This window comes from Thalassomonas sp. RHCl1 (assembly GCF_947387555.1).
Classification (GTDB): Bacteria; Pseudomonadota; Gammaproteobacteria; order Enterobacterales; family Alteromonadaceae; genus Thalassomonas.
Map to the genome: position 1 here is coordinate 57,672 of NZ_CANDNZ010000002.1, position 115,343 is coordinate 173,014.

At 48.1% G+C, this 115,343-nt stretch carries 93 protein-coding genes (2 of these 93 cut by a window edge); 45 read left to right on the top strand and 48 right to left on the bottom strand.

The window, feature by feature from the left end; translation table 11 throughout:
- The 3 genes from QL234_RS06370 to QL234_RS06380 form a co-directional block, all read right to left on the bottom strand.
- Positions 1-765: the 5' portion of a tyrosine-type recombinase/integrase gene (locus QL234_RS06370; protein WP_281557007.1), read on the bottom strand. The gene continues 189 nt to the left of window position 1, outside the view; 765 of the gene's 954 nt are visible here — the first part of the coding sequence; its start codon is at positions 763-765; its stop codon lies off the left edge, out of view.
- Positions 766-1,191: 426 nt separating this feature from the next.
- Positions 1,192-2,007: a restriction endonuclease gene (locus tag QL234_RS06375; protein WP_281557008.1), complete on the bottom strand. Its 816-nt coding sequence runs from the start codon at positions 2,005-2,007 to the stop codon at positions 1,192-1,194.
- 165 nt (positions 2,008-2,172) lie between these two features.
- Positions 2,173-3,069 (bottom strand): LysR family transcriptional regulator, encoded by an 897-nt coding sequence (locus QL234_RS06380; protein WP_281557009.1) that lies wholly within the window; start codon positions 3,067-3,069, stop codon positions 2,173-2,175.
- 124 nt (positions 3,070-3,193) lie between these two features.
- Between QL234_RS06380 and QL234_RS06385 the strand changes: the two genes are divergently transcribed.
- Positions 3,194-3,670, top strand: coding sequence for an ester cyclase (locus QL234_RS06385; protein WP_281557010.1), 477 nt, complete (start codon positions 3,194-3,196; stop codon positions 3,668-3,670).
- A gap of 282 nt (positions 3,671-3,952) precedes the next feature.
- Positions 3,953-5,041, top strand: a complete 1,089-nt coding sequence (locus QL234_RS06390) for a hypothetical protein (RefSeq protein ID WP_281557011.1) — start codon at positions 3,953-3,955, stop codon at positions 5,039-5,041.
- 321 nt (positions 5,042-5,362) lie between these two features.
- Here QL234_RS06390 and QL234_RS06395 read toward each other — a convergent pair whose 3' ends face one another.
- The gene (locus QL234_RS06395; protein WP_281557012.1) at positions 5,363-6,010 is read right to left on the bottom strand and encodes a TetR family transcriptional regulator; all 648 of its coding nucleotides are present in this window, start codon (positions 6,008-6,010) and stop codon (positions 5,363-5,365) included.
- Between the two features lie 209 nt (positions 6,011-6,219).
- Between QL234_RS06395 and QL234_RS06400 the strand changes: the two genes are divergently transcribed.
- The 5 genes from QL234_RS06400 to QL234_RS06420 all read left to right on the top strand — a co-directional run bounded on the left by QL234_RS06400 (position 6,220) and on the right by QL234_RS06420 (position 11,139).
- The gene (locus QL234_RS06400; protein ID WP_281557013.1) at positions 6,220-7,653 is read left to right on the top strand and encodes a D-arabinono-1,4-lactone oxidase; all 1,434 of its coding nucleotides are present in this window, start codon (positions 6,220-6,222) and stop codon (positions 7,651-7,653) included.
- A gap of 41 nt (positions 7,654-7,694) precedes the next feature.
- Entirely contained in the window at positions 7,695-8,969 is a 1,275-nt protein-coding gene (locus QL234_RS06405) for an alanine racemase (protein WP_281557014.1), read from the top strand.
- A gap of 162 nt (positions 8,970-9,131) precedes the next feature.
- The gene (locus QL234_RS06410; RefSeq protein ID WP_281557015.1) at positions 9,132-9,779 is read left to right on the top strand and encodes a DUF2799 domain-containing protein; all 648 of its coding nucleotides are present in this window, start codon (positions 9,132-9,134) and stop codon (positions 9,777-9,779) included.
- A 43-nt stretch (positions 9,780-9,822) separates the two neighbouring features.
- Positions 9,823-10,425, top strand: a complete 603-nt coding sequence (locus QL234_RS06415) for a Crp/Fnr family transcriptional regulator (RefSeq protein WP_281557016.1) — start codon at positions 9,823-9,825, stop codon at positions 10,423-10,425.
- A gap of 105 nt (positions 10,426-10,530) precedes the next feature.
- Positions 10,531-11,139: a cysteine hydrolase gene (locus tag QL234_RS06420; RefSeq protein ID WP_281557017.1), complete on the top strand. Its 609-nt coding sequence runs from the start codon at positions 10,531-10,533 to the stop codon at positions 11,137-11,139.
- Positions 11,140-11,190: 51 nt separating this feature from the next.
- Here the strand turns inward: QL234_RS06420 and QL234_RS06425 are convergent, their stop codons facing one another.
- The 9 genes from QL234_RS06425 to QL234_RS06465 form a co-directional block, all read right to left on the bottom strand.
- The gene (locus QL234_RS06425; RefSeq protein WP_281557018.1) at positions 11,191-11,748 is read right to left on the bottom strand and encodes a DUF4442 domain-containing protein; all 558 of its coding nucleotides are present in this window, start codon (positions 11,746-11,748) and stop codon (positions 11,191-11,193) included.
- Between the two features lie 116 nt (positions 11,749-11,864).
- Positions 11,865-12,866 (bottom strand): nitronate monooxygenase family protein, encoded by a 1,002-nt coding sequence (locus tag QL234_RS06430; protein WP_281557019.1) that lies wholly within the window; start codon positions 12,864-12,866, stop codon positions 11,865-11,867.
- 10 nt (positions 12,867-12,876) lie between these two features.
- Positions 12,877-13,716 carry an NAD(P)-dependent oxidoreductase gene (locus QL234_RS06435; protein WP_281557020.1) on the bottom strand — a complete coding sequence of 280 codons (840 nt, stop codon included), beginning with the start codon at positions 13,714-13,716 and terminating at the stop codon, positions 12,877-12,879.
- Positions 13,717-13,755: 39 nt separating this feature from the next.
- Positions 13,756-15,840 carry a biotin carboxylase N-terminal domain-containing protein gene (locus QL234_RS06440; RefSeq protein ID WP_281557021.1) on the bottom strand — a complete coding sequence of 695 codons (2,085 nt, stop codon included), beginning with the start codon at positions 15,838-15,840 and terminating at the stop codon, positions 13,756-13,758.
- Entirely contained in the window at positions 15,837-16,679 is an 843-nt protein-coding gene (locus QL234_RS06445) for an enoyl-CoA hydratase/isomerase family protein (protein WP_281557022.1), read from the bottom strand. The genes QL234_RS06440 and QL234_RS06445 overlap by 4 nt, the downstream gene beginning before the upstream one ends.
- 4 nt (positions 16,680-16,683) lie before the next feature.
- Positions 16,684-17,847, bottom strand: a complete 1,164-nt coding sequence (locus tag QL234_RS06450; protein WP_281557023.1) for an acyl-CoA dehydrogenase family protein — start codon at positions 17,845-17,847, stop codon at positions 16,684-16,686.
- A gap of 48 nt (positions 17,848-17,895) precedes the next feature.
- A complete protein-coding gene (locus QL234_RS06455; RefSeq protein ID WP_281557024.1) occupies positions 17,896-19,512 on the bottom strand; it encodes an acyl-CoA carboxylase subunit beta in 1,617 nt (538 codons plus the stop codon).
- Positions 19,505-20,443, bottom strand: coding sequence for an SDR family oxidoreductase (locus QL234_RS06460; protein WP_281557025.1), 939 nt, complete (start codon positions 20,441-20,443; stop codon positions 19,505-19,507). The genes QL234_RS06455 and QL234_RS06460 overlap by 8 nt, the downstream gene beginning before the upstream one ends.
- Positions 20,444-20,458: 15 nt before the next feature.
- Positions 20,459-21,313, bottom strand: a complete 855-nt coding sequence (locus QL234_RS06465; protein ID WP_281557026.1) for a 3-keto-5-aminohexanoate cleavage protein — start codon at positions 21,311-21,313, stop codon at positions 20,459-20,461.
- 293 nt (positions 21,314-21,606) lie between these two features.
- Here QL234_RS06465 and QL234_RS06470 point away from each other — a divergent pair, with 293 nt between their 5' ends.
- Together QL234_RS06470 and QL234_RS06475 are read left to right on the top strand one after the other, a co-directional pair.
- Positions 21,607-22,212, top strand: coding sequence for a TetR/AcrR family transcriptional regulator (locus tag QL234_RS06470; protein ID WP_281557027.1), 606 nt, complete (start codon positions 21,607-21,609; stop codon positions 22,210-22,212).
- A 183-nt stretch (positions 22,213-22,395) separates the two neighbouring features.
- Positions 22,396-23,133: a transporter substrate-binding domain-containing protein gene (locus QL234_RS06475; protein ID WP_281557028.1), complete on the top strand. Its 738-nt coding sequence runs from the start codon at positions 22,396-22,398 to the stop codon at positions 23,131-23,133.
- 125 nt (positions 23,134-23,258) lie between these two features.
- Here the strand turns inward: QL234_RS06475 and QL234_RS06480 are convergent, their stop codons facing one another.
- Complete coding sequence (locus QL234_RS06480; protein ID WP_281557029.1) at positions 23,259-25,769, bottom strand: S8 family serine peptidase; 2,511 nt, start codon at positions 25,767-25,769, stop codon at positions 23,259-23,261.
- Positions 25,770-26,063: 294 nt separating this feature from the next.
- On the opposite strand from QL234_RS06480, the gene QL234_RS06485 reads away from it, so the two are divergent.
- Entirely contained in the window at positions 26,064-26,348 is a 285-nt protein-coding gene (locus QL234_RS06485) for a hypothetical protein (protein WP_281557030.1), read from the top strand.
- Positions 26,349-26,381: 33 nt separating this feature from the next.
- On the opposite strand, the gene QL234_RS06490 is transcribed toward QL234_RS06485, so the two are convergent.
- The 7 genes from QL234_RS06490 to QL234_RS06520 all read right to left on the bottom strand — a co-directional run bounded on the left by QL234_RS06490 (position 26,382) and on the right by QL234_RS06520 (position 36,097).
- Positions 26,382-28,853, bottom strand: a complete 2,472-nt coding sequence (locus QL234_RS06490; RefSeq protein WP_281557031.1) for a S8 family serine peptidase — start codon at positions 28,851-28,853, stop codon at positions 26,382-26,384.
- 553 nt (positions 28,854-29,406) lie between these two features.
- Positions 29,407-30,795 carry a cytochrome c peroxidase gene (locus QL234_RS06495; RefSeq protein ID WP_281557032.1) on the bottom strand — a complete coding sequence of 463 codons (1,389 nt, stop codon included), beginning with the start codon at positions 30,793-30,795 and terminating at the stop codon, positions 29,407-29,409.
- A gap of 326 nt (positions 30,796-31,121) precedes the next feature.
- Positions 31,122-32,174 (bottom strand): phosphotransferase family protein, encoded by a 1,053-nt coding sequence (locus QL234_RS06500; protein WP_281557033.1) that lies wholly within the window; start codon positions 32,172-32,174, stop codon positions 31,122-31,124.
- 112 nt (positions 32,175-32,286) lie between these two features.
- Positions 32,287-33,498, bottom strand: coding sequence for an acyl-CoA dehydrogenase family protein (locus tag QL234_RS06505; RefSeq protein WP_281557034.1), 1,212 nt, complete (start codon positions 33,496-33,498; stop codon positions 32,287-32,289).
- 49 nt (positions 33,499-33,547) lie between these two features.
- A complete protein-coding gene (locus QL234_RS06510; RefSeq protein WP_281557035.1) occupies positions 33,548-34,315 on the bottom strand; it encodes an SDR family oxidoreductase in 768 nt (255 codons plus the stop codon).
- A 122-nt stretch (positions 34,316-34,437) separates the two neighbouring features.
- The gene (locus QL234_RS06515) at positions 34,438-35,172 is read right to left on the bottom strand and encodes a histidine phosphatase family protein (RefSeq protein ID WP_281557036.1); all 735 of its coding nucleotides are present in this window, start codon (positions 35,170-35,172) and stop codon (positions 34,438-34,440) included.
- Between the two features lie 76 nt (positions 35,173-35,248).
- On the bottom strand, positions 35,249-36,097 hold the full coding sequence (locus QL234_RS06520; RefSeq protein WP_281557037.1) for an SDR family oxidoreductase: 849 nt from the start codon (positions 36,095-36,097) through the stop codon (positions 35,249-35,251).
- Positions 36,098-36,343: 246 nt separating this feature from the next.
- Between QL234_RS06520 and QL234_RS06525 the strand changes: the two genes are divergently transcribed.
- The 4 genes from QL234_RS06525 (at position 36,344) to QL234_RS06540 (ending at position 40,096) form a co-directional block, all read left to right on the top strand.
- Complete coding sequence (locus QL234_RS06525; protein WP_281557038.1) at positions 36,344-37,246, top strand: LysR family transcriptional regulator; 903 nt, start codon at positions 36,344-36,346, stop codon at positions 37,244-37,246.
- Between the two features lie 156 nt (positions 37,247-37,402).
- Positions 37,403-38,407 carry a cytochrome-c peroxidase gene (locus tag QL234_RS06530; protein WP_281557039.1) on the top strand — a complete coding sequence of 335 codons (1,005 nt, stop codon included), beginning with the start codon at positions 37,403-37,405 and terminating at the stop codon, positions 38,405-38,407.
- 136 nt (positions 38,408-38,543) lie between these two features.
- Positions 38,544-38,675 (top strand): hypothetical protein, encoded by a 132-nt coding sequence (locus tag QL234_RS06535; protein ID WP_281557040.1) that lies wholly within the window; start codon positions 38,544-38,546, stop codon positions 38,673-38,675.
- A 278-nt stretch (positions 38,676-38,953) separates the two neighbouring features.
- Positions 38,954-40,096 (top strand): DUF5009 domain-containing protein, encoded by a 1,143-nt coding sequence (locus QL234_RS06540; RefSeq protein ID WP_281557041.1) that lies wholly within the window; start codon positions 38,954-38,956, stop codon positions 40,094-40,096.
- 55 nt (positions 40,097-40,151) lie between these two features.
- Here QL234_RS06540 and QL234_RS06545 read toward each other — a convergent pair whose 3' ends face one another.
- From QL234_RS06545 to QL234_RS06555, 3 genes are all read right to left on the bottom strand, one after another.
- The gene (locus tag QL234_RS06545) at positions 40,152-40,403 is read right to left on the bottom strand and encodes a hypothetical protein (RefSeq protein ID WP_281557042.1); all 252 of its coding nucleotides are present in this window, start codon (positions 40,401-40,403) and stop codon (positions 40,152-40,154) included.
- Between the two features lie 10 nt (positions 40,404-40,413).
- The gene (locus tag QL234_RS06550; RefSeq protein ID WP_281557043.1) at positions 40,414-40,632 is read right to left on the bottom strand and encodes a hypothetical protein; all 219 of its coding nucleotides are present in this window, start codon (positions 40,630-40,632) and stop codon (positions 40,414-40,416) included.
- Positions 40,633-40,709: 77 nt separating this feature from the next.
- Positions 40,710-41,561: an SPFH domain-containing protein gene (locus QL234_RS06555; RefSeq protein WP_348650707.1), complete on the bottom strand. Its 852-nt coding sequence runs from the start codon at positions 41,559-41,561 to the stop codon at positions 40,710-40,712.
- 401 nt (positions 41,562-41,962) lie between these two features.
- On the opposite strand from QL234_RS06555, the gene QL234_RS06560 reads away from it, so the two are divergent.
- From QL234_RS06560 to QL234_RS06610, 11 genes are all read left to right on the top strand, one after another.
- Positions 41,963-43,675, top strand: coding sequence for a GGDEF domain-containing response regulator (locus tag QL234_RS06560; RefSeq protein ID WP_281557045.1), 1,713 nt, complete (start codon positions 41,963-41,965; stop codon positions 43,673-43,675).
- A 78-nt stretch (positions 43,676-43,753) separates the two neighbouring features.
- On the top strand, positions 43,754-45,547 hold the full coding sequence (locus QL234_RS06565) for a CHASE domain-containing protein (protein ID WP_281557046.1): 1,794 nt from the start codon (positions 43,754-43,756) through the stop codon (positions 45,545-45,547).
- Between the two features lie 46 nt (positions 45,548-45,593).
- A complete protein-coding gene (locus QL234_RS06570; RefSeq protein WP_281557047.1) occupies positions 45,594-46,013 on the top strand; it encodes a response regulator in 420 nt (139 codons plus the stop codon).
- A 141-nt stretch (positions 46,014-46,154) separates the two neighbouring features.
- The gene (locus QL234_RS06575; protein ID WP_281557048.1) at positions 46,155-46,874 is read left to right on the top strand and encodes a rhomboid family intramembrane serine protease; all 720 of its coding nucleotides are present in this window, start codon (positions 46,155-46,157) and stop codon (positions 46,872-46,874) included.
- Between the two features lie 143 nt (positions 46,875-47,017).
- Positions 47,018-47,473, top strand: coding sequence for a GNAT family N-acetyltransferase (locus QL234_RS06580; protein ID WP_281557049.1), 456 nt, complete (start codon positions 47,018-47,020; stop codon positions 47,471-47,473).
- A gap of 198 nt (positions 47,474-47,671) precedes the next feature.
- A complete protein-coding gene (locus QL234_RS06585; RefSeq protein WP_281557050.1) occupies positions 47,672-51,421 on the top strand; it encodes an ATP-binding protein in 3,750 nt (1,249 codons plus the stop codon).
- A complete protein-coding gene (locus QL234_RS06590; RefSeq protein WP_044831684.1) occupies positions 51,418-52,038 on the top strand; it encodes a hypothetical protein in 621 nt (206 codons plus the stop codon). Before QL234_RS06585 ends, QL234_RS06590 begins: the two co-directional genes overlap by 4 nt.
- Before the next feature lie 11 nt (positions 52,039-52,049).
- Complete coding sequence (locus tag QL234_RS06595; RefSeq protein ID WP_281557051.1) at positions 52,050-53,336, top strand: hypothetical protein; 1,287 nt, start codon at positions 52,050-52,052, stop codon at positions 53,334-53,336.
- 111 nt (positions 53,337-53,447) lie between these two features.
- Entirely contained in the window at positions 53,448-54,662 is a 1,215-nt protein-coding gene (locus QL234_RS06600; protein ID WP_281557052.1) for an HDOD domain-containing protein, read from the top strand.
- Between the two features lie 385 nt (positions 54,663-55,047).
- Positions 55,048-56,064: a hypothetical protein gene (locus tag QL234_RS06605; protein ID WP_281557053.1), complete on the top strand. Its 1,017-nt coding sequence runs from the start codon at positions 55,048-55,050 to the stop codon at positions 56,062-56,064.
- On the top strand, positions 56,061-56,255 hold the full coding sequence (locus QL234_RS06610) for a hypothetical protein (RefSeq protein WP_281557054.1): 195 nt from the start codon (positions 56,061-56,063) through the stop codon (positions 56,253-56,255). The genes QL234_RS06605 and QL234_RS06610 overlap by 4 nt, the downstream gene beginning before the upstream one ends.
- 35 nt (positions 56,256-56,290) lie before the next feature.
- Here QL234_RS06610 and QL234_RS06615 read toward each other — a convergent pair whose 3' ends face one another.
- The gene (locus QL234_RS06615; protein WP_281557055.1) at positions 56,291-57,277 is read right to left on the bottom strand and encodes a LysR family transcriptional regulator; all 987 of its coding nucleotides are present in this window, start codon (positions 57,275-57,277) and stop codon (positions 56,291-56,293) included.
- Positions 57,278-57,430: 153 nt separating this feature from the next.
- Between QL234_RS06615 and QL234_RS06620 the strand changes: the two genes are divergently transcribed.
- The 3 genes from QL234_RS06620 (at position 57,431) to QL234_RS06630 (ending at position 60,596) form a co-directional block, all read left to right on the top strand.
- The gene (locus QL234_RS06620; protein WP_281557056.1) at positions 57,431-58,759 is read left to right on the top strand and encodes an MATE family efflux transporter; all 1,329 of its coding nucleotides are present in this window, start codon (positions 57,431-57,433) and stop codon (positions 58,757-58,759) included.
- A gap of 246 nt (positions 58,760-59,005) precedes the next feature.
- On the top strand, positions 59,006-59,722 hold the full coding sequence (locus QL234_RS06625) for a transporter substrate-binding domain-containing protein (RefSeq protein WP_281557057.1): 717 nt from the start codon (positions 59,006-59,008) through the stop codon (positions 59,720-59,722).
- 106 nt (positions 59,723-59,828) lie between these two features.
- Positions 59,829-60,596 (top strand): transporter substrate-binding domain-containing protein, encoded by a 768-nt coding sequence (locus QL234_RS06630; RefSeq protein ID WP_281557058.1) that lies wholly within the window; start codon positions 59,829-59,831, stop codon positions 60,594-60,596.
- A gap of 63 nt (positions 60,597-60,659) precedes the next feature.
- Here the strand turns inward: QL234_RS06630 and QL234_RS06635 are convergent, their stop codons facing one another.
- Both QL234_RS06635 and QL234_RS06640 read right to left on the bottom strand, forming a co-directional pair.
- Positions 60,660-61,610: a nucleoside hydrolase gene (locus QL234_RS06635; protein WP_281557059.1), complete on the bottom strand. Its 951-nt coding sequence runs from the start codon at positions 61,608-61,610 to the stop codon at positions 60,660-60,662.
- A gap of 1 nt (position 61,611) precedes the next feature.
- Positions 61,612-62,502 (bottom strand): ribokinase, encoded by an 891-nt coding sequence (locus tag QL234_RS06640; protein ID WP_281557060.1) that lies wholly within the window; start codon positions 62,500-62,502, stop codon positions 61,612-61,614.
- A gap of 478 nt (positions 62,503-62,980) precedes the next feature.
- On the opposite strand from QL234_RS06640, the gene lodB reads away from it, so the two are divergent.
- Entirely contained in the window at positions 62,981-64,117 is a 1,137-nt protein-coding gene (gene lodB / locus QL234_RS06645) for a lysine-epsilon-oxidase maturase LodB (RefSeq protein WP_281557061.1), read from the top strand.
- 114 nt (positions 64,118-64,231) lie between these two features.
- Here lodB and QL234_RS06650 read toward each other — a convergent pair whose 3' ends face one another.
- A complete protein-coding gene (locus tag QL234_RS06650; RefSeq protein ID WP_281557062.1) occupies positions 64,232-64,648 on the bottom strand; it encodes a thioesterase family protein in 417 nt (138 codons plus the stop codon).
- 4 nt (positions 64,649-64,652) lie between these two features.
- The gene (locus QL234_RS06655) at positions 64,653-65,036 is read right to left on the bottom strand and encodes a hypothetical protein (RefSeq protein ID WP_281557786.1); all 384 of its coding nucleotides are present in this window, start codon (positions 65,034-65,036) and stop codon (positions 64,653-64,655) included.
- On the opposite strand from QL234_RS06655, the gene QL234_RS06660 reads away from it, so the two are divergent.
- Positions 64,920-65,471 (top strand): NADAR family protein, encoded by a 552-nt coding sequence (locus QL234_RS06660; protein ID WP_281557063.1) that lies wholly within the window; start codon positions 64,920-64,922, stop codon positions 65,469-65,471. The two genes, QL234_RS06655 and QL234_RS06660, sit on opposite strands and share 117 nt — an antisense overlap.
- A 191-nt stretch (positions 65,472-65,662) precedes the next feature.
- Here QL234_RS06660 and QL234_RS06665 read toward each other — a convergent pair whose 3' ends face one another.
- Positions 65,663-68,584, bottom strand: a complete 2,922-nt coding sequence (locus QL234_RS06665; protein WP_281557064.1) for a UvrD-helicase domain-containing protein — start codon at positions 68,582-68,584, stop codon at positions 65,663-65,665.
- Positions 68,585-68,978: 394 nt separating this feature from the next.
- On the opposite strand from QL234_RS06665, the gene QL234_RS06670 reads away from it, so the two are divergent.
- Positions 68,979-69,230, top strand: coding sequence for a hypothetical protein (locus QL234_RS06670; protein ID WP_281557065.1), 252 nt, complete (start codon positions 68,979-68,981; stop codon positions 69,228-69,230).
- Positions 69,231-69,269: 39 nt separating this feature from the next.
- Here the strand turns inward: QL234_RS06670 and QL234_RS06675 are convergent, their stop codons facing one another.
- The gene (locus QL234_RS06675) at positions 69,270-75,230 is read right to left on the bottom strand and encodes a di-heme oxidoredictase family protein (protein WP_281557066.1); all 5,961 of its coding nucleotides are present in this window, start codon (positions 75,228-75,230) and stop codon (positions 69,270-69,272) included.
- A gap of 859 nt (positions 75,231-76,089) precedes the next feature.
- Here QL234_RS06675 and QL234_RS06680 point away from each other — a divergent pair.
- Positions 76,090-76,563 carry a cytochrome c gene (locus tag QL234_RS06680; protein WP_281557067.1) on the top strand — a complete coding sequence of 158 codons (474 nt, stop codon included), beginning with the start codon at positions 76,090-76,092 and terminating at the stop codon, positions 76,561-76,563.
- A 140-nt stretch (positions 76,564-76,703) separates the two neighbouring features.
- On the opposite strand, the gene QL234_RS06685 is transcribed toward QL234_RS06680, so the two are convergent.
- From QL234_RS06685 to QL234_RS06705, 5 genes are all read right to left on the bottom strand, one after another.
- Entirely contained in the window at positions 76,704-77,402 is a 699-nt protein-coding gene (locus QL234_RS06685) for a cytochrome b/b6 domain-containing protein (RefSeq protein ID WP_281557068.1), read from the bottom strand.
- A 166-nt stretch (positions 77,403-77,568) separates the two neighbouring features.
- Positions 77,569-78,381: a transporter substrate-binding domain-containing protein gene (locus QL234_RS06690; RefSeq protein ID WP_281557069.1), complete on the bottom strand. Its 813-nt coding sequence runs from the start codon at positions 78,379-78,381 to the stop codon at positions 77,569-77,571.
- Positions 78,382-78,708: 327 nt separating this feature from the next.
- On the bottom strand, positions 78,709-78,990 hold the full coding sequence (locus QL234_RS06695; RefSeq protein ID WP_281557070.1) for a hypothetical protein: 282 nt from the start codon (positions 78,988-78,990) through the stop codon (positions 78,709-78,711).
- Between the two features lie 490 nt (positions 78,991-79,480).
- Positions 79,481-79,876, bottom strand: coding sequence for a hypothetical protein (locus tag QL234_RS06700; RefSeq protein WP_281557071.1), 396 nt, complete (start codon positions 79,874-79,876; stop codon positions 79,481-79,483).
- Between the two features lie 319 nt (positions 79,877-80,195).
- The gene (locus QL234_RS06705; protein ID WP_281557072.1) at positions 80,196-80,525 is read right to left on the bottom strand and encodes a hypothetical protein; all 330 of its coding nucleotides are present in this window, start codon (positions 80,523-80,525) and stop codon (positions 80,196-80,198) included.
- Between the two features lie 636 nt (positions 80,526-81,161).
- Here QL234_RS06705 and QL234_RS06710 point away from each other — a divergent pair.
- The 4 genes from QL234_RS06710 to QL234_RS06725 all read left to right on the top strand — a co-directional run bounded on the left by QL234_RS06710 (position 81,162) and on the right by QL234_RS06725 (position 87,339).
- Positions 81,162-82,430, top strand: coding sequence for a trypsin-like serine protease (locus QL234_RS06710; RefSeq protein WP_281557073.1), 1,269 nt, complete (start codon positions 81,162-81,164; stop codon positions 82,428-82,430).
- A 379-nt stretch (positions 82,431-82,809) separates the two neighbouring features.
- A complete protein-coding gene (locus QL234_RS06715) occupies positions 82,810-84,027 on the top strand; it encodes a hypothetical protein (protein WP_281557074.1) in 1,218 nt (405 codons plus the stop codon).
- 483 nt (positions 84,028-84,510) lie between these two features.
- A complete protein-coding gene (locus QL234_RS06720; RefSeq protein WP_281557075.1) occupies positions 84,511-85,479 on the top strand; it encodes a hypothetical protein in 969 nt (322 codons plus the stop codon).
- Positions 85,480-85,698: 219 nt separating this feature from the next.
- Positions 85,699-87,339, top strand: coding sequence for a hypothetical protein (locus QL234_RS06725; protein ID WP_281557076.1), 1,641 nt, complete (start codon positions 85,699-85,701; stop codon positions 87,337-87,339).
- Between the two features lie 97 nt (positions 87,340-87,436).
- Here QL234_RS06725 and QL234_RS06730 read toward each other — a convergent pair whose 3' ends face one another.
- The 3 genes from QL234_RS06730 to QL234_RS06740 are packed head-to-tail and all read right to left on the bottom strand — an operon-like array spanning position 87,437 to position 91,003.
- On the bottom strand, positions 87,437-88,819 hold the full coding sequence (locus tag QL234_RS06730; protein ID WP_281557077.1) for a sigma 54-interacting transcriptional regulator: 1,383 nt from the start codon (positions 88,817-88,819) through the stop codon (positions 87,437-87,439).
- A complete protein-coding gene (locus QL234_RS06735) occupies positions 88,809-89,453 on the bottom strand; it encodes a hypothetical protein (RefSeq protein ID WP_281557078.1) in 645 nt (214 codons plus the stop codon). The genes QL234_RS06730 and QL234_RS06735 overlap by 11 nt, the downstream gene beginning before the upstream one ends.
- On the bottom strand, positions 89,450-91,003 hold the full coding sequence (locus QL234_RS06740) for an ATP-binding protein (protein ID WP_281557079.1): 1,554 nt from the start codon (positions 91,001-91,003) through the stop codon (positions 89,450-89,452). Before QL234_RS06740 ends, QL234_RS06735 begins: the two co-directional genes overlap by 4 nt.
- Before the next feature lie 337 nt (positions 91,004-91,340).
- On the opposite strand from QL234_RS06740, the gene QL234_RS06745 reads away from it, so the two are divergent.
- Together QL234_RS06745 and QL234_RS06750 are read left to right on the top strand one after the other, a co-directional pair.
- On the top strand, positions 91,341-91,649 hold the full coding sequence (locus QL234_RS06745; protein WP_281557080.1) for a hypothetical protein: 309 nt from the start codon (positions 91,341-91,343) through the stop codon (positions 91,647-91,649).
- An 81-nt stretch (positions 91,650-91,730) separates the two neighbouring features.
- The gene (locus QL234_RS06750; RefSeq protein ID WP_281557081.1) at positions 91,731-92,141 is read left to right on the top strand and encodes a hypothetical protein; all 411 of its coding nucleotides are present in this window, start codon (positions 91,731-91,733) and stop codon (positions 92,139-92,141) included.
- 200 nt (positions 92,142-92,341) lie between these two features.
- Here QL234_RS06750 and QL234_RS06755 read toward each other — a convergent pair whose 3' ends face one another.
- The 8 genes from QL234_RS06755 to QL234_RS06790 all read right to left on the bottom strand — a co-directional run bounded on the left by QL234_RS06755 (position 92,342) and on the right by QL234_RS06790 (position 103,714).
- On the bottom strand, positions 92,342-92,827 hold the full coding sequence (locus QL234_RS06755) for a YrhA family protein (RefSeq protein WP_281557082.1): 486 nt from the start codon (positions 92,825-92,827) through the stop codon (positions 92,342-92,344).
- Between the two features lie 293 nt (positions 92,828-93,120).
- Entirely contained in the window at positions 93,121-94,296 is a 1,176-nt protein-coding gene (locus QL234_RS06760) for a PQQ-binding-like beta-propeller repeat protein (RefSeq protein ID WP_281557083.1), read from the bottom strand.
- 343 nt (positions 94,297-94,639) lie between these two features.
- Positions 94,640-96,199 carry a winged helix-turn-helix domain-containing protein gene (locus QL234_RS06765; protein WP_281557084.1) on the bottom strand — a complete coding sequence of 520 codons (1,560 nt, stop codon included), beginning with the start codon at positions 96,197-96,199 and terminating at the stop codon, positions 94,640-94,642.
- Between the two features lie 297 nt (positions 96,200-96,496).
- On the bottom strand, positions 96,497-98,386 hold the full coding sequence (locus tag QL234_RS06770) for a hypothetical protein (protein WP_281557085.1): 1,890 nt from the start codon (positions 98,384-98,386) through the stop codon (positions 96,497-96,499).
- Positions 98,387-98,777: 391 nt separating this feature from the next.
- Positions 98,778-99,221 carry a hypothetical protein gene (locus QL234_RS06775; protein ID WP_281557086.1) on the bottom strand — a complete coding sequence of 148 codons (444 nt, stop codon included), beginning with the start codon at positions 99,219-99,221 and terminating at the stop codon, positions 98,778-98,780.
- A gap of 289 nt (positions 99,222-99,510) precedes the next feature.
- Entirely contained in the window at positions 99,511-100,236 is a 726-nt protein-coding gene (locus tag QL234_RS06780; protein WP_281557087.1) for a DUF4197 domain-containing protein, read from the bottom strand.
- 160 nt (positions 100,237-100,396) lie between these two features.
- Entirely contained in the window at positions 100,397-101,632 is a 1,236-nt protein-coding gene (locus tag QL234_RS06785) for an OmpA family protein (RefSeq protein WP_281557088.1), read from the bottom strand.
- Positions 101,633-101,692: 60 nt separating this feature from the next.
- Positions 101,693-103,714 carry an AsmA family protein gene (locus QL234_RS06790; RefSeq protein WP_281557089.1) on the bottom strand — a complete coding sequence of 674 codons (2,022 nt, stop codon included), beginning with the start codon at positions 103,712-103,714 and terminating at the stop codon, positions 101,693-101,695.
- A 242-nt stretch (positions 103,715-103,956) separates the two neighbouring features.
- Here QL234_RS06790 and QL234_RS06795 point away from each other — a divergent pair, with 242 nt between their 5' ends.
- Complete coding sequence (locus QL234_RS06795; protein WP_281557090.1) at positions 103,957-105,201, top strand: DUF5610 domain-containing protein; 1,245 nt, start codon at positions 103,957-103,959, stop codon at positions 105,199-105,201.
- Between the two features lie 102 nt (positions 105,202-105,303).
- Here QL234_RS06795 and QL234_RS06800 read toward each other — a convergent pair whose 3' ends face one another.
- Positions 105,304-108,297: a TonB-dependent receptor gene (locus QL234_RS06800; protein WP_281557091.1), complete on the bottom strand. Its 2,994-nt coding sequence runs from the start codon at positions 108,295-108,297 to the stop codon at positions 105,304-105,306.
- A gap of 654 nt (positions 108,298-108,951) precedes the next feature.
- Here QL234_RS06800 and QL234_RS06805 point away from each other — a divergent pair.
- From QL234_RS06805 to QL234_RS06830, 6 genes are all read left to right on the top strand, one after another.
- Complete coding sequence (locus QL234_RS06805) at positions 108,952-109,713, top strand: LytTR family DNA-binding domain-containing protein (RefSeq protein ID WP_281557092.1); 762 nt, start codon at positions 108,952-108,954, stop codon at positions 109,711-109,713.
- A 216-nt stretch (positions 109,714-109,929) separates the two neighbouring features.
- Positions 109,930-112,008, top strand: coding sequence for an EAL domain-containing protein (locus tag QL234_RS06810; protein ID WP_281557093.1), 2,079 nt, complete (start codon positions 109,930-109,932; stop codon positions 112,006-112,008).
- 628 nt (positions 112,009-112,636) lie between these two features.
- Positions 112,637-113,446 carry an SAM-dependent methyltransferase gene (locus tag QL234_RS06815; protein ID WP_281557094.1) on the top strand — a complete coding sequence of 270 codons (810 nt, stop codon included), beginning with the start codon at positions 112,637-112,639 and terminating at the stop codon, positions 113,444-113,446.
- Positions 113,447-113,534: 88 nt separating this feature from the next.
- Positions 113,535-113,816, top strand: a complete 282-nt coding sequence (locus QL234_RS06820) for a hypothetical protein (RefSeq protein ID WP_044831650.1) — start codon at positions 113,535-113,537, stop codon at positions 113,814-113,816.
- Between the two features lie 41 nt (positions 113,817-113,857).
- Entirely contained in the window at positions 113,858-114,151 is a 294-nt protein-coding gene (locus tag QL234_RS06825) for a hypothetical protein (RefSeq protein ID WP_281557095.1), read from the top strand.
- Positions 114,152-114,191: 40 nt separating this feature from the next.
- Positions 114,192-115,343 carry the 5' portion of a GGDEF domain-containing protein gene (locus tag QL234_RS06830; protein WP_281557096.1) on the top strand. It continues 666 nt past the right edge of the window, so the window shows 1,152 of its 1,818 coding nt (coding positions 1-1,152); the start codon lies at positions 114,192-114,194; its stop codon lies off the right edge, out of view.

Below are 115,343 nucleotides of genomic sequence, written 5' to 3' on the forward strand. Positions count from 1 at the left end.
ATCTACCTTGGCAAAAGACGACATTTCTCTAATAAGCTTTCTGATAAAGTGGGGAGATGCTTCTTTTCCTCGGCTATTTGTTAGCATAAGGTCATGTTCAGGCCTGGTTATTTCTCTCAGAGACAGGTAAGAGCCAACCAGGTCACTTAGTTCTTTACTCGGTAAAAAAACAAACCGTTCTCTTTGTCCTTTTCCTAATATTTTTATTTTTTTCTCACTCAAAAAGACGTGCTGAATTTTAATATTAACGAGTTCACTTACTCTCATACCGGTAGAAAATAGCAGCTCTACAGCAAGAAGGCTGGTTAATTTGTTCACCTGTTTAGGTGTGGTAATTAAGGCTTGAAGAGTAGATAAGTTATAGCTGTCTTCCTTGGCTAAATTTAAATTTAATCTTGCAGCCTTTAACATTTTACGTAAATTACTCTTAGGAATATTTCTCGGTAGCTGCTTTGGTATTTTTACACTGATATCGGCTTTATGAAACGGGTTAACCTCAATAATATCCTCGAGCTCTAGCCACTTGAACATGGATTTTAGACAAGCAATTCTACGTTTAATCGTTCGAATACTCAGTTCGCTTTGATGTAGATGAGTTACATATTCTTTTAGTTGTTTCTTATCAAAACACTGTATATTTTGCTGTTTCACCAGTTGAGTAAAACTCGCTAAGTCCTGCTTGTATGCTCTGAGGGTGTGTGGAGATAGTTGTTTACCGTGCTGACAGTGGGATAAAAATTGTTCGCAAACTTCATTATTCAGCATTTATTTTTCTCTGATAATTCAATGAAGTGAGTATGATAACCGCAAGAAATAAAATGACATCTTTTAGATAAAAATAATCTTTTATTCAATAGTGGATTACTACAACTTAGGTTCTTTTCTAGCCACTTAGGGGGAAATCAAGCAATAAAGGCTGGTTTAAATGGTTTAGGGGCTTTTTCCTTAGACCCAACTGGATTAAGGAAAGCTTTTCAAATCAATTGATAGGCTCCCATTTGGATTTCTGATAATTGGTCTTCTAATTGAGATCCCTTATCTGTGTGCTTTGTTTCTGTATGACTAATTGCAGGAAAAGGCAATTAAAGCTGTTTACAGAATCGATCGGTAACAATGAGGTATACATCAAAACCTAGACAGCTTAGCCACAATTTGAATGAGAGTAATAACTATGCCGGAGGAGTTGGGCAATCAATCAGGCTCTTTCCTCAAAAATGCGGGTATATTGATATGCGCATGATTAGTGAAATTCACCGGTAGTTCATATCTTGTGCCTTTTACAATGCTCAGTAGCTTCTTTTCTGCCTCATCAAGGGGCACGCCTCTTAAATGTAATTTTTTGATGTGGCGGTTTAACCACCTTTGGATATTGCCGTAAACTGCTGTTTGTTGATTGTCAGGCTGGTAAATAAATTCCACGAGGAATTGGGCAATAGCAGTCTTCGCACTATGATATTCAATAGCGGATCTTGAAGAAATAAAGTGGCCCTTATCAAATGTACCAGGGGAAAATGCTGGAAAATCGATGAGTCTGCTTTTAACTGGAGTTGCTTTAATATCCATCAAATCTAACAGCTCACGCTTTATCCGGTCAAAATCAATACTTGGCGGAGCCCATTCCAGGCATGCCATAACTGAGTCAATGGAATCACTTTCCTGATGGATAACCCAAAGGGCAATGCCATGAGCTTTTGCTACCGCAACGGCTTCCCTGGTAAAGCCACTGGGTGAGACTATTGCCGCTTTATGGGCTGAAATTGCCCCGCGTGTCTGCACCAGTTTTTGCACCACAGGCCGGTCAACCGGGCGCTTCCATTTTTTACATTCAATGATCAAATGAAATGACAGGATGTCATCTATTTGAAAGGTCACGGAGACATCAATTTCATAAGTACCGGGCTGCTGGATGCCGGCTATTTTTTTATTGGTCGCTATGGTCGCATTATTAAAAGACTCAATATTTTTAATGATGTTGGAGACGTGTTGTTCATATTCTTGATGTGTCATCTGTGCCCTTGAATCATGTCTTTTTTGTTTACAATATACTGTGGCATAAATGCTTTATAAACAATTATTCATTAACAGACCCTCATATTTCTGGCAGATGAAAGTTTGGTAGGACAAGCCGTATTACTGATACTGTTTGATCATCAAAATATCTGCGCATTTGAATCAGGCAAAGAAATCTTTAAGTGCTTTTAATACGGCTTTTACTTTATAGGACTGCTTTCTGTTAATGGTTAGTGCATATAAAGGCAGGGTGTTTAGATGCCAGTCAGGCAAAACCTTGAGCAGGGCGCCGGCTTTAACCAAGTGCTGAACTTCCAGCGCCGGAAGCACGGCTAGGCCAAGTCCTTCTTGTACATGGCTTACCAGGGCATTTAGATCATTAAAGCGCATCCGGTAGGGGGGATTATAGTCATAATTTGCTTTCCCGGGATGGTTCAGTTCGATTGCTGAAAAATCACTGCTGCCGATAAGCCCCAGCCAGCGGTGCTTAGCGATATCTTCCGGCGTAACCGGGTTGCCGGCCTGTTGCAGGTACTCAGGGCTCGCGTATATCTGCCGGGCAGCTTTGCCAAGGGGATGAAAAATGAAGCTTGAAGACTCCGGCTTGCCAATACGTATTGCAATGTCGATTTGTTCGCTGACCAAATTGCTTCCCGCATCACTGGCCAGAACGGTTAGCCGCAACTCCGGATTCTTGAGCAGCAAGCCTTTTAATGCCTGGGCAAGCGGTTGAGAGGCCAGGCCAACAGGGGCCGAGATCCGCAGCTCGCCCTCCAGGCTGTGTTTAATCTCGCTGATAGCGTCATGGGCATCTTCTGCCGCCATCAGCATTTTTTTTCCGTGCCGGTAATAGCGTTCGCCGGCTTCGGAAAGGCTGATGCGCCGGGTAGAGCGATAAATCAGGATAACCCCCAATTCTTTTTCCAGTTGACTGATATACTGGCTGATTGCCGGCGGGGTCATGCCCAGCTTTTCTGCTGCTGCCCGCATGCTGGTGTTATCAATAACCTGGCAAAAAACAGCAATTTGTTTAAGCCGGTTTAGCGAAGGTGTTTCCATAGTGCACCCCATTGTTAAGCAGAGCTTAATTATAATGTAAGTATTACCGGTATTATCAAGGATTAATTTAAGAATTATGATTCATCCCATATTGAAATCCATTTGATTAAAGCGAGGAAATATTATGAAAAAACTCATTTCAATAGGGCTGCTACTGGCTGTTGCACTGACTTCCATGGCATCTTTTGCCGGTGAAAGCCGTAAAGATCGCCTGATGAATTTCTACGATGCTTTTGGTAAAGCGCAGGTAGAAAAACTGGATAAGATTATCGTTAAAAACTGGATATCACATGATCCTAACCCCGGACAGGAGCAGGGACGGGAAGGCTTTAAGAAGTTCATCCCGCTGGTACACAGTGCTATTTCGGATGTTCACTGGCAAGTGGAAGAAATGATCGAAGAAGGCAGTACGATTGTGGTGCGCTCTACCATGACTGCAACACATACCGGGCCGTTGCTGGGCGTTGAAGCTACGGGTAAAACCTTCACCATAAAAGCTATAGATGTTCATCATTTCAATCGAAGGGGTATGGTGACAGAAACTTATCACCTGGAAGACTGGATTGCTTATCTTGCCCAGGTTGACGCACTCGGTCACTAATATGTTGGGGCATCCATAAACTTGCTATCATACCATGAGGTGTTTTTGCTTTTGTTATTGTCAAATTATGGGTGTCCGCCTCTACACTTACCATTCATGCCACAAAGTCGAAGTCTAACTTTGTTGGAGGTATTACGTTTTTTGTGTCCATAATCTGGGGGCTTGGTTTATAGAGAAAAATAACCTTACAGCGGATTGGTATAATATGTTGTCTCACCTATTCTTCAATGTCGAGCGCCTCTTATCTGGAGGTTAAGCTAACATGGAATGGAGAATGATGAAATGAAGATTGTAACCAGGAAACAAAACTACTTTTTCTTATTTATCATATCTATATGCTTTTCATTGCCGGCTCTGGCACAAATGCGCGGTGGGGTGGACAACACCAGCGACAACAGTGTTTATGGCTGGGCCTGCCAAAGGCTGAATGTTGATGCGGTAGACATCAGTATTTATGTTGGCGGCGACATACAGCAGGGGACACTGCTAAAGCGTATGCAGACCAATACCTACTCAACATGGGACGTTCGCGGGCAATGTGACTACACCAGTTATAAGCACAGGTTTCACTACACCTTTACGCCTGAGCAACAACTAAGTTTTCGCGATCAAGCTATCTATGTTTACGTACATGAGCCGGTAACGGATACCCCGGTTCAGCTGGCAAGCTCCGGGTATTATACCGTACCCGGCATAACTAGTGAGCAAGTGATATTGTTTGAAGATCATTTTGATGGCATTGCCAGGCCAAGCGCAAGAGACATTGGCTGGGCATCAGCCGCCAATGATGCTTACAGCGATCCTAAAATTGTTGAAACCGGCAGCGGGCAGTTAAAAACCAATCCCCATATTTATGCGGTGCCTAACCATGACTTTTCCAATATTTTTGATGCACTGCATCCCGATACCAGTGAGCTGAGATTAAAAGTAAACCTGTCGGGATACAACCGCGCTTTCTCTTACTATTTTGGCCTGGGCGCCCCTATTGCAGATGACCCTGATGATTATCAGGGTTACGCTGCAAATATCCAATTAACCGTTGATGCACAGCAGGCAGTATTAACTCTCAGGGGCCGAAACCGTAGCCATCTTGCCGGTGCTAATATGGGGGATCCTAAACATCTCAATTTAACGACGGTAGAGCTGAGAATAGCTGGTGACTTTTCACTGAACCAGACGACAATGTTAGCGTCTGTCTATATCAGCGACCAGTTGCTCATGTCTGATATTCCATTTACCTGGTACCAGGGGCAAAATCATTTATTTCTGTATGCTGATAATTGGTTTTCTAATAATGACCCCTTACCTGTGCGCTTTGATTCGGTAAGATTAACGGCCGGTAGAGGTAGTCAAAGCTGCCCGGCTAATTGAGTTGAAGTATAACAAGCGAGGACATCTATAAGCTTATTCTTATGTGATGACTTCTTGGGACAGCCATCATTTATGGCTGTTCTACTTTGTTTTCCTTGCTCACTTTAAGAGATGTAAATGCCGCTACAGCGGCAGCCATACCAGTCACCGCAGACATTATTGCAGGAATTGCTTCCATTAAACAACTTTTAAGCAAATATTAAATAATTAAAAGCTCTTATAATATCAACTCATTAAGTAGCTTTTAAAAGGGAAGAAATGTGACATTTTACCGTCTAACCAAATCCTTTTCTTATACCTTATGTAACCTGTGAGAAATTCCTAGATGCCGGTTAATACGGCTACATGGCGCTTCAACACATGTTGAATATTTTTATATTCTTCAACCCGTGCCTCTTTATCAAGCAACATCATCGCCTTCTTTTCCAGCTGTAACATCAGGGCAAAGGTGATTTCAGCATCCTGTGCAGGAGCGCTTGAACCCAGGGTTTGGTATAGCCGGGTTAAGAGGGTAGTTTCCTGTTGCCAGGACTTTAATACCAGGGCATTTAGCTTAGGATTTTGCAGCGCTTCATGATGAAAGGCCAGCTCGATACGCCTGTCATCAATATGTTCTATGATTTGATCTTTGAGGAACTCATCAGCGGCCTGAAACAATAATTCGGCATTTTGCTCTTTATGGGCTTGCTCGCTGAGTTCAGTTTTTGCCATGTGTTCAATGTTTTCTGCAATAGCTAAAAAATAGGGATTTTTACTGACATCATTTTGCCGGTGCCAGTATTCAAAGGCTGAGCTGATCAGGTCATCTATGCTGCTGAAATGATAAGTGGTGGAACCCAAAGGAACGCCTGCTTCTGTTGCCACCGCCCTGTGGCGCACTGCGCGCATGCCCTGGGTCTTAATGATTTCCAAGGTGGCGGTCAGAATCTTATTTTTGGTGTCTTCACCGCGGGAATGTTTTGCCTTCATGACCTGGTTTGTGATCTCCGTATTTATAATTAACGCTGCGGCTAAAGGTGTGCTTAAGCGTTTGGCTAATAGCGGGCATGATACCAAGTTTATCGATAAAACATGCGCTTATATACTGATTTAATTCTAATTAAAACTTGTACCATCGTACAGGTATATTTTATAGTGGTCAAAAATAAGCCAGAAAAAGCCAAAGGAATTGCCTGCCAATGAAAATTGAACGTCTTAATCTTAACCGCCGGGAAGTACTGAAAGCGGCTGCTGCCGTAGGGGTTACCAGCTCGTTGGGGCTCAGTGGCTGCAGTGAAGCCGAACAAGCACAGCAAGCACCTGTATTGCAGGGAGCGATAGGCAAAGACGGGCAAAGGGTGCCGCCGTGGAGTAACTGGTCCGGCAATCAGGTGAGCGAGCCTAATGAACGCCTGGTACCCAGAGATACCGATGAGTTATCCACCATGATCGCTAAAGCCAAACAGGGGATCCGCCTGGTGGGGGCAGGGCATAGCTTTTCGCCTTTGGTGCCTACCAATGAATCTTTAATGTCGCTGGCGTATTTTAACGGCATCACTCATATCGACAAGGCGGCCAAACAGTTTGAAGTGGCTGCCAATACCTTTTTGGCCAGTGCCGGTGAGCCTCTATGGCAAGAAGGCTTTAGCCTGATTAATATGCCGGATATCAATACCCAGACTTTTGGCGGTGCTATTGCCACTTCCACCCACGGCACAGGTGCTACTTTAGGCTCTATGTCGACTAATGTTACCGGCATGTCGTTGGTGAACGGGCAGGGGGAAGTGGTGCATTGCAGTCAGGATAACAACGCTGAGTTGTTTCAGGCGGCGCGCAACAATATTGGTGCGCTTGGGGCGGTTACCGGCATGAAGATTCAGGCGAAAGATAAGTATTATCTGCAGGAAACCAGCTGGATGATGGATCTGCAGGAGGGGCTTGAGCAGGCGGAAGCCCTCAGAGACAAGCACAGGCATTTTGAACTCTATGCCTTGCCCCATGCCGATTATATTATGGGTATCACGCTGGACGAGGTTGACGAACAGGCGTTATCCCAGCCTCAAGAAAGCAGCGGCGATGCCTATGAAACTTTTAAAACCCTGTCGAAAGTTATCGACACCGTGCCTTTTATGAAGCGTTTTATCATCAATGCCGGGGCCAGCACGGTTACTAAAGAAGTGCGTAGCGGCCGCAACTATGAGGTGTTCGGTAATATCCGCGACATACGTTTTAACGAAATGGAATATTCGGTGCCGGCAGAATACGGGATGAAATGCCTGACGGAAATTTTAGATATCATTAAAAAACAAAATATTAACGTGATTTTCCCAATCGAAGTACGTTATATTAAGGGCGATGATATCTGGTTAAGCCCGTTTTATCAGCGTGACAGCTGCGCCATCAGCTGCCACAACTTTCATGATAAAGACTATAAAAAATATTTTGCCGCTATCGAGCCGATTTTCCTCAAATACGACGGCCGGCCGCATTGGGGCAAGATACACAGCTTAACCGCCAAAGAACAAAGCGCCCGTTACCCTAAGTTCGATGAATTCCTTAAGGTGAGGGCGGCCATGGATCCCAGGGGGCTTTTTGCCAATGCGCATATTAAAAACGTCCTGGGCCTCTCATAGCCAATATGCATGAAGTGCTTACAGAGAGTCAGGAGAGATAAATGAACAGACGTCAATTTTTATTGGCCGGGGCTGCCGCAGGGGTGGCAGGCGCGTTAACTTTCAGGCCGGAGGATAATGGGGATGCCTACACCCCTTATTTTGACCAGCTCAACCGCAGCCTGAAACGCGACGGCAGTTATGTACCGAGTATGCTGGTAGACCTTGACGCCCTGGACGAAAATATTCAGGTATTAAAGGCTACCCTGAATCCCGAGAAAGACTTTCGTATTGTCGCTAAGTCCTTGCCCAGCCCACAGCTGCTCGGCTATATCATGGAAAAGTCGGGTACCAATAAATTGATGGTGTTCCACCAGCCGTTTTTAAGCCAAATCGCCCGGGATTATCCCGACAGCGATTTGTTGCTGGGCAAACCTATGCCGGTAAAAGCGGCACAGCGTTTCTACCAGCTGCAGGGGGAAAACCCGGCTTTTAACCCCCAACGCCAGCTGCAGTGGCTGATCGACAGTGAACACAGGTTAAGCCAGTACCTGGCGCTGGCGAAACAGCTGTCGGTGAAAATGCGTATCAATATCGAGCTGGATGTCGGTTTGCACCGCGGCGGGGTACAGTCGCTTGGCGAGCTGAACAAGCTGCTGACCCAGATCAAGGAAAACGGCGAACACCTGATATTTGCCGGTTTTATGGGTTACGACGCCCATGTGGTGAAAGTGCCGGGGGTGCTGAAATCGCAGCAAGCGGCTTTTGAGGAATCCCAGCAGTTTTATCAGGCCAGTATCAACTTTTTATATCATAACTTTCCCGATCTTAAGTCCGATCGCCTTTGTTTTAACGGCGCCGGTAGCCCGACCCTGGCGCTGCACAAAGAAAAGAGCGTTGCCAATGAACTCTCTGCCGGCTCCTGCCTGGTAAAACCCACGAGCTTTGATGTACCGACCCTGGCGCAGTTTAAACCGGCGGCTTATATCGCCACACCGGTACTGAAAAAAATGGCCGGCACCCGGCTGCCGTCGGCAGAGTTTGCCCGGGATCTGTTTTCGATGTGGGATAAAAACATGCAGCAAACCTTTTTTATCTACGGTGGCAACTGGCAGGCGGATTATGAATCACCGCAGGGCTTGCAGGACAACACCCTATACGGGCAAAGCACCAATCAGCAAATCGTCAACGGCTCAGACAAGGTTAATCTGTTTGTCGACGACCATGTGTTTTTGCGTCCGGCGCAAAGTGAAGCGGTTTTTCTGCAATTTGGGCAGCTGAAAACCTTGCGGGATGGCCGCCTGCAGGGTAACTGGCCAATATTGCAGCAGGCTTAGCTTACTTTATAAGTAAAGCAGTTTCAGGCAGTTAGATCGCTAGATTTAACTGCCTGTTTTCTTTATATTAGCGTTAGTGAGTTTATCCGGCAGGCACAAGATAGCGCAGCATTGCTACTGGTGTGTTTGTACGGCAATTTTAAAGTATTGGAGTCTACTCTTATGGCGAATTTTTCATCCCGCTTGTTTTTCAAACCGGTATTATTAGCGGGGCTGAGCAGCCTGTTATTCGGCTGCGCGACCATGAGCAAGGAAGAATGCCTGGTGGCCGACTGGTATACCATAGGCTTAGAAGACGGCAGCGACGGCAAGGCAGCCTCTTATATCGGCAAGCACCGTAAGGCCTGTGCCGACGCCGGGGTTTCGCCGGATATCACAGCATATAGCGCCGGACGTAAAGCCGGATTAAAAGATTATTGTGTTGCTTCGCGCGGCTATCAGCTGGCGATGAGCGGGGATGAATATCACGGTGTCTGTCGCGGTCCTCAGGAGCAAGGTTTTTTAACAGGTTTCAAAAACGGCCAAATTGTCTATCAGGCGAAGGAAGTGCTGGATATGGTGCAATCCGATATCAACAGCGCCCTGAAACTGGAGAAGAAGTTACAGAAAAAAATTACCAAAAAAGAAGCGGTGATCCTTGCCGATGAATCCACATCCGAGCAGCGGGCCGATGCCCTGGAGCGGGTAAAAGAATTAACCGCCGAGCTCGAAGCGGTCTCGGCGGATATTCATGAGCTGGAGCATATTTATGAAGCCCGGTTAGTGGAATACGAAGCTAAGCTCAATAAATACCAAGTGGCCGCTTATTAACTTGTTATCAGCCCGGGCTTAACGGCTTATCGAAGCAGCTTCTATGAGGTTAACGCAAAAGGATTTTGTGCTTTCTTGCCTGTCAGCCTATGGCAATCAGGCTTTTGCTGTTGATGAAAGCCTGATTGCCTGCTTTCGCCATAAAAGGTTAGTAAAAGGTGCCACCTACCTTGAAAGCGGGCAGCGCTGGCAAAGCTTTACTGTGATTCACCAAGGCATCTTTCGCCTTTATTATCTTGACCCCAGGGGACGGGAGCACAGCAAAGGTTTTTTCGGCGCGCAGCAAATCATGGCTCCCTGTGCCCCGGTGGCCATCAAGCAGCCGGCTAATTTCTTTATTGAAGCCCTGACAGCGGTCAGCTGTTATCAGGCGGATTATGCCAAGGTGCGCCAGTTACTTGAATCCAGCCCATGGGGCCAGTCGGTCTTAATGAGCTTGTTGGAGCGGGTGCTGGATGAAAAAGTGCAGCGAGAATATGCCTGGCTCAATCTTGATGCCGAGGCCAGATACGTTAAATTCTTAAAGGATCATCCCGTGCTTAGCAGCCAACTCCCCCTGTATCTTATTGCCAATTATCTGGGCATGACAGATGTTACCTTGTCCCGCATCAGAAAAAAGTTAGCCTTAACTTCCGCTGAAATCTAAGGTAAAGCTTAACTCTCTTTTTATTTGCTTTCTTAACATAAGTTAAGGCAAGTCCCGGGGCTGTCATTATTCTATAGCGACTGAGTTTTATCTTAAGGCGTGCATATGAATGAAAATACGATAAGTTATCCGCTAAATGCCAAGACGGCGCTGATTTTTATTGAATTTCAAAATGAATGGCTGAGCGGGCAGGGCAAGTTACGGCAAATGCTGATTGAAGATGAAATTGCTTTTGTCTCGGCAATAGCCAAGGGCAAAACCTTGCTGCAAAAAGGCCGGGAGTCGGATGCGATGATTATTCATGTTTGCTTGCGTCCGGATGCCGACTACCGGGTTTTGGGGCAGGCAGAATATGGTTTAAGGGCAGCTATCCCTAAGGCGCAAACCTGGCAGCAGGAAATGGCGGATATCCATGGCGATTTTATACCGCAGCCGGGAGAGATAGTGATCAATGAGCGCACCGGCGCCAGTGCCTTTGCCGGCAGCATGTTAGACAGTGTGCTGCGCAATAATCATATCGATACCTTGTACCTGGCGGGATTTGCCAGTCATGTTTGTGTGGAGTCGACCTTACGCCAGGGGCATGATATCGGTTATAACATCTGTGTGGTGACCGATGCGACAGCCGCTTTTAACGTACAGCAGCAGGATTATTTTGAAACACAAATTCTGCACCATTTCGGCAAAGGCATAAAAACCGCAGACATAAGTTAGCAGTAAAAATTTGCCAGGTGGAACCGGGCTGTTTCACCTGTTTTTGGAGTATTATTCACTTGGGCTTTGCGGGCGTTTTTTCGGCACCCAGGCCCAGAGCATTTCACAGATAATCGGCTCCCGGCCGGTACCGTCGGTCAGTGCTACCTTGACCAGGGTTTCGCCTTTTTCGCTGCCCTGGATATCGGCAATTTGTTCGGGGGTCAGGCTGGCCTCGGCGCGCATATCGCCTTGCTGGCGTTTGGCAAAGTTAAAGGTCATGGTTTTGATCACCGCCACGCTGGTGTCGGGGACATTCATGGCTATCAGCAGCCCGGTGGCAGACTCTGCCAACAGGGCGGCGGCCACAGCATGTACCCCGCCCAGGTGGTTGCGGGATTTACGCTTGTTCTTGATGAAAAAATCTGCCCGCTGGTGGTCTAAATGTTTAATCTTGACACCTGTGGTGCTGACATAGGGCACTTTAAAGCCAACCACAAACGAGAGCAGTTTGTGGTTAAAGGGGGCGGGTAGCCTTGCCAGGCGGTTAACCAGTTTTGCCGTACTGTTGGCTTTGATGGTTTGGACCGGTTTATCCGTTACTGGCGGCTTGGCAAAGTGAGCGCTCATGTGTGTTTCCTCGGTAACTCTTGGGTGAAATTTACCTGCCTCCGGGGATGTGGTTATCGCCGGAAAGCAAGAAAAACAGGCCGGTCTTTGCTGAACCGGCCCCGGTTTTACGCCTGTTAAAACTTAGTTTTTTCGGCTAACTTGCTTTTGGCGTTTTGGTATTCATCCTTTAGCCTTTGCACCAGCTCGGCCATGGATGGGCTGTCATGGATAGTACTGACCCCCTGTCCGGCAGACCATACGGTTTTCCAGGCTCTTGCTTCTTCGTTTTCCGGAATGAGTTTTTCACCGTAGTTGATTTCCCCGGGTTTAGACAGGGCCGACATATCAAAGCCTGCCTGCTCCAGGCTCTGGCGCATAAAGTTTGCCGGAACCCCGGAAACTGCCGGGGTATGGATAATGTCGTGGGCACCGGCATCAATGAGCATCTGCTGGTAACCGGCTTCGGCATTGGACTCCTGGCAGTTGATAAAGCGGGTGCCGAGATAGGCGAGATCCGCCCCCATGGCCTGGGCGGCGAGGATATCGTCTCCCCGGCTTAAACTGCCGCCGAGCAACAAGGTGCCCTGGTAAAACTCGCGGATTTCTCCCACCAGGGCAAAGGGGTTGATGGTACCGGCATGGCCGCCGGCCCCCTGTGAGACGGCAATAACGCCGTCAACGCCTGCGTCTATGGCTTTTTTGGCGTGGTAGCTGCTGGCAACGTCGTGATAGACCAGACCGCCGTAGCTGTGCACCGCATCCACCACTTCCCGCGCCGCACCGAGGGAGGAGATCACCAGCGGCACTTTGGCATTGACGCAGTGCTCCAGATCCGCCTGCCAGCGGGGGTTGGATTTATGCACCACCAGGTTGATGCCGTAGGGGGCAACATAGTCCTGCTGCTCCCTGAGTTTGGCCAGTTTCTGCTCCAGGGTATGCAGCCAGGAGGCGAAATGATCGCTGGTACGCTCGTTCAGCGCCGGGAAGGTGCCCACTATGCCTTGCCCACAGGCGGCAAGCACCAGCTTCATGTCTGAAACCAGGAACATAGGGGCACAAATTACCGGCAGGCTCAGCTGATCCACCAATGCCTTACTGGCAGCCGACGGCCCGGTTAGGGTTTTGCTATCCGACATCACAGGCTCCTTAGTCTAAATCGACGAATAAATCCGGGAACAGGCGGTCGCAGTTGGGATCTACCTTGTAGTGGTCAAATTCCGTCTGGCCACCCGCCCTTAATACGTCTTCGTCGATCAGGGTCTGGCCTGTCATTGCCAGGTTCTTGCTGGTGAGGATCTCATAGGCGGCATCGGCCATAATCGCCGGGGTACGGGACATAGGCAAAATTTTCGCGTCTATGGCATATTCCACCGCGGCGGTGGCAATAGCGGTTTTCGGCCACAGGGAATTAACGGCAATGTTATGCTCTCTTAGTTCTTCCGCCATGCCCATGGTCAAAAGGCTCATGCCGTATTTGGTGACTGTGTAGGCGATATGCGGCTTGAGCCATTGCTTTTTCAAACTGATCGGCGGTGACATGCTGATGATATGGCCGTTTTCCGATTTTTTCAGGTGCGGCAGGGCGGCCTGGGTGCACAGCAATACCGCACGTTCGTTGATGGCGTGCATGAGATCAAAACGTTTGATTGGGGTTTCTTCTATGCCTCTGAGGTGAATGGCGCCGGCATTGTTGATCAAGGCGTCTATGCCGCCAAAGGTGCCGACGGTTTGCTCGACCATGCCATAAATGCTTTGCTCGTCGCGGACATCGACCTTGATTGCCAGCGCCTTACCGCCTGCCGCAATCACTTCTTCGGCAACGCTGTGGATAGTGCCGGGCAGCTTATCATGCGGGGTATCTGACTTGGAGGCGATAACGATATTGGCGCCGTCGGCGGCGGCCTTAAGGGCGATTTCCCGGCCGATACCGCGGCTGCCGCCGGTGATGATGATGGTTTTGTTTTCTAACGGCTTTGCTTGTGTCATTTTTCTCTTCCTTACTTTTAAAAACGTCAACTTAGTGGGTTATTCTGCAATTTCATCTTCAGCTAAAATGGTGGCCAGCAGTTGCCCGCTGGCTACCTGCTGATCCTTTTCCAGGTTTAAGTGGCTGAGGGTGCCGCTGCAGTTGGCTTTTACCGGTAATTCCATTTTCATGGCTTCTATGGTGAATAAGACCTCTCCCTGCCTGATAATATCCCCGGCGGACTTTTCTACCGACACCACAGTGCCGTTCATGGGGGCAAAATGCTGGCCGCCCTTTACGCCGTCTGCTGCTGCACCAGCGCCGTGTTGACGGCCGGCATAGCTAAGATCCGTGATAGAAAAATCCTGGCTTTGCCCGCTGATGGTCAGCTGCTGTTGGTGACGGCTGAAATAATACTGTTGTCTCAGGCCGTTTATCTGGCAGATCAGCCGGTTTGTCGCCAATGTTATGGCTGTGACCTCCAGGCTTTCTTGCTCCAGCTTTACCCGGAAGCGGCCGATATGGTCCGTGTCCTGGCCGTCAGCTGTAGGGGTGATTGTGATGTTTTGCCGGCGCTGCGCCTGCGGCGCGCTATCGCAGCTTAATAACAGGTGTTTGCTCAGCGGCAGGGCCATGGCCTGGTTTACCCGGGATAATTGCTGTGTTTTTCCCTGCAAAAGATAATTCAGTAGCGCCGCCAGTGCCCATTGCTCAGTACTAAGCGGTGTTTGGCTGCAGCTTTTCAGTGTGCTCAGGTTATCGTCGATAAAGCGGGTGTGGAACAGGTTTTCGCTGTCCTGGCCGCTAAAGGCCGGGGTTTGGATAAGTTCGAGCAAAAAGTTTTTATTGTGCCTGATGCCGTGCAGCTGGGTCTGGTGCAGGGCCTGGATCAGGCGCCTGCGGGCCTGCTCCCTGTCTTCGCCCCAGACGATGATTTTTGCCAGCATAGGGTCATAATAACGGCTGATCTCCGCAACCTGGCTGAGCATATGATCGCAGCGGATATTGTTATCCTGAGCTTGTGTTTGCGGGTTTTGCCATAAGCTTATCCGGCCGCTTTGCGGCATAAAATCCAAAGCGGGATCTTCGCTGTATAGCCTGGCTTCCATGGCATGGCCGTTAAAACTAACTTGCTCCTGGGTGAACGGCAGGGGGGTGCCGCGTGCAATATCGATTTGCCATTTCACCAGATCGATGCCGGTGATCATTTCCGTAACCGGGTGCTCCACCTGCAAGCGGGTATTCATTTCCAGGAAATAAAAGACTTCTTCCTGCGGTGTTTGCATCAGCAGGAATTCCACCGTGCCTACCCCCAGGTAATCGCAGCTGTGGGCGACCTTGATTGCCGCCCGGCCCATTTTTTCTCTGAGTTCGTTGCTGATATTGATGCCGGGGGCTTCTTCAATCACTTTCTGGTGGCGCCTTTGCATCGAGCAGTCGCGCTCGCCCAGGTGCAGGGCATTGCCTTGCCGATCGCGGACAACCTGTATTTCGATATGGCGGGCATTGACCATGGCGCGCTCTAAAATCAGTTGCTCGCTGGCAAAGCTTGCCAGCGCTTCACTGCGGGCGCTGTTAAACAGGGTGTCGATATCGTCCAGGCCATGGGCCAGGCGCATGCCTTTGCCGCCGCCACCGGCGGCGGCTTTGATCATTAGCGGGAAGCCGATCTTTTCCGCCTCGGCCCGTAAAACCTCATTGCTCTGTCCTGTGCCCTGATAGCCGGGAATGCAGGGAATGTCGGCGGCGAGCATGGCCTGTTTGGCTTGCTGTTTATCCCCCATCAGCTCGATGGTGTCGCTGTGCGGCCCGATGAACACCAGGTTGTGCTCCTGGCAGGCGCGGGCAAAGGCGGCGTTTTCTGACAACAGGCCGTATCCCGGGTGAATGGCTTCGGCGCCGGTTTGCTTGGCGGCCTTGATGATTTTATCTATATCCAGGTAGCTTTCGCTGACATTGGCGGCGCCGATATGCACGGCACAGTCTGCCAGCGACACATGGGGACTGTTGCTGTCGGCGTCGCTAAATACCGCCACCGTCTGATAACCCTGGGCCTTGGCAGTATTGATGATGCGCACGGCAATCTCGCCCCGGTTGGCGATCAATATTTTGTTAAAGCTGTTGTTTAAGGGAATGTTGCTCATACTGGCTCCTGTTCAACTTCCTGTGCGGACTGTGCCCACCTTGGCGGTCGTTTTTCCATAAAGGCTTGGGTGCCTTCGAGGGCTTCGGCCCTGGCTGCGGTGAACTGCCCGGAAAACTGCGTTGCTGCCAAATCTAACAGAGCTTCCTGTGGCAAGCCCTCTTTATTGAGCAACAGGGCCTTGGTAATCGCGGTTGCCTCGGGGGCGCAGCGCATCAGCTGTTTCAGTTTATACTCCAGCACCTGTTTGCCCTGGTCGGCGTCATCTACCAGGGTATTGACTAAACCTATGGCATGGGCGTTTTCACCTTCTAAAGTACCGGCAAACAGGGCAAGCTCACGGGTAGCGGTTAATCCCAGGCGTTTGACGACAAAAGGGGCGATTTGCGCCGGCGGCAAACCCAGGGTAGTTTCCGGCAGGGCGAAGTGTGCCTTTTGAGTGGCAATAACATAATCGCACACGCACACCAGGCCAAAACCGCCCCCCAGGGCATAACCGTCTACCAGGGCAATAATCACTTTCGGGCTTTGCTCGGTCAAAGTCAGCAGTTGCCCGAACAGGCGGTTGAAGTGGTAATAGGCATCCTGCTGTCCCGCCTGGTAGTGTTTTTGTGCCTGTGCCATGTCTTTGATATCGCCGCCGGCGCAAAAGTTGTTTCCTGCTCCGCTAAAGACGATGGCACGCACCTCTTGCGCATCGTTGGCTACAGTGAGCATCTGGATCAGCTCCTCGACCATGGCCAGGTTCATGGCGTTGTTCACCTCTGGCCGCAATAAAGTGACAGACAGGACCCCGGAGGCAAACCGGCACGCCAGGTGGTTAAAACTTGGCAGTTTCACGGCATTAACCCCTTTTTACCGGCGTCGGCAGGATATTCATCATTTTGCAGATGATGCCGAGCATAACTTCTTCGGCGCCGCCGGCGATGGCGGTCAGGCGGTAGTCGCGGTACAGGCGGTTAATGATGGACTCTTCAACAAAGCCCATACCGCCCCAGAACTGCAAACAGGTATCGGGCAGGGTACGGCAGATTTTACCGCCGAGCAGCTTGGCCATGGACGCCAGTTTAGTAACATCTTTCCCCTGCACCAGTTCTTCGGTGGCGCGGTAGATTAACGAGCGTAATGCCTCGATATCGGTTTGTGCATGGGCCATGGCAAAGTGGATCTGCTGGTTGTTGATCAGCGGCTGGCCGAAAGCCTGGCGATCGCGGGTGTAATCTATGGTGCTTTGCACGCAGTTTTCCATGCCTTTAATACACAGGGCTGCACCTGCCAGGCGCTCGAGCTGGAATTGCTGCATCTGGTAGGTAAAACCTTTGCCTTCTTCGCCGATACGGTAGCGCTGCGGCACCCGGACATTGTCAAAAAATACCGGGGCGGTGTCGGAGCAGCGCATGCCGATTTTCTTGATTTTTTCCCCGACAGAAACCCCGGGTAAATTCGACGGCACTATGATCAAAGATTTGTTGCTGTGGAACTGGCCTTCACTGGTATTGGCCAACAGACAGAAATAATCCGCCTGGGTGGCATTGGTGATCCACATTTTTGCGCCGTTGATAATATAATCGTCGCCGTCTTTTTTTGCTGTGGTGGTGATCGCCGCCACATCAGAGCCGGCACCGGGTTCGGATACGGCAATACAGGACACCATATCGCCGCTGATGCTGGGGGCGAGAAATTCCCGGCGCAGTTCATCGCTGCCGAAGCTGGCCAGGGCAGGGGTGGCCATATCCGTTTGTACCGTTACCGATAAAGGCACGCCGCCGCAATGGGCGCCGCCAATTTCTTCTGCCAGGATTATCGCATAGCTGTAATCCAGGCCTAGGCCGCCGTATTCTACCGGCTTGTTGATGCCGAGCAGGCCGAGATCGCCCATTTTTTTAAAGATCTTATGGGTGGGAAATTGTCCTTCTGCTTCCCATTCGTCGATATAGGGGTTGATCTCCTGCTGGACGAATTGCTGTACCGTACGTTGTAATGCCAAGTGCTCGTTTGTAAAAATCATAATATTGTCCGTAAGTGATATTCGTTCTTAAAGGTACTGTCGTGAGTGTTAGAAGCGGGCTACGCCAAAATGGTTCTGCGCCAGAGTTTGCTGATCCGCCTGATGACAAATGTCAAACAGTTCGATCAGCAGGGCCCGGGTATGCCTGGGGTCGATAATGCCGTCATCCCAGAGGCGGGCGCTGCAGGCCACGGCCCCGGCGCCTTGCTCTATCATGGCGCAGGTGCCCTGCTCGAGCTGGTCCAGTTTGGCAGTATCGACTTGTCCGGCCGCCTGCATTTTTGCCTCGGTGACAATTCTTAACACCTTGCCCGCCTGCTCGCCGCCCATGACCGAGGTTTTGCTGTTGGGCCAGGCAAAAATAAACCTGGGATCAAAGCCCCGGCCGCACATGGCATAATTGCCCGCGCCGTAGGAGCCGCCGACCACGATACTGATTTTCGGTACGCTGGCATTGGCCACCGCCTGGATCATTTTTGAGCCGTGTTTGATGATGCCGCTTTGCTCGGCCTCAGTGCCCACCATAAACCCTGTGGTGTTGTGCAAAAACAGCAAAGGGATCCGCCCCTGCTGGCACAGCTGGATAAACTGCGCCGCTTTGTTTGCCCCTTTGGCGGTGATCGGGCCGTTATTGGCAATCACGCCGCAGGGCAGACCGCCGAGCTTGATATGGCCGCATAAGGTTTGCTGGTCCCAGTCTGATTTAAATTCCAGGTACTCGGAGCCGTCAGCGAGCCGGGCAATGACTTCCCTGGCGTCATAAGGGGTTTTGGTTTGCGCCGGGATGATGCCCATCAGTTCGTCCGCTGAAAAAGCTGGTTCAGGGTAGGCCGCTTTTGCCTGAGATGTATTTTTATGGAAACTTTGTCCTGTCATCGCCAGGATGTCCCGCGCCAGGGCGATGGCGTCGCGGTCATTGTCCGCCAGGTACTCGCCGCTGCCGGGTTCTCTGATATGCATCTCGGCCCCGCCAAGGGCTTCTTCGGTGGCGATTTCCCCCGTGGCGGCTTTTAACAGCGGCGGCCCGGCCAGATACATGCTGGCTTGCTTTTTCACCATGATGACATAATCGGAAAGTCCCGGCTGGTAAGCACCGCCTGCGGTAGCGCTGCCGTGGACCACGGTTATCTGCGGTATGCCAAGTGCCGACATACGCGCCTGGTTGGCAAAGCTGCGCCCGCCGGGGGCAAAGATTTTTGTGGCATAGGCCAGGTTGGCGCCGCCGCTTTGCGCCAGGGTGATAAAGGGCAGTTTGTTTTCGATGGCAATTTGCTGCAGGCGCAGGTTTTTCTCCATGCCGGAGACGGAAACCGTGCCGCCTTTAACGGCGTAATTATCCACTTTCACCAGGCAGCGCACGCCGCTGACATAGCCGATACCGGCAATACAGCCGCCGCCTGCGCCGCTGCCGTCTTTATCGTCATCCATTTTATAACCGGCAAGGGAGCTGAGCTCGATAAAAGGCGCACCGGCATCGACTAAATGCTGCAGCCGCTCGCGGGGCAATAACATGTGCTTTTTGTGGTAGCGGCCCTGTTTCTCGTTTTCGGCCGAAATACAGAAAGCTTTGATATCCCGTACCTGCTTGAGCTGGGCCAGCATCTGCTCGCGGTTGGCCTGAAAATCCTGGCCCTGGGGGTTGATATAGGAGGTGAGCTTAGTCATGGTGCTGTTGTTCCGTTAATTCATCTTTCGGGGCCGTATCTTCAAGGCTTTTTTCTTCAAGACATTGAGGGGACACCGCGCGGTGGAAGCCGTTAAAAGCGGCCTGTTGAGCCTTAACTGGTTGTTGTTCCGGCAAAGGCGCTATGGCCGCGGGGGAGGCGAGGGATGCGCCGCCGTCAACTTTTAAGGTAATGCCGTTGATAAAGGCGGCAGCGTCGCTGAGCAAAAAACAAATGGCGGCGCTGATTTCGGCTTCTGTTGCCAGGCGTTTAAGCGGCACCTGCCGGCGAATTTGCCGCAGTTTTTGCTGGAACCTTTCATCGTAACTGTCCAGGCCGCTGGAGGCGACCCAGCCGGGGGCGACATTGTTGGTGCGCACACCAAAGGGTCCCCATTCCCAGGCGGCGCTTTGGGTCAGGTTGGCCATCCCGGCGCGGGCAGCCCCGGAATGGGCCATCAGCGGCATGCCGTTGTGAAAATCTGCGGTGATATTGACGATCACCCCGCCGCCGGCTTTAAAGCAGGTTTTAAACAGCTCCCGCGCCAGCAAAAAGCCGCCGGTGAGGTTAGTATCGAGCACGGCTTTAAAGCCTTTGGCGCTGATATGCTCCAGCGGTGAAGGAAACTGGCCGCCGGCATTGTTGACCAGGGCGTGGACCTGGCCAAGCTCCCTGACAATTTGCCGTACTGTCTCTGTTACGGCCTGCTCGTCGCGGATATCCAGAGCATAGGCAAAACCCTGAAAACCGTCCTGGTGCAATTCTGCCAGTACGGTATCGAGTTTTCCCCGGCTGCGGCCGATCAGGATCACTTTGGCCCCCAGACTGGCCAGCTCATGGGCGGTGCAGCGGCCGATGCCTGAGCCGCCGCCGGTAACGATAACGGTTTTTCCTGCGAAACTGCCGTTTTTGAAAATTGACTGGTAATGCATGGTTTTTCCTACCGCTTACAAAACAAGCGCACGGGCTTCTTCCGGGCTGGCGATGCTGCGCCCGGCCTGCTCGGCGATTTCAACCAGGGCTTCAATCAGCTGGCCGTTGCCGCCGGCGCGCTCGCCGTTTGGCAGGTAAAAGGTATCTTCAAGGCCGGTGCGCAGGTGGCCGCCCAGCTCGGCGGTTGTCTGGTGTACCGGCCAGATTTCCTGGCGGCCGATGATAGTGGTTTGCCAGGAGGAGTTTGGCTTGATGTATTTGAGCAAAATAGGCAAAAGCTCGGCGTCGGCCGGCATGCCGGAGGCGACCCCCATCACAAAGTTGTAATCGAGTTTGTCCACCATGCCCACCTGCTGGAACATGCCGACGGAGCGCACTATGCCTAAGTCGAAACATTCAAATTCCGCGCGGGTAGCGGTTTCTTTCATCACCTGAAGTAATTCTTCGATTTTTTCTACCGGGTTTTGAAAGAGCATGGGGGGCCAGGCCCAGCTGCCGTCGGATCTGGCTTTAAGGTAATTGAGACTGCCGGCATTGCAGGCGGCGATTTCCGGCTTGCCTGCCCGGATGCAGGCGATGGGACCTGCTTGATCCCGGGTCACTGTGCCTGTGGTGTAATTTAAAATCACCCCGGGACAGCATTCGCGAATGGCATCGCTGATGGCGACAATCACTTCCGGCTCCCAGCACGGCAGGTGGCCTTTGCCGGGGCGCTGGTCGCGAAAATGGATATGCAGGATACTGGCGCCGGCATCATAGGCCTCTTTGGCTGATTGCGCCATTTCGGTAACCGTGACCGGTACCGGGTGCTGTTTCGGATCGGTAAGTACGCCGGTGAGGGCGCAGGTAATGACCGCTTTGTTGTTCATGAAACTATCCTCTTTCATGCCCGGTTAACGGTTTTTCATTAACCGGATTTGTATTTTTTATCAACAATACCAAGCAAGCGCTTGGTTTGCAATCCCTGATTTGCTAGTATGAAAAAATCCCCGATGGCGCTACTGGCTGATTTTGCTATAAAATAGCTTCGGCAGCTTGAACTGGCCAGCTTGACCTGGGGGGCTTACAGCCAACAGCGCAGTAGCAACAGGGATAGCGGCAGATCAGGTGAAACATAGGTTTTCCCGGTCTACACAGCACCGAGTAATAAGTACGGATGAAGATGAATCAAGAATTAGCACAGCTGAATGAATTGGGGCCGTTGACAGATTTAGGCTCCGCCAAAGGACGTTTGCAGCAGGCATCCGCCCGTTTGTTTAAAGAGAAGGGCTATGCCAAAACTACGGTGCGGGATATTGCCGCCGAAGTGGGCATTCAAAGCGGCAGCATTTTCCATCACTTTAAAAATAAAGAAGAAATTTTGCTGGCGATCATGTCCGATACCATATTGCGGGTGTTGACGGATATGGTGACGGCGCTGGCATCCACCGAAGATGTGATGGAAAAGCTGCAGCACTTGATCTTACTCGAACTTAAGGCCATTCACGGCGAGCAGTTTGTCGGCTTCAGCTTGCTGGTGTCAGAGTGGCGCGCCTTGTCCGGGGGCAACCAGCAGCAAATTTTAAAACTGCGGGATTATTATGAAAACCTGTGGCGCGAGATTTTGACCCTGGCTTATCAGCAGGGAAAAGTGAATGTCGAAGCCCTGTATCTGCGTGGTTTTATCCGCGGCGCCCTGATCGAAACCACCAACTGGTTTAAGGTGGGCGGGGATATCTCGCTGGAGCAGCTGGCCGCTAAGCTGATGGCGACCTTTACCCGCGACTAAAGCGCCGAGTATCATCTCTCTTTTTACGAATTCTTCTTCGGGCGAGGGGCTTGTCGGCTAAACTTGTTATTGAATTGACTGTTTGTTTTATACGCGCAGAGATTCAAGATGAGAGGGTATGCCTTAAAGTCAAAGAACACTCCTGTTAAAGCGCTATGCTGGGCGCCAAGCCCAAGTTGTTGTTTGTTTTTGCTGTTTATGCTGAGTTTTTCTTCCTTTGCTCTGGCGGAGAAATTCCTCTCCATTGGCCTGCCTCAGGAAGGTTATGCCCCCTTTATTATCGTTAGCGACAATAAACCCCGGGGGATCCTGATCGAGCCGTTGCAGCTGGCGGCGGAAAAGCTGGGGCTCAGCCTGAAATACGTCTATATGCCGGAAAAACGCTCGGTAGATATGCTGAATCGCTATCAGATAGATGCCCGGATGGAATCTGCGCTTTGGGTGAGCAATCCGGGCGATTACCTGTGGAGCGAAGCGATAACCCAGCTTGAAGATGTCCTGGTTTACCATAAAGACGCCTGGCCGGGGTTTGATCCGGATAAAAAGCTGGCCGGGGCGCATATCATTACCCACCTGGGGTACAGTTATCCGGATCTGCAACCCCTGTTTGATCAGGGAATTCTTTACCGGCAGGACTTTTCCACGGAATACGATATGCTCAGTACCCTGGTGCGGCTGGTGGAAGGGGTGAACCGTACTGCGGTCATGAACAAGCAAGTGGCGATGTGGCTGATCAAGTCGTCGCCGAAACTGCAAAACCGGTTTGAGTTTTCCCAGCGTATTGTCGGCTCGGCGCCACTGCAGTTTCAATTTGCCAAAACTGAAAGACTCGTCGGTATCATTAAAGACATCAATGTTGAACTGAAAAAATTAAAGGCCAGTGGCAGCGTGCAAGCCATTGCCGACAGGGTGTTACAATAACAGGGAGCGGGTTTGACCCCTTCTCTTACTAAAGGAAAGGTCTTGTTGTCACCGCAGTCGAAGAAATAAAAAAGGGCCCTGAAAGGGCCCAAGCACCAGGAGGGAACACTAGTTGAATTTGCGGCTTATTCCTGAACCGGGGCGACCATTAAACTCACCGGGACATAAGTCTCTTCCCAGAAAGAAGCTTCACCCCACATGGAGCTGTCGTTCCAAATAGAACCCTCATTCCACATGGAGCCTTCATTCCACATCGAGCCTTCGTTCCAGATAGAGGCTTCATTCCACATAGAACCTTCGTTCCACATCGAACCTTCATTCCACATAGAACCTTCGTTCCACATCGAACCTTCATTCCACATAGAACCTTCGTTCCACATAGAGCCTTCGTTCCACATAGAGCCTTCGTTCCAGATAGAAGCTTCATTCCACATCGAGCCTTCGTTCCACATAGAACCTTCGTTCCAGATGGTGCCGTTGGGATTAAGGATATAGAATTCATCGGTTGCAGTGCTTCTTACCGGCCCGGTGAAGTGTTTGATGTCTTGCAATTCATCCAGAATATCCTGGGTTCTGTCGGCGCATTCCGGCGTTTCAACCTGGAGCCCCTGGTCGATGTCGGCCAGGCCGAATCCCTGGCGGAACGGGCTGTAGGCATAACTGCCGTCTTCCAGCATCGCCGGGCGGGCGGTGGCGAGCAGCCGGCATTTGACTTCATCAGGCGTCAGGGTGGGGTTATCCTGCAGCATCAAGGCCACGGCGCCGCTGATCACGGCCGTAGCCTGCGAGGTGCCGGAAAACAGGAAGTATTCATCGTTTATCATGTCCTGATAATCTGACAACGCCATGCTCAGTTCGCCGTATTTATTGGTATGGCCGATCAGATGGGCACCGGGAGCCACCAGGTCGGGTTTGATAAAACCTTCTACCGTAGGTCCGGCACCGGAAAACTGGGTCATGCGGTCATCACTGGGATCCCCTAAGGTAAAGCTGTTGGTCATGGCGCCGACCGTGATCACATAGGGAATATTGCCGGGCAGGGTGATGGACATGGGATCTGGACCCGAGTTGCCGGCAGAGGTGACCACGACCACACCTTCCGCCCACAGGCGCATCACGGCCTGGTTGACGGGATCGTTCCAGTAGTAGGAGACCGGCTCGGCCCCGAATGACAGGTTGACCACCCGGATATTATGCTCTTCCTTAACCTGTAAAATTAAATTCAGTGCTTCGAGCACCGACATATAGGTGCCGTTACCGTCTTTATCAAAGGCTTTTATTGACACCAGGTCGGCGCCCGGGGCAATGCCTGTCGGCAGGTTGCTGGCCTCACTGCAGCGGGAAGGCACCGGCAGGGTCTGGGTGGCGATACTCATTAAATGGGTGCCATGGCCGTTACCGTCATTGGTATTGCTGCCGAGCACGCTATAGTTGGCCAATAAGCGGTTGTTGCCGTTGGCTTTGGTAAAGGTTGAACTGCCGAGCCAGGCGCCGGTATCGACAAAAGCTATGGTGACGCCACTGCCGTCTATGCCTGAGTCGTGCAGGGGGCGGGCATTGATGGTATCGGCGGCATAAGCCCCGGGGTTATCGCTGCTTTGGCTCAGGACCAGGTTGTCTATCTGGACTTCTGCCCCCTGATTTAAACCATCCTCGATTTCAAAATCAATTTTGATGTCATTATCATTGTTCCAGTTCGCCAGGCTGTAATTGCGGATAATTTTCATATTCGGCTCTAAGGATATGCTATCAAGCAGGCCGTTTTCGGCTTTTATGGTCAGGGGTTGGCCTGTCTGGGTGTTGCCATTGGTGGACAGCTCAAATGATAGATGAGCAAAATCTCTGGAGATATGGAGGTTGCGTTCAATATCATATTTGCCTGAATGGCCGCCGATGAAACGCAGCTTACCGCCGGAAATCTGGATATGGCCGCTGGTGGCGCCGTTAACGTAGCTTTCGTTGTCTTCATCGTCCTCATCGTCGTCATCACCACTATAGTTTTCATTCTCTCGCCAGTCGCTGGTCCAGCCGATGGCAGCGCCTGAAATTTGCTGGCCGCTGAATGAATCCTGGGCAAAGTCCTCGTTTACGACAGAGCGCTCGCAGCTGCTGTTATCCCCCGTCGGCAGGGAGCCACTGGTGTTGTCTGTACCTGTATCCGAGGTATTGTCAGTGCCGCCTCCTGTATGTGAGCCGTTATTGTCGTAGTTGTTCAGGTAGTCCATCAGGTTGCCGAAGTTGAACAGGTTGCTAAAATCGCGAGAGTTGTAGTTACTGCTGTCATCATCATCATCGGCTGCGGTGATCAGCGGACGGTCGGCAAACACGGAGATGTCAGGCCAGGCCGCCAGTAGCTGGAACTGGGCCTGTGTCAGCCTGGCGCCGACAGCATTGATAATGGCTAGTTCCTTAGTGATGTTACCGCCGACGCTTGAAACCGCCTTACGGCTGGTATTGATGTCCGGGCTGCGCACTATATAGAGTGCCCGGGTGTCAGCTGTAGCCACTGGCTTAGCGCTATAATCCGAACGGCTTACCACGGCCTGGTTGTTGATATCATTACCGGTAACGGCGCTTGCTAATAAACAGATACCGGCGATAGCCGAGCTGCCTGTAACAAGTTCTATTTTCTTCATAACGGCTCCTGTACTAGTTAAATCTGGATGGCTACCTGTTTGATCCCTGCATGAGTTGCTCCTTTTGGCTTTCCTGTTTTTCTCTAAATTTTTCCTTTACTTGAGTAATACAGGCTTTATGCCAAGAGCTTACAAAGTTTTATTTTGTTATGTAGCTATTTGTTTTATAGGCATTAATTTTTTTTGATGGCTGAGAGAAAGCCCTCTGGTAATCTTCTTGGCCGGAAACAAAAGCCGGTCAAATGAAATATATGGCGAGACGATAATTTCTATGGAAAATAATGAAGAGAAATATTGACGAATTATTTTTCTGCTTTGCCATTTTATGTCTTGTTAATTCTTTCTTTAATGAAATTAGGGGACTACTGTGTTTTTGGCGTATCGCATGTTTGTGCACGGCGCACAAAAGCCTGTGCCGGTATCGGAGGTTTCTGCACTGGCAAGCTTGTGAGAGAAGAAGTTGAACTTCTCTGTACCTTTGCTTTGGCTTATGGCGGCCCGGGATATGAAAATGCCGGCGGGAGTACGCTTATTGTGCTACTACCACCGGCTGTTGCCGTTTGTGTAAAAAGGCCTTGACGGGCTTTTATGACGGAGCTGGACTTTTGCTGTTTATTCCTGAACCGGGGCGACGGTCAGGGTCATGGGGACGAGTGCTTCATTCCAGAATGAGCTGTCATTCCAGATACTGCCTTCATTCCACACTGATCCTTCGTTCCACATTGAACCTTCGTTCCAAACCGAGCCTTCATTCCATAATGATCCTTCATTCCACAGTGAGCCCTCATTCCACATGGAGCCTTCGTTCCACAGCGAGCCTTCGTTCCACAGCGAACCTTCGTTCCACAGCGAGCCTTCGTTCCACAGCGAACCTTCGTTCCACAGTGAGCCTTCGTTCCACAGTGAGCCTTCGTTCCACACTGAGCCTTCATTCCAGACTGAGCCATTTGGTTTAAGGATATAAAATTGCTCTGCTGCATTCGCTCTTACCGGGCCGGTGAAATGTTTTATACCCGCTAATTCATCCAGAATATCCTGGGTTCTGTCGCTACAGCCGGGCATTGGCGACTGCACTCCCTGATAGATTTCCGCTAAACCGAACCCTTGCCTGAAAGGACTGTAGGCGTAGCTGTTATCGGCTAACATTGCCGGGCGGGCGCTGCTAAGCAGTTTACACTTGACTTCATCCGGTGACAGGCTTGGATTGTGCTGTAACATCAGGGCGACGGCGCCGCTGATCACGGCGGTGGCCTGTGAGGTGCCGGAAAATAAAAAGTATTCGTCGTTGAGCATATCCTGATAATCATCAAGTGTTTTGCTGAGCACACCTTTTTTATCTGTGTGGCCGATAATATGGGCCCCCGGTGCGACTAAGTCCGGTTTGACAAAGCCTTCCACCGTAGGTCCTGCTCCGGAGAAACGGGTGATGCGGTCATCGCTGGTATTATCTAAGGTGAAGGCATCGGTCATAGCGCCGACAGTGATCACGTAGGGAATATTGCCGGGTAGGGTAATGGTCATGGGATCCGGGCCGGAATTGCCTGCCGAGGTCACCACCACTAAGCCTTCTGCCCATAAGCGCATCACAGCCTGGTTTACCGGGTCATCCCAGTAATAGGAAACGGGCTCAGCACCGAAAGAGAGGTTAACGACCCGGATATTATGTTGCTCTCTGACCTGGAGAATTAAGTCCAGCGCCGCCAGTACCGACATATAAGTGCCTTCACCATTTTTATCAAAGGCCTTTATTGAGACCAGGTCCGCTCCCGGGGCAATCCCCGATGACAGAGAACTTTCCGCTTCACACATGGAAGGCACCGGCAGGGTCTGGGTGGCGACACTCATTAAATGGGTGCCATGGCCGTTTTTATCTTTGCTATTACTGCCGATGACCGAATAGGCTGCCAATAAACGGTTACTGCCGTCTGCCTTGGTAAAGGTGGTGCTTTTGTCCCAAGCCCCGGTATCGACAAAGGCGATAGTCACCCCTGAGCCGTCTATGCCGGTATCATGTAATGCCCGGGCGTTAATCATGTCGGCGGCATAAGCTCCGGGGTTATCACTGCTTTGACTCAGGGTGATATTATCGATTTGTACTTCAGCCCCGGTGTTCAGGCCGTAGTCAATTTCAAAATCAAGTTCGACATCCTTATTTTTGGCCCAGTTTGCCAGGCTGTAATTGCGGACGATCTTCATATTCGGTTTTAGTGATATTTTATCGATTCTTTTATCTTTGACTTCTATGGTCAGGTATCGATTCGTTTGGACATGGCTGTTGGTGGACAGTTCAAAGGATAAATAAGCGAAATTTTTGGCGATATAGAGATCCCGTTCGATATCATATTGGCCTGAATAGCCGCCGATAAAACGCAGTTTGCCGTCGCTGATCTGGATATGACCGCTATCTGGATTATTGTCATCATCTTCTTCTTTCCAGTTGCTGGTCCAGCCTATGGCTGAGCCGGTCACCTGATGGTTGTCAAAAGTGGCTTGGCTAAAAGCTTCATTGACAGTGGAGCGGGCGCAACTATTTTTGCCATTGCCATTGCCATTGCCATTGCCATTGCCATTGCCATTGCCATTGCCATTGCCGTTGTTGCCATAGCCATAATTTTCATCATCATCATCATCATCGTCATCGTCGTCGTCATCATCGTCGTCGTCATTGTTATAGCCATAACCACCATAGTTAACATAACCATAGCCAGAGTCGTCATCATCGTCGTCATCGTCATCATCGTAATATGCGGTTAATAGCGGGCGATCGGCAATCAGGGTTAAACCGGATATTGAGGATAATGATATTACCTCTGCGGTTGACAGCCGGGCGCCGATGGCATTGATAATGTCCAGTTCCTCGACCACCTCACCGCCAACGTTTAAAACGGCGCTACGGCTGGTGTTGATATCGGGACCCCGCACGATATAAAGCGCTGAATCGTCCGATAAGGGGATTTGATTTTTGGCATAGCTGCTAGTGCCGGCTATAGCGCTATCATCTTTACCCACATCACCGGTTAAATTTGCCAATAAACAGAGACAGGCGGCACCTGAGATACCTGCAACAAGTTTTATTTTTTTCATAACTACTCCCGTACAACTTAAATCTGGATTGTTATTTCGTCATAAGTCCTTTAATGCTTATTGGTCCTTTGTTGGTTTTCCTGCACCGGTATAAACTCTTCCCTGCCTGGGGTCTTACAGGCTTTGTGCCAATATCTACAAAGTCAGTTTTTTTCTTTGTAATTTGTTGTCTTTTAAAGACTAATGGTTTTTTTCTTGTTGAAGCGCTATTACCCGGCTTTCTGGTTTAAGAAAGAAATGCCGTATAAAGGAAAAATCTGGCGAATTAAAAAAGTTGACGAGAAATAAATGGTAATAAAAGATGAAAAACTTGACGAATGAACAGCTAATTTCGTCATTTTATTTTATATTACTGGGGTTTTCCGCTGTAAAATTTGGCGAATTAAGCAGGAAGGATGACTTTAATCAGCAAAAGTGAAAATAATAGCGAGGATCCCAGTGCCCCTTGCTTATTGCTGTGCTGAGTGCGGCGATGATGCCGCCTTTTATCTGTTAAGGGTGTACAGAAAAGCGCTTGTCCTTAAACAAAGACAAGCGCTGATTTGCGCAACGGCTAGTCGGCCAGGGTCAGTCCGCTGGGCAGGTTATCCGGCACGATATCGAGTTTATTGAGGGAGTCCGGATCGGTTAGCGCCGATAGAAACGCCAGGATCTGGTTGATTTCACGTTCCGAAAGCGGGGCGCCGGATATGCTGAGTTTAGGGGACCGGGTGGTGAGCAGGGTATTGATTGTGTCGGCATCGTTGACAAACATGCCTGCCAGTTCAGGTTCTATTTGCGAGGCATCATAATTGGCCAGGCTGGCTTGCGGGTCCAGGTGGTGCCTGACGGCATCGGATAATTTTGCAAAGGCGCCGTTATGGAAATAAGGGGCTTCAAGTTCGATATTTCGCAGGGAGGGGGTACGGAATTTGAAATTATCCGCCGGATTTTCCGTGATGGCGCCCCGGCCGATATCAAGGGGGGCAGCATCTCCCCGGCCTGTGCCCACCTGGGGGGCAGCAATATTATGAAAATCAAGATCGGTTTGCAATGCGCCGCTATGGCATTTTACGCAGTTGGCCCGGCCATAAAAAAGTAAGGCTCCCCGTTTTGCCTGCCTGGACAGCGCCTTGTTATTGCCTTTAAGGTAACGGTCAAAGGGGGAGTTTAACGCCGTAAATTCATCCGTCATAAAAGCGCCGAGCGCCTCGCTGATATGGCTGATATCCAGCTCGCTTTCGGGTATGTCGGGGAAGGCGTCGGCGAGCAAGTCATTATAGCCGTCATGGTTGGTGACCCGGGCGGTGACTAAATCCCAGATTTGAATGAAATCTTCGTTGCCCAGTTCATTCATTTCATTGACCTGGCCAAAAACATCTAATTGCCCGGGAAAGCCGCGCATTTCCTCATCCGGTGTCACCGGCATAATGGCGAAAGCCGCCAGGGCGCTGGAGAAGGTTTGTGGCGTATCGGCTCCTGCCGGAGAGAAAAATCCGGTTTCAGGTGTGCCTCCCAGGCGGCCGTCCCAGAACATGGTCGTCCACTGCTTAACTCCCCGGTTCCAGAGGCTGGGAGTATTTCTGGGCAGGAACTGGAAAAATTCATCTGCTTTTTGCCGCCTGGCGGGGCCGAGGCCGATCGCCCCTTGTCCGCGGGACTGACTTTGGCCGTCGGCCGAACCCAGCATAGGGCTGTGGCAGGTGGAGCAGGACATGTTTCTGCGCCCGGAAATTTCTTTTTCAAAAAAAAGATTTCGACCCAGGGCCACTAATGCCGGTGACTGGGGAGGTGGCGGCGTCACCTGGCTGATATTATGATGAGTTAATTTCATGCGTAATTTCTGGTCCAGTGACTGGGAATTCAGCTCCGTTGCCGAGGCCGTTAAAGCACAAAGGGACAGGCCGGATAATAAGGTTAACTGACGGCGAGCCGTTTTTATCTTAGATAAGGTAAGCATCATTGCATTCTCCGTTGTTGCAAATATTGAACAATGAAAAGCATTGGTCCGTTTAAAGCCAGATAGGACAAATTTATAAGGGAGAGCACATTGGCGTTAACCGCGGGCCGGTGTGCTCATTTGATATAGATGACAGCAGTCTTGATGACTCAGGTGAAGTAATAGCTTTGATATCAATGCTTGTACATTACAAAAGATTACAGGGCAAACCGTTAAAGTCTTTATTTGTTAATGGCTGATGCCACCAGGCATGATAAAAGCAGGAAAAGCTTAAGGCTGCGCCGGATGACTCTGCCTGCTGTTGTGTATGTTTGAAGCTTGAAACAGGGTCAGTAGCTGCTGACACCGATATTTTCTTTATTGATGATGTCCAGCGCCATCAAAGCCAGCGGCTCAACAAAAGCGCCGGCCTTGGCGGCGTCCTTGCTTGAGGCATTCCCCTGGCTTGCGCGTTTGGCGATCCCCTGGGCGATGGCTGCCAGACGGAAGAAACTAAAGGCCAGATAAAAGCTCCAGTTGTCTATTTGTCCCAGGTTCATGCGCCGGCAGTAGGACTCGACATAGGCTTGTTCGCTGGGAATTCCCAGGCTGGCCCGGTTGATTCCCTGTAAGCCATCAATTGTGCCCATCCCCTGAGGCATGCGCAGCTGCATGCACTGGTAGGCCAGATCGGCAAACGGGTGGCCTAAGGTTGACAGCTCCCAGTCGAGCACCGCGATAATTTCTGGTTTTTGCTGGTGAAACATCATATTGTCCAGGCGAAAATCTCCGTGTACCAAACAGATACGGCCATCGTCTGCGGGCAGGTTATCCTCCAGCCAAAGATTTAATTCATCCATGGCGGTATTTTTTTGCAGTTCAGATGCGCGGTATTGGCTGCTCCAGCGTGTAAACTGGCGCTGGAAATAATTGCCGGGTTTGGCATAATCGCTTAAACCGCAGGTCTGAATATCCAGTTGATGTAAATCCACCAACACCCGGTTCATGGCATCATACATCTTAGTCCTGACGGTGTTGCTGTCGATTTTCTTTAAGGCTGCATCCCAATAGACCTGGCCGTCGCAAAATTCCATTAAATAGAACATGGCGCCGATAAGGGTTTTGTCTTCACATAAGTGAAAAACCTCGGGTACAGGTACCCGGCTGTTTTTAAGGGCGTTTAATACCCGGTATTCACGGTCAACCGCATGGGCCGATTTCAGTAATTTACCTTTGGGCTGGCTGCGCAGGACATAACAGCCGGACTTGGCGGTCACCTTATAGGTGGGATTGGACTGGCCGCCGGTGAATTTTTCCAGTTGTATCGGGCCCTGAAAACCGGTGACGTGGGCGGTTAAATATTCGGTTAATTTTTCCAGCTCCATGGGACTTATTTGCGACATTTGATGATTTCCTTGTGATGATTCGCTGACCGGGTAGTTAATTTATCTGCTGACAATATTAAATGACAAATTATTTCCCTGCCCGGGGCTATTTGGCGTTATGTTTAATGCATTATTCGGCATAGCGTTTTATTAACTCTCTACCAAGCTGCATCATATGTACCTGATCCGGACCATCGGCTAAACGTAAGCTGCGTTGTCCGGCGTACATATGGGCCAGGAAAGTATCCTGACTGACCCCGGCGGCGCCATGGCATTGAATGGCGCGATCTAATACCTCAAGCGCCATATTGGGGGCGATGATTTTGATCATGGCAATGAGATCTTTGGCAGCCTTATTGCCTTCGAGATCCATTTTTTGCGCCGCTTTTAAGGTCAGCAACCTGGCCTGTTCTATCTGGCAGGCGGATTTGGCGATATCTTCACGTATCGATTGTTGCTTGGCTAACGGCTGGCCGAATACCTGCCTTTCATTGACCCGTTTGCACATCAGTTCCAGGGCGCGCTGGGCGGCGCCGACTGAGCGCATGCAGTGGTGGATCCTGCCCGGCCCCAGGCGGCCCTGGGCAATTTCGAACCCTTTGCCTTCTCCTAAAATGAGATTTTCTGCCGGTACCCGGACATTGTCAAAAATAATTTCGGCATGGCCTTCGGGGGCATCCTGGTAACCAAAGACCTGCATCGGGCGGACAATATGAACCCCTGGGCTATCTTTGGGCACCAGTATTTGTGATTGCTGGAGATAGCGGTTGGGGTTGGCTGCATCTGTTTTGCCCATGACAATGAGCAGCTGGCATTGCTGCCGGCAGGCGCCGCTGATATAGAACTTTTTGCCGTTAATGACGTATTCATCGTCATCGCGTATGATGCTGGTGGCGATATTGGTGGCGTCGCTGGAGGCAACATCCGGCTCGGTCATGGCAAATGCCGAGCGGATTTCTCCCGCCAGCAAAGGTTGTAACCAGCGCTGTTTTTGTGCCTGGCTGCCGTATTTCGCCAGCACTTCCATATTGCCGGTATCGGGGGCGGCGCAGTTAAATACTTCCGGCGCCCACATCACTTGTCCCATGATTTCAGCGAGCGGCGCATATTCGAGGTTGCTAAGGCCGCCGCTGTATTGGCCATAACTGAGCGGCAGAAATAAATTCCATAAGCCCTGGGCCTTGGCCCTGGCTTTTAACGTTTCCATTAACTGTGGTGTCGACCAGGGGTTTTCAGCTATCTGGCGGTGCATTTCCTGCTCTGCCGGGAAGATATATTCCTGCATAAAGGCCGTTAATTTTGCCCTGAGGCCGTTGACCTTGTCACTGTATTCAAAATTCATAACTTTTTCCTGTATTAGCCTCATTTAGCGGCTGTCTTCTTTAACGCTTTTACCCGATGAGGTAGCCGCCGTCGACATTGATGCAGGTGCCTGTGGTGTAACTGGCGGCATCGGAAACCAAATAAAGCACGGTACCCGCCATTTCCTGCGGCTGGGCGACCCGTTTCATCGGCACATGGGCCATGGCCTGCTTTAAGATTGCCGGGTTATTGATCAAGGTGGCGGCAAATTTGGTATCGGTAGCACCGGGCAACAGGGCATTGACGCGTATGTTAAATTGCGCACACTCTTTGGCAAAAGCCTGGGTCATGGAGATCACCGCGGCTTTGGTGATGGAATAAACTCCCTGCATTTCCCCGGGAATGACGCCGTTGACGGAAGCGACATTGACGATGGCGCCGCCTTTTTCTTTCATCAGTTTCGCCCCGGCGCTGGACATAAAGAAGTAACCGCGGATATTGACATCCACGGTTTTTTGAAAACTGCTTAAGTCGGTTTCCAGGATATGACCGAAGTAGGGATTGGCGGCGGCATTGTTGACTAAGATATCCAGGGTGCCGTGTTGCTCGTTGATTTGCGCAAAGATCTCCTCTATCTGCGCCATATCGCCGATATGGCAGGCAATGGCCTGGGCACTGCCGCCTTCACTGATAATGTCGTCAACCACCCGCTGGCAGCCTTCAAGTTTACGGCTGGAGACGATGACATGGGCTCCGGACTGAGCCAGTAATTTTGCTATATATTCGCCGATCCCCCGGCTGGCCCCTGTGACTAAGGCGATTTTTCCGGTTAAATCAAATAGGGTGTTGCTGGTCATAATTTGCTCCGTTTTATTGTCTTTGCTTGTCTTTGCTTGTCTTTGCTTGTCTTTGCTTGTCTTTGCTTGTCTTTGCTTGTACTTGCTTGTACTTGCTTTGTGTATGCTGCTGTGTCCGCCTATCAGCTCAGGGTGATCCAGTCCTTGCCGGCAACTTCCAGGTGGCGGTAGTTATTGACATAGTCGATATTTAAACGCCCCTGTGAAAACAGCAGTTTGGTTACTCCGGTATTGGTCAGCTGCTGGCTGATGGTAAGTGCCTGCTGATCCCCCAGCCCCAGGATATGTCCGATGATCACCGAAATCGGGCCGCCGGAGGTGAATACCAGGATATTTTTTGATTCAGTCTCCGCGGCTTTTGCCTCTGAACGCTCTGCTGCCAGAGAGGAACTCTCCCGAGCGATCACCTGTTGCAGGGCATCAAGGCAGGCTTGCTTAAATTGCGGCCAGGTTTGCCGGTAATCATCATAAGCGCCACTCATCCAGCGCTGCATCGCCTGGGTAAAGGCTTGCCGTAAAAAAGCGTGCGGATTTGCATGCCCGGCAACATCGGCGTTCATCAATTGATAATCTTGCCACCCGGGGTTATAACGGGCCAAGACTTCCTGGTGATCAAATTCATTAAACCCCGGAAGTTTCAATAGCGGCAGCTCCTTGCCCCGGTAGGCAGATAAAAAAGCATCGGCGCTTTGTCCGTGGCGTAATAGCTGGCCGCAATAACACTTGTCCGGCGCCGCTAATGCCCGCCAGTGCTCTCCCAGCAGTTGTGCCTGCTGGTATCCTTTATCGGATAATTGATCATAATCGGCTTGTCCTAATGAAGCCTGACCATGACGGATCAAATATAATGCGGCCATAGGGTATCCTTGTTCCTTTATTTTCACCTGCCGCGAAAGCAGGAAATTTCTGTCTGGGCTGATGTCTTTTGAGTGCTTAGCCGGGCGGTGTTGCCGCCGTTTTACTATTAGCCGGCCTTGGCGCTGTAAACAGCTTGGCGATTTTCTTTTTCATCAGCGCATCAAAAGCAAAAGGCAGGTAACGTTTAAGCAGCCATAATCTGCGTTCGGCTTTATGGGGTAACACCCAAAAGCTGCCGGTTTCAACGGCGGTGAAAATATCATCGGCAATATCTTCAGCGCTGATGGCTGAGCGGGCCATCAAGCGGCTAAGGCGCTGTGACAAGCCGTCTATGGTGGACTTCATGGATTCGGCTAAGTTGGTCTTAAAAAAAGCAGGGCAGGTGACACTGATGCCGATATTAAAGGGGGATAATTCATGTTTCAGGGTTTCAGATAACGCAATAACACCGGCTTTAGAGACGTTATAACTGCTCATTTGCGGCGCATTCATTAACCCGGCGGCGGAGGCGATATTGACAAAATAGCCAAAGCCTTGTTGTTTAAATAATGGCGTAAAGGTTTGGCAGCCGCGTACCACCCCAAGCAGGTTGACATCTAAGACCTGCTGCCAGTCGTCGAGACCGACCTGGTCAATCGGGCCTGCGGTACCGGCGATCCCGGCATTGTTTACCACCAGGTCCAGGCCCTGCCAGCGGCTGATGATTTGCTCTTTAACCTGAGTTAAGTCTTCAAGGCGGGTGATATCACAAGGAACAAAAAAGGCCTCCGCTCCTGATGCCGTTAACTCTGCTATTGTCGCCAGGCCCCGTTTTTCGTTGACATCGCCAATGCAAACCCGGTAACCGGCACCGGCATATTTACAGGCTATTGCCTTGCCCAAGCCGCTGGCGCCTCCGGTGATAAAGACCCTTTTCCCTGACATAAGATCTGTGCTCCTAAAATAAAGTATCATCATCTCTTTAGCCGATGATTTACTTAGTGCTAAAGCCTGAGTTTTGCTTGTTGACTTATGCTATGCCCGTCATCACAATTAAACAAATGAATATTCTTTATAGCTAACTATTCAAATTGCGAATAGTTGTTTGGGCTTTCATTTATGAAGGGCTTTAAGCAGCGAATGGCATTTTAGTGTTGGCGCTTGGCTACTGGCAGAGGAAACAGGGAAAACATGGATTTAAATTTATTTACGGTTTTTGATGCCATTTATGCCCAGGGCAATATTACCAAGGCTGCCAAGGCATTGAACCTGTCACAACCGGCGGTGAGTCACGCCCTGGCGAAATTACGGGCACATTTTGACGACCCCCTGTTTATCCGGCAGGGGAACCAGATGCGGCCAACGGCGGTGGCTAAAAATGTGATTATTGAGATCAGGCAGGCCCTGCATCAACTTCAGGTAAGCCTGTTGCAGTCGAGACAATTTGATCCCCAAACCAGCCAAAAGCACTGTAATCTTGCCCTGCATGCCTCATTGGAGGCCTTGTATTTGCCTTCCCTGATGTCGGGGCTGAGCAGGCAAGCGCCGAAAATAAACCTGACCAGTACCCGGGTGATGCGCAGGGAAATGGAGCATCAACTTGCCAGTGGCGATATCGACCTGGCAATCGATGTACTGCTGCCGGTTGGCGATAATATCCGGCACCGGCAAATTCAATATGATCAACTTATGGTGGTGGCCAGTGAGCATCATAGTGCCCTGACACAAGATAAGGAGCTGGATTTAGCCACCTATCTTAACCATAGCCATGTCCTGGTCTCATCCAGGGCTTCGGGCCCCGGGATTGAAGATTTTGAATTGGGGCGATTAGGCTTGCAGCGCAGGGTAGGGCTGAGGTGCCAGCAATTATTTTCTGCCTGCCAGGTGGTGGCATCAAGTGAGATGTTATTAACCTTGCCTGAAACGGCGGCGATGATTTTCTCCCGGATGTTAGGCGTTAAGGTATATCCTTTACCGGTTGAATTGCCCGGGATAGATGTACATTTGTACTGGCATGTAAATGTTGATAAAGATCCCGCCAATCTGTGGTTAAGGGAGCAGCTGTTCATCGCGGCATCTGGAGGTGGCGTATAAATTAAGGTTTGCCCAAGTGTCAGGCGTAAAAGCTGCTTGGCTGTTGTCGTGATAAATTTGTTATAAATTTGTGAGTTTTTAACGGGATTTTAGTCATTAAGGGCTGTTAAACTGTTAGCTGTTTTTTACAAGGAAGCTAACAAGGAAGCTAACGATATGAAATCTTTTCTTTTTTTATCTCTACTTTTACCCGCCAGTGGTTTTACTTTATCTTCTTGGGCACAAGAGCCTATCCAGGTCATAGAGCCGGTAAGCATCAAAAATGCCGCTAAAGTTGAGCTGGGAAAAAAGTTATTTTTTGAACCCCGATTATCAAAGTCAGGGATCATCAGCTGTAATTCCTGTCATAACCTTGCCAGCAGCGGCACAGACAATCTGCCGACATCCATTGGTCATGGCTGGGCCGAAGGACCCATAAACTCGCCGACCGTATTTAATGCCGGTTATAACCTGGCGCAATTCTGGGACGGCCGGGCAGCTGATTTAAAAGAGCAGGCGGCAGGCCCGATAGTGGCTGAGAAAGAAATGGCGTCGAGCCATGATATTGTGGTGAAAACCCTGGCGGGTATTCCCCAGTACCGGGCGGAGTTCATGGCGGTATATGGTGCGGGCAATATCAATATTGATAAAGTGACCGATGCTATCGCCGCTTTTGAAGACACCTTAGTGACCCCTAATTCAGACTTCGATCTCTGGTTAAAGGGAGACGGAGAAGCCTTATCGGCACAGCAAATACGCGGCTATCAAACCTTTAAAGAGATCGGTTGTATTGCCTGCCATAACGGACCGGCTGTCGGCGGCAACAGTTACCAGAAAATGGGGGTTGTTAAACCATACCTGACCAGCAATAGCTCGCTCGGGCGTTATCAAGTGACCTCCAGGGCGGCGGATAAACATGTCTTTAAAGTGCCGACCTTAAGGAATATCGAACTGACCGCGCCCTATTTTCATGACGGGGCGGTATGGGAGCTTAGCGAAGCGGTGAATGTGATGGCCAGCATACAGCTTGGGAAAACCTTAACGGCGCGGCAGACTTCGGATATTGTTGCCTTTTTAAAGAGCCTGACCGGAGAGCGTCCGCAAATTGTGTTACCCCTGTTGCCGCCTTCCCCGGATATGATGTTTAAAGGCGCGGATGAGGTCCGGTTGGCCGACGAATAATATTAAGGCTGGCACTGCGTAAAAGGCATAATAGGGCTAAAATTAAAGGTGCCATTGCTCAGAGAAGGTAAGCGTTATGTACAAAGGTCGTTATGAAGTTCGCGATAATATGGAATTCAAGGACGACAATCTCTACATGAAAGTTGGTGATAAGTTTGATCTCACCGACAACCTCAAGGATGACAGGGTTGAAATCATTGTTGATGGGAAAACCTACTATGTAGATCAGGATGTGGTCTCAACTTGTTCAAGGGCACTCAGGTATTAAATATTTCCCCTTGTTGTTATTGATTCGGAAGCCGGTATTTACCGGCTTCCTTTATGAAGCTTTAATGTTAAGTGAGTAAAGCGAGTCTTTTTGCTCATACCCCCTACCAATAGTTCATTGTTTTATTCCGGCTTTGGCAGATTGCTTTTATTTTACCTTTGAATATTTTATGATATAAAAATGACAGCGCTGTCTTTCTGGGTGTGAAAAGCAAATGCACAGATACCGGGGAGGGCGTAAGCCATATTGGCAAGACTCAGGTAATCGGGAAAGGGAAGATGACTTACCAGGTAAAAAGTGATGCGGCAGGAAAAACTTCCCGGATATTATCCGTCGATGCCCTGCGGGGTTTTGACATGTTCTGGATTTTGGGGGCGGAGGGGCTGTTTTCCGCCCTGTATCTGCTCACCGGCATGGCGGTATTTAATGAGCTGGCCAAGCAAATGTTACATAGTCCCTGGCATGGAGTAACCGCCTATGACGTTATTTTTCCGCTGTTTATTTTTTTATCCGGGGTGAGTATCGGCCTGGCGGCAAAACCGCTGGCGGATTATCCGGTGCAGCAAAGGCGGGAAAAAGTTACTCATGCCTTCAGACGTCTGCTTTTATTATTGTTTTTAGGTGTGGTATACAACCATGGCTGGAGCAGCGGTATTCCGGTAACCTTGGATGAGATACGTTTTGCCAGCGTGCTTGGCCGCATCGGCATTGCCTGGTTTGTTGCGCTCATGCTGGTGTGGTTTCTCAGTCATCGGGGACAATACCTGGTGGCGGTTATCCTCTTGCTCGGCTACTGGTTATTATTAAGCCTGGTGAGCATCGGCGGTTTTGGCGCCGGGGATTATAGCCAAACGGGGGCGCTAAATGTCTGGTTTGATCAAAATCTTCTACCGGGCACTACCTATCAAGGTCTGGCGGTAGATCCCGAAGGCATTTTATCCAATATCACCTCTGTGGTGAATGCTCTGATCGGTGTCTTTGCCGGACGGCATATCAAAACCCGGCGGGGGCAAGCGAAAAAACTGTTAACACATCTGGCCCTGGCGGCAATTTTATTGTTGATCCTTGGTTATAGTTGGGATCTGGTTTTCCCGGTGAATAAAACCTTATGGACCAGCTCATTTGTGCTGGTGACTTCTGGCTTTAGCCTGTTATTGCTTTGTCTGTTTTATGGGGTGATAGATGTGCTGAACATACAGAAATGGGGGAGCTTTTTTGCGGTCATCGGCGCCAATGCCTTATTGGTTTATTTAGCCACCAGCCTGGTTAACTGGCATTACAGTGTGCAAAGCCTGTTTGGTGGTATCGTCAAAGCCGCGCCATTAAGCTGGCACATGTTGCTGCAGGTTGTTTTTATGCTGTTGCTGCAGTGGTTGCTGTTGCTGTTTTTATACCGGCGGAAAATTTTTGTTAAAGTCTAAGTTTGGCGAAGGGCTTTAAAGGGACACAGTAAATATGTCCCTAAGGGGCGCTATATCAGCCCCGGCTGAAGTATGCTCCTGTTATAACGATAACAATGCTGATAAGGATACCGAAGCAGATGATTATTCCGTCATCTGCTCTGGCTTTTTCTTCTTTAGGGTAATGGCCTAAGGTAAATATGAGTAAGCTGATCTTGCCTATCCAGTAAAAAACAAATTCGAGCAGGGCTTCGACGATAAACCATCTGATCAGGAAAAATATTGCCCTGACTATTCCCGATAAAAAACTGCCGGTGATTTCTTCCATATACTTTTCCTTACGACTCTTGGTTTTCTTGCTTGTTCCCGGACTCTTGCTGTTCCAGCACAGTGATCACTTTCTGGGTTAATTTTACCCGGCCGCTTTTTACCAGGGCATCACGCAATACGAATTCTATCTGGGCATTAAGGCTGCGCAGATCATCGTCTGCCCAGCGTTGCATTGCCGCCAGTACTTCCGGATTGATCCTAAGCGGATAGGATTTTTTTGCTGCCATCAGTTTTTACCCTAGGTTTTGCACCGTTACTTTTTACTATGCTCTTTGCCATCACCTTTTACCTTTATTCTTCACTATTAGTAAAGGGTACCGGCATTAATCACAGGTTGGGCATTTTTATCCCCGCACAGTACAACCAATAAATTGCTGACCATAGTAGCTTTTCTTTCTTCGTCTAATTCCACCACGCCATTTTCGGTGAGCTTGTCCAGCGCCATTTCCACCATGCCGACGGCGCCATCGACTATTTTACTGCGTGCGGCAATGATGGCTGCTGCTTGCTGGCGCTGCAGCATAGCATTGGCAATTTCCGGGGCATACGCCAGGTGGCTGATCCTGGCTTCATGTACCTGTATGCCGGCCTTTTTTAGCCGCTCCTGTATTTCTTCCCGCAACGAAGCCGAGATTTGCTGGCCATGGCTGCGCAGGGCTACTTCATCTTTTTGATATTGATCATAGGGGTAGCAGGTCGCCAGGGTTCTCAGTGCCGCTTCACTTTGGATGGTGACAAAACTTTCATAATCGTCTACTTCAAATAAGGCTTCTGCGGTGTCTTCTACCGACCATACTACCACAGTGGCAATTTCTATGGGGTTACCGGCCTTGTCGTTAACCTTAAGGCGGCTGCTTTCAAAATTACGTACCCGCAATGAGATGCTCTTACGCAGGTAAAAAGGGATGGTCCAGCGCAGTCCCGGCGTCTTGTCTGTACCTGCATAGGCGCCAAAAAGGGTCATGACTTTACCCTGATTGGGTTGCACCATATAAAAGCCAATAAAGCACAACGCCAGGATAAGTGCGCCGATAAGGGTGATGCCAAAGAACAGGCCCTTGGCCTGGGTGAGCAAGGCAAAATCAAAAGCCGTCAGTGCCAGTAACACCACTAGCATAAGGTAGCCATTTTTAGAAAAACTGGTTTTATCCTGGATCATATTATTTACTCCCGTTTATTCACTCTTATACAAGGATGATATCAATTTGATATCATTATGGCGCTTTTTAATATGAGGTCAAGGATAAATTAACGGCTAGTGAAGTCATTACAAAATCAGACATAACCGGACAGAGCTGTCGGGGACAATTAAAAAATAGCTTTTAAAGCATAACGAAGAAAACCCCGTGGAGCCGGTTTTTGGTCTGTTATTGTCAGATATGATCAGGAAAAATCGCTGTAAGCCAGTGTATTTAACGAATTATTAAGAATTTATCGTTTAAAATTAATACATTTAGCCAGCGCTAACTATAATATTGTCAATGCCGGTTATTTGGCATCTAACCCTGGTCTGCTTGTGGTGACTATTTTAATTCGTTAACAAGAAGAATCTGGCTTATGGACGTGCTGATCGTTGATGATGACTCCTTTGACCGTCAACATATTAAAAGAATATTAAATCGTGGCACCGCTTGCGTTATCGATGAAGCAGAAACCGTCGATGAGGGCTTGGTAAAGATCAGGAAGAAGTTTTATGATGTCATCTTACTCGATCACACTTTCCCTCAACGCAACGGCATTGAATTACTCCTTGAATTAAAAGGCGAATCATTTTTAAACCCTATTGCCATCGTGATGATGAGTAACTCGGAAGATGAGTTGCTGGCGCTCAATTGTATCAAGGCCGGGGCGCAGGACTTTATCAGTAAAACCGAGATCACCCCTTTTCGCCTGCACCGGGCGATCATTAATGCCCAAACCCGCTTTACCCTGGAACAGCAACTTTATCAGAGCTACCAGGACGCCAAGAAATTATCCGAACACGATAGTTTAACCGGCCTGGCGAACCGTGTTCGCTTTGATGAGTCGTTAAAAGTAGACCTTAAGGCCTGTCGCAGGCGAAAAAGCCTGTTGGCGCTGATTTTAATCGATTTGGACCATTTTAAATTTATCAATGATCAATATGGCCATGATACCGGCGATCAGTTGCTGATCAAGGTGGTTAACCGCATTCATACCTGTCTCAGGGGCAATGAGTTATTTTCCCGTCTCGGCGGCGATGAGTTTGCTATTACTTTGCCCAATATGACTAATGTCACTGAAGCCAGCCTGGTGGCGAAGCGTATCCTTAAAGTGCTGGTGAAGCCTTTTACTATCGACAATGAAACCATTAAAACCGGTGCCAGTATCGGCATTTCCATTTACCCCAGTAACGGCAACAGCGCCAAAGAGCTGTTTAAAAATGCCGATATTGCCATGTACCGGGCCAAAGGGCTGGGACGTAACCAGTTATCATTTTTTGAAAAAGAAATGCAGCGGCAGTTTTTGTTTAATTATGAAATAGAGCAAAAGCTGGCGGTAGCCTTGGAAAAAAATGAGTTTACCCTGTTATACCAACCCATCATCAATCCTGAATCAACGACCATGACAGGGGTGGAGTCTTTGATCCGCTGGGAAAGCGGCAGTGAAATCCTGTCGCCGGAGCAGTTTATTCCGGTGGCGGAGAAATCCCGCTTGATTAACGGCATAGGTCGCTGGGTAATAGCAAAAGCAATTAAACAGTTAGGTGATTGGGATGAAACCAGTGAGCAACCTATTTCTATGTCGATAAACTTATCCCCGGTACAGTTATCGGACTCAAAACTGCTGCAATGTATTGAAGATAATTTAGCCCTGTATGATATTTTACCCGAGCGTATCGAATTTGAGTTGACGGAAACCGCCTTGCTGGCGGATGTGGCCCAGTCGAGCATGATAATCCAGGCTATTAGCGATCTCGGTTGCCGTATTGCCCTTGACGATTTCGGTACCGGTTTTTCTTCCCTTTCCCATTTAATGAAATACCCCATAGATACGGTAAAAATTGATAAATCCCTGTTATTAAATGAAACCGGCACGTCACCGAATAAACGCCTGCTGAACGGTTTAGTCTTTATGATCCGTTCATTAGGGCTGCAAACGGTACTTGAAGGGGTTGAAATGAAAAAGCATCTGGAATTAAGCCGGGAATTGGCCGTCAACCGGATCCAGGGCTATTATTTTGAGCGGCCGATCTCAGCCGGTGAGTTTAGTCAAAAATATCTGAGTGCCAGCGATGTGACGCTAATGTAAAGCAAATTTAAGGTGAATCGTCAGATAGCAGCCGGACAAGGAAAATACCTTAGCCAGAGATAAGAGCAGGGAAAGCGTATGGATAAAGCTTTGCAAGAGGTACAGTATGCTGATCATAACATCGGGTGCCAAAAGCGGCCTGACGCAATCGAACAAAGAAAAAAGTTGGAACATGCCGGAAATTTACATTGGGTACATTACCTGGTTGTGGCACTGTCAATTTTGTTGACCTTGGGGGCCTGGTACTTTTCAAAACAGCAGATATTGCAAAAAGTTGAGCAGCAATTTGAACGGGAGGCGGAGCAAACCATAGAATTGATTAAAGAGCGGATGGAGCTTTATGAAAATGCGCTCTGGGGAGGCGTATCCCTGATAGATTCTAACGGCAGCGACATTTCTTACCAGCAATGGGCAGCATATGCCAACAGCCTGCATATAGAGAAAACTTATCCGGGCATTAATGGTATAGGGGTTATTTTTAATATTCAGCCCCAGCAATTATCGTCCTATTTGCAAAAAATACGGCAAAATCGTCCCAATTATCAGATTTTCCCCAGGCATAATAAGCAAGAGTTTTGGCCGATCACTTATATTGAACCCGAGCAGCCGAACCGTAAAGCGGTGGGCCTGGACATGGCGTTTGAAAGAAACCGTTATGCCTCGATTATTAAAGCACGAGACAGCGGAAAAGCACAATTGACCGGGCCTATAACCCTGGTACAGGATGCAAAACAAACCCCCGGTTTTCTTTTTTATACTCCTTTTTATCTTGACGGCAGAAAGCCGGTCACCGTCAGTGAGCGACAACACTATATCAAAGGCATGACCTATGCTCCTTTTATCATGAACAAACTGATGCAGGGCACGCTGGCGGAGCATAAACGCCATGTGGCGGTGCGTATTTCAGATAACAGCGAAGAACTTTATTATGACAGTCAAACCGATCCTGAGCCGATGTTTAAGAAAAAAGTCACTGTGCCTATGTACGGGCGGCAGTGGCATTTTGATATCCGCTCCAATTTAGGTTTTCGCCAGGCGGTAGATAACAGCCAACCCAACTTTATTTTAGTCGGAGGCATTATCATAGATAGCTTGTTACTGGGCTTGTTTATTTTCTTATCCCGGGCGAACCGTACGGCGTTATTTTATGCGGACCAGATGACCGCTGAGCTGGAAAGCAAAACCCGTAACCTGGAAAAGTCCAACCGGGATCTGGAAGAGTTTTCCTATGTTGCCTCCCACGACCTTAAATCCCCGTTAAATGCCATTAAGCAGCTGGTGGGCTGGCTTGAAGAAGACTGTAGTGAATTTATCCCCGACAGCTCCAAGGGGCACCTGCAGTTACTCAAGCAACGCAGCGAGCGCATGATGACCTTATTAAATGATCTGCTGGCCTATGCCCGTATCGGCAGCTTAGTTTATGATGATGAAGAGGTCGATCTTAAGGAGATGGCGGCTGATATTTTTGCTTTTCTTGATGCCCCTGAAGGATTTTCCTGCTCGGCTCCCGAGGTTAAGCTTAAGATTGCCCGTATTCCGTTTGATTTTGTGATGAGAAACCTGATTTCCAATGCCATTAAACATCATGACAAAAGTACCGGCAATATTACCATCAGCTACCAGCAAAAAAATGGCTTTCACCAGATCCGGGTACAGGATGACGGCCCGGGTATTCCGCCGCAATTGCATAAAAAAGCGATGGAAATGTTTCAGACCCTCAGACCTCGGGATCAGGTGGAAGGCAGCGGTATGGGGCTGGCCATGGTCAATAAATTTACCGAGCACCAGGGGGGGAAGTTAACCATAGATTCAGACGGCAGCCGGGGCACCGGGATTATTGTGTTGTGGCCAATAGATCAGGCTGATACCTGATTTTGTTTTGAACAGGATAGTAAAGGCCGGGCATCGGGAGAAGCAGATGGATGATATGAAAGAAGTGACACTATTTTTAATCGAAGATGATGATATCGATGCCATGGCGGTAGAGCGCAGCTTGAAAAAACAAAAAATTGCCAACCCGGTAAAGCGGGCTTATGACGGTGTGCAGGCACTGGAAATGTTGAGGGACGGGGTCGTCAGCAAACCTTTTACCATTTTGCTTGATATTCAAATGCCGAGAATGAATGGCTTGGAGTTTCTCACCGAACTCAGGGCAAATGAGACATTCGCCGATAGTGTTGTCTTTGTGTTGACTACTTCCAAAGCCGAGCAAGATATTATTCATAGTTATCAACATCATGTTGCCGGTTATTTTGTTAAAAATGAAGCCGGAGCAAACTTTCGCGACTGTATCAATATGTTAGACAGCTATTGGAAGATAGTTCATGCGCCTATCTAAGCAACCCGGGCAGGGATAAGTCCGCCCGCTTTACTGAGCCATTCGGGGCAACATCCGCCCTGGTGCGGTAATTGTCGTCGCTCTCTTGATAAGTTTTCCTGCTGTCCCTATGTTTTATTCATGAAGGATGAAAAAAACATATTGCAAAAAAGCATACTCACGGGCGCCTTATTCACTTTGGTATTGTGGTGGATAAAATTGTGCGAACACTTTTTTGGCTGGAGCCTGGTTTCTCTCGGGGTCTATCCCTTATCCCTGCCTGATTTAACCGGTATTGTCTTTGCTCCGCTTATCCATGGCTCATGGGAGCACTTGATCAGCAATACCTTACCTATCCTTATCCTGACCAGTATCTTGTGGTACGGTTACCCCAAATCCCGGCTGCGGGTATTGATTTTGATCTGGTTGCTCTCCGGGCTTGCGGTATGGTTTCTCGGTCGGCCCAGTTATCATATCGGTGCCAGTGGCATTGCCCACGGCCTGTTTTTTTACCTTTTTATCGGTGGCATCTTACGGCGGGATAAACGCTCTGTCGCTTTGTTGATGGTGGCTTTTTATATGTACGGCGGCATGATATTTACCATTTTCCCCCAGGCCCGGGAAATTTCCTTTGAATATCACTTTTTTGGCGCTTTATCCGGGGCCTTGTGTGCCATTGTCTTTAGGAAGGTGGATCCCAAGCCGGTAGTAGAACGTTATGACTGGCAAGATGAAGATGAAAATACCGTTGCACCCGAAGATGACCTGATAGGAGATTTATGGCAACAAGGGCAGGGAATGGTCAATGACAGCAGCGGGGACAGGCAACCGGATGCCCATAAGGAAGAAAAGCAACATGACAGCCCGGGCAGGCCCCTTTAAAAAATAAACAGGCATCATGCTTTATGTGGTGATGTTGGCGGCCAGGTGATTTTATCCGGGATTTCTGCAACAGATATTGCTAACCTTGCTGTTATCTTTTGGGCAAAATCTTTTTTAGTCAAACGGCGACGCAGGACGGTTAAATGAACATACAAGCAGCATCCGCTTCCCAGTATCAGGTCCATATGGATCTGGTCAGTAAAACCTATCCCGAAGGGATAGCCCGGGCCCATAATCTTCCCCTGGAAACGGCGCGTGAGCTGGCGAGAAAACATACGGTTGATGAGTTGCCTCAAGGACAAAATACCAAGGGAAATTATTTTTATGTGCTGCTTGATGGCGAGCAGGTGCTGGGGCATCTGTGGCTGAAAGACTTTAACGCCACCTACTTATGTCTTTTTGATATTCACCTTTATGAACCCTATCGCGGCCAGGGATACGGCAGCCAGGCCATGACCTGGATTAAAGACAAGGCCAAAGCATTAAATTGTCCTTCCGTCTGGCTGCATGTCTTTGGCTTTAATCAGGACGCGATTCGTTTTTATCAAAAAAACGGTTACGGCATTACCGAAGTCAATATGCGCCTGGATCTGCAATAGTTTTACCACTAAGGCTTGACCTGTTGCGGGTGAGCCGGCTGTTTTCTCGCCTTAATCTGGTCTTTTTTAAACGCTTGCTGCTGCTAATTAAGGCAATCGCCACGGTTGGCTAAAAAATTTTTTACGCTAGCTTGTTTTGTGTTTATTTATCTATAAGATGTGCGTTTTATTGTTTTTGCGCTTATCTTTGAGGTCTTCATGGGAAGTCTACGCCGTATTATCCTTATTCATACCCACTTACCCGGAGTGGTTGAATTAGCCCTTGATGGCCATACCAATATCTGTGGCACCAATGCCTCGGGTAAAACCACCTTGCAGCGCCTGGTGCCGGTCTTTTACGGGGAGTTGCCTTCGAAAGTGGTACCGAAAACCCGTAAGAAATTTGATGATTTTTATCTGCCTTGTGATAACAGTTACCTGGTTTACGAGTACCAGCGCGAAGAAGGCAATATCTGCCAGGTGGTATTGACCAGCAAAGCCAAGGAAGGGGTGAATTATCGCCTTATTGAAGGCGCTTTTGCTCATGAACAACTGCTCCTGAAAGATAACCAGGGTAAAGTGAATGCCCTGAGCCAGGAGTTATGGCTTAAGCAATTAAAAGCGGCAGGCATTTCCTATTCCCATAAAATCGGTGCCACCAGCGAGTACCGGGCCATCATCCAAAATGATGTCAGCATGATCCGCGGCAACTCCAAAGACGCCTTAAAGCTGCGCCAGTTAGCGGGGCGTTATTCCCTGGTTTCTCCGCGTCACAGGGTGCGCCATATAGAAAAACTGGTCAGTGCGGTGCATGCCAAAGAAGGCAAGATGGATACCTTGAAATCCATGCTGGCGGCGATTTTTGAAGAAGACGGTTTGGTTCAGCCCACCACCCGGGTAAAAAATACCAAGGCGCGGGAATGGATCAAGCAAATTCGCCAGTCGATGCGTTTGGAAGGTTTGCAGGCGGAGCAGGATAAAATTGAGCTTCTGGCACAAAAGCTTAATGATGTCGAACTTAAACTGTTTCAGCTGCGCCCGTTATTAACCGAAGATCTCGGGGAAAATACCACCCAAAAGGCCGACGTTGAACAAGGTTTAGCTCAGCTTAAACAAAGCTTATCCCGGATTAAAGCCGAGTTTAACGACAAGGAAAACACCTTAAACAGCCGTTTTAGTGAAGTAAATGCCGAACTGGAAGTGATAGGCACCAGGCTCGATAACATCCAGCAGCAATATGACAGTTACCTTGACGGTGATATCGACCAGCTGTCAAAAGACAGTGAAAACTTGCCGTTATGGCGGGAGAACCTGCAACAGCAGCAGGAGCAGTACCAAATCTTGCTTGAGCAATATGGCGATCTGGAAAAGCAGCTCAATCAGCAAAAAATTACCCTCAATGAATCGCTGGAACGCCTGGCCCAGAAAAACCGAAATAAAATTAAAGCGATCGAAAGTGAGCGGGAAAATGTCCGCAACAGTCAGCTCGATAAACAGTCGGCTTTTAATGATGATTATCAAAAACGCAGTGATGAGCTCAAACTCGGTTTTGATCAACAGTTACATCAGCAGCAGGAAATTATGACCCGCTTGCTGGTACAAATCGATAATGTCGGGCCAACCAGGCAGGAACAGGAAGACAGCCAGCTCGCCGATACCCGGCTTGATTTTGCCCAGGATAAGTGGCGTGAAGCCAGTAAAAGCAAGGAAAGGGCGCAGCGGGAGTGGCAACAGGCTCGCCAGGTACAGGATAAGGCACAAACCGTGCTGGAGCAAAGCCGGACTTTCCACCATAAAGCGCGCCAGGAATTACAGCAGCTCGAGCAAATGCTAAATCCGGAGCAGGGCAGTTTGCGTCATTATTTGCGCACTCAACTGCCAGGCTGGGAAAACAGCCTGGGCAAGGTTATCGATCAGGCTTTACTTGAGCGCAGCGATTTAAATCCTCAGCTTGCCCCCGAAAGCCAAGACGGATTTTTTGGCGTTAAGTTGGCGTTAGCTGTGGTCGATGCCCCTGAATATGCCCAGGATGAAATGGCGCTGCAAGAGCGCCTGACACAGGCGCAGAACCGGGTCGAGCAGGCGAAAACCGAGCAGGAGCAGGCGGAAAAAGCCCTGACCGCCAGCCATGAGCAGGTAAAACAGTTGCAGGACATAACCCAGCAAGAGCAGCGTAAGCTTGATGATGCCGATCAGGAAGTCTCTTATGCCCGGGAAAGTAAAAGCCGGTTGGCACAAAAACATAAAGAGGCGATCAGCGCCCGGCAAAGTTTATCCCGCCAGGAATTGGCGAGTGCCAAAGAGCGGCATCAGCAAATTTGCAACCAGCAGCAAAGCAGTTTGGCCAAGCTTAAAGAAGATCACCAACAGCAATTGCTGGAATTTAAAGCGGACTGGCAGGAGCAAATCGATCTCTTTAACGAACAGATCCATGAATTAGAAACCCAGGTGGATGATAAACGCGACAGCAACCGCGCCCAGATCAAACAGCTGGAGCAGGCTTTTAACCAGGAGCTGAGTTCCAAAGAGATAGATCCCAACACCCTGAAACAGCTGCAAGAGGGAATTAAAACCTTAAAAGCGGATATCTCTCAGGTATCCGGCCGTCAGGACGAACTTCGGGAGTACCGCAACTTTATCAGCCAGGAGTGGCAAAAACAGCGTCCCGGCTATCTGGAAAAAGAAATTGCCCTGAAATCCGATGCCGAGTCATTGCGTCTTGAACTGGATCAGCATAAAGCGGCTTACCGCAGCCGGCAACGGGAAATAGAATCACAGCGCCAGCAAGCCCAGCAGTTATTGCAGGAGTACACCGGCTTTATTACCCAGTTGCAGCCCCTGGTGAATAAACTTGCCGAGCTTGATTTTACCGCGTTAGAGCAAAGCAGTGACTTAAGTGCTCTTGAAGATTGTCAGGGCGGGGATCTCAGCGAAAGGCTGAGCCGCGCCCATCAGGGACTGGAGCAAACTGTTAAGTTCTCACGCGAGTTAAAAGAGCGTCTTAATGATTTTGAAAGCCAGCTGACCCGGGATGCCCAGGGGCAGTTTCTCGGCCTGATGGAAAGCGAATTTTCACGGCTCGAGCCCGGCTGTGATGTGCGTTTAAAACTGCCGGTTTTTGACGGCTTGTTGAAAATACTGGCAGATCAGCAAAGGCAAATACTGGAGCAGGGGGAAACCATAGGTGGAGATCTGCATAAGTTTTTCACTGTCTTTAGCGACATCAACCGCCGTATTGCCGGCCAGAGCCAGCGCCTGACCCAGGCGGTTGCGGATGATTTAAACCTTGACGGTATCAAACGCTCGGAAGTGAAAATTATCTCCACCGTGGACGAGCTTAACTTCTGGCAGCCGCTGAAACGTTTTGCCGGTTTGTTCGATGACTGGTGTTTATCCGGTAAGCAGCTGCCGGGTGATGATTATATCGATGCCTTGTCGGATGTGGTGGATCTGCTGCGCAGCGATGCCAGCTATTCGATCGAATCCCTGTTAAGGCTGGAACTGCATTTAAATGAAGCGGGCACAGACTTAGTGATCAAAAATGACCGCCAGTTGCTGGAGTCTTCCAGTCACGGTATGGCTTACTTAATCTTATGTAAGTTCTTGCTGGCTTTTACCCGGTTATTGCGCGGCGATGCGGATATTGTCATCAACTGGCCGATAGATGAAATCGGCACCCTGGCATACCATAATGTCGAAAAATTATTCAGCGCCTGTGACAGCAATAAAATTGCCATCGTCGGCGCCTTTCCGAACCCTGAATCCGATGTTTTGACCTTGTTTAAGCACAGGTACCTTATCGATAAACAGAAAAAACGGCTGCAACGTATTGAGCCTAAATTAAGCCGTATTGCCGAGCGCCTTTCTTCGCAAAATAAGTCACAAAGCAGCGCCGGACAATTGAGTGCAGGACAAGCGCAACAAGCACAAGAAAACTTAGAAAATACCAGCCCTGAGGTGAACGCATGATAGAACACGGCCCCTTATTAGAACGTTTACTGGCGGGACAAAGCATTTGCGCGGTGACCGATGAAGAAGCCTTTCGCCGTCTTCAGGATGAAGTCACCCGGGAAGAGCTTAACCATTATCTGCGTCCCCTTAACCGCCGCCTCGCCCAGAGCCAGGATGGCAGTGTCTTTTTCCTGGCCTACCAGGAATTAACCTCGGATGCCCGGGAGCACTTAAGCCGAGAGTTTAAGCAAACGATACAGTCTTTACTGCCGCTGCTGGAATGGATGCAGCTGGTACAGGAATGCCTGGGCCGGGACAGCGCCTTAAGCGCCGGCGATACTATTAAGCTGCAGGAGTTTGTCCTTAAAACCGAAGACAACCAGTCGCTGAGGTTACGCCTGGGTCAGCTGGCCAGTGATCGTTATTTTAAATCCGGCAGCGACAACCTCGATACCCAGTTAAAACTTATCTTTAAACGGCTTAAAGAAAACGGTTATTTATTCCAGCCCCATAAAGACAGGCAATTTTATGTGGTTACCGGAAAAATAGAGCAGCTGATTGAACTGGTGCGTTTTATTAAAGACGAAGAAAGCCTGCCGCTGGAACAAGAAAGCGAGCAGGAGTCTCTGTTTTGAGGTCGGCAGGTTTGCAAGAAAAAAGCTTAAATAGCAAAGACAGCAAGCAGTCACCCCAGAGCCGGTTACAGGCCCTTGGGGTTGAGCGTTTATCCCTGCTGGGCAAATATGCCCAGCCGCTGATGCAGACCTATATCAGCGGCTATTTTGATGAAACCTCAGTCTCCGAACAGGCCCTGGATAAATTGATCAAGGCCAGGTTATTATGGCGTCCGGACGAGCAGGAAGCCTTATGCCTGCGCCCCGGTGTCAATGGCTTGATTGCCAGTCTTACCGAAGATGAGCGCAAGCGGCAGATCAATGCCGATATTGCCGGTCAGCTGGATCAAATCCGCACCCGGGTGACCCATTACCAGGATGCCCAATACCGGGGGGATTATGCCGCCAGCGAACATCATTTCCAGTTATTGACGGAAAAAGTCCATGATATGACCGGGCAGTTCAGTGATGCTATCGCCAGTTTATGGAACCGGCTTAATTCTGATTTCGGTTTTGTCAGTAACTTAGCGGATAAGATCCGTGAAAATGAACTGGCGCAAAAACAATTAAGGCGTTTGCTCGACGGTTTTGAACTGATTGATTTTAATGAAATGATCGAGCTGGCACAAAGCAACGGCGCTTTGCGTAAACTGCTGGTGAGCCAGTTGCAGGTGAGTATCAGCGATCATGCCAGTTCCTTGCTGGAAGTGCAAAAGCGCCTGGTTGAACTGATGGCAAGGTTCCGTCAGCAGCAGGAACGGGTGCAGTTAATCGCCAGCATGAGTGCTTTTTTAAAGCAGCATCCCAACTTCAGGGTCGGCGATTATGCCAACCGCTCCAAAGTCCCCGAACTGGTGAATCAGGCCAAACCAATTATTGCCAACGCCGCCATTGGCCTGGACCGCAGCAGCGATACCGAAGTGTTGGCGGAGCTGGTACGGGAAATTCCGATAGAGCACCAGGGACAGATACAGATACCGCAAAGCGGCGGCGAGTTTGAGTTAGTGGATGAAAGTCTGCTGCAGGCGCGCGAGCAGGCCCTCAAAGAAGATGTTGAAAACTTTTTTATCGCTATACTGGATACTGCCCCGGGAGAAGACCGGGGGCTTAGCGCTTTGGAGTATTTACAGCAGCGGCAGCTGGACTGGGATGCGGAAATCTGGTTATTCCAGGTGATCGCTGAGTTTGAAGGGCTGGCAACGGAATTTCGCTGCAGTTTTATTCTGGAAAAATGTACCCGGGAATTAGATCCTTTTAACCAGGTAGATATTATTTATGATCTAAACTTGAGGGTGAATCAGGGTCTTGTGCTCAAATAAACGGTTATTTATACTAATAATATGTTAATTATTAACATTAAATCAGCATTTAAAGTCAGCTGATGTGTGAATAATGGTTATAAATTTTCGTTGGGACCCTAGTTTAATCAGATGCAAAGTACATATATTGCCAGACAGGCTATCTTGGACAGGAAGTCCAGAACCATAGGTTATGAATTATTATTCCGGGATAGCCAGGATAATAAGTTTCCAGAAATCGACCCGGATATTGCCAGTGCGAAACTTATTATCCAGAACCATATTCATGGTGATATTGCCGCACTGACCCTGGGAAAAACGGCTTTTATTAATTTCACCGAATATTATTTGATCAATAAATTTCCCCTGCTCTTTGATAAAAAAGCCATCGTCATTGAGCTGGTGGGACATGAATTTCCCACCGAGCGTCTGATTAAAATCATTAAATATTATCATGAAAAAGGCTACCGGATTGCGCTCACCGAATATGATCTGGCTCAGCACTGGGACGTGTTGTTGCCTTATTTGTATCTGATCAAAATCGATGTGAAAAAAATCAATGTCAAACGCCTCAGGGCCCTGATTGGCAAAGCCCGTTCACATGGGGTACTGCTGGCGGCGGAAAAAGTGGAAACCCGCTATCAGCTGCAATCCCTGGCGGAAGTAGGCTTTAACTATTTCCAGGGGTTTTTCTATCATGAGCCGGAAATTGTTACCGGGCAGACCCTGTCGCCGATCAAGGCACAAATGCTGAAACTGATCAGCGAAACCGCGAATACCCCGCTGAACTTTGATGCCATTGCCGAAATCCTCGCCCATGATGTCAACCTCAGCATAGGTTTGCTGAAAATGGTGAATAATGTCTCCACCGGTACTAAGGTGGCGATCACCTCGATCAAGCAGGCAGCGGCTTACCTTGGCGAAAAGAAATTAAAGCAGTTTGTTGCCATTTTAGCCTTGTCTAAATTGAGTACCGAATGCACCGATGAGATTGCCAAACAATCCTTGATCACAGCCCGTTTGATGTCGGAGCTGGCACAAAAAAGTGATTTTAAGCAGGTGAAAGATTTTGCCTTTATCACTGGTTTGTTAAGCGCCATGGAGGTGATTTTGGCGATGCCTATGGCAGATATTTTACGTACCATGCCGCTGGCAAAACCGATAGAAGAGGCGTTAATGTACCGCAGCGGTTTATTGGGTAAGCTGTTATCTATGACCAGCCATTATATTATTGGCGATAATGGCACCTTGATGGAAAAATTCAGCGATTATTCCCTGACCGCAGAACTGATCCAGGAGGAATTTGTTTCCGCCAGCAGGTGGTGCAGTGAATTAACCCAGGCCTGATGAAGTCAGGGGCTTATTCCGGCTGCGTGGCTAAGGTACGATTCCGGGTGTGGGCCGGGCGGGTTAATAAAGTATCAGTTGCTTAGGCGAAATATCTGTAAATAAAAGGTTTTTTATAGTTGTAGTTTTTTTGAACTGTCAGTATAGTGGGTGTTGTTGCCATTATGTAAAGGAAAGGTAGCACTAATGATATGCTCTGATCAAAGGATTGATTAATAGCGTACCGTTATTAAAGCAGTTTACCGGGGAAGTTGCTGGCAAATATTTCCGCCTGGCGGAGATACTTTTGTCTGTACCCGGTTGAGCAAAAGGGATTTTTGCACGGTAAACTATCAGCAATCCTGGATTAGTGAAGATCACATTAAACTAATCAAGGATGATTACAATGAAAATACCCAGTCAAGGAACCATAATTTTTATGGTTTTACTGCTGTTATCGCCGTTAAAGCTTTTTGCTTTGCCGGAGATAGATACTTCACTCACCGCGTCACTTATCAATAACCCTTTTAGTTATCACGCCAATTATCCGGGATTTCGCATTGGCCAGCCGGTTCCCCTGGAAATTGCTTATGACAGCCAGTCGGTGAAGGTGGCTAAGAATGCCCTCGGGGTACGCGAGCTGGATATGACCAATATGTGTCATTTCAACCTGGTGAAATCTCGTCTGGATGAGGCGGATATCAGTGAGGAGGAGTTTCCCCATTTACACCGGAACATGGAATTGAAACAGCAACAGCAACAGCTGGAAAAACTCTTTCCCACCCCGATGCAAATAGCCGCGTTGTCAGATAAAATGAAAAATGCCAGACATGTGTTCTTAGCCATGAATGTCGCCATTTCCCCGCAAGATAATAGTCCCTACCTGGTCATACACACGAAAAATTCGGTACAGGGGGGAACTTTTACTACCTATCTGGATTTGTTGCTTGAAGACAGCACTGGCAAGGCGCTGGCGCCGATGGAACATACCCTGGAGTTTTATGAAGGGGAAGATACCGTCACCACTGTGATTGTATCACTGGACACTTTAAAACATAATTTTCCCGGGCTGGAGACGATACATGTCAGCTCTTATGTCGAAACCCAGGCACTTGACGGCACTATCTCTTCGGCCATCAAGCATAGCCAGTATCCTTTTTCCTGGGCAGATATCGAACAGGCATTCGGCCACTTGTTAAACCACGACATTAATGCGGATAACCCGGCAGAAAAAACAACAGCGCAAACATCTGCGGGGCGCCTTTATCAATACCTCAGCCAAGGTTTCGCCGATACAGATCGCGGTGACATTATCCGGCTGTGTTTGACGCCTGGTTTGCCGGGCTGTGCTCAACAGGTGAAGGGACTAATGCCTGCAGCGCAGGGGGCAAGGGTAAACTCCCCCTTAGCGACCCGTTGGTGAGCCTCTGTGAAAGTAAAGGGCTTTACTTTTCAGAGCCGCCGGCGGGGATTTTTAAAGCTGGCATTGATGAAGTCAGCAACATCGACCGCCGGGTTTTCAAGAATGGCAACATCGCCGGGCAAGAGGGGGCAGTAAGCTTGTTAAGTTTAGCCATCAACACCAAGGCCATGGGTTATGAGCTTTGTGTCTAAGGCAGTCATGCCTTATTGCTGCCTGGCCGTGCGGGTTAATAACTTGCTTTATCGGGCATTTGCCAGCCATGTTGTTGGCAAAGCTGCTCTAATAAAGTGATGTCATGGGCCATTTCCTGTTTGAGCCAGTGAATAAAAATCTCGGCTTCCTTATCGGCGTTGCTTTGCGGCGCCAGGTAGTAATAATATTGCCACGGGCTGTGGCATAAGCTGGCATTTGCAGGCAGCAACAATTGTTGCTCTTTTAGCTGTTCTAAGATCAACATAACATCCATCATGGCTGCGCCTTCGCCGCTGGCTGCGGCACAGACGGCAAGATCTAAGCTATTGAAGGTGATGCCTTTATCCAGGCTGTGATCGGTAATGGCGTTAAAATGCAGCCAGCCATGCCAGTCAGCCCTGTCCTGGGTCGGGTGGATCCTGGTCAGGGATAATGTATCGGTTAACGATAAGGCTTTATTGCCTGTACTCAGGACGGGCGCATAAACCGGCGCCATCACTTCTTTTCTTAATATATTGTTGCTGTAACGGGCATCCGGGTATTTTTCGCCGAAGATGGCGATATCATAACCGCCGCTTTCAAGATTGACATTGACGCCGTTTTGAAACCAGGCCAGGGTTAACTCCACCTGGATGTCCGGGTATTGCCGGCGAAAATTTACCATACGTCCCGCCAGCCAGCGTGAAGCCAGGCTGGTTTCCACCTTAACTTTCAACTCCCCCTGCTGTGAAGGGGCCAGCTGATAAATTGCGCGGTTTAATTCTCCGAACTGCCGGGTTAACAAGGTGGAGAGCTCCCGTCCTTCATTGGTTAGCGCCAGCGATCGGTGCAGACGAATAAACAAGGTTAAACCTAAGTTGTCTTCGAGTTGACGGATTTGCCGACTTACAGCGCTTTGGGTGACATTGAGCTCGGTGGCGGCATCGGTAAAACTCAAATAGCGGGCGGCCGCTTCAAATACCCTTAAGCTGTTGAGGGATTGCGGCAATTTACCGTGGCGTTTTAAGACGTGTCGTTGCATTGGTTGATCTCCCCGGCAAGATGGTTTTTTAACCTTGTTTGAGCATGCTTTGCTTGCATGAGTTTTTTGCATGCCAGATTCGCATAAATGTCGTTTGAAAAGCAAGTATCTCCCGGGTATCTTGGCTGATATTCAATATAATAAGGCCTCATCGTGAAAAAATTAGTAAAACTGGCAGTACCTCTGATCATTTCACAATTAGTCGCCCAGCTGATGGTGTTGTCAGATGTCTGGATGATGGCGCAGATCAGCGTCACCACCTTAGCAGCCGGAGGTTTGGCGGCCTCGGTGTATGGTTTTATTTTTATCCTGGTGCACAGTGTGATCGGCTCGTCGGCCAATTTGCTGGCGATAGCCTGTGGCGAACAGGGGCGGGGCCGGGAAAATGACCGGGAAATTCGTAAAATCATTAAAGGCAGCCTGTTATTGTCTGTGCTGGTTTCCCTGGCGTTGCTGCCGCTGTTTTATAATCTCGAGGCTTTATTTGTTCTGGCCGGGCAGGATGAGGCAATCATCACTATCGCCATGCAATATCTGGATACGCTGAAGTGGGCCATGCTGCCGACCCTGCTGCTTTTGGTGGCGCGCAGTTTTGCTGTGGCTTTTGCTGCGGGTAAGTCGGTGCTGTGGATCACGGTGATTTCTGTGTTGTTAAATATTGTGCTGAGTTATTCACTGGCGTTTCATTTTCATCTCGGGGTCAGCGGTATAGGGGCAGGGACGACAATTGCCGCCTTTATTACGGCTGCGGGATATCTCTTTTGGTTGTTTACCCGTCCGGCATTTTACCGCTATCGTCCCTGGTGCCTGTGGTCTGAATATCGTCTGGCGACGACTCTACCTTTGATAAAAATTGGCAGTGCGGTCGCGCTCGCCACCTTAACCGAATACAGTTTGATTTCGGGGGCCGCCCTGATGGCGGGTACTTTAGGGGCAGTGTCACTGGCAATGCACCAGATCGCCCTGCAAATTCTAAGCTTCTCCTGGAATATTGCCTTTGGTATTGCCCAGGCGACGTCGATGGAAGTCGGGCAGCAATTTGGCGCCGGGCAGGGTAAAACCGAGATCAAAAAGACATCGGTAAACGGTTTAGTGCTGGCGACTGTGATAAGTGCGGTGATCGGGGGAGTATTTATCTTGTACCCCAGTGGCTTAACTGCTTTATTTGCCAGTGAGCAAGACGTGCTTTTTGAAGAGCTGGTGTCGATTCTGCCGACCGTGATCCTGGTCACCGCCTGTTGCCTGGTGGTGGATGCCTGGCAGTTAATGGCGCTTAATATCTTGCGGGGGTTAAAAATTGTTACCGTGCCGGCACTGTTAACCGCCGTCGGCTATTGTCTGGCGGGACTGCCCGCGGCCTGGCTGTTGATGGCTAATTTTCAGTTGGCGGGGATCTGGGCAGGGATAGGCCTGGGGCTGGCACTGACGGGGATATTATTGCTGCTTCAGTTGCAAGTTTCGATGAAAAAGCTGGCCGGATAAAAGCTTCATTGTACCGGTTATGAAAAATGGCCAGTTTCCGGGAGCAGAAAGTGAATACATGCCTCTTTGACCATTTGATTTATGCTTTCCTCCTTAACAGGCCGAATAAGCAAGGGGGCAAGTGCAATATTCGCCTGTAATATTACAGTGAAATATGGCATCGGATTTGGTGCTTATCCTCCCGAGTGGGATTGGGATGCTAAGCTTTAAAAGCGATCAGCAGAGTGGGGACTGCAGGTGGAATTGATGACCAAGCGTTATATTTTTGCTCTTGCGGCGTTGCTCGGCATTTTTTGGGAAAAGGCACTGGCACTGGATATTTACAGTCATAAAATGGAATTTTTGATGCTTGAAGATGGCAGCGGCGCTTATCAAAAGTTGTTGGCAGTGTTGAGTCAAAACGCCAAGCTGTCGTATAAAATCAATATGCTGCCTATTAACAGGGCTCAATTAGCTTTTGCGGAAAATAGTCAATCCTGCTTGTTATCAGGTGCCGGTAGTCTGGATAATATCCGGCATCAATATATTTCATCTTTACCTCTGGGGTTTATCCGCCTGCACCTTTTTAATTTACCGGGAAAAACTAAGCTCACTTCTTTTGCTGACTTATCGGCGGACAACACCTTAGGGGGTCTTATCGGGCTTAAAAAGCTGTACGACAAGTTGCTACCTGAAGAGCTGGAGATAGAGCTGGTGAATAACGATGAGCAAAATTTGAAAAAGTTACGCCTGGGACGTATTGATGCTGTGTTAGCCTTTTTACCTGACTTTCGCCGTTATCAGGCGCAGCTACAATATTCCCCGGAATTTGTACTTTATCAGAGCTATGACAGTGTCTTTTGTCATGATACCGCAAGTAACAGGTTATATATCGAAACGCTAAACCGTGCACTGGAGCAGATAACGGCAGATAACCGCTATCGGAAGATCATGGGGGAGTTGTATATGCCTCCCGGTTTTTAGTTGTCTGTTTACTTGGTTGCCCGGTGCCTTGACTGACTTTAAGATATTTTTGCCGCTTTAGGCATAAACTTAATTTAATCTATATAAGTTATTTGAGCGGTTTTTTATGCCAATCAAGCCGAGTTTGTTATGCCTGTTGATGTTTTTGTCGCAGCAAGTGCCAGCACAAGAGAATATCTGCCATAAAGTTGTGGTTGGCGGATCAAACCGGTGGTTTCCCGTCGCTTTTGTCGCTGAAGGCACAGAGCATGCTCAAGGCATAGGTTATGATCTGATCAGGCATATCGGGGATAAAATGGCGCTTAAACTTGAATTTAAAGCCCGGCTTCCCTGGAAAAGGGCATTGAAATATTTAGAAAACGGTCAGCTGGATATGATATCTGCCTTGTATTGGAATGAGCCCAGAGGCAGGATTTTTCACTATTCCCGGGCTTATTTTCATAATGAATCCCATATTTTTGTTTTAAATGATAAGGTTTTTCCTTATCAAGACTTTACCGACTTAAAAGGTTTAACGGGCATTTATCTTAGCGGCAGCAGCTTCGGTGAAGACTTTGATCGCTTTATCCGGGAAAAGCAGCTGCAACTGCAAGAGGTAAGCAATAAAAAGATGATGATCAGGGCATTATTTAGCGGTTTGGCAGATTACCTGATCCATGATCAAGCCGATATGTCCAGTTACCTGAAACAGCGCCAGTTGCACACCACTATTGTTGCTTTGCCGACACCGCTTGCCGCGCTGGCGGTATACTTTGGTTTCTCGAAAAAATCTCCCTGCGCCGCTTTATTACCTGTGATTAACCGGGAGATCAAGCGGGCACAGGCTGACGGGACTGTGACCAAGTTGATTGAGAAATATAGAAAAAAAGGTTAAAAAAAAGGCCACGAACCGGTTCCGGCATGGCCTTGATGTGCGCTTTGATGCCGGCTTTTTGCCTTAAGCGGCGCCGGCAAAAGTTTCTTCTATGACGGCCAGCAGGCGCTCGCTGTCGACCCCCATGCAGATCTTGCTTTGTGGTTTATCCTGCCAGTGGGGCAACGGATAATGTTTATCCGGATGGGCGATAATGGTTTGTCCTATGGCGACTCCTTCGGTGGCGACGCGGACAATGCCCGGCTCTGTGGTAAAGACCTCAGGCGCCATGGCGTACACTATGGTGGAAGCATCATGGACAAAGCAGCCTTCGATGCCGAAGGTTTTATTGTAAAAGTCAAAATAGAACTGGGTCGACTGATATAACAACTCTCCGGCTTTGCTGTCGGCGGCGCGGATTTTTTGCAACAAGGTTTCATCCATCATCACCTTATGGGTGACATCCAGGCCGACCATAGTCACCGGCCAGTCGGCGGTAAAGACGATATCGGCGGCATGGGGATCGTTGATAATATTGGCTTCTGCCACCGGGGTAACATTGCCCGGCTCAACTGCGGCGCCGCCCATTAAGATCACTTCATCCACCAGGTTGACTATTTCCGGGTCCAGCTCCAGTGCTTTGGCCAGGTTACCCAGCGGCCCCAAGGCGATTAACGTCACTTCGTTGGGGTTGGCCCGTACGGTCTCGACAATAAATTCGGCGGCGCTGCGGTCATCGGCTTTGGTGGTTTCTGCCGGCCAGTTGATATTGCCAAAGCCGTCTTTGCCGTGGACAAAGTCGGGATGGGGCAGCTGAGGCGCCGCTAAAGGGGTTGCCACCCCTTCGGCCACCGGGATATCTTTTTGTGCCAGCTCCACCAGCTTCAGGGCATTGGAGGTTGCCAGGGAGACCGGGACATTACCAAAAGTTGTGGTTAGGCCCAGCACTTCAAGGGAAGGGGCATTAAATGCCAGCATGATTGCCATGGCATCATCGATGCCGGGATCTGTATCAATAATAATTTTACGTGTCATCTTACTTCTCTTTTAAAAACTGGCTGACTTCTTCATGGCCCGGGATCGCCGTACTGGCGCCTTCGCGGGTGACACAGATGGCAGAGGCGGCGCAGGCCTGCTTAAGCACGTTTTCTACACTCAGATGACTGGTAAAACCTGCCAGGGCGTAACCGATAAAAGTATCTCCGGCGGCGGTGGTGTCGACGGCTTTGACTTTAAAGGCGGGTACTTGCGTGATTTCTTGCCCGTTAAGGTAACGTACGCCTTCGGCCCCTAAGGTCATCAGGATCTGTAAGTTAGGGTGCTGTCCGACCAGGCTGGCCTGGGCAGCATCGACATTATCGACACCGGCTAAATCCATGGCTTCCACTTCATTGACGATTAACAGGTCGATATCGGCTAAGTGTTTTTCAACCAGGGATTTATCCATGGGAGCCGGATTATAAACCACCGTTAAACCATGCGCTTTGGCGGTGGAGATTATGGTGTCTATTTCGTTGGTTTCGTTTTGTAATAATACCCAGTCATTTTTATCGGCGTTGGCCAATACTTGCTTGATTTGCGGTGCGTTCAGGGCATGGTTGGCCCCGGCAAACAACACGATGGCATTTTCCGCTTCTTTATTCACCTGGATAATGGCATGACCTGTGGCCAGGTCCAACGTGGCAATTTGCTCGGTATTTACCCCTTTGGCTTCAAGCTCCGCCAAAAGGTGAGTGTCTTGTTTTGAGATCGCTCCCACATGCACCACGTCACAACCTGCTTTGGCCAGGGCAACCGACTGGTTGGCGCCTTTACCGCCGAGAATTTTCTGGTAATGATCCGAAGTCATGGTTTCGCCGGGGCGAACAAAATGATCAACAGAGTAAACATGGTCGATATTGATCGAACCAAAGTTGAATATCGTCATCAACGATCCTGATTATTAGTATTTAAAGAATGTGTTAAACAGAGTAACAGATCTGTGTTTTATGATGCCGGAGGGAAAATTATTTTTCATCGGCATCACTTTTATAACACAAACTTTTGTTATGTGTAAGCAGCATATGCAATTTATCGCGTTAAGTACAGCGAGGCGGGCGGTAAATAACCAGCAGAATGGGTTTTTCCTGTTATGCCGAACCCGGGATGAAAACAGGGGGAAACTGATACTAAGCTGATACTAAATTCTTACTGTTCCTTAACTAGACTCTACTTAGGCTGGGGTTAATAAATCCAGCATTATCAGAAACTTTTCATCAATGGCTCTTGAGCTTTATTTAATCATGGATCCGCTGACAGGGAGTTTTTCATCAGTGCTTATGAGACAGAGAAGATCAACACTATATATTGTACTTAAAGCGGGTGTAAGCCTAGTGTGCCCGGTGAAGGCGGTCGGGTATTAAGCGATGACAGATCCGCTGGAAAAAGCAGAGATAAATACCGATGTTATTATCGTCGGTGCAGGGCCTGCCGGCGCTGCGGCGGCATTGACCCTGTTAACCTACTCAGATCTCAAGGTCACTTTGGTTGAACAATCGGACTTAAATGATGTCCGGGTGGCAGAGCATGTCGGCTCAGATATCTTTGACTTACTCGGTTATTTAAAGATAACCAAATCAGCCTTTCCCGAGGACACTTTTTTACCTTGTTATAACCAGACCAGTTATTGGGGCGGTGATGAGCCGGTGAGGGTGCAGGATCTCTTTAACATAGACAACAAGGCTTTTCGCCTGGATCGGGAGAAGTTTGACTTTGTCTTGCTTGGCTATGTTGCCGCCAGAGGCGGCCTGGTTTATTCCCGAACCCGGTGTACAGGCTTTGCCCAGGGCGCCGATCACAGCTGGCAATTGAACCTGAAAAACCGCAGTCAGGGCCGTTTTAAACTCAATGGCCGTTATTTAATTGATGCCTGCGGCCGTAAGGCCGATGTCTGCCGTCAGGTGGGAGTGCTCAGTGCCAGGCATGATAAGTTAATGGGCGTCGGGGCATTTTTTCACTTTGATAAAACCCGCAAAACCAAACAAGAACAAGTGATGGAGAGCCATGAACTTGGCTGGTGGTATTGCGCCAGACTGCCGGATCATCGCCAGGTGGTGGCTTTTTTCTCTGATGCCGATATTATCGGCCAGCACAGATTAAACCAGCCGGAGAACTGGCAGCAGTTACTCGCCCAGAGCCGGCATATTAAATTTGGTGGCAAAGGGGGGGCTGTTTTATCCGGCGCCCCCTGGGTGCGAAATGCCAGCAGCCATATCACCCATTCGGTGTTGAAGAAAAACTTTATTGCCGTAGGGGATGCCGCGGCTTCCTTTGACCCCATCTCTGCCATAGGTTTAGGCTTTGCCATGACCTCAGCCTGCCATGGCGCCAAGGCGGTGCAAACCCAGTTAACGTCAACAGATAAACAGACCAAACAGGCACAGCTTGATGCCTATCAGCAGGAAGTTGTTGATCATTTTGAGCACTATCTACGCTTGCGTAAAAAGTGTTATCGCCATGAGCACCGCTGGTCGGGGGCGACATTCTGGTCCCGCAGGCGCTGAAGATGAGCAGCTGATATTAAAAAAATGCAGTCTCAGCTATAACCTCCCGTGCCCATGAAGGACTTTATCCAGGTGAGTACCTTTCATCGCGGGGCTGCGGCTGTTTAGCCGCTATCAGGTTAATTGAGCCAGTCTGGCTTTAAGGGCTTTTGGGACTTTGATGGTTTCTTTCGTTTCGGGGGATACACACACCTGGGTCAGGCGGGCGCTAAAGGCCAGGGTATCATCGGCTAAGTATCCCTCAATCAAGAAGCAAAACGCATGTACCCGAATTTCCTCAACCGATATCCTGATATCGAGCTCGTCATCCCAGGTGACCGGGTGCAAAAACTCAAATGACAAAGATCTTGCCGGCGGCAAAATACCATAACTTATCAGTGCTGAGATGCCGCCTTTACTTTCAAACAGTACTGCTAAGGCACTGTCTACTGCTTCGATGGCAAAATCGGCAAACCTGGGGGTATATACTATGCCGCCGGGATCGCAATCCCCGAACAGGACTTTTCTTTTAATGGTAATAGCATTGGGCATTAAATCAGGCTCTTACTGCTTGGTTGTTAGAAAAAGTGTCTATAAAGCAAAGCACTATCGTACAAAATCGTTTGAAAAAGTAAACCTCTGCCGGGGGGATTTTCATCTTCATTGGTGCGATGGCGGCTGCGGAGTCATTTGACGAACCGGCATTTTTAAATGCAGGCATTGGTGTTAATATGCCGCGGCTAAGCACGAGTAAGGTATTGACCTGAGAAAAGGCATAAATACCTGAAATAACAATCACTAAATTATGGATGTTCATTAATATATGGTAAGTCTTGAAGCCTTGCATGCAGCCCTTGGCCGGGGTGAAAAAGTCAAATATCTTTATTTCTGGGGACATCAAAAGCCAAAGGCGGGCATTGGCAAGAGTTGTTTTAGCCAATGGTATCAGGCGCCTTTTGACGTTGACGGCAGGCACTATCCAACTGCGGAGCATTATATGATGGCCCGCAAGGCGCTGCTTTTTAAAGATCAAAGTGCGTTTGAAAAAATATTAGCGGCAGCGACCCCGGGAGAAGCTAAAAAATTAGGCCGTAATGTCATGGGGTTTGACGATAAAGTCTGGCAAAAGCAGCGTTTTGCTATTGTCGTGGAGGCTAATCTGGCTAAATTTAGCCAGCTACCAGAACTTAAAGCATTTCTACTTGATACCGGCGAGCGGGTGTTAGTGGAGGCAAGCCCGGTGGATAATATCTGGGGGGTAGGACTGGCCGCTGATGACATGGCTATTGAAGATCCCGCTAACTGGCAAGGGCTGAACCTGCTGGGATTTGCGTTAATGGCGGTGCGGGAACGGTTAAACAAAGAGCTAAGTTAACCGTTTGATTTTAATGATTAAATCTTGCTGTAATATGCTGTAATGTGTAAATAACAGGATCCGTCTACACTTGTTTTAAGTGGTCTTTATCTGCAAGTGCAGGTAAAAGCCAAAGAAAGCCACCCGCCAGGTTCAGTTACGTCAGATTCCCCGTTAGTCGGTTTTAACAACCGATTAGCGGGGTTTTTTGTTTAAGATATCACGGTTTTTTTCGTTGCGCCTTTATGCTGTTGTTGATCTTTGCTTAATGGCTGCGGGCCATTGTTTCTGGCCTTTTCACTGTGCTCGCAATAGGGGTAATTAGAGCAGCTATAAAAGTTGCCGTATCGTCCCGATCTGGCGGTTAATGTCCCTGTTTTACAGACCCGGCAATTTCTCTGGGCTAAAGGTGACCCGTTCTGGTCTTTACTTTCGGTACTCGTTGCAGATAAGGCATCGCTATTTGGGTTTTCTTTGTTTATCGGGTATTGATCTGTGATCAACTCCCGGATAAATTCACTGGGCCTTTGTTGGTCTGCCAGCAAATAAACATGATGTTTGCCCCGGGTCAGGGCGACATAAAATAACCGGCGTTCTTCGGCATGGGCCAGCCCTTGACTGTTATCGCCTTCGAGCGGCAACAAGGCATCTATCAGCAAAGGTTCATTTTTTTCCGCCGGGAAGCCGTGTTTTCCCTGCTGTAAGCCAAGAACCAGGACGATATCGGCTTCCATGCCTTTACTGGCATGGATACTCAGTGCCTTGATTGTCAGCGTTGGAAATTGCTGTGCCAGGGGTTTTAAAGCGCTGTTATCCGGCAGCAGGTGATGATAGCGCGCCAGCAGCAATACCGAGCATGGATTTTTTCTGTCAAGTTTTGACTGCGTTATGCTGATGTCTTTTAAGATATCGGTCAGCAGCCTTAACAGCTTGCTGTTTTGATCTTTAAGGTTTTCTCCGCCGGGAAGCCCTGTCAGCTGGGTCAGGGTGACCGCAGGCGTTGTCACCCTGTTAAAGGTCGTCAGGTTTTTCGTCAATTGCGCCGGGTTTTTGCTGACAAAGCGGCTGGCAATATCGCAGATGCTGTTATTAAAGCGGAATGTTTTATCCAGTGTGGTGGTGCAGGTGTGACCAAAATAGGCGGAAAAGTGCCGGGTTAAGCTGACGTCCGAGCCGGCAAAGCGGTATATGGCCTGCCAGTCGTCGCCGACACAAAACAAGGAAGCACCTTTGACGGCGTCGCGCAGCGCCTTGAGCAACTTGGCCCTGGGGGCTGAAATATCCTGAAACTCATCCACCATGATATAGCGCCAGGGAGAGGTAAACTGTCCCGACTGGATATAGGCGGTGGCCTTAGTGATCATATCGTCAAAGTCTATTTGCTGTTGCTTGGCCAGCATGGCCTGATAGGCCTGGTAAAGGGGAGCGAGTAGCTGCAAGGTTAAATCTACCTGGCAGGAGCCTCCTTTTGCTAACGCCTCGGGCTTGCCGCTGAAAAAGGCCTTTATTTGTCCTGCCAGGCTGTTTTTATCGAAGCCGCCTGCCTTATATAAGGTCAGTAGTCGGGACAATGAGCCGGCAAGGTTATCAAGGGCGCCAGTTTCTCTGAATTTTGTCAGTAGCGTTTGCTTATCTAACGGGGAAACAGGCACGGCACTTTTTTTAAGTTGTTGTTGCAGCTCGCGGGTTAATTTCCCCTCGGTTAATAAGCTTTCATCCAACTCTATTAACCGGGTATTGTCGCTCTTATGGAGTTGGCGTTGCCATAAAATATCTTGCCGATAACTTTTGTTATCAATAAAAGCCGGGGTCTCTTGTTTTTGGTTAAGGTGGCGAAATTCTATGGTGATAGCATATTCGGGTAAATAAAATGCCGGTTTATAAGGGCGAAAATCCGGTGTTTTAACAGCAGAAGCCGGGGTGCCATGGTTATTGTTAGCGCTACTTTTTGGGGAAAAGTAGGCTTGGCGGTAGTGATAGCTTATCCCCATTTTGTGTAAATAGTCGGCGATGAGCAGTTCGCCATAACTGTGAACCCTATCTCCTGCCACAGAGATAATATGATTATCCCTGAGATAGGCAATATGCCCGGCCAATGTGGTGAAATCAAAAGCACTGCACTTGGGATAGCGATAGCGTTCAAGATATCGTAATACCAGGGCCGGGTAGTCGCTATGGAGGTTTGGCTCGGTTAACATTTGATTGAGTTGCTGCTCCAGCCAAAGCTGTCTGGCGCTTTCATCCTGGGCCAATGGCGTTAACCCCGGCGCTTTTCCCTCTACTTTGGTAATAATGGTCTGGCCAAGGGCATGAAAAGTTGAACTGCTGATATCCGTTCTGCCCAGACGTTGTCTGATCCTCTCATCCATCTCTTTGGCGGCTTTATTGCCAAAAGCCAGCAATAATATTTCTGTGGCGCTGGCCTGATGACTGTTCAGTAAATAACCGGTGCGTCCCACCATCACACTGGTTTTTCCGGTCCCCGCGCCCGCCAGTACCAGGTTGTTGTGCTCATCTGAAATACAGGCAATTTGTTGCTGGGGGGTTAACGGGTTCGCTTCTATCTGTTGGAAAAAATCACCAAAGCGACTTTGCTGCGTTTTGATATATTCTTGCCGGTATTGCTGCAAGTCTTTTTCCGACCAGCGACTGAGGTGTTGCAGGCGTTTAAAGGCCTGCTCTTGTTCAGGGGTTAAGCCGTTTTTTGGCATAGTTTCCGGCCAGGGCTTTATCGCCGCCCGGGCAAGACTTTTGATGGTTAACCAGGTTTGTTGACGCAAATAACATTTTTCTTCCCCGGGATGTAATAACCGGTAACAGGCATTGGCGGCCTCTACCAGCTGCCGGCCATGGATACGGCACCAGGCCAGGGTTGCCTGCTCAAGCATTTGCTTTGCCTGTTTTTTCTCCAGCCAGCTAAAGCGATAAACCTGCTCTTTGTATTGCCATACCAGGGCGGCAAAGAAAAATCCGCGGTCAATCTCAGGCAGACCTGGCATTTCCTGCCAGTGAAAATGCTGTTCACAACCGCTTCGTGTATCGGTTAAGGCATGTTCACTGAGGTGTAGGTGGTGTTTATTTCTGGTCAGTAAATTGATCAGCCAGTAAGGCTTAATATTCAGGTTTAACTTCAAAAGGGGCTTACTCATTTTTATTATGGTTATCACTAAATGCCGCTTGGTTTATACCGTTAGCTAAGGGCGTTTTTTCTGGAAAATTATCAGCGAGCTTGATGGCTAATGCCCTGCATTTAACTCCGGCAGTGTATGATATTTTTATTATCCAATACAAGATTTTGCCGAGAAAGGTTGATTATGGACTTCAATGTGTAAGTCATGATGTTGTCTTGCCCTGAATATTTTCTTTGTTGTCTCTTGATGCTGTTAAGCTGCTGTGCCGAGCGTGTCTGCTCAGGTGGCCGTTTGACTTAATATCGGTAGAATTATCCCGAGAAAAGCGTTTAATTTCCTTTTGGTTTCACTTATCTTTGACTTTCATTGCGCACTTGCAACAACAGCGGAGATTAACTTGGGTTATTTTAGTATTAGCCGCATACATACGTCTTTGGGCATTTTTCGTTTAACCGGGCATTGGCGGTGTCAAAGTTATGCGGTGGAAGGTATCAGGGTGGAGACCCTTGATATTTTAGGCACAGACGGCTGGTTGGCGTTAGCGCTGGAAAAGGAGGCTGTTAAAACGCTGATCGGGGAGTTAACCTCTGAACTCCTGGCTCACTTGCTGGAAAAAGAGCAGGTCTGCGCTGATAGCCGGCAGACCTGAAAACTTTAGTTTATATGAGGCTTAGCAAACCAAGGGCGTTTACAAAGAGCCGATAAATTTAAGCAGCGCCGTTTTATCGTCGCTACTGAGGTTTTGATAAGCGTTAGCTGAGGCTTCAGCTTCCCCGCCATGCCAGCGGATGGCTTCATCCAGGCTGCGGGCCCGGCCATCATGCAGGTAGCCGTGGGCCGGGGTACAGGTTTCATTGCCGTCAAGGCCAAAAGCAACGCCGCCGGGCTCACCGGTAACGCCGCCGGTGACACAGGCGCTTAAGCCCACACCCCATAAAGGCGCGGTGCGCCATTCGGCTCCGCTTGCCAAGCCTTCTCCCAGATTATCGGCAAGGCCCGGCCCCATATCGTGGAGCAGCATATCTGTGTACGGGTAGATGGTTTGGTTGCGTAACTCTGCCAATGGGTGAAACTCACTGGTTTGAAAACTCTCGATATGGCAACTATTACAGCCGCTGCTATTAAACAGCTGCTTGCCGCGGAGGACTTCGCTGTCATTATAATCCCGCTGGGATCTCACCCCCAAAAGAGAAATATATTTCACCAAATTATCCAGGTGTTCATCGGCCAACGGGCTGTTGCTGGCGCAATCGTTTTGCTCTGTTCCGCAATCCGGCGCAGGCAATACTGAGGTCATCACCCCCATATCGGTATTTAATGCCGCCGATACCTGGTGTTTGATACTGGCGGTCGCCGCCTTATAGCCAAAACGGCCTAAGCGGGTCTCTCCGGTGACAGGGTCAGCTACTTTTGCGGCTTTGCCCGAAATACCGTCGCCATTGCTGTCATTTTCATCCGCCAGGGCAAGAATACTGGTTTCGGATATGGCCTCAAGCAGGCCCAAACCGTTTAATTGCGGCGTGATGCGTGCTGAAAACTGTTGTGGGCTAATGCCGCTAAATTGATAGTTGGGGGAGCGCAGGCCGTTTTCTTCTGTCCAGGAGGTTATTGAAGCTAATCCTTCGCTGCCGGCATTGCCCCGGGCCTGTCCCTGCAATACCCGGCCTAAATTCGGGTGAGGATTGCCATTACCATCTCCGACTTTAAATACCCATTTATCCAGGGGCGCCCCCAATCCGGCAGGTACGGCGCGGCCGTTGCGTACATGGCAGCTGGTGCAGCGCTCATTGATATAATGGCTGCCGGCTAAACCTGTGACTTCGGCGAATACGCCATTTTCTTCATGTTCATCATGGCTGCCGTCAACAAAGGAGCTGTGATGGACACGGCGTCCCAGTACCCAGGGCTGGCCATTGTCATAAGAGAGGTTGGTGGCCATTTGCTGGAAGTGGCCGTCGGGCTCGGCGGTCATTTGCACATGCAAACTGGTATCGCCGCCGGCGCGGGCGGACTCGGGCACCGGAATTGAGTCACGCTGGAACAGGTTGCCGCCGACAAAAGCTTCTTTGTCGGTAACATCCCAGGGCACTATGCCGGTACCTACGATATATAAATAGGTGGTGCCGTAATAGTTGGAGCGGCCTCTTGCCAGGGTCGAAGCGTCGAGGAACTGGCTGATCTCAAACTCAAGTTTATCGCCGATTTGAATGTTGCGATTTTCCCGGCAGTTCCAGCTGCTTTCTTTAACATAGTTGCGGTTATCCTGGGTTGCCATGACGCCGTTGCCGCAATACTCCGCCAGGGTATTATTGCCCAGGTACCACCAGCGGTTTTCCGCCTGTTGATCGTCGAGTTTGTTTAAGGTTTTCACCTTCATTTCGATACCGGAGCCGCCTTTGGCAACATAATCGATGATCTCGATGGCGGCGGTGCGGTCTTCCCAGTAAAAACTGAGGAAGTGATCATAGGCCTGGAAGTGGTTTTCTTTGGCGTGGCGATCCCGTGCCCGGTCGGAAAACCGGGTGACCAGGGCATCGCCGCGGTCAAAAGTGATGGCATCCGCCAGCGGCGTCGTTTCATCGTACAAGGGGACAATATTCCCCAGTGCCTGGCCATAACTTACCGTCCACCAGAGGTTATTGAGGCCGTGACCGTTTGTTTGTCCCGCTTGAGTATCGCCGCTGTAAAAATAAAGCGGTTTGCCCTGATAGGCCAGCTGTAAAGTGCCGTCTCCCCGGTCCACTGTGCTCAGGTCATTGACGCCGGAGGCAACACCATCGGTAACCAGTAGCGGCGGCCAGGCCAGGGCGCAGTCGTCAAAGCAGCTGCTCTGGCCACTGATATCGTTATCAAAGCTGTATAAGGCAAAGCCGGGGGCAGGGGAGTCCAAGCCTCCCACCAGCAGGCCATTGGCGCTGGTGATTTCCTGGTGAGCCGGTGAAGAAAGCGGGCAGCCGTTATTATCTACCTGGCTTCCCTGCGGGGTATCGGCGCATAAGTCCCGGCTGTCGGGGATCCCGTCGCCGTCGCTGTCGGCATCAGGGTTATCTGGATTGTCTGGTTCATCCGGGTTTGATGATACCAGGTAAGTGGGTTGGGGCGGGGTATCTATGGCGCCCGTGGGGGTGTTATAGGTAAACCAGTAATCTATGCTGTCCCCCTGGCTAAGGCCTTCAAGGGTATACACCTTAGTATCGCCGGCGGCAACCATAGTGACATTTTGCTGGACGCTGTTATTCACCTGGTAGTGCACGATTGCCCAGTCGCTGGTATTGACATAAAAGCTGACTGAAGTGCCGCTGGGCTGCCCGATGCCAAAATCATCTGGTGGCGATGTGCTTACCGGGCAACCCGAGCTGTCAACCTGGGTACCGGCGGGCGTATTTGGGCATAAATCATTGCTATCTGATACGCCGTCGCCGTCGCTGTCTGTCGGGGTACTGTTTGACAGGGTATAGCGGGGCTGCGCCGGGGTATCCAGGGCGCCGGTTGGCGTGTTATAGGTAAAGAAATAGTCAAGGAAGTCGCCCGGGTTTAAGCCGGTGACTGTGTATTCATTGCGTGTACCTGTTTGTGTCATAGTTACATTCAACTGGCCACCACCGTTGACCTGGTAATGCACGATTGCCCAGTCGCTGGTATTAACATAGAAGGTAACGGAATCGCTAACGGTTTGGCTAATACCAAACTCATTTTGCACCAGGGGGCAGCCGCTGGCATCTACCTGGGTACCCGGTGGCGTATCCGGGCAAAGATCTAAGTTGTCGGTGACGCCGTCATTATCGCTGTCTGTTGGTGTTAACGGGCAACCGTTGGCATCTACCTGGGTACCTGCTGGTGTATCCGGGCAAAGATCCTGGCCATCGGCAACGCCGTCATTATCGCTGTCTGTTGCTGTTAACGGGCAGCCGCTGGCATCTACCTGGGTGCCTGCTGGCGTATCCGGGCAAAGATCTAAGTTATCGGTGATGCCGTCATTATCGCTGTCTGCTGCTGTTAACGGGCAGCCGTTGGCATCAACGGCGGCATTTTCCGGGGTATTAGGGCAAAGGTCTAAATCATCTATGATACCGTCGTTATCGCTATCTGTTGCCGTTAGCGGGCAGCCATTGCCGTCCACCTGGGTGTTGGCGGGGGTATCCGGGCAGAGATCTAAGGGATCGGCGATACCGTCATTATCCGAGTCTGCGATTGCGACGCCCGGTCCCTGGTTCATCGATCTTGCAGGTACAACTAAACCCATGCCATCGCTAAAGAGTAGGGTTTTATCGCTATTTGTAGCGTTATAGGCAACATAGGTTTTCACGCCGTTCTTATTGAACACTAACCCTAAGCTGTGCCCCACTGGGCGTATGCTGAAATCCGGTTGTCCCAAAAGTTGCAGGGTTTTAATATGGTGATAGGTATGGGCCCTGGACTCGCCAAATTCGATGCCCAGTGCCGGGTCTATACCGTTCACCGGGTCATCGCTGATATTGGTGGATTTCCAGCGGGCAAGGGCGGCATCGGGATCGGCAAAAGCCAGGTATTCGCTGAGTAAATCCTGCCAGCGGTCTCGAAATTGCTCCTTGTTGAATTGTCCGCCGTCGCCGTCCCACAGCTGGTATTCGCTCCAGATGGCATCGAAATTTTGCTGCACAAAGTTCGGGTTTTCACCTAAATACATGGAAGCGGCGGTAATAGGTAAAAAGTTGATGGCATGGGTCTGGATAGGATCTTCCGTCCACCAGGTGCTGTGATCATAACCACCGCCCCAGACTCGGGAAGCTTCTATGTTGGGGTAATCTTTATGGCCGATATCGCCATAGAGGTTAAACCAGTAACTGTTGGCGGCTTCTATTTCATGGGTATAGAGGTAGATCCCCAGATCACGGATGCTTTTATCCCCGGTGGCTTCCCCCCAGAGAATTAAACCGGCCCAGGCGTTAATGCCTTCCGAGGAAGCTTCGTTATTGTTGCCGCCGGCCCAGACGCCGTCGGGGTTGTGGGGCACGGTACCGGACGCCCAGGAATGCCCTTCATAGATATCAAAATTACGTAAAAACGGATAACGGCTGCTGTTTCTGTCATAACCTGCAATATCATTGATCAGCTCTTTGACCATACCGCCCCAGTTTTCATCTTGGGCCCAAACGGGATCGCGCAGGGCAATCTGCGCAGCGGCATTTATCCAGTAGCCGTAATGAAAATGATGGTCGTTAAGATCATTGTCTGAGCCATAACTTGCCGGATAACCGATCAAGGTGCCGTAGTCCTGATTGTAATAAAAATAATTATCCGGAGTCGGCTTATTGCCGTCAAACCAATATTCTAGCTGGCCTTGTAAACTATCCAGCATATCTGTGGTCATGGGGGCTACTTCACTGTCGTTGTCATCGAGCATATCGGCAATGCCGATCAAACCGGATAAGCGATTGAGGTTTTTCCCCATCCAGTAAGTGTCATAACCGCTGTTACCGCCATCAGCGCCCGGTTGGATAAACTTGGGGGTTAATGACGCGCCGTAGCCATAATAATCCGCCAGGTGTTGGGTGACCTCACTCACCGCAGCGGCATCCGGCAGATCAGGCATCCGGGGTAAAATGCCATGGTAGTCCATCACGGTAGTGAAACTGCTGCCGGCGACAAGCTTCATGATGCCGCGAATACTTTCATATTGGTCGCCTGTGGTGTTGCCGCTGAGATTACGCCACTGGTGGGGGTAGAGCGCCATCAGAGTACCGCTATTGTTGCCTTCGCTTTTGGCTGTGGTCGTTACCTGATATTGGGTGCTCACCTGGCCGGTACTGTCGCTTACCGACCAGGAAACCCGGGTATCGGTAACAAAGTTATAGGCTTTGTCGGCAAAGGCTAAGAAAGTGGCGTTGGTGTCATCGGGCAGGCCGGCGACGGTGAAGTAATTTTTGCCCTCAGGCAGGTTAGCGCTGATTTGTGTGGCAGAAATGCTCCAGCTGGTGCCCAAAGGCGCAAATAAACCATAATGGTTATACTGGTTTGCTACCGGATCCCATATCCGGATATGGAGCTGATGGCCGTTATTGCTGACGACATTCATGCTGGTGCCGCGCTTTAGGCTTACCACAGGTTCGCTATCGGTAAATTCAAAAAAAGCATAGGGCAGGCCATGGCCTATGGTGGCCTTCATTGCCTTGTTGCCATTGGCCATCACCAGATCATAACTCCAATCGGTGATCTTATCCGCCCTGGCATCGTTTGGTGCGAAGGTTGACGGTTTTACCACTAAATCGACATTGCCATCATGCATGCGCCTGACGGAAGTTTCGCCCATGTTATCAACGCTGCCGATGGAGAGCGGCGGCAGGCTGATCTCCAGGCCTTCATTAGTGGCTTTAAAGCTTAACGGGTGGGCATAAAGTGATTTGGAGAAGGGATCCATGATCAAGCTAGATGCCCAGTCGTTGGTGGGAATAGGGCCGGTGAAGTTTGCCGTTAAATAGGGATTTGCCGGTGTTGTCCTGCTTGAGCGGGCAAAAGGGCCCTGCCAGTCAAAGAGTTGCTCGCCGACGGCTTCGAGACTGACTGCGCCGGCGCCGATTTGCTCGGTTGGCCAGTCAGCAGCCTGAGCGGGGGCTATCAGGGTGGTCAGGGTCAATAAGGTGGCGGACCACCCGGGGCGTATCAACCTCATCGGCCGTCGCCATGGCCAAGAATTACTCGTTGTTTTCATTGCATTATTCCTTGTTGTAATTATTTTAGTGCTTTAGTTCTACTAGTGATGTAACCGCTAAGACTTATCATTGGCGCCGGGTTTCTTGTTGGCATAAATCCAATGTCTGAAAGAAATAAAACAAACTGTAAGCGTTTACATTTTTGTTTGAATAATTATCGAAAAAATTTTGGCTTTAGCTTATTTATTCCCAGTGTTCCGTTACCAGTAAAAAGTGCTCTCCTCATTAGCAGGAAAACTATAGACTAAAAAAAACACAAATGAAAGCGCTTACATTGTTGTGCTTTACAGTGAACAGCAATAACGCTTGTTGAGTTGGGCTTATACATGGATATTGAGGGGTTGTTCACTAAAGGGAAAATTAATTTGACGGTGATGCATTAAAGGTGCTGATGGCTTACTGGAACAGCAGTAAAAGCAAAGCAAAAGTGAAAGGCACCGACACGAATCCCTGGCGTTATGCGATTATTTCCTGCAAAACATAAGTGGATTAAGGGGTAGGTGCATGGGGGTTACTGACATCAGAAATCATGGAGTAAAAACCGCTATGATGCTGGTAGTGGCAGACGCGTTAGCGGGTCGTCATTTCTTGGAGGCCATTAAGTTTATACTTATTTTGGCCTGATACTCAGAGGAAAGTTACCCCGGTTGTTGGATAAAGTGAAATATTCACTTTTCATTGATAAATATATTGTGGCATGATCTAAACTGAACCTGTTTGAGAAAAAATCAGGGAAAGAGTCAATGCGTAAAGCATGTCCAAAACAATGAAATCAGCTTCAGCTGATCATAAGAGTTGAAAGATAATAATTGAGGTTTTATGAAGTTTATCAAAGTATCTGTTGCCGTTGCTACCCTCGTTTCATGCGCGGCCTTTACCGTAGTGGCTGAGCCTGCAAAGTCATTAAAGCACGCGAAAAAAGCCACTGAATTACGTCAGTCGGTATTTAGTTTATTGGGCAGCAATATGGGACCTTTAGGGGCCATGGCCCGCGGTAAAATGCCGATGGACCCGGTGGCCGTAGAAAAACATGCCATGCGCATCAATCAGTTGTCATTAATGATTGCCGATTACAGCAAAACAGATACTTCCGGTTTTAAAGTGGAAACCGAAGCTCTGGATAAAATCTGGAAACATGGCGACGATTATAACAAGCGTATTAACGACTTAACCCTGGCTTCAGCCAAATTGCAAAAAGTGGCCGCAGCGAAAGACAGCTCGGCAATTAAAGGGGCTATCGGTGGTGTCGGTAAAACTTGTGGCGGTTGCCATGATGACTTTAAAGCGGAATAAAACTTAGCTGCTCAGCTTTTTTATTATAGCGAGTTTGTAACCGCGAGCCTGTAAAATAAGAAATGCCGCAACCTGGCTTAAATTAGACTCGGGTTGCGGCATTTTTTTATCTGTTATGATTTGCTCAACCTTGGCAAGAACTAATAATAATACTCTGTTATCTCTGGGGCATTTAGCACCACCAGCCAGTATACAAAGGCCGCCGTGGCTATTACCACAACACAGGCCAGCAGCAGGCGAGAGCTGCTGATACCGTCTTCCGCTGAGACTTCCGGTGCAGACTTTTTCCCGGTGATCATAGGCACCACCAGGTTTTGCTTTTTCACCCGCCAGTAATAACCAATGGCCAACAGGTGCAGGCCAATGGACAGCCAGATATAGTTAAAAACGTTATGGTGCAGGGTATTCATTAGCTTTTCTGTTTCTGTATCCAGGCTGCCGTAATAGGGGCCGGAAGAAAAAACATCATCACTGATAAATAACCCGCTGATCGCTTGCAGCGATACCAGGGTGATCATGGCTAATACCATCAGGCTGCCGAGCGGGTTATGTCCGGGAGAGGGGCTTGCGGTGCCTTGCCTGATACTTTTAAGGTAATGAAAAAGTTTGACCGGTGAGGGCACAAAATGGGTAAACCTGGCATGTTTGGGACCGATAAAGCCCCAGCACACCCGAAAGACGAGTAAACCCAGGGCTAAATAGCCCAGTTGCATATGGTACTCAATGTATTCCCCTTCCTCGCCCGAGGTATACCAGGCGCCGAGCATGGTCAGGGCAAAGCTCCAGTGAAACAGGCGTACCGGCAGGTCCCAAATTAAATGTGTATTTGTCTGTGGCATAAATGTCCTAAGATTGGTTAACAGCATTGCGCTTAGGCGCGCTTTATTCGCGAGCAAATTCCGGCTATTTTAACGAATTTTTTCCAGTTGTGCATTTACTCTTGTGCTTACGGGGCCGGGCAGGGAGTTGATGCTGCTAAATATTGTCAGGCGGTTAACTTTATCGTTACTTTTTCTTGGGGTAAGCCGAGCCAGAATCCAGGTGGTATTGTTGCCATAAACGTTTTAATGAGCCATTGCTTTTTAACTGTTTTAACAAGAGGTTGAAGGCTTTGACGGTTATCGGGGAGTTTTTTCTGATCAGGGTATTATGGGTATAACGTTGGTCTAATTTATCCGAAATGAGGAATTTGTCTCTTATGTTTGGATGTCGGTAAAAATACTGCTGTAAATAAGAGCGGTTGATGACGGCAATATCGACTTTTTCGCTAAGCAATAAATCAATATTGGTCTGGTGGTTTTCAGATAAGATAATTTCAGAGTTTGCCGTTAATGTTACTTCATCTATGTTGTAGTCCAGGAAGCGGTAGTGATAACCGAGAATGCCGGCGATGATTTTATCCGTGATATTGTCAAAATACTTTTGTCCGCGTCCGGGTCTTTGCAGGGCAAGATAAATTTCTTCGCCGGTGAGGTAGACCTCGGAAATTTCCAGCGGAAAGTCTTGCCAGCCCCAGGATGAATTTTCAAAGAAAATGACATCGTACTTCTTAGCAATAAAGTCCTGGTAGCGGCGTTTTGCCGTGGTGAGGATAAAGTTAAACTGGTACTGGTCTTGTTGGCGGTTAAGGATTTCCAGCATCGTCAGGGTGATACCGCTGGCCTTGCCGTCAGTAACTTCGACAAAGGGGGGATAATAATAACCGCCGACATTTACTTGGATTTTAGCCGATAAATAGGGACTGAAAAAAAGCAATGCCAGGATAACCGCTATTGCCGGTTTACTGCTAGGTAAGTGCGTAAAGACCCGGTAAGTCATCAGTAAATAATAAACGAAGTAAGCTAGGTATGTTTAGTATAGGTACTGACAATAATTTTTGTTTTTTGCTGAGGCATCATTGTTTATATAGGGCTTTGTTTGCATTTAGTGTTGCTGTTAATTATTCACCACGGTATAGACTGCAGTATGAAAAGTTCCGCTATAAGGGGGATTATCGCGACATTAGGATTGGTAGCCAGTAGCGATAAAGGGTATGGATTGCAGTTAATACCGGGCGGGTCACTGACATAGCTGAAACTCTTATTGCCGTTGACTCGCCCGCCTTTTTGCTCCGTTTAAGCCATAGTCAATCTTACGTAGTTAACATTACTTCTTGCGGTTAAGCACTCTCCAGCACGCTTGCATCTCGCCTATTTTTTCCCGGTAGCCGATAACCTGATATTTGAGCCAATAGCATAGATGCCTGATACCTTCACTGGTGTGCTCCGTGATGCATTCGGGCTCGCGGGTAACCGCTGCAAATGCATCGAACAGGAAGGCGCATTCTTCACTGAATTTGCTAAAGTCGTCAGCAAGGTTGACAAAATCGCTCGACAGCTGTTCCCTTTTGATTGCATCCTCCGTCAGGGGTAACTTTGATTCAGACATGACAGCTTCCTCCCTTGCGACTTAACGGCGTATAGCTGTTGCCATAGACTGGCGGTGGAAACTTGGTTATGGGGGTTGGTATATTTTCTGTTAAAGAAACTTTAACCGAGTGAAACTCTGGCATATCATTAGGATTAGCCATGATGGATACTCCTAGTATCTGTTACGGTTAGCTGTCTCTGAGTGGTGGTGCACTTAGGGGCAGCGCTTGGTTTATCTGCAGGTTCTCTTCTTTAAACACCTCCGCTGACGGGGAATTCACCTGTTAGTGATAGTACAAAATATCGGAAAAATCAGGCTGGGTTGGCATTTAATGTTTATGCCAATTGCCCGTACTGTATCGATAGCAGTACGAAAAGTTCAACTGTATGAAATGTATGAATAAAAATGGAGGTTGTGACTTGTTACAGGGCAGTCACAGTCAACGCAAACATCACCCTGTAAAGCCAGATAATGAGGCTGAAAATCAGCCTCATACCCAAGTTAAGATTTAATTAGCCTGAGGCTTGTTTAAGTAAGCATCCCAGGACCAGGGGCTTAACTCAAAGATTTTGTCTGAGTTGGTGTTACCGTTTGCACAAACGTCTGCGAAACCGCTAATCACCACCGGTAATTTTTCACTGTAAGAACGTTGTAACATTTGGTACTGCTGAGCCATCACCGGGGATGACATATCCAGATCCCAGGTCATGGTGCTGCCGTCGACAATACAAGACTCAAAGGTGGAATAGTCTTTCATCACATCAAGACGCACATAGATGCCGTGATCGCCATTATCACCCGAGCGCAGGTGTATTTCACTGACTGTACCGTAAACGTCATTGGCGGCATAGGCATTAACTGAGGCCATAGCAGCTACTGCCAGGGCAATTCCTTTAAAATTCATTAAATTCTCCGTTGTTTTACTTATATAGGGAACTAAGCTTCCCTATTGGCCAATATAGTATAACGAGTGTATCACTTGGTTATCAATAGGTTGTAATGATGTGCAATTAATGTTAATTGTTTTTTGTGGTGGCTTATCAGACCTTGGGCAGGAATAGCAGTGCCTGGCTGTACTTTATTGATTTTTATAAATTATATCTATTTTCTTGTGGTAGATAAACCATGTACTTATTTTATAGATAATTACCGGGCTTGTAATACATGAACCCCATCGACGGGGTTCATTGATTAGCGGATAAAATCAAATTTTTACTTCATTACTAACCTGATTGTTCGCTGCCTTTTTGTGCTTTAACCCGGTATTTAAAGGTGCCTGAGCCGGGCACATTTTTAAAACTGGTGACATCGGCGGCAACCGTTGCCAGGGGGGGAGAAATCATAGGTTTTGATCTTGCCTTTACCGCTTTCCTGGCAAAGCGTAACATCACCACCAGATTGTTCACGTTGCCAAGCGGGGCAATGTTTTCCCTGCTACTTTGTTTACTGAGTCTTTCTGAGGTTTGTGCCTGCACCGCAGCAGAGGGTTTAAGTCTTTTAGACCGGGTTAGCCCGACCGACAATATGCGCAGATGCGACAAGACGACCGTCATTGGTTTTTTGTGCGTATTTATACCAACCCAGATGGTTGATCACGGTAAAACCGTTTCTATCTTCACTCCAGTGAAAATGTTCATCCCCTTTAATGCGTAACTCAACAACAGTTTCATTTTCATTTAACTTTATTATTTATATTTTGATGGTGGTCTGGGATTGATTCTCAGATTTTTTTGTTGGCCGATTTTGAAACCGGCATCGGAGCTTGAACACTCAGTTGCATACCTTAGTCTGGGAAAGCTGGTGACATTACGACAGCAAGTATAAACACGGAGCAGAAGGCAAATAGATTTTTATATGCTTGCCGTTATTTTATTTGCGGTGAACCTATGGCTATCAAGAAAAATGTTGGTTCATATCCTTTTTTCATGACAGGAAAATGAAGTTGGCACTTTTTTTCTTAAAAAACTGTCAATTAGGCAAACTTTTTTGGCTTGTTTCACTTTGTGTTTAACTAATTGTTTTTTCTAGTTTTTAGCGAGGTAGTGCCGGGTGTTGTTTGATGTTTAAACAGAAGGCGGTTAAAAATAATACTTGATCTGAATTCGACCTGAGATTATATCTAAGATTCGCCTCAGGAAGGCGTGCTAAAAAAATAAAATTATAAAGCATTATAAAATAAAGGAATGATCATGTTGATAGAAGCGAAGAAGACTCTCAACGGCAACAAGCTGAGCTGGGTGTTAAAAAGTGCAATTTTAGCAAGTGGTTTTGTCTCTGCTGCCGGTTATTGTCTGTCTGAAATTGAGAAGCCCGCCCGGGATGTTGGTATCCAGATTGTCGGCGGCAGTGTTACTGCTCCCTATTCAAAACCTTATCAGGTAGCCTTACTGCTTAACGGCCAACAGGGCTGTGGTGGTACCTTGATCAGCAGTGAGTGGGTGTTAACGGCAGCCCATTGTTTAGGCCAGGTTTCAACCAATACCCTGACGGTAAAAGTTGGCGCTCACAGTCTCAGGGCCAATGACGGCGATACCCATAGGGTAAGCCAGATCATTACCCATGAAAACTGGCGCTCCGGCGGTTACCAAACCGGTTATGATATCGGCTTATTACGCTTGGCAACGCCTGCTGACAACCGGTATACCCCGGCAAAACTGCCTACGGCGGCGATTGAAAGTCAATATGCCGGTGTTGGCAGTTATGTGACGGTTTCCGGTTGGGGATTGACCAGCAATAACGGCAGTCCGAGTGATGTCTTAAGAGAAGTGCCCTTACCGGTATTGTCAAATGCCAGCTGTAGCAGCCAGCTGCAGTCTAATGTGCCAAATTCGGTGATCTGTGGTGGCGGTCCTAACGGTACTTCGGCGTGTAATGGCGACAGTGGCGGTCCGTTTGCGGTTAACGTCAATGGCGATGTTTACAACATAGGCACCGTGAGCTGGGGCCGGTCATGTCAGGGAGCAACGGCGTTCACCCGTACCAGCAGTTATACCGACTGGATCGAGCGTAAAACCGGCATCACCGCAGGCCCAGGCGGCGATGAAAAACCGGTGGCAAGATTTAGCAGCATGGTAGCGGGCAATAATGTCAGCTTCAGTAATGGCTCAACGGACGATAGAGGCATAGAGAGTTATTCCTGGGACTTTGGTGATGGTTCGCAAGGGTCAAGTGCTTACGAGCCAAGCCACTATTATGCCCAGGATGGCGACTATATCGTGACCTTGACGGTAACCGATACTAAAGGACAAACGGGAACAACTTCCAACCTGGTTAAAATAGGCAGTGTTGATGCTGGCTGTGATGGTCTCTCGGCGTGGAATAGCGCGACTATTTATGCGCTAAACGATGTTGTCAGTTACCATAACAGAAAATATCAGGCTATTTGGTGGTCTGCCGGCGCGCAACCGGATATTTTCAGCAATGTTTGGAGAGATTTAGGGGCATGTACCGACAGGTAGTAAAGCCTGGGTAATTAAGTACCGCTATTTTGTTTACCATTAAACTCCTTCTATTGATGATTTTGATGAAATAGCGGTTTTTACTTAACACTTTAATGTTATTGGTCATATATTTATGCCCGTGAATACTTGCTTCCTTAAGTAAACCGTGAGCCGGGTTGTAGCGTATTCACCGGGCAGGAAGTAAAACCTTCAAGTAATACTTTTAGTCAAACAGGGGAGCCCGGATGTGCTCCTTTGTTTTTTTCAGTCTGGTTTAGACTGCTTAATACAGGGGGAATTTCCTTTAATATCATCAGCTATGATACAGTAGCTGATAAAAATGAAGCAGCGTCATTTATTACGTTACCAATAAAAAGCTACGCCACTAATAAAAACTATGCCATTAAAAAAAGAAGATATTGTTGCCCTGGGCCGTACAGGGGAAAATTTAAAAAATGTATTGCGTCATTTAATTGCCAAGTTCCCACAAGCAGCACAATCGATTTCAGGTATGTCTGCCTGGCTCGATTATAATCGTTCGAATTGCCAGAGACTGTTAAATGCCATACAAAAAAGTGAGAATGGCCAGCAGGTATTGTGTTTATTGCCGGGAATTTCGGGATTAGAAGAATTCATCACTAAGGTCTCAGGCCGGCTGCAGGAAGCGCAGTTAATGCTTGAAGCCGAAAAAGCCGTTCAGCTTTTTAACCAGCAGATCAAATTATATGCCCGCAGTCACGCCGAGCTTAAACGCTTATTGACTGATGCCGACAGCAGCGGCGATGAAAATAACCAAGCTTTAACGGCAGAAAATAAAAGAAAGCAGCATTTTCTCAGCTCGAAACAGCTTTTAGACTCATCAGTCGATACCTTGTTTGCCTGCCATGTGTTAACGGAAAACAGTTTTGATAAAGAGTTTCTGCAGGAAGTGGCGCTGGTATCGAAAAGGGGCATTACCCGCAGCAAAGAAGCGCCGCCTTTTGTGCAGTTTTACACCCATCCCAACCCTGAGGGATTTACCGCGCCGGATCAGATCTCTGCCGATTCACGCATTGAAAACAATCAATTTCGTATCGGTATTATTGAGGAGTTTTCCGATCCTGCCCTCAGTGATGCCTACTCCAGTTATTCCGCCAGCAACTCCGCCATTGTCTTTAATGACGTCAATGAAGGTGGTCCTTTTGATGCCAGTTTTTTATTTACCAACCCCGATGAACTGGCGAATCCTTTAGTGCACCAAAGCCAATGCAGCTCCACCAGTATCAGTATTAAAAACCCTACCGAAAAACTGGTGATGATGGTGTTTTTAGATAAAAAACTCGATATGCGCAGCTCGGTTAATGTTGGTTGCTACCAGGGGAATCAAAAGGTTGAAGAAGGCAAGCTTAGGGCGGATGAATTGTGGACCGAGCGTCTGGCGGAGTTTCCCGAGTTAAATGTTTTACATGCCTCATCGCCGCGGGCGAGAAATGTCGCCGGTTTAGATATCGGTGAAATGAGTGATTACCTGTTTAATTTTGCCGGGCTTAATAAGGATGATTTTGTCTGTTATATGATGGAAGTTAATTATCCTGTCTGGTCCTCTACCTATCGTATCTACTTTGAACATAGTTAGTCAAAACTGAACACTCTCCCGGGCCGGCGCTTTACCCGGGGGAGCACAGCTGGCATAACTTTTTGCTAAAACTCTGTTTATCATTTGCGGTTTTTAGTGTCTTTTTATCAACCCCATTTATCAGCTCTTCGCTCTGAAATGAGCCGGTATTCGTTATTTCCGCACCGATTTTGTCTTTGCGCATCGCTGTGTGCAGGTAAAGGCAGGTGACAAATACGCTCCTTTTGTCGCGCTGTTGGAAACGTCAGCCAAAGATTAGTTTGCTGTGGTAAATAGCTCAACTTTGCAACGGGGTTTGTAAGCTAAGCTGTACTTTTTGGTTTACAAAAAGAAGTGTGAATTTTAGATAACATTAACGTGAAGTTTACATTAAGAATGCTGATCCCGGCTTTTCGTTTTTGTTGCTTGTGTTAGTTTACGTTGCGCAATGATAACGCTGTCATTGTGAGCTAATAGCAGTATTACTAACACAAGGAAAGTTAAATGAAAAAAATAACCATGACCCTGCTGGCCTCTGCCGGTATGGTTTTTTCTGCAACCAGTATTGCCGGTATCTATCAAAATCCGGGTACGGTGGAATTTGCCACCCGTATGGCGATCAAACACAGTGTGATTGATAGCAGCAGGCAGCACAGGGAGCAGGAAGGCTGGATGAATGTTGCCACTACAGATGAGGGGGCGACTTCGGGATTTTATCAGGCCCAAAACTGGTTCAGGATACACAAAAGCACGGTGAAAATCGGCTCGGGCCTGGTGTCTTTTGAATTTGATCCCGCCAAACTCGATTGCACCCAGGGCTTTAGTTTTAACCTGGAAGTGGGAGAAGATACGGTTGCCGTGTTTAAACCTGACTGTGACGACCTGCTGAATGCGTCGGTGAGTTACCCGGTAAGCCATACCTTTGATCTTATTCCCGAGGTGATCAAGCCTAAAGTGGCGGTGCCGCTTGATCCTCTGGGTTTAGTGCAGGTAGGGGTAAAATTTGGTATCGGGGTTGAAGTCGGGGCCGATTTTACCGTCGGCGGTGTTATCGGCGGTTATGATAATGACCAACCTTTCGAGTCAGGTGGTGTTCGCCGTCCGGACTATATTTACGCCTCTGTTGAACCTTATATTTCCGGGCAAGTGGACGGTGCGGCCTATACCACTATCGGTCACGGCATTGCCGAAGCCGGGGTTAAAGGCAAACTTAACCTGGTGACCGTGAAAAGCAAGGGGTATATGGAAGCGGGGATCCGGCGTGTTGAAGTAGACGAAGATGTCGTGGAACAAGGCTTTCTTGAGTTAAAGATCTCCGGAGAATTATCCGGCGGTGACGGCAAAGTTGATGCTTATTGCCATAAGCTATGGGGGTTAATTAAGTTCAACACCAACCTGATGAAGTGGGACCCGCTTTATCGTTATGAACATACCTTCTTTGACTATGCCAGCCCGGTATGGGAAACCCTTTAATAAGGGATATCAGCTCGCTGATATCAGTGAGTAAGATGATGTGAGGGGGAATTTCCCCCTCATCTACTTGAGTGAATTTTAGAAGATGGTTCAAGGAAGATAACAATGAAGCAACCGGTATCAAACTTTCTCTTATGCGCTGTTTTTGGTGTTTTTATTAGCTGCGTGTATTGGTTTTACCAGCAAACAAATCTAGCCCCCCAATCTGGCCAGAGCGCTATGCCTGCAGAGCAGGCCACAGCAGAAAGGGAGCGGAAAAAGCGCTTCTTGCCTGTAACTAAGGGGGCTGATTCAAAGCATGCCTTACGCGGGTTTGACTATAACATTACCACTGAGGTGGTGAATAATGACCAGGTGGAGCTGGCAAGCTCTGTCTTTACCGGAAAGCTGGTGTTAAAGCGCGTACCGGCACAAAATTACCGGGATATCTCTGCTCTCGAAAAACAGGGGAATGCAGCGTTTATCTGGCAGGGAAAAATGCTCGACGGGCAATTAAGCCAGGGAGGTAAAACCAACCGGTTTGCTCAGGCAATATTATTTACCACTCAGTATCAAGGTTTTGTTTTTAATGACATAAATTTGCTTGGACTAGATGCCGCTCATCCCGCCAATGCCGTACGTTATTTGCTCAAACAAGTCTCTTATGATCTTAAGCAGCCGATAACCATAGCAACGGTGACCGACATTGCCCGCTACCGTTATGCGCAAAAGGATAACCGCCTGAGCCGGGAGCTTGAATCGCGGGAAATCTTGCATGAGACTCATGCGCAAACGCTGAATACTTCGGTAGAAAAAGTCAGCGAAAACTGGCAATTAACCTTGGATAACAATGCCTTGCCTGAAGCATTGACCCATAGCCTGGCGACCTTTTATCAAAGCCAGGACGGAGGCTTTGCCGTCAAACAAAGGTTAACGGTTACCGCCCTGGATAGAGCAGCCCTTGAAAAGGTAAAGTTCAGGCAAGAGGGCAGTTATAGCGCGGATGCCAACAGCTCACTTGTCTATCAGGCCCCCGGACTTAATGCGCAGGACGATATCCACTCATATGAAGCCTTGATGCAGGCGCTGGCAAAACTTGCCATTTTGCCCGATGAAGCCCTGGCAAAAAGCATAGGCAAGTACTTAATCGGGCATTACAGCGCCGATGAGCTGGTTAAGCTGATGAAGATGCAGGAGCACTTTAGTGATAAAAAGCATGACAAGCTGGCTTCATTAATCATTTACAGTATCCAGAAAAACCCGGAATTTGCCGCCGAAGTGATCTTGGTGGATTTATTGGAGCATCCCGAGCTTGAAACCATTAATAAGCAAAGGGCTATTATGTCGCTTGGGCGCTTTGAAGCTATGTCGGAGTACGGTTTAACCCGATTGCAGCAGCTGGCGCAAACATCGGATAATGTGCTGGCCCATACCGCGCAGTTAAGCATAGGCACGGCGGCCCGTTATAACGAGCAGCAAAAAGAGAGCGTCAGCGATTACTTGTCCGGGCAACTCAGGCAAAGTGACAATAAGGCGGTGACTTTACTGGCCATTAATAACAGTGGCCTCAACACCTTAAATGCTCAGGCGGTCAATTACTTAGGGGATAAATCTGCGGCGGTGAATGTTGCTTTGATAAAGCTACTGGCAAAAGATCCCGCCTATCATCAGCAGTTGATAAATTATGCCATAGTGTCCAACCAGGCCAAGACCATTCATGCCCTTGGGCGGGCGCTAGCGGCAAAGCAATTGATGTTAAGCCCGGCACAGGAGCAGCAAATATCGGCGCAAATCAATAAAACACAAACCCGAGTAGTGAAAGATCAATTGCTTGCCTTGTTAGCGCATGAAAAGTTAGCAGAGGAAAAACAAAGCTGGTGATAGGCCATTTCTATTTTGGGGGGTGGAAAGTGAACCTACCGGCAAAGGCCGTGTTGTTAACGGCCTTTACCGGGGAATTCTACCAAGAAAGCTGAATTTACTCTTCCCGAAAAGCTTCTGCCGTCAGGTGATGACGGTTTAACAGCTTGTAAAATTCGGTGCGGTTACGCTGGGCAATTCTAGCCGCCTGGGAAACATTACCCGCGGTGAGTTTTAACAGTTTTGCCAGGTAATCGCGCTCAAACTGATCCCTGGCTTCAACGAAGGAGGGCAGTTGGGTGGTTTTATCCCTGAGGGCATTGCGGACTAAATTGGCGCTGATCAGCGCCTCGGTACTTAACGCCACACTTTGCTCCACCACATTTTGTAACTGGCGGATATTGCCGGGCCAGGGGGCCGAGATCAACAGCTCCATTGCTTCGCCGGAAAAACCTTTGATATCCTGGTGTACCTGCTGGGTGCAGTGATTAAGAAAATGCTGTGCCAGCAGCGGAATATCTTCTCGGCGCTCCGACAGCGGCGGTAATTCCAGCTCTACCACGTTCAGGCGGTAATAGAGATCTTCCCGGAAAGTGTTATCGATAATGGCTTGCTGCAGGTTTTTGTGGGTGGCGGAAATGATGCGGACATCAACTTTCACCGACTGGGTACTGCCGACGGGTCTGATTTCTTTTTCCTGCAGGGCGCGCAGCAGTTTCACCTGGAAACTCATCGGCATATCGCCGATTTCATCTAAGAATAAGGTACCGCCGTCGGTGGCCTGGAATAAACCGGTATGGTTTTTTTCTGCGCCGGTAAAGGCGCCTTTACTGTGACCGAATAATTCCGACTCCAGCAATTGCTCGGGAATGGCGGCGCAATTAATGGCGGTAAAAGGTTTTTGGTGGCGGTGACTGGCCTGGTGAATCGCCTGGGCCAGCAACTCCTTGCCGGTGCCGCTTTGACTGTGGATCAGCAGGGGAAAGTCACTGCGCGCCACCTGCTGGGTTTGCTGCAGCAGGGATTCCATTACCGTGCTGCGGCTGATGATTTTTTCCCGCCACAACTGTTGTTTTGCTTGGGTGGTTTGCGATGTCGGCTGCAGCCGGATGGCCTGCTGCACGGTTTCCAACAATTCCTGGCTTTCAAACGGTTTGGTTAAAAAGCTGAATACCCCTTGCTTGGTGGCGTTAATGGCATCGGGGATAGTACCGTGGGCGGTCATGATCACCACAGGCATATTGGGGTGTTGTTTGCGTATCTGTTCAAATAACGCCATGCCGTCCATGCCTTCCATACGTAAATCGCTGATCACCATTTGCGGGTGAAAACTCTCCAGTATGCCCAAGGCGATTTTGGCATTGGCGGCGGATTCAACCGCATAACCGGCGGCAGATAAGCGGATCCCCAGCAACCTGAGCAGGCTGGGATCATCATCGACAATCAGTATTTTTTGTTTTTCTGCGGTTACGCCCGCCTTGATCACCTTGTTATTGCCCATGTTTATCAATTGCCGTTTCTATGTTTTTCAGTTGGGTGAGTTTTTGCTGTAATTCGGTTAACGAACTTTGCAAGCCGCCGAGCTGGCGGTTAAATTTTTGCTGGCTCAGGCCTTTTTCCTGCTCCAGGGCGGTAATGCGGGCCTGGGCATATAACTGTTCGTTTAACTGGTCTTTTAACAGGCTTAATAATGCCAAATCTTCCGCCTTTAAGTAGCTCAGGGATAAGACTTCTTTGGGCAGCTGATTGAGCTGATCCTTGGCATTGTAGGGATTATAAATCGGCGAGCTTGGCAGGGCTTTTAACAATAACAAATAAATATCATCTGTGAAGTCTTGTACTTGTTGCCCCTGATTTTCTCCCTGCTTTTTCGACTGGCTGACCCGATCGATTTCATCGAGTAGCTCTGCCGGATTAAGCTGCTTCAGTGACAGATAATATTGGCTGAAATTTGCTGCCGACAGTGGTGCCTGATGGTGGAAATTTCTTGTCCCTGATGCCTGAGAAGGATCTGTCAGCTGGCAGCCGCCGAGCAGTACTAAGGTGCATAAAAAGGCCGTGAAGCGCCAGGTATTACCCGGTTGATTTGATGGCTTACGCTTGATTTTATTCGCTTTCATTGGGTTATGTTTCATTTGTTCTCATTAAAAATATAGGCCCGCGGTAAGGTCACGCTCACCTGTGTGCCGCTGGGGGCTAAGGTGTTACTGAAAAGCTCGATACTGCCGTTTAATCTCATCAATAATTCCTTCACTATGGTCAGTCCCAGGCCACTGCCTTTTATTTGGCTATTTTCAGGGGCCGGTCCCTGATAGAAGGCATCAAATATTTTTTGCTCTATTTCGCTGGCGATGCCGGGGCCCTGATCTGTTATGGTTAATGTCAATTGGTTAGCTTGTAGCTCGCCGTTAAAGATAATGCTGGCATTGACCGGTGAGTATTTTATCGCATTTGATAACAGGTTATCTAATATAACCTGCAATTGTTTGGCATTGGTGTGCAGGTAAATGCCGCCAAGTGCTTGCTCTATCTTGAGTTGCTTGCGTTTGATATCGAGTTTACGTTCCTGCAATACCTTGTCCAGCAGTTGCTCCAGGGAAACTTTTTCCGAGTCCTGCAAGCTGGTGGAGTCGAGCACAATATTGAAATCCAGCAGGTCTTCTATCAGGCGCTGCAGGCGCTGGACACTGTTTTTGATGATATGGCAGATTTCCTGCTGACCGTCGTTGAGCTCGCCGACGCTGTTGTCATAGAGCAGCTCGGTGCCTTCCCGGATCGCCGCCAGCGGGGTCTTTAACTCGTGGGAGATATGGCGGATAAAACTGGATTTTTGCAGTTCAAGTGCGTGTAGCCGGGTGCGCATCACTTCCAGGGCTTCGGCTATTTCCCTGATTTCCGGAGAGCCTTTAAGGATAATTTGCTGCTCAAAATCTCCCTGCTCCAGCCGCTGAATTTTCCGGGTCAGCAGCTTCATGGGTTTAGTGATCAAAAAGATAAAAAAGCCGGCAATGAGCACGGTGACGGGAATGATCACCAGGCCTTTGAGGATGACATTACTGACTTCTTCGGCTGAGGATTTGATATAAGTTGCCTGCAGGTCAATCAGCTTGTTGCTGCGCTGGTTGATTTTGTGGGTGATCGCCGCCAGGTGCTTAAATTCTTGCTGCAACTGCTCCAGGGCAAGTTCATCCGATGAGATGTTGCGCTTTTCGGTCAAAAATGACCTGTGAATATTTTCCAGGGCAAGGGATAATGCGTTGACTTCAGAGGTCAGCACCAGATCCTGGTTATCCCTGGACTGCTGAGTGAGCACGGTTTGCAGGTGCTGCTGCCGGCTTAAAAACTGTTCCTTTAAGGCTTCGTCTTTAAGCACCACATACTGGCTGGCAAAACGCTCCATCTTTCGCAAACTTTCATTAATTTCACGGTTACTTTTGATCAGGCGGGCTACGTCAAAGATGGCATTGGCGCCTTGTTTGGATAACAGATCGACCTGGGCCGCACTGTAGAGTAACGCCAGCACCAGCGGCAGCGCCACCAGGGTGAAACCTAACAGGGTGAGTTTCTTGATTGACAGGGTTTCAATGCGGAAAAATTTACTGAAAATAAATGCTCTGATGCCGCGGGGAAATAAACTTTGCCGGCGCAGCGCCTGTGCTGATTTGCTTAATTGAATGTGTTTCACGTTAGTTTTTGTTTTTTTATGATGCTGACAAAGGCCTTTTTATGTTATCCCGGAGGAAAAAACAATTCTGTCTCAAATCGGCGACAAGCTTTTTTACTTGGTTTTTGGCTTGTTAGTTTTTGATTTTTAAAGCTTTTAATTTCTGATATTCGACATTCTCCACCAATAAGTTTATCTAAATAATTTAACTGTTGCCATCTGGCGACAGCTGTAGAGGGGGACTTTTCGTTTTATCAAGATAAAACAGCTAGTTACCATTTTGGCCTGGTTTGTGCTTTCTGGGGTGGCAAGAGCAATGTTGTGCTTGTTTTATCCCAGAAATGAAAACGGAAGGTGTATGAATCAGATAAGTTTACTCAAAGTCACCCTGGCGGTGTTGGCCTGTGCTTTAGTGTCTACCATTGTCTATGCCGGCGAAACAGCCGGTGATGAGGCCGGCGCTGGCGCTGTTGTTAAGGATAAAACACCTAAGCGGTTTTCAAGTATTATCACGGCATTTGATACCGACAAAAACGGCAAACTTAATGAATCAGAGATCCTCGCCAGTCGCAGTAAAACCTTGCATAAAAGGTTGGCACGCATAGATCTCAACCAAGACTCGGAAATAAGTCATGAGGAGTTAATGGAATACCTCAAAAACTATTAGAGGCAAATAAACTATTTGCTTATTTTCCATATTGACGGCTGCTTTATTGTCAGCAGCCGTTTTCTGTAAAAGGTAAACATTATGTCAGACGATATATCACGTTATGTACAAATAGATGACTGGATTTTTGAAGTGAAAATGGTTCGAGCCATTCGCACCGAGCGCTACGGAGAGCCCTACAGTGCCACTGCCAGTGTCAGCCTCAATGGTCAGCACGCCTTTATTGATGGTTTGATGACCAGTGATCAGGCGGAATTTACCCGGGATGATTATCAAAGTTTTCGTAAATTTTTCACGAAAATGAATGTTGAACAGGTGAATTTTGATCGCTACAAACAGAATAAGCTAAAGTCCGATACCATACCTGTCTTTACTTCGGTAGAAAGGGCTTCGGTAGAAAAAGCAGCGAAAGAAAAAGCCCCGTTAGAAAAAGTTTCCGTGAAAGAAATACCGGAAAAAGAAGCACCGCTGTTACAGCTGGTACTTGGCTAACAGGGCATTTGCCGGTTGCTTTGATATTTTACTACGCAATGATACTTGAGCCGATATAGCATTATCATGCGGTGCGTAGTGTTCCCATTCTCTTTTTTCAGTAAAGGTTTTCTTCGTTAATGTTTTCTCCCGGCTGAACTCAGCTTGATTTTTGACCCGTTTGCGTTTGTTATTACCTGCTGTTTCTAATGGAGCAGGGGTCAACCGAAAAATGGCAGCGGGTTCAGGATACGCGCTTCTATGATCACCGCATTTAATAATTGGCCGAAGCTATCAAAAAACTGCAGCGCCTTGTGGTTGTTCTGATCAAGGCATACATACTTTTTATTTTTAATATCAAAGGCTAACCTGTACTGGCTTTCGTCGCCATAATAAATATATTGCCGGTGAAAGTCTTCCTGCCAAAAGGCAAGGTTGACCTGGACAATGCCGGGTAAAAAGTACGGGTCGAGTTTTTCTGTGGCGCCGTAGATGTTGAGGCCATTAAGGGAAAATCCGTCCGAGAGCTGTAAGCACTCTACATATTCAGGAGACAGAGGTTGCTTTAAATATTTTTCACTGAGTTTTGTCAGCTGCTCCAGCTCCTGGGATGATGCGGGGGCCAAGAGGAAGCCTTCTTCATAGGTCTGAATTTCTTCGTTATTTTTGCGCTTGAGAGAGGCGAGGATCTGATTAATATCTGTCATTAAAAACTCCTTGGCGTTTTAAGCTGCTCAACAGAAATATTTTGGCTTTGGCTTGAGATAAGGGGGGAGAAAAGGGAATAAATACCGCGCCTGTCAGGCATTGTGGTAACCAGGTTAACCCATGTTGCAGATGTAGACAGCTCCCTTGTCACTACCATGTCCTTAAATCAATAACTGAGTTGTGTCTGATTTAACAGTATAGCAATGATATCAGGGAGGTTTGCCAACTCCCTGAAAATTATTGCTGTGCCCGTTATATCCGGGCACAGCAGCTTTGTCCGTTAGCGCTGAGCTTATTCCTCAAACACATGCAATTTGCCGTCGAGGTCGCCGACAAATACCTGGCCATGCTTGATCGCCGGGCTTGAATGCACGCCGCCGTTGATATAGCTGTTATTAAGATATTGTGGCTGATAGCGCCATTTTACTTCACCGCTGTTGCTGTCAATTGCCGCAAAGCCTCGGCTGATGGGTTGCCAGTAGTCATCGGTACCGGCAGAGCCGATATAAACGGTATCGTCGGTGACGGCGGGTTTGCCCCAGCTCCAGCCGGATAAGGGGGCCGTCCACAGTAGCTCCCCGGTTTCACTGTCAAACTTATAGAATTTAAGCGAGTCGGAGCTGGCGATAAAGAATGTTCCGTGCTCTGATCCCGGGGTTGCCGTTGATTCAACCCAGGAGCCGCCTTCATAGGTGTAATCCCAAACTTTTTCCCCGGTTTTTTTGTCCAGGGCATACAGTTGGCTGTCCCGATTGCCGACGATAACCTTATCGTCAATAACGCTCGGGGCTGAAACAAACCTGAAGTCGTAATTTTCCAGGTTGGCGGCAAATTGCCATACCTGCTGGCCGCTTTTGCGGTTAACGGCGTAAACATGCCCATCCCAGCTGGTGATATAGACCAGGTTGCCGGCAACGGTGGGGGTAGCGCGGATCCTGTCTTTGGCGCTGAAGGTCCAGATGACTTTTCCCTGATGCATATTAATGGCAAAAAGCTCGCCGGTGGCGCTGCCGACATAGAGGTATTTTCCTTTAATCACCGGCGATGATTTGGCCCAGTCAAAATCCCAGGGGGCATGGCCTGCGGGGCCGTTGCGCTGCTTATCGCCATCGCCGAGATCTATCTTCCATAATTCCTCGCCGGTACGAGCATTTAAGGCATAAAGATAACCGTCGTCACTGGTAAAATAGAGTTTTTTGCGTTTAAAAGCCGGTGTCGAGCGGACTATGCCGCCGGTGGCTTTTTTCCACTTTAATTGCCGGCTGTTGATATCAACGGCATATAAAAAACCGTCATCGCTGCCAAAGTAGGCGGTATTATGCCTGACCTTGATATCGGTCCAGATAGGCCCGCCTGTGGCGAATGACCATAAATGATCGCCGCTTTTGGCATAGCTGGTATTGGGGTGAATAAAATAGCTGGCCATCAGTATGACCAGGATAAGTTTTAGCAGAGATATTATCTTCATTCGTGCTTCCTTTACGTTATTAATCTGATTAAGTCATTTTTGGGCTTTATCAACCGGGTTAACTTGCTGGCTTGGCTCACAAGTTTCAGCCCGGTAAAAGTAAAGGCTGCAAGGCTTTTTTGTCCTGAATCGGTTCTTAAGAAGTCTTAAGATACCTTAAGTACTTGTTATTTATTGATAATAAATGGTTGTTGAAAAGGGCTTAAGACAAAACCAAGTTGTTTCAAAGAAAGAGATTTGCGGGATTTTGTGTACCTTTGGCTGAAACCGGCGGCTATTTTTTCCTTAGATAGCAAATGAACTGATGCTTGTTGTCTAAGGAAAAATCACTTTTGAGATTAAGTTAAAGGCCGATTTGCGCCAATAATTGTTGAAATTGTGGCTGGTGGCGAATGGCGTCGTATTTAGGATCAACGTTTAGCCATAAAACTTGGTACTGGCGTTTATTAACCGCTTGTTGCAGTAATTCCAGTGCCCGGGCATGGTCACCTGCACTGATGGCGTAACGGGCCAGGGAAAGGGGAGGGGTATACTGTCCCAGGTTATATTGCAGCTTATCTTCAAAGGCTAACCAGTGATATAAGCCGGACAGGCCAAAAGTTGTGAACTGCTGGCGTTGCTCCATGATGGTGCTGTTTTTATAACCGGCCCTGGCCATTAGCCAGAATAACTGCTCTGCGGCTGCTTGCTCTTGCCCCTGCAGTTCATATATCGCCTGTAAAGAGACATGGTGCTCGAAACTCTCTTGCTGGAAAGGGCTAAGTTTTATCAGCTCCTGATAACCTTTTTCATAGTCCCTGGCCATGGTATAGATCCAGGCTATTGCGGGCCTTGAGTAGGCTTTGGGGTTTGCCGCGATATATTGCTGGCTATACTGGCGCGCAAGCGTGTATTTTCCTTGTGAAAGCAAGAACTGGGCGTAGAGATGATCTGCTTCTCCTTCGCCGGCTGCTTCTTGATAGTGGTGCTGTGCCCGGGGAAAGTCCCATGCCTGCCAAAAGCTCATATTGGCCTGCGTTAAATGCGCGGCTTTGTTGGCGGCATCGAGCTCAAGCGCATTGTTAATCAAGCTTTGGGCTTCCCGGTAAAGCTTTTCTTTTTTATCTTGCTGAAACTGCTGGTATTTTAGTTCGCCGAGCAGGGCGTAGGCCGGGGAAAATCCGGGTTCCAGGGTGATGGCATGTTGCAACAACTGTGTTGCCCTGGCCCGATAAATCGGCTGCGGGTTGTCACTAAAGAGCAGATAGCGTGCTTTTTGGTAGTCATCCCTGATACTCGCGGGTACGGGAGCGCTATTTCCTGTATTGTCTGGGTTATTGGTGTCGCCGGGGAAAAGTAAAGGTTGCTTGCCTGGCATATAAGCCAGTGCCAGGAATAATATCGGTATCAATAGCGCTGTTGACAGCCAAAAAGCACTTTGCCCTTTCTTAAGGGGGAAAATAGTGCGGCTGTTTTCAGCTACGGTATGCTTGCTTGACTGTGATGGGGCGGACGCCTTGCCTGGGGAAGTAATTTCTCCGATCAGGTTTGTGTTTGATGCTTGTTTTTCGGCTGTTTCTTTGCTGTTTTTCGGGCTTTTATCCGGCTGTACCAGAAATTTATAGCCAACCCCGGGGATGGTTTTTATATAGCTGGGGTTACGGGAATTATCACCTAATGCCTTGCGCAGGTGGGCAATGCAAACATAAAGGGCATCTTCGGTGACCACACGTTTGTTCCATACCTGTTGCAGCAGTTCACTTTTAGTGAGGTCTTCCCCGGGCCGGGAAGCTAAAAATGCTAGTAATTGGCTTTGTTTGTTTTCCAGTTGTACCCGGGTGTTTTCGCGACTAAGCACATTATTGTTTATATTTAAGCTCCAGTCGGCAATGCTAATGTGAGCCGGATCCGTGTGCACTGACATATTAACCTGTTATTTAGTATGAGAAGTGAGTATCAAAAATGAGCATAAAAATTAGCTGACATAATCCATAAATTTCAGCAAGCTCCCGGATAGTTCAAGCCGATAGCATAAACACCTTTTTAATATTAGCCAAGCCTGGGGCCTGTTTATCTTTGGGCGTGAATTATCTTTTTGGCTATTTTTACACCTATCCGCGTTAGAAAAATGTCATGTAGAATAACTACACGTCCATTTTTCTGCCTTGATATGTGCAAAAACCGCTCAAAAATCTTAATCCCCTCAAAAGATAAACAGGCCCTAGCGGGTATAGATTTTTTTAAGCTGGTGCCATGCCTGGGACCAGCTTTCGGTCAGCTCCAGTTTTATCCGGGCATAATTAGGGGTCGCCTGCAGTACCTTGCCATGAAAAAACAGCCGATTATTTTCCTGGCGGTAGCACAGGTTGATGTTCTGATTGTTTGATAAGGAATTTACCGGTTGCTCAAACTGTATCTTAATGCCGGTGGCGGAAACATCCTTTAACCGGCATTCAGGGCCGTTGTGTTTAGGATCCAGCTGCAGTTCCACCATGTCGGTATCGCTGTAATATCTTGGCGTTGTCCGCCGGTCAAGTGTGCAATATCCCATGGTATGGGAATTAAAAAAGCCAAGCAGGCCATTGGTGGTACTGAGCAGGATAAAATCGGCGATATTATATTTTTCCCCCGGTAGCAGCACTTGTATGCACAGCATGATGATAAAGGTTGTTGCAGCTAATAATAGCCCCTGTATGAATGAAGCCCGGTATAAGGACTGTTGGCAAAGCTGTTTATCACGGCTTACAGGTAAAGTATCAAAGCGGTAACAGACAAAAAGTGTGATCAATAGCGGTATCACCGGCCAGAGCAGGTATTCCCAGGGGGAATGGGACGGGGAGAACGAATTCAGTCTCGACAGGTAATCTGCGAAAAATAAAGCGCCGGTGATAGATAAATAGGTCACCAGGGAGGTGCTCAAGTAAACCTTCCACGGACGAGCCAGGTTTTTTTTATAATGGCTGGATAAGTCAATTTCTTGCCAGAGTTGATGGTGTTTCAGCAGATGCCGGGCGTAATAAGCAGTAAATAAGGCGGTGCTTAAGGTGAAGATGCCGGATAAAAACCAGTAACCCATGGCACTTACCGGGGTGAGCTGATCAAAGGTACCCGGTTGAAACTGGCCGGGAAGCAAGGTTTTTAAGGCGAAAAAGCCCAGGCAAGCCCCCGTGAGTACAATAAGCAGCCGCCAGGTGTGGAGGACTAACTGGTTCATTTGATCAAAACGGGGATGGCTTTCTTTGATGATTTCAAAACCTAATTCTTCGATAAGGGCTCTGCTTTGTTTTGGATTGAGTTGCCGGTGAAGCAAACCACAGGTGATCAGGGCATAAATATGTTTGAGTTGTTTAACTACCCTGATTTTGAGATCGGAAAAATCATTGATGTCATTTTGCTGTAAATTCTCCAGCTCCCGGGTAATTTCCTTGTGCTGTGCTTTGATTTTTGCCAGGGGGAAAGCACTGAAGCTTTTGTCCTGGGAAAATAACAGCTGCCATTTTTCTTTATTGATTTCCTGGTAAAGGTATTGGTATCTGAGCCAAATTCTCGGGAAATTCAGTACCATGCCCATTTGGCTGTTATTAAAAAACGACTCTTTGAACAGGGCTTTTTCGGCGGGGGAGGCTACCGAATATAATAAAGGTAATTTGATCGGGTTATCGTTGAGTAGGGCAAACAGGTCGCGGGCATATCCTGGGATGCGGGCCCGGGAGTGTAAAAAGCGCTTGGTATTGTCCAGCAAGTCTTTGAGCAGGGGCAGGTTAGGCAGCAGGGTGCTGATAATAATGGCCACAACAATATTTTTAATCACCGGATGGCTTTGGGGTAAATCAAGCAGCATTAACGCCAGGGGATCCCATACCTCTCTGAACAGGCTGTATAGCAGGATTAATATCAGGATATAGATCAGGTTATATAGCTGGTATCTGCGGTTACCGGAAAGCACCTTGGGAGAGAATTTCTCCATGTCTATCAGGGTTTCAATGGTATAAAACTGCTGGTTGTCCTGCTCCAGCCGGTAATGGGGGAAATTGAAAGAGCTCAGGCCATACACCAGTATGATGGCCAGCGCGGCGATGAGAGAAATGAGGTTGGGGGTTAGTTCGAACATCCAGCATGATCCATTTTTCTTCCCTTGCACTTTAGTCTAGCATAAAGCCTGCATTCTTATGGTAAACGGCTGGTTTGTTATGCTGCGCTTGGTTGGTATTAGATGTCTGTGGTTGATTGCAGCGAGTAGCAGGGTAAAGCTAGTATGAGGCAAGCCGGGGTTTAGTGCAGATGGTTTTAGTGAAATAGTCTTATCCGTATTCTTGATGCAAGAGGTGAACTTCATTCCCGAGAATTCAGATACAAGCTCGCTTCACAGCTGGTGAAGTATGCCCTGGCGACTTTGACCATTGAATTATCTTTCAGGCCTCTTAGAAAAGGCCTGCAGTTCCAATCACCCTAGTTTAAGGGGAAGTATGCCTTCAATATATTTACCCCGGTACTTGGCCGGATCAGACAACATCATATTCAGGCTTATCTTTGATGATCTCGGCAACTTTAGGCTCAGGGTGGGCGCTGTAAAAGACCTGATCTTTGACATTGAGTGCGGTGATATAATCGATAAAGGCAGCTTGATTTTGTTCTATCGGGATAAGGTCTTGCGGTACCAGTACATAACTTAGCAGCGCATTGAGCACATCACAGTGATGATTGATCACCTTGTGCAGATAGTCGATAAAGTCACCGTCATAGGTGGTGCAGACCTGTAATTTCGCGTTATGGTCGAGAAAAAGAAAAGGGGAATAGTCCAGTTTACCACTTTCCTGACAGCTATCCGGGGTCAGATATTTAAAAACCTGGCGTAAGTTGACAGCATTTTTCCTTATCGGTGGTTTGACTTCAAATATAAGGTTGAGGGTGTTTTGTGAGGGTCTGAAATTGTTAAATACGTCCATGTGTTTACCTTATCAGTTTGTTTTTCTTGTTAATGCTAAAGACTGAAATTCCGGTTAACTTGCAATCGCGCTATGTTGTCCTTTGCTGCTAACTCGCTGTTTAGATTCAAAGGGGAGCGGCAAAAGCCCGAAATTTAAGCTCAATAACATCATAAGGACTTTTAATTTAAAATTAAATAACAATTTCGTCTATAAAAGAAGCATATTAAGCCATTAGCTTAGGTACAGGGAAGGGAGGGAAATCAGGGGACAGCTAAAGCGCGCCGGTGACTGGCGCGCAACTGATTGATCAGCTTTTAGAAAATAACTGTTTCAATAATTCGGTGCTTTGTTTTTTAGGATCCGTCCGTATGGCTATTTCTTCTGCTGCCAGATTATCAAAAATACTGCCTATGGCTTTTTGCTGCACCAGGGAAAGTATCATGTCGGCATCGGCATCATTCATTTCGGGCACAAAAGGCAGATTGCGGTATTTGTTCATGATGTTTTCATAAAGTTCAAAAGCGCCGACACCGGATAAACTTTGTTTGATCACCGGGATCATGGCGGTACTGATAGGGACGGACATGGATTGTTCGAGATATCGGGTGGCGGAATCACTGCCGCCGCGATAGAGCTTTTTGATATCTTCGAGTTTAAGCTCGGCAATGGCATTTTTTAATATCGGCCCCGCCCCGGGAATAGCCTGCTCTGCCGCCTGGTTAAGGCGTGCCTCCAGTTCTTTGGGCAGTGCGCTCATGCCCACTTTGCTTAGGGCACTGGTGACGGTTTTCAGTGATGAAGGTAAGCTGATATGGCGCTCGGGATTGTTGTTAAAGGCGCCCGGTTGCTGTAATTCCCGAACCACGGTATCTGTGCCTACGCTCAGGGCCTGTTTTAATCCTTGTGAGATCTGTTCGTCGCTGAGATTGGCGCCAACGGTTTTGTCTTTAATACCGTTGATGAGTTTTTTGGCGCTGTTCCACCAATCTTCTTCTGCTTGTGCCGGCATGCCCAATATCAATAAGACTGACATTAGTGCAATAATATTTTTTTTGTTAATCCGGGAATCAGGCTTCATATAAACTACTCATGTTATTGATATGATTAATAGAATAGCAAATTATTCACGAGTTACCATAAAAAAAGCCGGCACAGTGCCGACTTAATTCGTTTTTAAGCTGTTGAAGCGATTGTTATTTTCTCGAACGCTTCACTTCTGTGGTGATCACTGCTTCCATACGGCGGTTTGCTGCATGGGCCTCCCGGCTATTGCCGGGGGTTTTCAGCCGGCTTTCGCCGTAACCTTTTGCGCTCACCCGGTTTGGATTGATGTTAAACTCCCCGGTGAGGATTTTTGCCACCGCCCGGGCACGTTTTTCGGATAAGCGCTGGTTATATTTTTCATCCCCCAAGGCTGAAGTATGGCCGGCCAGCTCTACTTGGGTCTCGGGGTATTGCTTCATAAAGCGGGCCACTTTTTCTATTTCACTTAAGTAGCGAGTCTTGACCTCTGACTTATTGTTGTCAAATTGCACCAGCAATTCTATGGTGACGGTCTCATCCTGATATAGGGGGCAGCCCTTGCTGTTGACTTTTTCACCCCGAGGGGTTGTCGGGCAATTATCCAGGTTATTGGCAACCCCGTCGCCGTCGTTATCACCACAGCCTTTGTTATTAACCTTGCTGTTGGCAGGCGAATTGGGGCAAAGATCTATATTATCACTGATACCGTCATTATCACTGTCCGGGCAGCCGGCGTTATCAACTCGGGCGCCTGGCGGGCTTGCGGGGCACAGATCGCGGCTATCAGGGATGCCGTCCCGGTCACTGTCGACGGGTTTACTGATTTTAGGTTTGTTGGTATCAAAGAAATAGACCAGGCTTAGCCCCAGGGAAAAGTCGGTGTGATTTTCCTCCGGGGTAAAATAGGCTTTGGTTTCGGCCTGCAGGGCAAAATTATCCTGAAAATAATGACGGTAACCGGCGCCGAGGTTGACGGCAACATCCCGGGCTTGCAGGTCCATCATATTGATGCCGGTAACAAAATAAACATTCTTGGCATCGGGAAATATCAGACCATCAATGCCGAACATCCGGCCGTCCGGGCTTTTGCCGTTATTTTCAACTTCCAGGCTCAGGTTACTCCAAAAGCCCCTGACTTCAAAGGTCGGGTTGACCCGATAGCCAAAATGCAGGCCGGCACCATAGCCGTGATCAATACTGGTAGTCGTGGGGTTGTCCACCTTTCTGTCATTATCAGTGGTAAGGTAGAGGCTATCAACGCCGAAATAGGCATTGCCCACCAGGACTTTGGCATCCGGGGTTTCCGCCAGGCTTGCCGGTGAAGAAAGCAGTAAAGAAAAACCGCATAAAACAGTGATTGAAGACCACAAGAATGTTGTGAATGTTTTCCAGGTTAAGTTTTTCATGATTTAACTTTTTATTTATATTTTCAGTTGTTTGTGCGTTAACTATGAGTCAAAGACAGCTTAATTTCCAAATAAATCTTTTAATTTGTCTGTAATTTTATCTTTTGCTTTTTGCTTTAATTGCTCACTGGCTTCACTTTTTAGATCTGCCTTGATTTTTAGTTGATGGAAAGGACCTTTGATTTTGACGGGCAGGGTTAATCCTGACGTTTTTTCTGTGCCTGCCTGCCCCTGGGCTGAATTGACCAAACGGGTGCTGAGGCGGTAGGCTAAGTGGCTTTCTGGCAGGTTTATTTTTCCCTGGCCGCTAACCCTGAGAAAGGGGTTTACCAGGGTTAGCTGGTTATTTGTGCTTATGCCTTGGGCAAACTGAAAATTGCCATTGAGGGCGGCAAAGTCTGTTTTTTCTGACTGGCTGAAGTCTTTATCCAGGCTCATTTTATCAAAATTTCCGCTGAGCAGGTTTTTAGCACTGCGGGCCAGCGCTGCGAGATTAACACCTTTTATGGCGCCATCGCTTAACTCGGTGCTTATACTGCCATTAAGCTGGTTGATAAAGTCATTCAGGCTTTGGCCATGACTGGTGAAAGAGAAGTTGAGTTTACCGCTGCCGATAAGCTGCTCAACACCGATAACATCCCTGAGCAATGGCTGAGCCTGGATACCTGAAAGGGAAAACTCTGTGTTTAGCTGATACGGTGTGGTGGAGGCATCGAGCTTGATTTTCCCCTTGCCCTGGCCCTGGTAAGCATTAAATTGAGTTAACGCTATTGCTGCCCGTTTATCTTTCAGTGAAATATTTAGCTGGTTTGCCCCCAGGGTGATGTCATTAAGTTTGAGTTGTTCAGAGCTTATCTTGAGATCGGCGTTGATTGCCCCGAGAGCGGCCAGGTCTATCGGGGTTTTATCCCAGACTATTGGCTGAGCTTGCTCGTCTGAGGGGGCCTCTTTTTCGGCCGGAGAAGGCGGTGGGCTTTTTTCCGTGTCAGGCTCCGGGGCTGCTTTATTTTTTGGCGGCAGATAAGGTGTTAAATTCAGTATACCAAGATGAATATCGCTGCGGATATAGGGAGGCGTGGTTAAGTGTAAATCCGCTTCTCCTTTTACCGAGAGGACATCTAAACTGGCATTGAGCTGGTTAAGACGCAGGATATTGTTGTTTAAATGCAGATTGCCGGTCAGGGAAAACTGGTTAAAAGCCTGTGTTTGTGCCTCAAGCGGCAGTTTTTGCCATAAGGCGATATTTTTTACCGAGTCGCCTGAGAGATTGAGTGTTCCGCGGATGTCTTCGCCAAGGTTGGTTATTTTTCCGTTGTAGTTAAAATTTGCCAGTGCTGACGTTAACGCGATGGAAAGGGTAAAGCTTTGTCTGTTTAAAGCCTCGATGGGGGTTGATAAGGTACTGGCTAAGCTAAAAACTTGCTCGGCATAACGTATTTCACCGTTAATTTTTAATGCCTGGTGCAGTGAAGGCAGCAAAATGGCCAGATTGAGTCTGTCTAGTTTAATGCTTTGCTGCGAAACGTTTTTTTGTTTGTCCAGATAAGTGATAGTACCGTTTTGAATTTCTATCTGGCCTAACTGCAGATCAAAGCCTTCCGGCAGGGACATTGACTGGTGTTGTGGTTTTATCGCATCTGCTGTTGATTTTTGCCCGGGGGAGCTGGCCTTTGGGTTTGAAGTGCTATTGTTTGCCGGGATAAATTGCCAGTTTGCTGCCCCCTTATCGTCGACTTCCAGCAGGATATCCGGCTCTATAATGATAAATTTTTCGATATTGAGTTGTTTTGAAAAAATGGACATCCAGGGCAAATGAATTTGCATCGATGTCATTGTCGCCATGTCTTTTCTTGAACCCTGTGGCAGGTTGGCAAAACGGACCCGGTTAAGCTCGAGCACTAAGGCAGGAAAAAAACTGAGTTTTTTCTCTCCGTCGATAAACAAGGAGCGGCCGGTTTGTTTTTCTACCTGGCTGCTTACCTGTGCCAGGATGTCATCCGATGAGATGAAAAAGGGTAGGATCACGACCAGGCAGATGATAAAGGCGATCACCGAGCTCAAGACTTTAACTGCTGTGCTCATATTTATCCTTAAATGTTGTGCTCCGGAGCCGGCGGCTCTCAGATTTTGTTGATGTTAAAGCACCGTTATTACTATAGCCAAGCAGATGACTTCTTTCCCTGTCAATTGTCGATAAAATCATTCTGCTTTAGTGAGCTTGTTGTGTATACTTTCGAGATTAAAAAAACGACAAATTTCCCTTAAGTTATGTTTTTTGGCGCCGATACAGTATTACTAAGGCCAAAGTACCACAGGTTATTCACATGAACATTAACCCAATAGATCAGCCAGTAAACCGCCCTTTGAATAAAGGTCAGGGCAAAGCTCAGGTGGCAGGGGACGGCGAGCATAAAGCCGATCAGTTATCAACCAGGCAGGATGAAGTCAGTGCCGGGGTATCGTCTCAGCATAAATTGCGCTTGGGGGTACAGTCCTTAATGTCGGCACTGAAAAGTAATGTCACCCTGGGAGATTCTTTTAACTTTACCTTTGAAAGCCGTCAAAGTATTCAGTTGAGTGAAAAACAAACCCGTCAGCTGGATAAGATGGAAGTAGAGCCTTTTTCCTTTGATTTTGAAGCGGTGGCGGAAAATGTGATGGAATTTGTTTCCAGCGGCATTATGTTGGCAAAAGCCGATGGCGCGGACGATGACAAACTTGCCGATATGCTCAGCCAGGCCCGCTCGGGCATTGAACAGGGTTTTGGTATGGCCCGGGAAGAATTAGAAGGTCTGGGCATGATGACAGAAGAGCTGGAGCAGGGAATAAACAAGAGTTACGACTTGCTGCAAAGCGATCTCAATGATTTTGAAGAAGAGTTATTTGCTACGGAAAACTCTGGCAGTGGAAATGGGCTTGGTCGAAGCGACAGGGGATTAGTGAGCAATGATTTGCTCAGTCAGCAGCTCAATATGCTGGAGCAGGAGCAGGGTACTATCAATATCCAGACCCGGGACGGGGATAATATTAATATTCATTTTGGCAGCCTGATGACCTTAGACCAGCAGAGCATGCAGCAACAGGGGATGTTTAGCCGGGAGATCAGTTTTAGCCAGAGCCAGTCGTTCAGTTTACAGATTGAAGGTGAGCTGGATGAAGAAGAACTCGAAGCGGTCAGTTCGCTGGTGCAAGATATCGGCAAACTCGCTGATAAGTTTTTCAGTGGCGATATCGAACAAGCCTGGCAACAGGCCAATGAACTTGGTTTTGACGATCAGCAGGTCGCCCAGGTTTCTTTTGATTTCCAGGAAGTGAAGCAAGTGGCCGTTACCGAGCATTATGGCCGAGTGCCTCAGCAGCATGAGTCGCCTTTTGCCACAATTTCCCCGTATTTAAAAGACTTGGACAGTGCCGCCAGCCTTGCAGATAACTTGTTTGCAGGCAATAACCTGAAAGAATTAATGAGCGGGGTTGCCGAACAGTTATTGGCGGATGCTGATGATGCGCTAAACAGCAGTAGTGAGCAGTTTGTTAATTTCAACCAAAGGTTATTGGATGCTTTGAGTTAACCTTATTGGCTTAACGCTTGTTGTAGTGAAGTTCACTTTTATTAACGACATAAAAACAGGGCCAATTGGCCCTGTTTTACTATGTGTGGTATAGGCGTCTAGTTAAAACTCGAACTTGACCCCCACTTTATAGAGACGGCCTAACACATCATAGTTACTGGGGAAGGTATTACCCGAGTTGTACTGGGTGCTACCTGCCTCGCCGCCAACGACCGGTGGATCTTCCTCGAACAGATTATCGACACCGAAGGTGAACTTCATATGGTCGCCGTAGTGATAGCTGGCGAACAGGTCGACATAATCTGCGCTGTCGATTTTTTTGAAGGCATCAAAGTAGCCGGGCCCGCCTTCGGCTGTGGCGGCAGCATATTGGAAGGGTTCAACCTCTATACTGCTCATATGGCGCCATAGCAGGGAAACGGTGAAGTCTTCATAGGTCCAGGTGGTTCTTTGCACCCAGCGCAGTTCGGATACCGGATCACAAGAGGTACCAAAATAACCGTTACAGTCGATAACCGGCTGAACATCAGAAGCTTGTTTTTCATGGGTCAGGTATTTGTTGATATTGGCGGAAAGGGCCAAGTCGCCCATATCGCCAAGTTTGACGTTAAAATTCACGCCAACTTCTATACCTTCAGCTTTTTGATTTTTTAAATTGGTGGTGAACAGCTCAACCCCGGAGCCGGCTACCGTTAAGTCGCCGCCGATGCGGTTGATTTTCTCACATTCACTGGCCAGTCCGTTAATATAACAGGCGTCAAGTACTTCCTGGGCGGTGAATTCACCGATAACATCATCAATATCAATATCGTAATAATCAACCGTTATGGTAAAGTCATCGAGGAAATCCGAGCTCCAGACAAAGCCGGCGGTGAAGGTATCTGCTTCTTCTTCTGACGGGAGATTCTCAGGGTCACTGCCGTCAATAGAGTTGATTTGCCCGGAGATAACATCCTGTACCTGACCGACCTGGGCATCTGTCATACCGGTAGAAATACATAACTGGCGCAGGGTATCGTCAATGTTGGCAGCATTGGCAACAGAGCAGGGATCCTGCAGGGCATTATCCAATCCGGTTACCACCGGGGAAGCAATTTCACCGACATTTGGCGCCCGGGTAGCCGATTGCTGCATCACACGAATCAATAAGTCATCTACAGGCCGCCAGCTAAAGCCGAGTTTCCAGGTACTGACATTGCCGACTGAGTCATAATCGGCGGCGCGGTAACCAAATTCCAAATCCAGGGTGTCGGCATATTCTGCGCCGTCAAAAATGGGCAGTATACCTTCGAAGAAGATTTCATCCGCTTTGTAGCCGCCGGAAATGGGCAATAAGTTACCGCCGGCGCCGCCCTGACAGCTTGCCGGGGCGAGTTTTAAACATTCATCCGGGGTTAAGGTGCCTTTTTCCTGCCTGTGTTCGAAACCTATGCTGATAGACAAGGGTTCTCCTACGCCCGGTACTTCGATAAATTCTATCGGCCCGTCGATCACCAGCTGAGCCACGGTTTGCTCATACCTTTGGGTTTGCAGGGCGATGGCCTGGGCATAAGCTGCCATTTCATCCGTGATGGTACCAAAACCGCCAAATAAGTTGATAGGCACACAGTTGGTGTCGCCGTTGGCACAGGTGACGCCATCAACACTGTCTAAGGCATTTTGCACATTGGTCAGGTTAGTGTAACCGCCGCGGGTGGTGACCCGGTTAGACTCGCCATATTGATAGGAGATATCAAATCCCCAGTCTTCGTAAAGGGTGCCTTCAAACCCTGCCAGTATCTGGAACTGATCGGTATCATAAAGCTCTGTGCGGGCGCCTAATTCTGCGGTACGTCTGCGCAGCTGTACCGTCAGGTAATCTTCGCTGTCAACCACGCCATTGCCGTTAACATCATTCCAGCTGCCGCCATCTTCTAATAAGCCGTTGCCTACTGCGGTGTTACCCGCGTCTATCATCCATTGGCGTGCCTGATCGCCAATAAGGGGGTTGGCCAGCGGTAAGTCAAAAGAGGCGCCAAAAGTCCCGGAGGGCGCGACCTGGGCATCTACGCGGACCTTACTGTAATTAAAAGTGGTATAGGCGCGTACATCGTCATTAATATCATAATGGGCGATGGCGGTGGCGCTGTATCTTTCCTGCGGGGTTTGGTAGAAATTAAAAGGGTTAAAGTTAAAACGGCTACATTCTTCACCGATAGTACCGTCATCCCTGAATTGTCCGGAAGCCGCAGCACCGGCACCGACTATGGCAAACCGGGTGGGAATGGATGTCGTCGAGCCTGAGCCCTGGACAAAATCGACGGTATTGGGGCCACCACAGCCGGCAATGGGATCGACCGGCGGCTCGCCATTTTGAAACTGTTCATAACCGGCACCGCTGGCGGTGTCTATGCCGAGTAAACCTAAATCGCGGTCTCCGAGCATAATGGCTTCCCGGCTCATCCAGCTGGCGGATACCGCGACATTACCCCGGCCATCTTCCAAATTAGAGCCTAAGGTTAAAGAAATGGTATCCCGGGTGCCGTCACCTTCTTCGGTTTCGGAAAAATTATATTCCAGGGCCACCCCCTCAAAGTTATTCTTCATAATGAAGTTGACGGCTCCGGCGATGGCATCTGAGCCATATACTGCAGAAGCACCGCCTGTGACTAAATCAACCCGGTCAACTAACGCCGTGGGTATAGTGGCGGTGTCTACCTGACCATCATAGTTAAAGGGCACAAGTCGCCGGCCATTCATTAAGACCAATGAACGTTCGGGCTCTAGTCCGCGTAAATTGACGGTGGCAGCACCTGCGGTGCCGTTATTGGCATTGGAGCCGTCCCCGGGAGTGGTACCGGGTAAGACCCGCAGGACCTTTTCAACTTCAGGCTCCTGCATATAACTCATTTCTTCTGAATCCATAGAAAGAATAGGGCTGGCTGATACCGCGCCCGGACGGCGGATACGGCTACCGGTTACTGCAATTCGTTCTACTTCCTGTTCTGCCTGTGCTTCTTCTGCCAAGAGACTGGTGGGTGTTAACAGAGCGGTAGAAGCTGTGCCAAATATCAGGGCAAGCTTGACGGCTCTGGCAACTTTGGAGCTTATATACATGACTTTCTCCATTAATATTTTGTTTTATAGACAAATAAAGAGATAAAAAAACAGCTACTACAATTTTATTTTTACCTGTTGTTAAGCTAGCTTTATAGAGTGCCAACAACACTAGTCGATACACTAATGACGGAAACTATGTGATAAGCGGTTGTTATTGAGGTGTGGATGGCGGTGATTGAAAAAGGCTGATTTCACCTGTCGACAAGGGCAAAAATCAACCTGTTTTCTATGACTTTTTTAGTGCTCATTACCTTTGATGCAATTGGTTTACATAACGATTACATGTTGTCTGAGAAATGAATACTTACCTGTGACAGTAGGTGATTTTGTTGACTATGGTCTATGTTGCCAATGGGACTAATAACAAGTTAATTTGTCGGTTAAACGCTGACTTGCCAACAGAGCTGTGTTTAGACAGGCGTTGGGTTCTAGTCGCTTTCCGTTATCAGACGCTATTCCCGCTGGCCAGTCTCTTCTGCCATTTTTTAATTGTTGCCTTTATGCTTTTCCGCCCGGTTATTTGCCGGCGGCAAGGTTTGATGCGTGCTTTGAAAAATGGCGCTGGGCTGATGTCATAGGCTAATCGCATATATTTACCCGGAGACTGAAAGCTTTTCGGGGACTTTATCTTTATTAGATGGGGGGAGGGAAATGCTGAAAGTCTTAGTGGCAGACAGAGAAGTCATTGCGCAGGAGAGTATTGCGCAATTGCTTGAAAATGAAGGAGGTGTCGAAGTGCTGCCCGGCATCAAAGAGGGTCGCCAGGCATTGGATATCTGCCGGAAACAGCAGGTAGATATTATTTTCCTTGATGTTGAAATTCCCGGAATTGACGGGCTGGAGCTGGCGCAGTCGTTAACTGAGATATGCCCGGTTATTTTTGTCAGTAGCCATAAAGGCTATGCCCTTGAAGCTTTTGAACTCAACGCTGTGGATTATTTGTTAAAACCGTTTGAGGCAAAGCGTTTTTCTCGTGCCTTCAATAAGGCGAAGGCTCAGCTGCAAGCAGAGCGTGATAATAAGATGCAGGATATGGTTTCCCTGATGCAACATTTAATGGCCAAACAGGAAAAAACCTATAAGAGTCGTCTGGTGATTAAAGATCCCGGGCATATCCGGTTAATAGATGTTGATCAGGTTAATTATATTACCGGGGCGGGTAATTACGCCGATGTTCATATGCTTGAAGGTAAGCATTATTTGCACAGGGAAACCCTGACCGCTTTAGAAAGACAGCTTGATCCCAAGGAATTCTTGCGTATTCACAGGTCCACTATCATCCGCAGTAGCAGTGTCAGTGAGTTGTACCCTAATGATAATGGTGATTATACCGTGATAATTAAAACCGGTGAGCAATTGACGCTGTCAAGAAGAAATAAGAATAAACTGGAGCAGCTAATTGGTTTAGTTTAGTTTAGTGCAAAAGGCAATAAATGTGGTTATTTTCCGGTGAGGTCTTGTTGGAAGCTTGCTGTTTACATGGCTTTCCTGTCAGCATGTTAAACTTGATGTCGGGAAAGGAAATCATTTCTATACTCTTATCATCGCTATTACATGATAAGTCAATTCTTCTGCCAAGTTCATTATTACTTTTTCCAGTAAAGTCAAAGCTTACCTTAAGGATGATAAATGGTTGCTACAAATGATCGCCTTACTGTTCCCTTATCCTTGAGTAAGCATGAGCAATTATATCGCCAAATGTTTGAGAAAAATCAGGCGATTAAGTTAATCATTGACCCTGCTCAAGGACGAATCCTTGAAGCCAATGAAGCGGCGCTCAGGTTTTATGGTTACGATAAAGAAACCTTTATCGGTATGTTGATCACAGATCTGAATACTTTAACGGAGGAAGAAGTTAAGCAGGAAATGTTGTTAGCCAAAAAAGAAGCCCGTGTTTTTCATAATTTTCGTCATCGTTTGGCCAGCGGTGATATCCGGGATGTTGAAGTATATTCCGGCCCGATCACAGTAGAAGATAAAACTTTCCTTTATTCGATTATTTTAGATGTCACCCGCAGGAAAAAAGCCGAGCAGGCCTTGCTTGAAACGGAGCAGAGGCAGAGGGATTTGCTCAATAATACCTCTTCTGTCATTTACACTAAAGATCTCAGCGGCCATTACCTGTCGATTAACCGGGCCTATGAATTGTGTTTTGATGTCAGCGAAAGTGAAATTCAGGGGAAAACGGATTTTGATTTATTCCCCGAGGACATTGCCCGGAAATTTCGCCGAAACGATCTAAAAGCCATTAACCTTAACCAGCCGGTGGAGTCGGAAGAAACTGTGCTTATGGCAAATAAACGTCATGTATTTCTTTCGGTGAAATTCCCCTTGAAAAATGCCCGGGGGGAGGTATATGCCGTGTGTGGTATTTCCACGGATATTACCCAAAGAAAACTGGCGGAAGAAAAGATCCAGCATCAAGCTCATTATGATGCCTTAACCCGATTACCGAACCGTTTTTTGGCACTTGAAAGGCTGGCGCAAATGTTAAATGAAGCACAGCGATCGGGTCATCAGGTTGCGGTGCTGTTTATTGATTTAGATGATTTCAAAAAAATTAATGACTCCCTGGGACATGAAGTTGGCGATAAAGTACTGGTAGAAGCTGCCGGGCGTTTACAGGGGGTAATACGTCAGGTTGATGTGGTCGGTCGTCTTGGCGGTGATGAGTTTATTATCTTGCTGGGGGGCTTGTCGGGAGGCGTTGATGCCAAAGCTATCGTTGAAAAAATGCTGCAACAATTTCACCGGGCGTTTTACATTGACAGTCGCGAACTTATTCTCACGGCAACCGCCGGCATAGCCGTTTATCCTGAGGACGGCCGTGATTCTTCTACTTTGTTGCGTAATGCTGATATGGCGATGTACCAGGCAAAAGCTTTAGGTCGAAATACTTATTCGTATTTTAACGAAAAAATGAACCGGGATGTCTCCAGGCGGCTTGAGCTGGAACAAGCAATTCGTGGCGCCTTGCAGCGCCAGGAATTTGAAGTGGTGTACCAGGTGCAGGTAAAGGTTAACAGTGGTGAGATAACCGGGGCCGAGGCCTTATTACGTTGGTATAACCCTAAATTGGGTCAGGTATCCCCGGCAGAGTTTATTCCCATCGCAGAGCAAACCGGTTTGATTATCGACATTGGGCAATTTGTGCTGACACAAGCCTTATCTGTACTGGCCAGCTGGCAGCAGCGTCATCATCGAGCGTTAAAAATGTCGGTGAATTTATCTCCCAGGCAGTTCAGGGATATTAAACTGGTGGATATGATTAAGCTGGCACTTCTTCAGACCGGGGTTGCTGCCAATTGCCTGGAGCTGGAAATCACAGAAGGCGTGCTGATGAGCGGCCATGCCTATATCAAAAAGGCATTGTCGGCATTAAGTGCTTTAGGCATTTATCTTTCAATGGATGATTTTGGTACCGGTTATTCGTCATTAAATTATTTGCGTCAGTATCCGTTTGATGTCCTTAAAATAGACCGTAGTTTTGTCCAGGGCATTACCACAGAGTCAACCGACAGGGAGTTAGTTAATGCTGCTATTGCCATGGCGCATGGCCTAAATTTAACCGTGGTGGCTGAAGGAGTGGAAACCCCGGAGCAATTGCATTTGTTAAAAAGCCTCAATTGTGATTTCGCCCAGGGATATTTGTTGGGCAAACCTTGCCGGGCAGAGCAGTTATTGGCACTGGAGTTGATGTCACTGTAAAAGGTGAGGGATAAGTTAAGGCAATAAAGCGATTGTGCCTGGTTTTCGTTGGTTGTCAGCATTTCAATACAGTTGCGCCTTTGCTTTTCGGTTCACAGGTAAGTTTTTCATTATTTCCTTAAAGGGCATGTGATACTTTTGCTCAGGAAAAATGCAAGCAGTTGTAAAATAAATTAAAGTAGATCACTCCAGATAATCCCTCAAATAACCCTAGTTTTTTTAAGGGATTATGATGTGATTGCATTTGACATGGTTATGATCTGACCTAAACTTAGTGGCATCTGTCCTTGGGCTAGGACCTGTCAGTTTAGATTAAGAGAGGGAGCTCTTGATATCCCGGTTATTTTAAGACTTATATCGATGTTTTATTATACTCTTTCGTGAAATAGTGCCGTTAATACTGATATTTTCTTTCAATACCACTAGCAAACTTCCCGATAACTACCCTAAGCGCTTCCTGGCTTTAATAACATTAACTGTGCTTTAACCTTAGGATGGAAATAACAAAGTAGTTTTTTAACAATCAATTTTATTCGGTTCAGCAAGCTAAACCAGGTATTTAACTGGTGTGCGAGTTAATAAGCCTTTAGCAATGGCATAAAAAGAACAAGAACAATAGGTGGTTAAAATGAATGAACAGCAAGGAAGTATCGTTTGTGTTGGTGTAGGCATGACTCTGGGCTCCCATTTAAGCCCGTTATCGAGAAGTTATATTGAACAGGCCGATGTGGTCTTTTCTCTTGTTTCAGACGGTCTGGTTGAGCAGTGGATCGGTCAAATGAATCCTGATGTGCGCAGCCTGCAACCTTATTACCATGAAGGTACGTCCCGGCTGGTTTCCTATAACGCTATGGTTGCTGCCATGATAGCAGAAGTTAAAGCAGGAAAAAAAGTTGTCGGTGCCTTTTATGGCCATCCCGGGGTTTTTGCCTGTGTGCCCCATAAAGTCATTGAACAGGCCAGGGCCTTGGGATATTACGGGAAAATGGAGCCGGGGATTTCAGCCGAAGATTGCCTGTTTTCAGATCTTGCCATAGATCCGGGGCAATTTGGTTGCAGTCATTTTGAAGCCAGCCAGTTTATGTTCTATAAACGTATCATAGATCCCTCTGCGTACTTGATCTTATGGCAGGTCGGTATAGCCGGTGATCTTTCTTTAAGCAAGTTTTCCACCGGTGAGAGTTACCGTCAGGTACTGATAGACATATTATCCCTTCATTATCCTAAAGATCACCAAGTGATCTTATACGAGGCGCCGACCTTACCTATTCACAGCCATCGTATCGAAAGTCTTCCCCTGTCATCTTTGCTCCATGCAGAAATTCATGGCTATACCACCTTAGTCATTCCTCCCTGTCAGGAGCTTACTCGCAATATGGAAGTTTTACAGCGATTAGATGCGATCGACAAGGATCATAAAAATATCAAGCTTGTCTAATTTATCAACCAGAAAAGGAGGAAATTAATCTTATAGTTCAATTAGTTAAAAATATTTCATTTTTAGTCAACTGAGTTAAGGAGATATTATGAATAGCATAACGGATGTACTGGAAAAAATTGGTCAGCAGTCGAATTTAAAATATTCGACTGAAGTAGACTGTGAGTTACAGTTAACCGAAATGCGTGTACCTGCCGTTATACGAAAAGTATTGATTGCCAATGATAAATCAGAATTAGCGCAGTTGTCTGATAACAAAAAGGATATCATCTGCTATGTCTCTGCGCCTGCAAAGGAGCATGAAATGCCAAAAGATGATAATAAACCCGCTGAAGATGAACCTAAGCAGGGTGAACAAGAATCGGCTTAAGATAATGAGTTGATTTAATAATATATTTATAAGGATTTATTATGTCTGACGTAATTGGAATACTTGAAAATATTGGCTGTAATGCCTCGCTAAACACCGAAGTCCTTAAAGATAGTTCTATTTTGTTACGGCAAGCGAATTTTAATCATGATATCTGCTCTGTGCTTATCTCTGATAATGCTAAGGAAATTAGCTTATTAGCTGGGGCTGGCACCAGTGCATGTTGTTATATTTCGATAACGGATGTTCCGGATGACTTTAGTGTTGAGAATAAGGCCGGCATAAGACCGTTAACGGCTGTACCTGAAGACAGCAGATGTAGACAAGTCGCTTAGGGATAAGCGATTGAACTTTCTGTCTTGTCATAAGTGCAGGATGATGTTGCCTGGAATTTCTTCATTCTGCACTTATATCTTACTGTGCTTATGCTTTGAGAGTACGGCGCAGGAAAATTACTTTATCGATAGGTTTGAACAATACAAAGAAATTGAGCGGCTTATTTATCAGGCGGATAAACAACGGACCTTAGATCGCAAATTATTTAACTCGATTGTTGCAAAATTAAGAACAAAACAAGCTTTGCTATCTCAGGAACAAGCGCTTTATTTAGCCTATTTTATGGGATACCAAAAAGTGATCGGCGGGGATGTGCAGGCCGCGTTGACGCTATTGAATAAAGTGATTAAACAAGATGAATATACCGTTTTAAAGCACAGGGCCATTATTACCAAAGTTAATATTTATTCCACCAGTGAAAATTACAGTGAAGGTTTTACTGTCCTGAATAAGCTGTTGCCTCAGCTTAATGACATGAAGGGAAAAACCAGTTATCCGGACGCACTCTTTGCGGTGGCAAACTTTTATAACCGTCTTTCAATTTATCACTTAAGCCAACAGTATGCCTCGAAATTACAGGCAAGCAATCCTTCACTGCGCCATATGTGCCTGGCGAATATGTTGACGGTAGAGTCTAATTTCTTTTTAAAGCAGCTGACGGTGGAAGACATCAAGAATATTAATGTCAGCCATTGTGAAACCGTTGGCGAGACAATGGCGTCTAATTTTATTTACGTGATTATTGCACAATTATATTTAAACGAAAATAAACCCCAGTTGGCGCTTGATTTGCTTTTACGGCAATTACCTTCGGTAAAACGGACCGAATATTATTTACTTATCAGCCGCTTTAACTCTTTCATTGCCCAGGCGTATTATGATTTGGAAAATTTTGCTGAGGCAGAGCGTTATGCCAATATGGTTATTGAAAAGATCCGGGCCGATCACAGCTCTATGTCTATTGTCAGGGCCAGTAAAATCCTGTACCAGATCAATCGGAAAAATAACAACCTGACGTTAGCGCTGAAATATCATGAGCTCTATATGGCCCACGATAAACTTTATAATGATGATCTGAACAAGCGCAGCATTACTTACCAGATAGCCGAAGAAAACAACCAGCAAAAAAACTTGAGGATCAAATTACTGGATGAACAAAACAGAAGACTGCTATTGGAGAAAGTGCTCAAT

What these genes read in the sequence shown, in the direction of transcription:
- QL234_RS06375 (WP_281557008.1), bottom strand. Translation starts at nt 2,007, where the DNA reads ATGACACATCAAGAATATGAACAACACGTCTCCAACATCATTAAAAAT.
- QL234_RS06380 (WP_281557009.1), bottom strand. Translation starts at nt 3,069, where the DNA reads ATGGAAACACCTTCGCTAAACCGGCTTAAACAAATTGCTGTTTTTTGC.
- QL234_RS06385 (WP_281557010.1), top strand. Translation starts at nt 3,194, where the DNA reads ATGAAAAAACTCATTTCAATAGGGCTGCTACTGGCTGTTGCACTGACT.
- QL234_RS06390 (WP_281557011.1), top strand. Translation starts at nt 3,953, where the DNA reads ATGAAGATTGTAACCAGGAAACAAAACTACTTTTTCTTATTTATCATA.
- QL234_RS06395 (WP_281557012.1), bottom strand. Translation starts at nt 6,010, where the DNA reads ATGAAGGCAAAACATTCCCGCGGTGAAGACACCAAAAATAAGATTCTG.
- QL234_RS06400 (WP_281557013.1), top strand. Translation starts at nt 6,220, where the DNA reads ATGAAAATTGAACGTCTTAATCTTAACCGCCGGGAAGTACTGAAAGCG.
- QL234_RS06405 (WP_281557014.1), top strand. Translation starts at nt 7,695, where the DNA reads ATGAACAGACGTCAATTTTTATTGGCCGGGGCTGCCGCAGGGGTGGCA.
- QL234_RS06410 (WP_281557015.1), top strand. Translation starts at nt 9,132, where the DNA reads ATGGCGAATTTTTCATCCCGCTTGTTTTTCAAACCGGTATTATTAGCG.
- QL234_RS06415 (WP_281557016.1), top strand. Translation starts at nt 9,823, where the DNA reads ATGAGGTTAACGCAAAAGGATTTTGTGCTTTCTTGCCTGTCAGCCTAT.
- QL234_RS06420 (WP_281557017.1), top strand. Translation starts at nt 10,531, where the DNA reads ATGAATGAAAATACGATAAGTTATCCGCTAAATGCCAAGACGGCGCTG.
- QL234_RS06425 (WP_281557018.1), bottom strand. Translation starts at nt 11,748, where the DNA reads ATGAGCGCTCACTTTGCCAAGCCGCCAGTAACGGATAAACCGGTCCAA.
- QL234_RS06430 (WP_281557019.1), bottom strand. Translation starts at nt 12,866, where the DNA reads ATGTCGGATAGCAAAACCCTAACCGGGCCGTCGGCTGCCAGTAAGGCA.
- QL234_RS06435 (WP_281557020.1), bottom strand. Translation starts at nt 13,716, where the DNA reads ATGACACAAGCAAAGCCGTTAGAAAACAAAACCATCATCATCACCGGC.
- QL234_RS06440 (WP_281557021.1), bottom strand. Translation starts at nt 15,840, where the DNA reads ATGAGCAACATTCCCTTAAACAACAGCTTTAACAAAATATTGATCGCC.
- QL234_RS06450 (WP_281557023.1), bottom strand. Translation starts at nt 17,847, where the DNA reads ATGATTTTTACAAACGAGCACTTGGCATTACAACGTACGGTACAGCAA.
- QL234_RS06455 (WP_281557024.1), bottom strand. Translation starts at nt 19,512, where the DNA reads ATGACTAAGCTCACCTCCTATATCAACCCCCAGGGCCAGGATTTTCAG.
- QL234_RS06460 (WP_281557025.1), bottom strand. Translation starts at nt 20,443, where the DNA reads ATGCATTACCAGTCAATTTTCAAAAACGGCAGTTTCGCAGGAAAAACC.
- QL234_RS06465 (WP_281557026.1), bottom strand. Translation starts at nt 21,313, where the DNA reads ATGAACAACAAAGCGGTCATTACCTGCGCCCTCACCGGCGTACTTACC.
- QL234_RS06470 (WP_281557027.1), top strand. Translation starts at nt 21,607, where the DNA reads ATGAATCAAGAATTAGCACAGCTGAATGAATTGGGGCCGTTGACAGAT.
- QL234_RS06480 (WP_281557029.1), bottom strand. Translation starts at nt 25,769, where the DNA reads ATGAAGAAAATAGAACTTGTTACAGGCAGCTCGGCTATCGCCGGTATC.
- QL234_RS06490 (WP_281557031.1), bottom strand. Translation starts at nt 28,853, where the DNA reads ATGAAAAAAATAAAACTTGTTGCAGGTATCTCAGGTGCCGCCTGTCTC.
- QL234_RS06495 (WP_281557032.1), bottom strand. Translation starts at nt 30,795, where the DNA reads ATGATGCTTACCTTATCTAAGATAAAAACGGCTCGCCGTCAGTTAACC.
- QL234_RS06500 (WP_281557033.1), bottom strand. Translation starts at nt 32,174, where the DNA reads ATGTCGCAAATAAGTCCCATGGAGCTGGAAAAATTAACCGAATATTTA.
- QL234_RS06505 (WP_281557034.1), bottom strand. Translation starts at nt 33,498, where the DNA reads ATGAATTTTGAATACAGTGACAAGGTCAACGGCCTCAGGGCAAAATTA.
- QL234_RS06510 (WP_281557035.1), bottom strand. Translation starts at nt 34,315, where the DNA reads ATGACCAGCAACACCCTATTTGATTTAACCGGAAAAATCGCCTTAGTC.
- QL234_RS06515 (WP_281557036.1), bottom strand. Translation starts at nt 35,172, where the DNA reads ATGGCCGCATTATATTTGATCCGTCATGGTCAGGCTTCATTAGGACAA.
- QL234_RS06520 (WP_281557037.1), bottom strand. Translation starts at nt 36,097, where the DNA reads ATGTCAGGGAAAAGGGTCTTTATCACCGGAGGCGCCAGCGGCTTGGGC.
- QL234_RS06525 (WP_281557038.1), top strand. Translation starts at nt 36,344, where the DNA reads ATGGATTTAAATTTATTTACGGTTTTTGATGCCATTTATGCCCAGGGC.
- QL234_RS06530 (WP_281557039.1), top strand. Translation starts at nt 37,403, where the DNA reads ATGAAATCTTTTCTTTTTTTATCTCTACTTTTACCCGCCAGTGGTTTT.
- QL234_RS06535 (WP_281557040.1), top strand. Translation starts at nt 38,544, where the DNA reads ATGAAAGTTGGTGATAAGTTTGATCTCACCGACAACCTCAAGGATGAC.
- QL234_RS06540 (WP_281557041.1), top strand. Translation starts at nt 38,954, where the DNA reads ATGACTTACCAGGTAAAAAGTGATGCGGCAGGAAAAACTTCCCGGATA.
- QL234_RS06545 (WP_281557042.1), bottom strand. Translation starts at nt 40,403, where the DNA reads ATGGAAGAAATCACCGGCAGTTTTTTATCGGGAATAGTCAGGGCAATA.
- QL234_RS06550 (WP_281557043.1), bottom strand. Translation starts at nt 40,632, where the DNA reads ATGGCAGCAAAAAAATCCTATCCGCTTAGGATCAATCCGGAAGTACTG.
- QL234_RS06560 (WP_281557045.1), top strand. Translation starts at nt 41,963, where the DNA reads ATGGACGTGCTGATCGTTGATGATGACTCCTTTGACCGTCAACATATT.
- QL234_RS06565 (WP_281557046.1), top strand. Translation starts at nt 43,754, where the DNA reads ATGGATAAAGCTTTGCAAGAGGTACAGTATGCTGATCATAACATCGGG.
- QL234_RS06570 (WP_281557047.1), top strand. Translation starts at nt 45,594, where the DNA reads ATGGATGATATGAAAGAAGTGACACTATTTTTAATCGAAGATGATGAT.
- QL234_RS06580 (WP_281557049.1), top strand. Translation starts at nt 47,018, where the DNA reads ATGAACATACAAGCAGCATCCGCTTCCCAGTATCAGGTCCATATGGAT.
- QL234_RS06585 (WP_281557050.1), top strand. Translation starts at nt 47,672, where the DNA reads ATGGGAAGTCTACGCCGTATTATCCTTATTCATACCCACTTACCCGGA.
- QL234_RS06590 (WP_044831684.1), top strand. Translation starts at nt 51,418, where the DNA reads ATGATAGAACACGGCCCCTTATTAGAACGTTTACTGGCGGGACAAAGC.
- QL234_RS06600 (WP_281557052.1), top strand. Translation starts at nt 53,448, where the DNA reads ATGCAAAGTACATATATTGCCAGACAGGCTATCTTGGACAGGAAGTCC.
- QL234_RS06605 (WP_281557053.1), top strand. Translation starts at nt 55,048, where the DNA reads ATGAAAATACCCAGTCAAGGAACCATAATTTTTATGGTTTTACTGCTG.
- QL234_RS06615 (WP_281557055.1), bottom strand. Translation starts at nt 57,277, where the DNA reads ATGCAACGACACGTCTTAAAACGCCACGGTAAATTGCCGCAATCCCTC.
- QL234_RS06625 (WP_281557057.1), top strand. Translation starts at nt 59,006, where the DNA reads ATGACCAAGCGTTATATTTTTGCTCTTGCGGCGTTGCTCGGCATTTTT.
- QL234_RS06630 (WP_281557058.1), top strand. Translation starts at nt 59,829, where the DNA reads ATGCCAATCAAGCCGAGTTTGTTATGCCTGTTGATGTTTTTGTCGCAG.
- QL234_RS06635 (WP_281557059.1), bottom strand. Translation starts at nt 61,610, where the DNA reads ATGACACGTAAAATTATTATTGATACAGATCCCGGCATCGATGATGCC.
- QL234_RS06640 (WP_281557060.1), bottom strand. Translation starts at nt 62,502, where the DNA reads ATGACGATATTCAACTTTGGTTCGATCAATATCGACCATGTTTACTCT.
- lodB (WP_281557061.1), top strand. Translation starts at nt 62,981, where the DNA reads ATGACAGATCCGCTGGAAAAAGCAGAGATAAATACCGATGTTATTATC.
- QL234_RS06650 (WP_281557062.1), bottom strand. Translation starts at nt 64,648, where the DNA reads ATGCCCAATGCTATTACCATTAAAAGAAAAGTCCTGTTCGGGGATTGC.
- QL234_RS06660 (WP_281557063.1), top strand. Translation starts at nt 64,920, where the DNA reads ATGGTAAGTCTTGAAGCCTTGCATGCAGCCCTTGGCCGGGGTGAAAAA.
- QL234_RS06675 (WP_281557066.1), bottom strand. Translation starts at nt 75,230, where the DNA reads ATGAGGTTGATACGCCCCGGGTGGTCCGCCACCTTATTGACCCTGACC.
- QL234_RS06680 (WP_281557067.1), top strand. Translation starts at nt 76,090, where the DNA reads ATGAAGTTTATCAAAGTATCTGTTGCCGTTGCTACCCTCGTTTCATGC.
- QL234_RS06685 (WP_281557068.1), bottom strand. Translation starts at nt 77,402, where the DNA reads ATGCCACAGACAAATACACATTTAATTTGGGACCTGCCGGTACGCCTG.
- QL234_RS06690 (WP_281557069.1), bottom strand. Translation starts at nt 78,381, where the DNA reads ATGACTTACCGGGTCTTTACGCACTTACCTAGCAGTAAACCGGCAATA.
- QL234_RS06695 (WP_281557070.1), bottom strand. Translation starts at nt 78,990, where the DNA reads ATGTCTGAATCAAAGTTACCCCTGACGGAGGATGCAATCAAAAGGGAA.
- QL234_RS06700 (WP_281557071.1), bottom strand. Translation starts at nt 79,876, where the DNA reads ATGAATTTTAAAGGAATTGCCCTGGCAGTAGCTGCTATGGCCTCAGTT.
- QL234_RS06705 (WP_281557072.1), bottom strand. Translation starts at nt 80,525, where the DNA reads ATGACGGTCGTCTTGTCGCATCTGCGCATATTGTCGGTCGGGCTAACC.
- QL234_RS06710 (WP_281557073.1), top strand. Translation starts at nt 81,162, where the DNA reads ATGTTGATAGAAGCGAAGAAGACTCTCAACGGCAACAAGCTGAGCTGG.
- QL234_RS06715 (WP_281557074.1), top strand. Translation starts at nt 82,810, where the DNA reads ATGCCATTAAAAAAAGAAGATATTGTTGCCCTGGGCCGTACAGGGGAA.
- QL234_RS06720 (WP_281557075.1), top strand. Translation starts at nt 84,511, where the DNA reads ATGAAAAAAATAACCATGACCCTGCTGGCCTCTGCCGGTATGGTTTTT.
- QL234_RS06725 (WP_281557076.1), top strand. Translation starts at nt 85,699, where the DNA reads ATGCCTGCAGAGCAGGCCACAGCAGAAAGGGAGCGGAAAAAGCGCTTC.
- QL234_RS06730 (WP_281557077.1), bottom strand. Translation starts at nt 88,819, where the DNA reads ATGGGCAATAACAAGGTGATCAAGGCGGGCGTAACCGCAGAAAAACAA.
- QL234_RS06735 (WP_281557078.1), bottom strand. Translation starts at nt 89,453, where the DNA reads ATGAAACATAACCCAATGAAAGCGAATAAAATCAAGCGTAAGCCATCA.
- QL234_RS06745 (WP_281557080.1), top strand. Translation starts at nt 91,341, where the DNA reads ATGAATCAGATAAGTTTACTCAAAGTCACCCTGGCGGTGTTGGCCTGT.
- QL234_RS06750 (WP_281557081.1), top strand. Translation starts at nt 91,731, where the DNA reads ATGTCAGACGATATATCACGTTATGTACAAATAGATGACTGGATTTTT.
- QL234_RS06755 (WP_281557082.1), bottom strand. Translation starts at nt 92,827, where the DNA reads ATGACAGATATTAATCAGATCCTCGCCTCTCTCAAGCGCAAAAATAAC.
- QL234_RS06760 (WP_281557083.1), bottom strand. Translation starts at nt 94,296, where the DNA reads ATGAAGATAATATCTCTGCTAAAACTTATCCTGGTCATACTGATGGCC.
- QL234_RS06765 (WP_281557084.1), bottom strand. Translation starts at nt 96,199, where the DNA reads ATGTCAGTGCACACGGATCCGGCTCACATTAGCATTGCCGACTGGAGC.
- QL234_RS06770 (WP_281557085.1), bottom strand. Translation starts at nt 98,386, where the DNA reads ATGTTCGAACTAACCCCCAACCTCATTTCTCTCATCGCCGCGCTGGCC.
- QL234_RS06775 (WP_281557086.1), bottom strand. Translation starts at nt 99,221, where the DNA reads ATGGACGTATTTAACAATTTCAGACCCTCACAAAACACCCTCAACCTT.
- QL234_RS06780 (WP_281557087.1), bottom strand. Translation starts at nt 100,236, where the DNA reads ATGTCAGTCTTATTGATATTGGGCATGCCGGCACAAGCAGAAGAAGAT.
- QL234_RS06785 (WP_281557088.1), bottom strand. Translation starts at nt 101,632, where the DNA reads ATGAAAAACTTAACCTGGAAAACATTCACAACATTCTTGTGGTCTTCA.
- QL234_RS06790 (WP_281557089.1), bottom strand. Translation starts at nt 103,714, where the DNA reads ATGAGCACAGCAGTTAAAGTCTTGAGCTCGGTGATCGCCTTTATCATC.
- QL234_RS06795 (WP_281557090.1), top strand. Translation starts at nt 103,957, where the DNA reads ATGAACATTAACCCAATAGATCAGCCAGTAAACCGCCCTTTGAATAAA.
- QL234_RS06800 (WP_281557091.1), bottom strand. Translation starts at nt 108,297, where the DNA reads ATGTATATAAGCTCCAAAGTTGCCAGAGCCGTCAAGCTTGCCCTGATA.
- QL234_RS06805 (WP_281557092.1), top strand. Translation starts at nt 108,952, where the DNA reads ATGCTGAAAGTCTTAGTGGCAGACAGAGAAGTCATTGCGCAGGAGAGT.
- QL234_RS06810 (WP_281557093.1), top strand. Translation starts at nt 109,930, where the DNA reads ATGGTTGCTACAAATGATCGCCTTACTGTTCCCTTATCCTTGAGTAAG.
- QL234_RS06815 (WP_281557094.1), top strand. Translation starts at nt 112,637, where the DNA reads ATGAATGAACAGCAAGGAAGTATCGTTTGTGTTGGTGTAGGCATGACT.
- QL234_RS06820 (WP_044831650.1), top strand. Translation starts at nt 113,535, where the DNA reads ATGAATAGCATAACGGATGTACTGGAAAAAATTGGTCAGCAGTCGAAT.
- QL234_RS06825 (WP_281557095.1), top strand. Translation starts at nt 113,858, where the DNA reads ATGTCTGACGTAATTGGAATACTTGAAAATATTGGCTGTAATGCCTCG.